The following is a 115,343-nucleotide window of genomic DNA, read 5'->3' as shown; positions in this document are numbered from 1 at the left end:
TGGAAAAAGCCGTCACGTACGACGGAGTCGATTTAATGGGCTACACACCGTGGGGCATTATTGATATCGTGTCTTTTACAACCGGTGAAATGAAAAAACGCTACGGCATGATTCATGTCAACCGCGATAATGAAGGAAACGGCACGATGAAGCGGTCTAAGAAAGATTCTTTTGACTGGTATAAGCAGGTCATTGAAACGAACGGTGAAAAATTATCCTATAAACACCACATAAACATTTAAATAAAAAAACAAACCCGAATAAGGACCGTTCTTATTCGGGTTTATTTGTATGAATCTGTTATTCTGCTTCCATCGCATCCTCTTTCGTTTCATGAACCGTGCCGAATGGATGCTCAGGCGGCGCATAAATCGTGTACAGCTTCAGCGGCGTATCTCCAGTATTGGTTAAATTATGCCACATCCCTGCTGGAACCATAATGGCAAAATCATCTTCAACCTCCGCTTCGAAATCTAACTGATTCTCACGAGGCCCCATTTGTACAAAGCCTTCCCCTTCTTCAATCCGCAAAAACTGATCCACATCAGGATGCACTTCTAAGCCGATATCACTCCCTGGTTCAATACTCATCAGCGTTACCTGTAAATGCTTTCCCGTCCATAAAGCTGTACGGAACGTGTCATTCTCTTTTGAGGCAGCATCAATATCGATGACAAGTGGACCTCTTCCGTAATCCTTTAATTCCATACTTTCCTCGTCATCGCCCATTTGTCTCAAACGTTCCGCAAGTGCGGCTCCATGATGACAAGCGTTCCAAAACACATCTCGAACCGGGAGATGCTGGGTAAGTACATAGCTTTGCCGGTCTCTTTCATAAGCCGATTGTTCTGCAGCATAAGCTTTCTGCAATCCGTCTCTAAACGTTTCAAACGTTAACTGCTCGATGTCGTAGTCAGGCTGACTTCCCGTCTGCCTTACATATTCATCCGTTAATTGCTGGACAAAATACTGCTTACTTGCTGCCGCTTCCATCAGATCGTGCTTATGATGAGGAGTGGGAGCTGCATTTGCTAATCGATGGTAAAAATCAATAGAAGCCGCTTCTTTTTTAATGGCCGAAAGTATGATATCCGCTATTTGAGTGCTGTTTCTCTCCGTGTTTGCGTGATAAGGGGGAGAGGAGAAATTAGGCCTATTGTACATATCGCTCAGTCCTTTACAAATTTATAAAATTATCCTATGCATGACGCGGAGGAATGTACGTATTTCGTAAGGGACTCGTTACAAAAAAGCCGCTCAGAAAAGAGGCTGGTGGACCCTAATGCTGAACCTCTCAGCTAGGGGGCGGGTCAAAAGAAAGGCAGAGTTTTTTCAATAATCAATGATCGCCATAGTCCTATTCTTGATCAATGGGAGATGTAATATGGTCATTATATGTATCGACGTAAACATTGCCGTTCGCTGCTAACACCGCATAAACCACTTCCTTTATGCTGACTTGACGTTTAGCCAGTTCCGCGTTCAGCCAAGAATGAGACAGCTCGTTTTCTGTTAAATTCTTCTCGATAATCTCCCCATCCATAATAAGCTCGATCGGAAGCCTTTGTTCAGGGGTTAGTAATGCAGCGATATCCTGTTTGGTCACACTTCTAAACTGTGGCTTCTTTAATACAGTTAACGATCCATTCGTCTCGATTAAGGCAAAAAGGACTTCTTCAATAGTAAAAACGTCTTTCTCCCGTAATTGTTGATTTAAATAATCTAACGTGTACCGCATTTTCTTCATATTATGTTCGAGAATCTTCCCGTTTTGAATGATGATCGTTGGATCGCCGGCGAAAAACTTCCTGGCCTTTCGATTTTTCAAGGAAACGAAAGCAATAAAATAAGCGACTGCCACAAATATTATAAAAGATAAACCGATATGGTGGCTCTTAATCGATAGGTTAAATGCTAAATTGGCTGCAATAGAACCAAGGGAAATAGCGGCTATGAAGTCAAAAATGGTCATCTGAGAGAGCGTTTGTTTACCTAAAATCCGAGCGCCTATTAATAAAAGAACAAAAGCTCCGATCGATCGTAAAATTACTTCTATATGCTCAGCCATAGATTTCCCTCCATTTCCTTTTGCATAGCTTTTGCGGAAGGGAAGATTTCATGCAGTTATTTAAGTTAAGGATCGGCATACATCGCTTACGTATCGCCGGGCGATATGTGATTCAGACTGTATCGTATCGCGATACGATACGCAAAAAAGAGCTGTCTCCACGCGAAGACAGCTCCTCTCCTTTAGTGTTCCTCATACAGATGATTTTCTAACTCACTGCGTATATCGTCTGGAATCCGCTCGGACACCTGCTTTTCTACGTTGAAATTTACGTATGTGGTGTGTCCTGTAGCGCATAGCGTATCGCTCTGCCACACCTCTTCATACAGCTTGAGGCTCGAATTGCCGACCTTCTCCACCCACGTGCAAATCTCAACATTCGTGCCAAAGTAAATTTGGCTTTTAAAATCAATATTCATATTGATAATAATCATCTTCCAATGGTGGAAATTGTCGTCGGGGGTGAAAAGCTTGAACAATGGATTACGCCCCGCTTCAAGCCAGACAGGGACGACCGTATTGTTAATGTGCCCCACCCCATCGGTTTCAGAGACACGCGGTTCAATGACGGTTTTATACATAGGCTCATTCCTTTTTCACTTGATTGTAAAAGGGCGGGGGGACAGCGTCAACTATTTTTCAGTTGGGGAAATTCGCGGCGAAATGAGAAAATTCGCGGGTAAATCGTAATTTTCGCGGCTATTTTTGTAAAAACGCGGCCAATCTCAAAAAATCGCGGCGAAATCTTCCCCGCGTATCCACCATAAATTTGCTATAATTTCCATAGAAAGCGTGGTGATTCCGTTGTTTAATATTTTGCTCATTGAAGATGACACGTCTCTGTTTACTGAAATAAAAGAACGCCTTTCCCAATGGGAGTACGAGGTCGTCGGCATCGATGATTTCCATAAAGTAATGGATACGTTCACAGAAGCTCAGCCTGACCTCGTCATTATCGATATTCAGCTTCCGAAGTTTGATGGCTTCCACTGGTGCCGGATGATTCGGCAGCATTCCAATGTGCCGATTATTTTCCTCTCTTCACGCGATCACCCCACAGATATGGTGATGTCGATGAACTTAGGCGCGGATGATTTTATCCAAAAACCGTTCCATTTTGAAGTCTTAATTGCAAAAATCCAGGCCCTTCTTCGCCGGGTGTATAACTATAGTGCGGAAGCGCCGGAGTTAAAGACGTGGCTTGGGGCAACCATTGATTTTGAACGCAGCCGTGTGACAAATGACCAAGGGGAGATCGAGCTGACGAAGAATGAAATGTTTATTTTGCGCCTGTTAATCGAACGGAAAAATCAGATCGTCAGCCGGGAGGATTTGATGAACCGACTATGGGATGATCATCGATTTGTCAGTGACAATACGCTGACCGTAAACGTTAATCGTCTTCGTAAAAAGTTAGCAGAACTTACGCTTGGCAATGCGATTGAAACGAAAGTCGGGCAGGGTTACATAGCGATTGATCAGGTGAGCCGATGATTCGAGTATTTATAAAGGAACGCCGCAGCTGGATCCTTCTCTTTGTCGTCTTGCAGCTGCTCGCCTTGCTCATCGCCTACCTTGACCCAGCGGTTCCGCTGTCATCGATCGGGTATTATATCTTCCTCTCCTCCGTTATTTTCTTTATATTTTTCGTCATTCGCTATCACCGTGAAATCCATTTTTTCAAGGAGCTTGAGGAACGCGAGCAAGACTTAGACGTGACGAGTCTGCCCGAGGCAAACCGGCCGTTCGAAGCTATCGTTGAAAAAAACATTACCGAGCCCATTGAGACATTACAACAGACCTCTTCTTCCCTTCATGCGCAAATGGAACAGGAAAAAGACGACTTGCTCGCTTGGATTCACGAAGTCAAAACGCCGCTTACCGCGATGCACTTAATCATAGACCGGATCGAGGACCGCCAGCTTCAAACGCAATTGACGCATGAGTGGCTGAGAGTCCATTTACTCCTGGATCAACAGCTTCACCAGAAGCGGATGCCGTTCATTGAAAATGATCTATATGTAGAAAAAGTAGAAGTGGAGCCTCTTCTTTTCAGCGAAATCAATATGCTGCGATCGTGGTGTATGCAAAAAGGCATCGGCTTTGACGTTGATGTCGCAGCTGTTACCGTCCTCAGTGATGCCAAGTGGCTCGGATTTATCATCCGTCAGCTGCTGACCAATGCTGTGAAATACAGTAAAGACGGGTCTGAGATTACCATTACAAGCAGCGAGCAGAACGGGCAGACTACCCTGAGCATCAGTGACCATGGACGCGGCATTGATTCCCGTGACCTGCCCCGCATCTTTGATAAAGGCTTCACTTCCACCAGTCAGCATGAAAATAAGGCCGCGACGGGTATGGGTCTGTACTTAGCGAGAAAGGCAGCGTCCCCCTTACGGATCAGTATAGACGTTCAATCGAAGCTTGGACATGGCTCAACCTTCACCCTCACCTTCCCAAAAGCGAACGAGTTCATCGAGATTCAAGGCGTGTGACAAAAGTGTCACTCGCTTTTCTTTTTTGTTCGATCAATGAAAGGACTCTGATGGCGAGAGCTTATACAATGGAATTATCAAGTGAACGGGGGTACGTGAATGAATATTCTAGAGGCTAGTAAAATTCATAAAAGCTATGGGAACAAGTTTACGAAGCAGGAGGTGTTAAAGGGGATTGATGTGAGCATTGAAAAGGGTGAGTTTGTCACGATTATGGGGGCGTCTGGTTCTGGAAAAACGACGCTGCTTAATGTGCTTTCTTCGATCGACCGGGTCAGTGAGGGAACGATTGCGATTGAAGGGAAGGAATTGACGGGTCAGAAGGAGAAACAGCTGGCGGAATTTCGCAAGCATCATCTCGGGTTTATTTTTCAGGAGTACAATCTGCTCGATACGTTGACGGTGAAGGAGAACATTCTGCTGCCGCTCTCCATTACGAAGGCTTCAAAAAAGGAAGCGAATGAGAAGTTTCAGGCGGTGGCAGCTGAGCTTGGGATTGAGGATATTGCTGATAAATACCCGAATGAAATTTCCGGCGGGCAGAAGCAGCGTACGTCAGCGGCGCGGGCGTTCATTCATGATCCCAGCATTATTTTTGCCGATGAACCGACGGGGGCGCTTGATTCGAAGGCAGCTTCCAATCTGCTTAGAAAAATAAGTGATTTAAATGATAAACGGGAAGCTACGATTGTGATGGTGTCTCATGACCCTGTCGCTGCGAGCTACAGCAGCCGCGTCGTTTTTATTAAGGACGGACACATTTACACGCAGCTTAATAAAGGGGAGCAGTCACGCCAAACCTTCCTGAAAGACATCATGAAAACTCAGGGTGTATTAGGCGGGGTGCAGTATGAGCTTTAATCAGTTAATTTTTCGTAATATGAAAAAGAACCTCGCCAACTATTATTTGTACGTGTTTGCGCTCATCTTCAGCGTGGCTCTCTATTTTTCTTTTGTGACGCTGCAGTATGACCCTTCCATGGATGAGGCGACGGGAACAGTTCGTGGTGCGGCTGCATTGCGTGCGTCTTCCATTCTGCTCGTATCAATTGTCGCCGTTTTTCTGGTGTATGCTAATAAACTGTTTATTAAACGCCGCAGCAAGGAAATTGGTCTGCTTCAGCTGATCGGGATGACGAAGCAGCGGATTTTTTATATGTTAAGTGCTGAGAATTTGATTTTGTACTTCGGCTCCCTGGTGATCGGAATCGCATTAGGATTTTCGATTTCAAAATTAATGACAATGATTGTATTTAAAATTACCGGCGTGGAGGATGTAGCTTCGCTGAATTTCTCCACCGAAGCACTCGTTCAAACACTGCTCGTGTTCGGCGGTGTTTACGTCCTGATTATGCTGTTAAATTACGTATTCATTAAACGGCAGACAATTCTTTCATTGTTTCACGTGAAACAAACGACGGAAAGCCGTGTGAAAAAGCTATCGATCATGGAAATCGTAATGGGTGTTCTCGGCATGGGTTTGATTGTCACAGGCTATTATGTTTCTTCCAAACTTTTTGATGGAGACTTTGTGTCCATCAACAGTTTATTTGCAGCGATGATCTTCATTCTTGCCTCTGTAATTATTGGAACGTATTTTTTCTATAAAGGATCGGTACGTTTTATCTCAAACGTGATAAGGAAAAATAAAGGCGGCTACTTGAATGTAAATGAAGTGCTGTCGCTTTCCTCCATCATGTTCCGTATGAAATCAAACGCGCTGCTGCTTACCATAATTACGACCGTTTCAGCGTTGGCCATTGGGCTGTTATCTTTAAGCTACATTTCTTACTATTCTGCTGAAAAAACAGCTGAGGGGCAGTCCCCTGATGACTTCACCTTCATCAGTGCGGAAGATGCAGATGAATTCGGCGAAGCCCTTTCTGAACAAGGAATCGAGTACAGTAAGCAGACGACTGAGTTAGTAAGAGCCAACGTTTATATTGAGGATATTGTCGGGGCTGCCATGGAAGATTTAAATTTTGACGGAAGCTGGACAACAATGGCGATCGTCAGTGATGAAAGCGTGGAAGAGATCGACGTTAGTGAAAAAGAAACACAATTCGCCGGCTATAATGATGCCATGAATCAGTTGATGAAACTGGCTGACTCAGGAGAGATTAAAATTAAAAATGGCGATGAAGAAATTGATCAGAAGTATACGGGGATCTCAAAAATTGATGTGCTGCCCTCCATTTTCACTTACGGTCTTCCGACAGCCATCGTCGATGACAGCGTGTTTAAACGGATCGAAAGTCAAGCCGATCCGGAACTGCAGGGCCGCTCCAACTTATTTGTCGGATTAACGTTAGAGGAAGGTGCATCGATCGAGGAAGCTGATGAGCTGTTCCAGAGCACGGAGCTGAGCGAGCAAGCCGGCAACGACTCTCAGTATGCGTCCACTCAGTTTCAAAAACAGAATATGGGGCTGATTATGTTCATCGTCGGGTTTCTTGGGTTAACGTTCCTCATTACCTCCGGCTGCATCCTTTACTTTAAGCAGATGGATGAGGGAGATGAAGAGCAGCCGAACTATACGATTTTGCGTAAGCTCGGATATACGCGTCATGATTTAGTCAAAGGGATTCAAATCAAGCAATTGTTTAACTTTGGCATCCCGCTTATTATAGGCCTGATCCACAGTTATTTTGCCGTTCAATCGGGTTGGTTCTTCTTTGGAACGGAGATTTGGACGCCGATGTTTATCGTGATGGGTGTGTATACCGCACTGTATTCGATCTTTGGAATCCTGTCTGTGCTGTACTATAAAAAAGTGATTAGAGAAGCGTTATAATCAAAGGCTTCTGCTCCTTAAACAAGGAGCAGAGGCTTTTTGAATTCCGCTACGACGATTATTTGTTAGAACTCACTTTCTTTTATTTAGTAACGTTCCTAAACTTAAGCAACCTCCCCTCTTACCGAAGCTGTTAAAGCAGTTTAATACCCGCCTGTTGGGAAAGTTGCAAAAAAGGTAAAATAATCCTTTTTATTTGTTAGAATAGTCTCTAAATATTCATAATAAGGAGGAGTTTATTTGAAAAACTTCATAAAGACAGTCGCTGTATCTATTTTATTTTTTCTGGCTATCCCCCTACATACGGCTCTAGCTCAGCAAGAATTCCCACTAATCATGGAAAAAACAGATGGAGTTTCTTATGATGAAGAAGTATCGAACTTTCATGATGCCGCTTTTCTATTAAATCAAAGTGATGTAGAAGATGATGCTTTAGTTAACGGGAAAGGCTTTATCAAAATAAATAATGATCGAGAGGAAAGGTATCATTTCGAGTTCGATGAATTAACCCTGGATGAGCAAGGTTTTTTCGTAGGTGACGTGGTTTATGAAAAACGTATTGGCAATGATACGGAGACATTCCACGGCAAGATAAACATTCATCAAGAGCAATCCCTGGCTACTGGCTCCATTAAGGGTTCCGATGAGAACAGCGTGTATTTCACAGTTGGAGAAGATGCGGATTCAGAACAGGAAATTAAAGAAGAGAATGAAGAAAGACGCAAAGCGGCTGTAAAAGAGGAAAAAGACTTTGACGAGAGAAATTCTGCTCCAAATTCAGATGAACTCGGTTCGTTAGGTTACGACCAAGATAATACTTATGATCCAAACCTATTAAACTCTCATTACAGCAACAATGTTTATTTACATTTTGTAGGGTCTACCTCAAAACCAAAGGATTCTAACTACAGCAAATATAAAATGAGAGTCGGTATTAGTGAGAGCCTTGATTCAAGCTATAAGGTTCTAGATTCCTATTTTTACTTTAATCCGAGCCAATATTCATCCGGCTATGGATTGTCTGCCGAAGATGTGTACCCGAAAAGCTCTACAAATACTTCTCTATCAGTAGGATATTCATACCTTGGCGTCTCTGTTGGACTATCTACTAGCAGTGCCAACTATTCTGTAAAGAAAAATTCCGGAACAACCTATACGTACTATTCACCTAACTTAAGTACGATGGACATGGGCTGGGAAGGAACTATTTCCAATTCCGGCAACAAGGGAGCGATTGCTGATTTTTACATAGCCATGATGGGCGGTACATCCAATTCATGTTATGGTTATGATGTAAGAGGCGGCGTTGATGTACGGAGTTATGTTTCCGGAAATGTGTATTCTTGGAAATCAAGCTGGGATTCTGGCTGTATTAAAGTTTCTAATTAATTTCACCCTTACCAACAATAAGAGGATGGTTCTTTGACTACTAAACGTAAAATCCTGCTCTCTAGTATAATCGTCATCATTTTAGTGGTCGGCGTAATCGCTGCCTACAACTTTAACGCAGAAGAGGTAGTAGAAAACAAATACAATAGTGACATTTTTCATCATGAAAAGATTGATGATTCTTATACTCTTTACTTAAGCGACAACGGCGAAAGCTTTCACCTTCATATCCTGAGAAAGGGATGGAGAGGATGGATGGAGGAAAAAAGCTCAACCTTGAAAAAGGATAGCGGGGAAACGAATTACATTGTGTCCGAGTACTTACCTATTGAAGACTATCATCTGTTATGGGGCTATAAAAACGCTGAAGCCACCGACCAAGTGTCAGTCGAACAATCGCTTAGTAAGTACAATGATCAATTTGATCAGCCTAACCTTCCATTCTATTTTGTAACGGATGAAGATCCATCAAACTTAGAAGGATTAGAAGTTCTTACGGAAGAAGAGGAAAAAGTAGCTTACCCTTTTGAAAAGTGAGAAAACCTCCAGTACCTGCACGGTATTGGAGGTTTAACTATCCAAAATGTTTCACGTGAAACATTTTATTCTTGCAGCGACTCGATAAAGGCATACAACACCCTTGCAGTGAGGCCCCAGATCACTTTACCGTCGTATTTATAAAAGTACTCTTCCATTTTTCGTGTCTGCCATTCGTAATCACGGCCGTTGGCAATCAGGTCATAAGGAAAACCTTCATCCGGCTTTACGTCAAAGTTTACGAAATGGACGTCCGGATCATTCTCCTTGAAAAAAGACAAAGGAACCGTAAACACTTCTTCTACCTCTGCTGGATTGGGCAGGATCCGCTCCTCGGAACAGTTTAAAAACCCAACATACGTATTGACGATCATACCAAAAGGGGAAACCATATAATCAAAAGGATACACTTCCTCGATTTCGTGTCCTGTAATGCCGAGTTCCTCTTTGGCTTCTCTTACCGCAGCGTCCATCACCTGTTTATCCTGGCGGTCCACTTTGCCTCCAGGAAAACAAATTTCCCCTGGCTGCCTTCTCATCTGAAGCGAGCGCACCTCAAACAGTAAATGAAGCTCGCCTTCTTTTTCAATCAGAGGCAGGAGGATGGAATAACTCGTTAAATACTTCTCTCCAATGACAGAAGGAGGTCGATTTTCCATTTTACGTTGAATGGCTTCTCTCTTCATACATTCACCCTTTTCTTTCCCACTAGTCATGCTTCTATTATACGTGGAAGCATCCAGTCTTTACAGAATATAGCTTTTGTCAGAATGAAAAAAGTGAACCAGCAGCTGGTCCACTTTTGAACGTTAATTTTTACTTTTATCGAGCTTCTTCCAAAATTCTTTGGCTACGGCTTGATAGCCTGCTTCACTTAAGTGGATGTTTGATGGATTAGGCAGGTACGCTTCATAGTCTTTTGCAATTATTTTCTCTGTAGGAACATAAGTATCGCCATTGTTGTAGGCGGTATTTTCGATAAGGTTATTTAATTGATGAAGTAATGGTAATAAAGCTGCTTGTTGTTCTTCTGAAGAATAGGGAAACGGATTGTAATACCCCATGAGATAAACATCAGCTCCTGGATTTAACTCGTCAATCGTTTGTAAAGTCGTTTGTAAATTGGCAGCTAGATTGACAAAAGTTGTCTGGATTTCAGAAGGGTTATTGAGAGCCTTCAGCAAATCATTGGCTCCAATATTAATCGTTACATACTCTGCTTCTTTAATTTCATCCTGTACATCATCTCTATTGAGCACACTTAACAATTGATCAGAATTATGACCAGGAAAAGCAAAGTTAGCGTCATCCACTGTGTATTGAGACTGTTCCATACGTTCCACAAGATAATCCGGGTATCCTTCACCCAATCCCCTAAAAGGCGTGACTCCAGCAGCTAACGAATCCCCAAGCGCGACATAATCGACTTCCTTCTTCACAGGTCCTTTGGCAAAAGCAGTTAACGGCATTGATGCAAATAATGTGAAAACAAGTACAATAACAGTAAACTTTTTCATCATTTTCATTTGCTTTCCATCTCCGTTCATTCGTTATAACGATCAAATCTATCATATCAAAGGCGTGACATAAATACTACTATTTATTTTCTAATATACGATGGATGCTGTCTGTATACTTTTTTGCTAGATGATCTTTCGTATATTCAAAGTTTCTCAAGCTCGTGTCTTTAGGGACTCCCTTATCCACCAGCTCCCTGTCGATGTCTTCTATTACGAATCGTTCATCTTCCTGACCTTTTACGCCTCCAACTTCCGTTAGATCAACTTTCGAACCGTCTGGTAATTCGATAACATAGTAGAAATCCCCTTGATCATGGGTGAACGGCAGGTAGAATCGATCGCCATAAACCCCCGCTTCAACTTTCACAACATCTTCGTACCGATAATCCTCCCCCTGCGGCGACAAGTACGAATAGTTCCTTATCTCATCCTCTTTGATGACGGTCACTGCAGAAATAAGAATATAAAATAAAGCGAGATTCAAAAAGATAAATATGGATAGCATAAGCCTCCGATTTTTATGTAAAAAACTATGATTTGGATGAGAAGGTGTCACTCCTAATTTTCTTTTCATTTTTTTATTAAGAACATAAAAGACCCCAACCATAAGCAACAATTGATAGATTAGAACAAATCGTGAGAAAGGGTATTTAAAGATCCACATCAAGTGATCCCCAGGTACGAATAACTTTTCCTGAATGACTACTATTCCTATGAAAACCCCTGCCGTTACAGCGATGGCAGCTATTAAAGAAAGCAATACGGCAAGGGTTGATAATAACTTTCTCATGGAATCCTCCTCGCTTCTAGACCGCAAAAATAAAAAAGATCAGGCGATGGACTTCCTGATCCTTTTTCAATAGTAAGCTATTTCTTGCTGCCCATTTTATCATAAAATCCGTTCTACAAACGTTCCCATTCATCTAAAGATAGGTAGGTAAGCATATCATATCCGTTCCCTCGCCCCATCGGTTTGACCACTACTGTCCCCATGTTTGACATTTCACCGAGTCCGACTCCGCCGGGAAAACCATGGGCGATAATAAGCGTATTCGTTCCTTCAGGCGGAGGGCTTTCCAATATCGTCGTTAATTCTGTCAAAATACGACCTTCCTCCTCTAAAGGGAGATCACTGCTTAAATTGTAAATGTTAATCCAGAAAGGATCGACTTCTACATTGGGTTCTCCAAACGCTAAGCCAGCTGTTTCTTTTGTTCGGCAAAAAGGGCTGGCCAAAATCGGCTCATCGATGGGAATCCCGAGCCTGCGCAATGTTTCTCCGTACATCACCGCCTGCTGCCTCCCCCTGTCGGAAAGGTTTCTTTGGGTGGTACAATCTTCAAGATCAATCGTTGGCTGGTCTTCTCCCATCGTGGCTTCTGCATGCCGGGCATACAATATATATCCGCCCTCTTTTAAGGAGTTTAATAGATTCTGCCGCCTTTCACCTCGAGCCAATGCGTCGTAATGGTCGGCTAACATTCGATGGTGGATTTCATGCATATAGCACGAGTAATAGTATAGGGAATATGGAGGGTGCCACATCTTCCCCTCTTTCCAACGCTTCGCTTGAACCTCGTGATATCTCGACATCTGTTGGTTACACATTGGATTCTCCTCCATTATTTTTGACCATGCAAGCAGCGTGGCTCGTAATTCCTATGCAAAAAAACTAAACTAGTAGGTAGTAGAAAAATAGAAGACTAGGAAGTGAAACGAGTGAGGCTGCATAAATCTTCAACAGAAAAACACCCTGCCTGGCTGCATAGTTACGTGAATTCCACCGAAAAACAACGCCGCCTCTACCGAAGAACATTGGTGATCGTTGTCATTGCCCAAATTTTTGGCGGGGCAGGACTTGCCGCAGGAATTACCGTCGGCGCCCTTCTTGCTCAGGATATGCTTGGGACCGATAGTTATGCTGGCGTTCCTGTGGCCTTGTTTACGCTTGGTTCGGCTGGAGCTGCATTAGTAGTAGGACGGCTTTCGCAGAGATTCGGACGCCGGGCCGGACTAGCAGCGGGGTTCTTTGGAGGTGGCATTGGAGCGGTCGGGGTAGTCATCGCAGCCATCACGACGAACGTTCCCCTACTTTTTGCCTGCCTGTTCATCTATGGGGCAGGTACAGCCACAAACTTACAAGCTCGCTATGCAGGAACGGATTTGGCCAATACAAAGCAGCGAGCAACCGCAGTCAGCATTGCGATGGTCGCGACAACGTTTGGAGCCGTAGCAGGACCAAATTTGGTCGGGGTCATGGGGTCTTTTGCGACTTCGATTGGAATCCCCTCCTTAGCCGGCCCGTTTATTTTGGCGGCTGCCGCTTATACGCTTGCCGGGGTTGTACTGCTGCTCTTGCTTCGTCCAGATCCTTATATCGTTGCACAGGCTGTTGCCCATGCAGCAGAAAGTGATGCTTCCGATGAAGACACGTCGCTTCCTACAAACAAACGTGGCGTTGTTATAGGTGCGTTGGTCATGATCATAAGCCAGATCGTTATGGTGGCGATTATGACCATGACGCCTGTCCATATGGGACACCATGGTCATAGTCTAAACGACATTGGCCTGATCATAGGCGTTCATATTGGTGCGATGTACCTTCCCTCTCTCGTGACGGGGGTGCTCGTTGATAAAATTGGACGCTTCGCCATGGCTGTCGCTTCTGGCCTCACATTACTAGCAGCCGGGCTTCTGTCTGCTGGCGCCCCTGCTGATTCCATGGTCGTCCTGACGATCGCTCTCGCTCTGCTTGGACTGGGTTGGAACTTTGGCTTGATTAGCGGTACAGCGATCCTCGTGGATTCCACTCATCCGTCTACTCGTGCAAAAACGCAAGGCTCTGTCGATGTGTTTATTGCTCTAGCTGGGGCCTCAGGAGGGGCCCTGTCTGGTGTTGTGGCAGCGTTGACGAGCTACCCGATCCTCTCCATCGCCGGAGGGGTTCTGTCTGTCATGCTCATACCATTCATCATCTGGTTCAAAAACCAGTCTGCCTAGTCTATTTGTGTTACGCTAAAGCTATTAAAAACGACTCGTGGAGGGATGAACATGAAAGTTGGCATTATTGGACTTGGGGATATTGCTAAAAAAGCTTATCTGCCTGTTCTTTCACAAAAAGAAGGAATTGAACTCGTGCTTTGCACGCGAAATGCAGAGACGCTTCACACGTTGTCACGTAAATATAGAATCGAAGAAAAAGTTCAAACCGTAGAAGATTTAATGGCCAAAAATATCGATGCCGCGATTGTAAGCGCGGCTACGGAAGCCCATTTTGAAATCGCCGAAAAGCTGCTGCTCCATGGGATCCATGTCTACGTAGACAAGCCGATATCTATGAATCTTCAAGAGACGGAACGAATTGTCCAGCTTGCCGAAGAGAGCAAAAAGGTGGCGATGGTTGGTTTTAATAGACGGTTTATCCCTAAAGTGAACGAACTTAAAGACCAGGGGAAAGCCAGCTTAATTCTGATTCAGAAAAATAGATTTGCTTCTCCTGACATCACGAGAAGGTTTGTGGTGGAAGACTTTATCCACGTCGTCGATACCTTACGCTTTTTGATGGATACGCCTGTACAAGACGTAAACGTCCAGTCCCTTAAAAATGGAGACGAGCTCGATCACTTGATCATCCAGCTCATTGGAGAAGGCGTAACGGCTATGGGAGTCATGAATCGAAATGGCGGCGTCACTGAAGAAATCATTGAATACCATACAGGCCATGACAAGTATGTCGTCAACAGCCTCGTCGAAACCACCCATTATCACGGGAAGGAGATCCATGTGTCTAAATTTGGGGACTGGGAACCTACACTCTACAAGCGCGGGTTCTATCAAATCATCGATCATTTTATTGATTGTGTGCACCAGCAAACGACACCGAATCCTTCGATGGCTGATTCGCTGACCACTCACGAAATTTGTGAAAAAATCGTCCAATCGATAGATTCAAGAGCTTAAAAGGCCTGGCCCGGCTTCATCAGCCGGAGTCAGGTTTTTTTGCAGGAAAAAGAAAGATCCCGAACATGAGCGTTCCCCTTGAAATCTCGAACCCAAGATAATATAATATAAACTGTTGCTATACAAACTATTTTTTCAACAGGAGGTTTTTCCATGAACGTATTAGTTGTTAAAGCAAATAATCGTCCAGACGGAATTTCAACTAGAATGTACAACACGTTTCTAGAACAAATAAAAGAAAACAAAGAAGTAAACGTCAGCACGTATGACGTATTCGAAGAGGATACTCCTTATTTCGGCCAGGAAGTATTCAGCGGATTAGGGAAGCTTCATGAAGGCGTAGCGCTAAACGATACGGAGCAGCGCCTGCTTGATGCCAAGCAGAAAGCAAAAGACGTCATTAGTGCTGCTGATGTAATTGTTGTAGCCTTTCCATTATGGAACTTCACCATTCCTGCAAAGCTGCAGACATTTATCGATTACCTGGCAGAAGCAGGCTTCAGCTTTAAATATACGGCAGAAGGCAGCCTGGAACCGCTATTGACGGATAAAGGCGTTATTTTTCTAAACGCACGCGGCGGCAATTATTCCCACCCATCTATGGCACCTTTAGAAATGTCCCTGAACTACATGCGTAACATTTTCGGCGGACACTTCGGCATGAAGGTTCTTGATGAAGTGGTCATTGAAGGACACGCTGCTGCGCCGGATCAAGCAGAAGAAATTATTGAAGAAGGTCTGAAAAAGGTTTCTGACCTTGCAGCTAACCTTTCTTATCAAAACGCCTAACGGCACAAAAGTCCCGCTCTCTAACGTGAGAGCGGGACTTTTTTATCCACGGAAAAAGGCTAGCAGTTTGCCCCATCCTCCCTGAGGTTTCTGCTGCACAGACTTCTCAAGCCGCTGATTAAAATCGTTTTGCGCCTGCCATTCTTTCTTCTGTTCTTCACGCATCGTGATTAATTCCTCACGCAAGGCTTCGCTTCTTTCTTTCTCCTGCTGAAGCAGTTCTTCATATTGCGCTTTCTGCTGTTCGGACAATTTTTCAATACGAGTGTGGGTTTTCTTTGAGAAGTTTCCTACGCCTGAACTAATCACGTGGTGATCTTGCTGGAGACGCGATACAGTGGTTCTTAACTCGGCCATATCGTTTGTGAGTTGTACATTCATCTCACGGGAAGCGGCGAGTTCGCTGGCAATCACTTGTAAGAAATCCCGCAGCTGTTCGGGATCCTGAAGCGATGTATCGTATGTATCGGGTACCGATATGCCGGTGTCTTCCGGGGTTTCTAACCTTTCCTTCTGCTTGCCTGCCAGGTCTTTAGCCGTGTCGTCTAACGGCCTTTCCGTATCGCGTATCGCTTTAAGCGATTCGATATCGGATCGTACAAAAATACGCCGATCGCCATCCTTGAAAAATTCATAGCCGTTTCGTTCTAACACCTGCCCGTATTTCCGCACAGTGGGCGTAGCAATGCCGACTTCTGCTGCCGCTTCTTTCGTCGTGTAAGCCCGCTCATTCGGTTGTATATCGTGTCGCATGATGTCGAACCTCCTTTTCTTTAAATATGAAGGTTTTCAGACAATTTTGCAAGCGATATCGTATCGTCATGCGATATGCAAATATGAGTCTTCCTGGCTATTGATAGCGTTTGCCCACTTAGTGCTTCCAACGATTCAAACGCTAAACCTCCGCATATCGCCTTCCGCTATATGCGATACAAGACCATAGCGGCACCCGATACGCTATAATACCTAGTACTATCTTTACGATCTGGGACTAAACATTCATTTTAAATTTTCTCTACAAACGAAGACTTAATCGCTTGTAGCTGTTACCCCTCCTCTATTTGACGAAGAACAAGTGGAAAGAAAAAAATACCTAAAGCCCCAAAGACCATAGAATCAATACAATGAATGAACGACCTTAATAACCTTCATGCCCATATCTCCATTTTTCATAAAAATTTTTCAAGCTTTCATCCCTGTCACTGACACAAAAAGTAAAGTCATCTGAAACTTTAATCATTTAACGCTTGTTTACATTAAAGTATAAGTGTATTACAATTCGAGGTGACCTTAATTCTCACACTTTTAACCAATTTGGTGAGATATTGTAGAAAATGACTTTGCCCTTGCTGTAACAGTAAGGGCTATTTTTATGTATTTTTTTATAAAAGGCTTGTTATTCCTATTATTGCGACGAAGACCAGCAGGCCAAAGATCATCCCGCTTTTCACTTTTTTCTGTTCATAGTGCGCTTCTATCCCCCGTAACAGCACGAGCACACTCATCATGAGGCCCATTAGCTCAGGCGATATAGTTAAACTCGTAAAAACTACAATCAATACATACAAAACAACGGCTGCTGCCACTGTTCCATCTATCCTTCGTACAACCTTCAGCTTTTTTTCCATCCAACCCTCCGTTCCCTTATGAATCGTTCTTCTTAAATCGAGGCTTACTAAAATACGCCCCAGCCAGCAGGAAGAATAAACTCATCACCATTCCTGCAGCGCCTTTATCAAAATAGGCAAAAGGCAACGTGCTTACAGCCGCTAAAATAAACATGAATTTCATCATTTTTAATCCTCCAAGTCCTTCCACCGCATAGCCTCACATTCGTTCATCGAATGGATAGCGATAGTGGAGCTTATTCTTTTCAATCTTCTCCACCACCTCGAATGGACGTTTGTCTGTCGTATCCAGCAAAAACGGCTTATTCGCACGGGTACCTTCTAGCTTCTTCAACAGAAATAACGAACGCTCCAATAAGTCGGTATTTCCCCTTTGAGTCAGCCGCTCGTGAAGAACGCTCTTATCGGCACGTAAAACAACGTAGTGAATATGAACATTCAAGTCCACAAACTGCTGCGCAAACCAGTTCAATTCATCCTCTACCACATAATCGATGACGACATCCCGTTCATGATCAAGAACGTTTTTTGTGATCGACACGATGGTTTTCCAGACGATGGCTAACCGTTCCTCCCATGCCGGCTGATTCTCACCGACGAGCATCGCGTTAAGTTGATCTCCTTCGATTAACACGCTTTTCGACATTCGATCGGCGAGTTTCTTACTAATAGTTGATTTTCCAACGCCGCACGGTCCTGAAATGAGATAAATGTCCCTTGATTGTCGACTCATTGTTTATCCAACCTTTGCTTGATCCTTTAATTTATCTACGAATGGGAGCTCATTTCGTTTCATAGATACTTTTCCATGCGAATATCTGCCCGCATCTCGCCATTATAGTACGTAAAATCCGGAATACGGGCGATTTCTTTGTACCCCAGCTTCTTATACAGCTTTTGCGCCTGCGTGTTGAATTCAAATACGCCTATTTCAATCCGGTGATACCCATTATCCTTAATTTGCTGCTCTAAGTAGCGTAAGGCCGTATACCCGATCCCTTTTCCCCGACCTTCTGGTTCTCCGATCGATATGCCGATCCAGGCGGTTCCTTGTTCTTTCTTATAAAGATGGTCAGGGTCGATCATATAATTCATCTCACCAACCAATACGTTATCCAAATAAATGAGATAAATGAAGTGATCTTCCAGTCGTTCGTTTAAGTCATCGACAGTCATAAACCATTTCTCATCAACCTCAGCTTGCGTTTGGTTGGGGCGAGTCAAAGGAATTAAGTAAGGGTCATTTCCCCATCGATTAAACACGTCGACAATTGACGGTTCGGCTTGGGTTAACTGAATAAACTGAAGTGTCATAGAAATCTCCTTTCACTCAAAATAACAGACCTGCAGTTTATTTCCATCGGGGTCATAGAAGTTAAAGAATTGATTCACACCGTCATTATGTAAGTCACTTACGTTAACCCCTGACGCCTCAAGCTGATTATGCAGCTTCTTACTATCTTTTGAAAAGAAGATAGGATATGTGTGATTCGTGTTTGAGCTTACGTCGCCTTCTTCAATCGTTAAGGGGACGCTCCCTTCCCCTACTTGTAATACGCGGTAGTCGTCTCCCGTAAAAACGACCGTAAATCCTAACGTCTTCTCATACCAGCGGGCCGACCTTTCAATATCGCTTACAATCATGCACAGCGTATCAATCCGTTCAATCATCGACTTCACTCCTAAATTTGATTTCAACCTCTACCGCCACGGTTTGCGGCGGGTCCGATTCTCTAATCTCGTCGTACCACACCCATACGTGATCACCCTTATGAAGTACATGACGCCCACTGTATGACACGTGCATAACGTCTGAAAACGTTGCTTTGGATGCCGCGGTTACTTCCAGAATAAAACCATTTGTTGTTTTCTGTTCAACTTTTCCCTCCAGGGGGGTGCCTTTGGTAGTTGCTGTTATATCACCGGATTGCTGACGAGTATAGGCGATACTATAAGTGACGAGGACAATACTTATCACAAAAAGAAATAATACAATCGCTTTTCTTATGGAAGCCACTCCTCCCAGTCACCTTTTATTTGCATTATAACTTAAATTTTCCAATATGGTCATAATGTAATTGAATATTTTCTTCAATGATCAAACTGAAGCTGCGGCGCCTTTGAATAATTTCTCCCCCACTATGGAAATTCTATAGTCAGGAGGGATGTAGATGAACGCTCGATCATTAACCGTGGAAGAATTCAATCAGCTGCTGCAGCAATGGAGCGGCGAGACGATTATCATTTCCAAGCAGGAGCTTGATGATGAAGATATCATCATCATGCAGCTAAACGATATTTCCTATGACAGACATACGAGGAGAATGGATGAGTATGAGCCGATGCACTCCCTGCATTTAAACGGCACAGGAACGACGGAGACGGACGGCTGCGAACTTCAGCCGCTCCCTGACTCTCTGTATGAAATCCCGCTCGAGGATTCCACACAGTACCGATTCGACGAGAACCGTTTTTTCCTCATCACGGAACGCGGCCGTTACATCATTGAGCGCGTGCTATAGATTTTCAACGAAGAAGGGCTTTTCTGCCATAGAAAAAGCCCTCCTTTTCGTAAGGAGAGCTTTTATCCCAATTAATAATTTAAAACAATCGGCTGCCAGAAATAAACGAAGAGCACAATCACGATAATCGCGACAATGTTCATCCAGAATCCGGCTTTCACCATATCGTCGATCGTTAAATAATCCGAGCTGAAGACAGCCGCGTTTGGCGGTGTTGAGATCGGCAGCATAAAGGCACATGACGCCGTTAAAGCGACAATCCCCATAATGGCATAAGGGTCGGCGCCAATGCCGAGCGCAAGCCCGATACTGATCGGAATCAACATGTTCGACACAGCCGTGTTGGACATGATTTCCGTCATGAACAATACAATCGTTGCAAGCGCGATTAGAATAAGCAGGAATGGAAGCACTTCAAGTCCCTGCAGCAATTCACCGAACCATTCGGTCAAGTTGGAGGACTCAAAGGCCGCAGCAAGTGAAAGTCCGCCCCCGAATAAGAGCAGCAGCCCCCACGGCAGTTCCTTCATGTCTTTCCAAACCATTAACCCGCCTTTCGCCTGTTTCGCCGGGAAAAGGAACATCGACGTGGCCCCGATCATCGAAATCGATGTATCTGAGAGCGTATAGGCTTCAGGAATAAACCCGCTCGTCATCCACAGCACACCGACCACAGTAAACACGGTCAGTACCGATTTTTCCTCATACGACATCGGTCCGAGCTCTCTCAGCTGATTTTTTGCAAAGTCTGAGGAAATATCTTTCTGATTCGTGATTTTAAACTGAATTTTCGTCAGGTAGAAATACAGCCCGACTAACAGAATAATGGTTAGTGGGAATCCAAATAGGAACCAATCGAAGAACGTCACCGTACGGTCGAGACTGCTGGCAGCCACCGCCACAAATGCGGCGTTTGGCACAGAACCAATGATGGTCGCGAGCCCGCCAATGGAAGCGGAGTACGCAACAGCAAGCAACAGTCCCTTCGCAAAGCGGTGCAGAGACGGTTCATCGAAAAAGTTCTTCTCCTTAATTTCCGTAATCAAAGCCAGCGCAATCGGGAGCATCATGAGCGCAGTCGCCGCATTCGAAATCCACATCGAAAGCCCCGCCGTCGCAATAATGACACCCATAATAATTCGCTGACTCCCCGTTCCCACGAACGAGAGAATCGTCATCGCAATACGTTTATGTAAGTCCCACTTCTGAATCGCAAGGGCGATCGTAAAACCACCCATATACATGAACACAATCGGATCCGCGTACGCCATCGAAGCTGTACTCTGATCCGCCCCACCTGTAATCGGAAGCAAAAAAATCGGCAGCAGCGACGTCGCCGGAATCGGCATCGCTTCTGTAATCCACCATGCAGCCACCCATGCCGTAACCGCCAGCACAGCCCGCGGTTCATCGCCGAGACCAGTAATCGCCGGGATGAAATAAAGAATTACAAAAAGCAATGGACCAAGAATCAATCCAATTTTCTGTCTACGTTCCATAAGATGTTCCTCCTTGATGATCTTTGAAATCGATTTCATAAATTGATAGAAAAATTCAACAATTTACACTTTAGCATGTCATCGTGTAAAAGTAAATATTGCCCATGTAATAAAATGGTACTAGGGCTTAGCACTTATAAGGAGGATGAACCTACAGGTGATAGCGCTCAAAACATGATAAAATTTATATACTAGATATAAGGAGAAACGGGCAGCTGCCTTAAAAGGAGGACAAAATGTTTACAGATGTAGAAATTAAATGGAAGAAAAAGAATAAATTGTTGTTTTCCCGTAACAGTCTTTGCTTACAGGACTTAAAAAAACAAATCCAACGACAAAACCATCGAACCCTGGTCCTGTGGGCATTAGACTGTGCTTCATCAACTTTGACACAATTTGAAACCAAATACCCCGCCGAACAGAGACCTAGAAACTGCCTGAAACTCTGTGAAGACTGGTCCAAAGGCAAGATTAAAATGCCCCAGGCTAAACGAGCAATTTTAGATGCCCACGCGGTGGCTAAGGAATTGGATGACAGGGAATATGGCGTGTTGGCTCAAGCCATCGGGCATGCCGGAGCTACTGTACACGTAGAAACTCATGCGTTCGGATTACCAATCTATGAATTGACGGGCATCGTTCGTAAACATGGAATTCATGACTTTCAAGACCCTGTCACGGAAAAAATTTCTGATTACCAAAACCGTCTCCTCTACTGGCAGGAACATACCAACCAACTGGAGCGTGACTGGGCTGGCTTTTTATTAAAAGAAAATAAACCCAACAAAGAAAAGTTATTAAGCGAGAAACGACAGTAAAAAAGCTTTCAGACATTCGATCCACCTGAAAGCTTTTGAACGTTATTCATCCTTTCCCCCAGCCACGTTACGACCAGCAGGACATGAGAAAATAAAAGCGAGGCTAGCAAACCCAGCCCTAAAAAATAGAACACTCCTGGAACGACCAGAGGGATCTCCTGAAAGGCAATCACCCCATAAAGCAGTCCGACCGCTAACCCGGCAGCAGCATAAAGCCCGAGCCTCAAGAAATAACCACTTAACCCTTGAAACCTCACCGTATATTTTTCAATTATGTAGGAAAGCGGCAGCCCGGCTAGAAGATAAGCCGGACCCGCATAAATGAAGACGAACGTAACGATTTCACCAAAACCAAAATAATACGTTCCGTCATTTCTTTGAGCTTCCGGCACATAGTTCATCCAGTAAAAAATGATTCCAAGCAGGACATTAGCGATTAGAACGGCTATGAGCTTGTCTTTCATAAGAGATCACCAGCCTTTATAAGGATATCATCGGCTGTTTACAGCTCATCCTTAATGTTATATTTTTTCATTAATTCTTGAGCCATCTTTTCTCCTTCTTCTTTTAAGAAAACTGATTTCGAACGATTCCCGCCAACAATGTAACCTGCCTCTCTTAATTCATCCAACGATGAAAAGGGGTAGCCCTTCCAGCTTCTCAAGGCTTCTATGGGGCCTTCCTCCTCCTTAAAAGAAGTTAAATACAACAGCAATAACGTGAGTTCGTCGATCTGGCCTTCACAGAAACCACTCCTTTCTCTTTTGCCTCCAAGTATAAAAAAAGAAGCCAGAGTTTTAAAGCTGCCGTCTCAATTCTTCTGTCATTTGCTCTACTAATTCAGGTCTGCCATGAAATTGAGCAGGCGTGTTCTGAAAAAGATCAATTTTCCACTGCTCACCTTTCAACACCACTACTAAAGTGTGGTGAGTATTGACCTCAGGTTTGAGATCCGACTCACCAGGAGGTATCATCCCAGCAATCGCCCGTACGATCGCCGCTTCCTCTCCTATCATCCTTACCTCTTTGATTTTATAAACATAGGGCGCCGTGGGGTGATTTTCGAATATAGGAGCGAGATGTTCATTAATCTCTAGAGGTCCCTTTGACATACTTCCATCAAACCCGATGCTCTCCCCCGATTCTGTAAACAGGAGGGCCATGGCTTCTGCGTTCCGGCTGTTCCAGGCGTCTATTAGCTGTTCATAGGTCTTTGTTATACGGCTTTCTTTGTTTCCATTCATGGAATTCCTCCTCGATTCTAATTTGACATGCTATGAAGCAGGCTATCTGCTAATTTAATATTTTCTTTTAAGTACTGAGGTGTTTTCCTGTGGTCAAGAACCTCGGAAGTAGTCATCCATATTACATCATCCACTTCTTCTTTACTTTTCGCATAAGGTTCTCCCGATTGATGCTCACATAAAAAAACAACATCAATTACATTTACCCCAGCATCAGTCACAAACGACGAGCTGTTCACATATGTAAGGTTGGTAACTTCGCAGCCTACCTCCTCCACGATCTCTCGTTTTAAAGTTCTTTCGAGAATATCCGAAGAAGTCCCTTCGAGTTCACATTTTCCGCCTACCAAGGAGAGGGTGCCTCCAGCATGCTCTTCCTTTTCGCTCCTCAAAATTAGCAGCCATTTTCCGTTATGGTGAATTGCACCTTCTACATTAACTACAAACATGAAAAAATCTCCCTTCTTTATTCAGCTAATCCTTTTTTTGATGATTGCGAATGAGACGTATTTGACCTCGATGACTTAATTCATCTTCAAATACATGAAACCAGCAAAAGTAGTAATTAGCCTTGTCAAAAGTATTTAAAGGGGATATCTCATCCAGCCAACCATCCTCTATATGCTTAAATAGTTCGAGAGTCTTCTGACGCGTTGAAATCAGCTTCTCTTTATAAAAATTCAGTTCAAAACCTTTAATTTCCTTATGAGCATCAGCACCAAGCCTGACTCCTGCACCTATTTTCTTCCATTCGTCTTCAGAAGGTTCTCTCTCTTCAAAAGTTAAAATTTGATAGATTTCCTCAACGCGCGCGATATGATATAGAAGACATCCGATAGAGTTACCTTTTTCATTCAGCCGAAAATCAAGTTCTTCTATAGATAAACCTTCCACCGCCTCGAGAGTAGTCATACGTGTATACTCCATCATGGATAACAACCTTCCAATGGATGGAGGGTATTCTGGTTTTTCGCTAATCATATACCTTTGCTCTTCGAACCCACTCATCATTTAACACCTTCCTTATTATTCCTATGACTTCAGGACATGCTCTTCAATTATTTTTGTCAGTTCAAAAGACCCGGACTCCTGATTAGAAGGGACAGCAACTTTCAAATGATGATCAGGATAGTAAGAAGCACGAAAATTCACGCCAGGATCATACCCCATTACGTGATACTTATAAATATGATCATTGTTTTGGTTCATCCAAATGCCGTACCCATAGTTTATTTCACCATTCACATGAACATGTGGTCTTAGTAATGTGCAGGTCATTTCCTTAGTAAGAAGCTGATGATTAAACAATGCCTCCCAAAGTGTGAGCATATCGGGCGCTGTAATAAACGCTCCGCCGTCAGCACCGCCTTTGGCTGGAATGGAGTAAATATTCGTTCTCCACGTGCCATCCTCTTCGTTGTCTATGTAGCCCATGGCTGTGTTCTGAGGGAGTTGATCCAACGAAAAATATCCTGAATCCGTTATCCCAGCCTTTTGAAAAATCTCCTCTTCTACATAATCAGTGAAACTTTTTCCGGATTGTTGTTCAATGATTAACCCTAATAGAATATAGCCAGCGTTATTATAGTGGAATCTTTCCCCAGGACTGTACTTCATCTCATGGTGTTGAAAAAGAGGCAGAAAATCGGTAAGAGAATTCATTTCATAGACCGGACGATCCTTCCATAGATCTTCATAATCCGTCATGACTTCTTCATCAAAGTAATCGGGAATGCCCGATGTATGGGTTAAAAGATGGTGAATTGTCACGTCTTTATCAAAATAAGGAAAATCAATCGCCAGGCCATCTACTAAAGGCGTATCAAACGCTATGACTCCCGTCTCTACTAACTGACATAGGCCAATCGCCGTAAATAATTTGCAGCCTGACGCGATACCAAAACGTGTATGGACATTGTTTGATAGTCCCTCTGCCCGGTTTGCATAACCAAAAGCATCATCTATTAAAACACGATCCTCTTGTTTCACATAGACCACGCCTGAAAAATCAATCTGCTGGCTGTAACCTTTGATAAGATGCTCTAATTCGGTATTTTCTTTCATTTGATCCTCCTAAAGGTAGCTGTATTTTCACCCTAAAACGCTGCCAAGTTAAAGGATAATTTCAACCCTTAATATTATTAAGTTTGTTTTTAACCTATTCTTGATCCTCTTGCTGCTCTCTCAGCTACTTTCCAATATGGCTTACTTAAAAGCTAAGATAGATTAATAATACAATTAAAATGATAAGTACAAGTACTATTTTTTCCTTCAATAAAAATGACTATATAATTCTACCGGCATCTAGTCGCGGCCTTTAAGATGGGATATGAGAAATATAATACGACCACACTAAGAATTAAAGGGAGCGAACTCCATGCCATTAACGTCTGAATCTGTACCCCCATTCCAAGAAAGACAGACGTCACAGCATAGGACAGTGGAATTAAACCTAATGACCCTGTACGGATTAAACTCATGACCCGTCCGACTTTTTGAGGATCCGCGTGTGACTGGATCATTGAAATTAATGGAATGTTAACAGCAGGATTAAGCATTCCAATGAAAATGATGATACTTATGGCAGCTGCTATGGAAGTCACCTGGCTGAACACGAGAATTACAACCCCTTGAAGGGCAATGAAATATAAAGCATAAGACCCTCGTTTCCTTTGAATGTTCATCAAACCTATGACGATTGAGCCAAATATCATACCAAAAGTAAAACCGCCCTGAACAAAGCTGAAGTCTATCGAACTCCCAGACAATACTCCTTCCACAAATATAGGCAGTCCCATCATTAAAGGACCCGATATAAAAAAGTTTACAATAATTGTAATGATCAGCAAAGCCCTTAATAGGGATGATTGCCACGTATAAATAAACCCCTCTGTTAATTGCTTCTTAAAAAGAATCTCACCTCTTTGTTTTGGCTTTTCGTTAATTTGCTTGATAAACAGCACACCTACCCCAGAGAAACTTAAAAACATGCCGATAAGCATTAAAACGAAACTATAGCTTAAAAAATTAACCAATACTCCCGTAAGAAGCGGCCCTGTAAAAAGAGCAATTTGAATGGCTGCTTGAAGAGATGAATTGGCGCGGGTTAGTTGTTCAACCTTTACTACTTTAGGTAAAAGTGCATCTCTGGCTGGTTCAAAGAATCCTCCACAAATGCCAAATAAAGCAGCATTAACAGCAAGAATTCCAATTGGCACTTCTGAGAAATACATAAAGGCTCCCGCCAGCAGTATCATTACGCACGCTAACGATAAATCAGAAAATGCCATAACCGTTGTTTGCCTGCTTCGATCGGCCACCACTCCCCCGACGATCATGGAAATCATCCGCATACCTGTTAAACAGACCAATACGATACCAAGAGCTGCTTCCCTGCCGAGATCCTCCACCACATACCAAGATTGAATAAACATAAACATCGACAGACTTAAACTTGAAGATACCGTCGTCAGCCACAGCAAAATAAATGATTTTGATTTTGATAATGGTATGACGCCTGCTTCCTCAACTTGTTTCGCTCGCTCCATAGTTACCCTCCCTAATAATTATTTTACACAGTAAAATATATTTTACTGTTGTTCAAAAAAAAGAATCCCGTCTATGATTCTTCTTTTTTCTTCTCTAGATAATTTTCCTCGATCTGCAGTCCAAGCATATGAAAGTAGTAAAGCTTTGCATCTGGAGATGGTTCCGGGCGTTGAATTTCTTTCAGTTCATCCATCAAATTTGAAAATTTTTGCTGCCAGGCTTTAAAATCTTCCTCTGTCGCATGTATTTCATAAGCACTCGATCGATACTTCCACTCGGCTGGTTCTTTAGAGCTCGACTGATCCTGTAACGACTCTTCTGGTGCGGCAAGAATTCTTCGTTTAGACTGTTCTAACATACTTACCATCATTTGTCTTACGGTTTCAGTCATATCTGAATATGGAATAAGAGATTGATCGGGTACGAAACCACCAGCTACAGCTTGATAAAACTTTTGCACAATCCCGTTCTTTTCTTCTTTATGTACAATCTCGATGAGGTCGTTCTTCTCTAACTCCTTCAGATGATAATGAATACGCGCTCGTGAAAGGTTAAACACTTCGGAAAGCTGCTGTCCCGTTTTCGGCTTTTCCATTAATCGTAACAATAATTCGGAGCGGAATGGGTCTCCCAGCGCTTTTAGCTGATCGTGCGTCGTTAATAATTTTATATCCTTCATCAGTTCACTCCATTTACTCGGTAAAATTATTTTAACAATAGTATCTATCACGTTATGCAGAATGTCAACTTAGGAGAAATCTAAAAAGAGAATCACAGCCATAAAACTGAGCTAAGCAGCAAACTCTACAATGAACAGCCCTTTCTCCTCACAAAAAGAGACCAGCGGGACAGGCTGACCTCTGCATCCAGGGCAAGAACCGCCCCGCTTCTATACGTTTTTATATACTTTAAGACAGACATTGCCCTCCTCTTACCTATAAACACTGGCACATGTTCCTGCTGCTGGTTCATAATAGCAATGTTCTTTAAATTGACCGGCGAACGGCTGGCCGAACCATGTTGGAGGACAGGGTCCAGATGGATTGAAATACCAAAGAGCATATTTCGCCGGGTGCTGCCGCCAGAATTCTAAATTTTTTCTCGCCAGCCTTTTTTCAACAGACCTCGCTCTGTTATAAAATAAATTTCCCTTTTGCACTGCTTCGAAAGAATAATTGCCTCCTTGAACTTGAAAAATAACCTGTCGGATATTTCTTACATCTTGAAAGTCCAAGCAATCAGCCAGCGCGCGATTCACAATCACATTTCCGACATACAGCATGCCTTGCTGGCCTTCCCCCTCGGCTTCTGCCCGCATCATCCTCGCCATCAAGGCAACGTCTGCATCGGTGTATTGGACTCTTGGCATTTTTTTCACCCCAAAAGTATTGTATGACACAGGTTGATGCAATATTAATCATAGGTGAGGATGGATTTCTGATGAAGGAAGAACTGCTGAAGATCCGCAGCGGGGAAGTTATACGATTAAGCACGTGAGATCCTAAAGAACCTTCCCAGTGCACTTTTTTATATTCTTCAGACCTTCTTTCTTTCAACCAGCTTCATGATACTATATAAGACCGCAGAGCCGTCCGACGTAAAGGGTAACAGGTTCAGTAGGTTTATCAAACAAAAGAAGGCAAAGGCGTTAAAATATAAGCCGCTATCCAGGGAAAAAACGACAAAACCAAGCATCGGGAGGATGAGATTCGGCGCCGCTGAAATAATTAAGATATCAGCATAGTTGTGATCATTCACATAAACGGCCTTCCCGCCCCAGGCATTGAGCGTGAACGATTGAACCTCTTTTTTATAAAGTTTAATAAATAACAGGTGAATGAGCTCGTGAAGCAGCAATACACCAAACAGTAGAAGATAAAGAAAAAATAACACCTGGATCATCATCAAGAAATTGTCCATGATTACTTATCGAGTACTTTTCTATGGCTGATTCGCTTGGCGACTAGAAAGACGAGGCAAATGATCAGCAGCCATGACACAAAAGTGATTAATACCTGCGGTGTTAAGGAGAAGTTGGTAAACAATTCTTCCTCATTCATCGTCATATCGATGCTCAACCCCAGCGTGGACATGTATTCTCCGGATTCGTCGATTGAGAATAAGGTTACAAGATAATCGATTAAAAAGAGAACGAGGTAGACGACCGTCCCGATAAAAATAAACTTAGTTAATTTCATCGTAAAAGCTCCTCCTTAATAAGTAATATTTGATGGTGCACAATACCGTGAAAATCACCAGGAATATAAGTAAATGATTCGAAATCAAATATAAACACAGAGCCAGTACCACACATAGGATCGAAGCGGAAAATTCGTTCACCGAGCTTTTATTTTTCGGAAAAATAATCCCCATAATCAGCGCGGATTCAAAGATAATGAACGCATAATAAGTGGTTTTTACATAATCTCCCGCCAGTACAATTGCCATGATGATGAGGGGAAGATTGATCATGATATTCATGAGCGCCGTCAGCAGTGTTTCCTTTAAGGCAGTAAGATCAAAAAACGGATTCATCTTCCGGTAGGACATCGTCGTACTGTAATACCTGATCGCTGAAAAAGAGATAACGGGATAAAGAAAAACAAACGTGGTCATCGCCGTATACAAATCCCTTGTGTCGATCCATGCCAGAATAAAGAAAAGGAGAACGATACCGCTCAACCGCAGCGTTAATTTATTCCGAAGCGTCCCTAAGAATAGAAGAGACAAATGGTTCATCTTGATCGGAATTCTCGTCAACGTGTAAAAATCACTGGATGAATAGACATCTTCACTGCGGTTGGTCTGAAAACTGGAAATGAGCAAGGTAAATAACAACGTACCCGCCGCCAGCAGAATGATGAAGCCGGACACCACCAGATGAGTAAGCTCAAAGTTCAGCGACCGGACGATCTGGTCGATTTGAAATCGAAAAACAAATAGATAAAAGAATAGAAAAACCACTAATAAAATATGATTGATGTTAAAAACCGTCAGCTTCAAATTCACGCTGATCACATGAAAGAATAAATAAAAAAAAGAAATGCTGAAGAAAAACAACAACTGACTATAAACGAGAACGAGCAAATTAAGACTCAGCGAAAAATAAAACAAATTTAAAAGAGGAATGATAATAGCAAAAATGATTAAAAAGGAAACGTACCCTAACAGCAATTTAAACAATATACTTCCAAGCCAGATGCTCCCCCGTTCAAACGGCAGGATCTTCAGCTGATACTGCATACGGTTCGTTAAAGAAAACGAAATGGTCACGATTAAATAAATAAACCCCGAAATAATAATAATGACATTCGTTAAACTGGAAAACAGCATATTTTGAAGAGAAGCACTGCTCTGCTCTTCCGTAATAAAGATTTGATTCAGCTGCGATACATTTAAGAGATAATAGGCGATATACACCACAAAAAGCAAGGTGAATAATAGATATCGGTTTCTTTTCTTGTTGAAGATATTGTTCGACAGGATATTGTTAAAGACTTCATTCAATAGAATCTTTGTGATCGTGTAAGAATCTGTCAATTTCATCATAATAGTTTTTTAATTCTCCATTATTGATTACGATTTCCTCGATTTTATGAATATCCTCGACCAGCTCCATCCTTCCAGCACTCAGTAAATAGACTCGAGCCAGAGGGTTGCGTTTAATGTAATCCATATTATGAGACACTAGAATGAATTTACGGCTTTTCGCAAAGTTATTAATTAAATATTCCGTGAGCAGGTAGCTCTCGTAATCCAGCCCATTAAATACTTCGTCAGCTAAAATATAGCGGACATCTAAGGCTAAAGAGACCGCAATCTGCAGCTTCTTTTTCATGCCATACGAATATTCACTTATTTTTTTATGTAAGGCGGATTCTAAATTATACAATCGAATGACGAAGGTAAACCGGTCCCTGTCTTTATGGGGATACCTGGAGAAGACAAAGTCAGCATATTCCTTCCCCGATAAATATTCCGGCAGGTAAAAGTCAGAAGGAATGTAATACATTTTCGTTTTCGCTTCTTTTTCTTTTCTGTCGATAGAATCCACTGTAATGGACCCGCTCTCAAACGGGGTGATGTCACATATGCAGTTTAAGAGCGTCGTTTTACCCGATCCGTTGATCCCGACGATGATATCAATGCCCACGGGTTCAAACTCGATGCTCAGCTTATGTAACACCGTATTGTCTTTGTATGACTTCTGAAGCTCGGAAATAGTAATCATAGATTCAACCCTAATCGAAAGTAATCGAATTGCATTTTGAAGAATAGCTCGTTAGTTTAATTTAATTCGGTGTACACCCTATGCCAATATCCCACACTCTAGGCCAATTCCACCTGACCTGACCGGAGAAGCTGTACCCTTTGCTTGTACAGTAATACGCGTAGCCAATCCCCCCGATTACTGCAATTAACACCACGACCCAAATGATCCATTTGTTTTCGACGACATCATGATGTTTTTCTTCGAGTTGATTTTTTAAAGCGTAAAACCACCCAAGTAACGTAATCTGGATATTATTAAGAACTGCCTCCATTTTATCCTCCTCCCGAGCTATTCTTCAAAATGTCAAATAATTCTAGTTACACGGTATCATATTTTTCTGAAAATTAACACAACTTCTCCCGTATTTGCTGAATAACAGTATTTTATGACTAATTTACAGATAAAAAAGGAGGAAGGATGCCCTGCTGCTGCTTGTTCACACCCCACCATCTGCCTATGGTTTTTTATGGAAACCAGCCTTTCCGACCGGGTCTTTTTTAAACGGTACCAGGTACCGAGAGACAAACAGCGGTCAGAGGCAGTAAAAAAGATTCCTGGTACCGCGGTATATATCTGTTAAGATAGAACAAAAAAGGAGCGTCCTTTATGGAATTGACTGAAAAATTAGGACAGGAAATTATCCGCCGCTTATCAAAATACATCGACGTTCCAATCAACCTGATGAATCCGCACGGAAAAATTGTCGCAAGTACCGATCCCTCGCGTCTGCATCAGCTTCACGGCGGAGCGAAGGCCGTGATCCAATCACAGCAGCCCAACATCATCACAAACGGAAACGCCGATGATTTTTCTAACGTAAAGCCGGGAGTCAACCTGCCGATCTTCCACCACGGCGAACTTGCGGGCGTCGTTGGATTGACTGGGAAACCGGATGATGTGATGCAGGCAGCAAGGATGACACAGGGGTCGGTGGAAATTACGCTTGATCAAATGCGTCTTCAGAAAGAAGCTTTTTTTCAAGAGCGGCAGTGGAACCATTGGCTGCAGCGGCTGCTGCACCCTACAGACGTTGATACCAAAGAATTAGCGCGCGAAGCCGTCTATACGCTGCAGGTCGAGATTCACAAGCCGTGGCAGGTCGTCGTCTATCAAACGAGCCAGCCCTATGAACTGGCGGAGAGACTCCGCTCGTCTCTTGAACCATTTGATCCTCTGTTTATCCTGCCGTACGAAAATCATTCCGTTGTAGCGGCTCTGCCTGATCAGCCGCTGACAATTGAGGGCGAAGAAGAGGTGGTGATCGGCATTGGTGAGCCGGGGTACTCGATCAGCGGCCTGCGTCAGTCCTACCACCAGGCCAGCGAAGCGATTGATCTGGCCGGCATACCTGGAGAAGTGGTGTCCAGCGCCTCTTTAAAAACCGAACGGCTGATCAACCATATTGATCCTGCGGTGTATGAGGAAATCTCCGGAACATACAGGCAGCTGCTCCGCGAGCTGGACGCTTCCTATATTGAGACGCTGCAGAGCTTTTTTGACAACAACCTGAAAATGAATGTTACCGCGAGTGACTTACACATTCATCGAAACACGCTCATTTACCGGCTCGATCAGCTCAGTAAAAAAACAGGACTTGACCCCCGCCGGTTTCAGGATGCGATCATTCTAAAGACCATATTGTTAAAAGAATCACTATAAACCGTTTATTTGTGCATTTGCACAAGTAAACGGTTTCATTTTTGTCTTTTTCATCAATTGTTTTCTGCATTTATTTTCTATTAAATGAAAGTAAGACGAATAGTTGGAGGGACGATGAATGAACGTTGTATTTGCACCAGATTCCTATAAAGGAAGTCTGTCTTCCATCGAGGTTTCTACGATTATGAGCAAGGCGTTTCAATCGGTAGAACCTGAAGTCACGCCGATCATTAAACCGATGGCCGACGGCGGCGAAGGAACGCTTGAGGCGCTGACGCAGGCGACCGCGCACGAAAAAGTAACCCTCTCCTGCACCGGTCCGCTTGGAGAGCGTTCGGAAAGCTGGTATATCAGCCTCGGTGACAGCCGCGCTGTCATTGAAGGGGCGAACATTGCCGGCCTTCCTCTTGTTCCTCATGAAAAACAAAATCCCGATGCGACCACGACCTACGGGTTAGGCGAAGCGATCCGTCACGCGTTAGACCGTGGTGAGCGTGACTTGATCATCGCGATCGGCGGCAGCTCAACGAACGACGGCGGCCTCGGCATGCTGCAGGCGCTCGGCATGAAGGCGTATACGGCGGACGGGAAGGAAGCGGGCATGTTCGGAAAAGATCTTCTTACTGTTAAAAAAGTCGATTTCTCCGGACTCGATGCCCGGCTTAATGAAGCCACGATCCGCATCGCCTGCGACGTCGATAACCCACTGACAGGACCAAGAGGCGCTAGCTACGTGTACGGCCCGCAAAAAGGAGCCTCCAAGCAGCAGACCGCTGACTACGATCAGGCGCTGGAAGCGTACGGTCAACTAGTTGAAAAAGAACTAGACAAAGAGTTAGCCGAAGTGCCGGGAGCCGGAGCGGCCGGCGGTTTAGGGTTTGCTTTTCTAGCGATGGGCGCGCACCTGCAGTCCGGCGCCAGGCTCGTCGCTGAAGCTGTGGATTTAGAAGAGGCGATTAAACAGGCTGATCTCGTGCTCACAGGTGAAGGCCAGAGCGATGAGCAGACCGTTTACGGAAAAGCGCCGGGTTACGTGGCGGAACTCGCCCGCCTGCACGAGAAGCCCGTCATTCTTTTATCCGGCAGTCTCGGCGAGGATTTAGATGAGCTGAATGAGCTGTTTACCGGCTGTTTCTCCATCCTCCAGCGCCCGTCAACTCTCGAAGAATGCATCCAGCAGGCCGAGCATAATCTTTATCAGACAGCGCGGCAGATTGCCCGGCTGATCATTAAATAAAGGAGGGAGTATTCATGAGTGGAATTGGACTTATTTTAGTTATTATCGCCGGCGTATTATTTGTTATTTTTGCCACTGCCAAGTTTAATCTGCATCCGTTTCTTTCCCTGCTGATCGCTGCCTTTGCGATTGGCATCTTAAGCGGCATGCCTTTAGAAGAGGTCGCCACAACCGTTAACGACGGATTTGGCGGATTAATGGGAAGCATCGGGCTCGTCATCTTGTTCGGGACGATCATTGGTGTCATTTTAGAAAAATCCGGCGCTGCACTGAGGATGGCAGAAGTGGTCCTAAGAATCGTCGGAGAAAAACGTCCACAGCTCGCCATGAGCGCGATCGGAAGCATCGTCAGTATTCCCGTCTTTTGTGATTCCGGCTACGTTATTTTATCGTCACTAAAGAAAGCGCTTGCGAACAAAACGAAAGTGACCGTCGCTTCCATGGCGATCGCATTGTCGACCGGCCTGTTCGCGACCCACACGCTCGTTCCGCCGACGCCGGGACCGATTGCCGCTGCAGGTAACATCGGAGCAGAGAATTACTTAGGCACCATCATCTTAATCGGTGTCGTCGTCGCGATCCCAACGATCATCGCCGGGTACATCTGGGCGATGAAAGCCGGAACGAAAATCCACGTAGAAAATGAGGACGACGCAGCTGGCTACACGTATGAAGAAGTGGTTCAATCCTTCGGCAAAATGCCGTCTGCGTTTAAATCATTCGCACCCATCCTCGTGCCCATTGCGTTGATCAGCTTTAACTCGATCATCACCTTTGCCGGCTGGTCCGGCGGCTTATTCAGCTTCTTCCTTTTTCTCGGCACGCCGGTGACGGCCTTGCTTGTCGGAGTACTGTGCGCCTTCGCGCTGCTTCCGAAGTTTGATAAAGAAACGATGAACGACTGGATCGGCATCAGCTTAAAAGAAGCCGCTCCGATTCTGCTCATTACCGGAGCCGGGGGCGCCTTTGGCTCCGTCATCAGCTCGACAAACATCGCTGATATCATTGAAGGCATTGCCCAAAACGATGCCGCTGCAGGAGCCCTGTTTATCTTTATTCCATTTATTATCGCAGCTGCACTAAAAAGTGCCCAAGGCTCATCCACCGCTGCGATCGTGATCACATCCACACTCGTGGCACCGTTACTGCCGCAGGTCGGCATCGAAGGCGCCCTGCCGCTCGCGCTCGTCGTCATGTCCGTCGGCGCAGGAGCCATGGTGGTCTCTCACGTCAACGACAGCTACTTCTGGGTGGTGAAAGAATTCAGCGGCCTGTCGATTACACAGGCCTATAAAGCGCAGACGATGGGGACGCTGCTGCAAGGGATTGTAGCGATCACCGTGACATCCGTGCTTTGGTACATTTTCGTATAAGAAAAGTCCAGCTCTCACGCCGAGAGCTGGACTTTTCCATTTATATATAAGTCTTCGTTCCAATGATCCGATCCATCTCCTCTTCAAACTCCTCAAGTGTCATCGGCCGTTCCATTTCATTCAGCGAATCTCCTAAATAATGATCGATTTCTTTCACCGCGCCATTTTCGTCTATAACGGTAATGACGCAGCTCGGAAGATCGGTCGCCGGAAATCCATTGACCTCATACTCAAAGTCCCACACCTGAAACTCCTCAAGCAAAGCCGCCAGCTTCTTCACATGATCCTCATCCAGCTGCCATGCCAGCTCACCCTGCCATTCCTTAACACTTCTACCTGGTACACAGGACAGTCGCCAAAGCATCCGGTACGTGCAAGGGTTAGTTTGTGGAACATGAAGATCCTCCTCAGGAAGTTTAATAGGATTTGATTATAGTATATTACGATTCGACTTTCACTGCAGGTTTGACGCAAAAAAATACCTTCCCACCTAAAGAGATGCTTCCAAAAGGTATGACGGAATGAAATTCTGGAGAAAATAATAGAGTACTAGTTTTGTGGGGAGGAATAAGCGATGGACATACTAGAATTATCGATTAAGCTCGTCATAGGCTTCCTTCTGCTCTTTTTCCTAATTCGTGTGTTAGGTAATAAACTGATCGATCAAATCACTCCCTTTCACTTCATTTCAGCTGTCGTGCTGAGTGAGTTATTAGGTAATGCCGTTTACGATGAAACTGTACCTGTTATTTATATTGTTTATACCATTATAATCTGGGGAAGTCTGCTGTTTATATTTGAATACTTCGCCCAAAAGTCACTACTATTTAGACACTTTTTTGAAGGGCAGCCGATCATGGTGATTCGAAACGGGCAAATTGACTTTGAGCAGTTAAAGAAAGCACGCATGAACCTTAACCAATTACAAAGCTTACTTCGCCAAAGCGAAGTTTTCTCGATTCGTGAAGTAGCTTTTGCCTTTATAGAATCAAGTGGATCCATCAGTATCTTAAAGAAATCACAATATCAAAAGACCACCTTAGAAGACTTTAACATGCCCCCTCACCCTGTCTATCTTCCTATCACTTTGATTAAAGACGGAGAGCTGATCGAAGAAAATTTAAATGAAATCAACAAAGACAGAGAGTGGCTGAATGACCACTTGAGAACGAATGGAATGAGAAGGGTGGAGGATGTGATGTTAGCCGAGTGGTTGGAAAACGATGGGTTGCTGGTCATTCCTCACTATGCCCATCAATAGAAAAAAGGAAGCCTCGCTGCCGCATTAATCAGCTGAGGCTTCCTTTTTAAATTTATATCAAGACTGAATCGCCTGACCGATGGCCTCCACCTTGACGAGGACCTATAATTCCACAAACTGCCCAAATTCCTTCTTAAACCTCATCTTCACATTTCCGACAGGGCCATTCCGCTGTTTGCTCAGAATCAGCTCCACCTCACCCTCATCCTTATGCCAGTCGTAATAATCATCGCGATACAAAAAGCCAATTACATCTGCATCCTGCTCGATATTCCCTGATTCACGAAGGTCAGACATGAGCGGGCGTCTGTCCTTACGCTGCTCAACACTACGGGATAGCTGAGACAACAGGATAATCGGCACGTTAAGCTCAACTGCCAGCATCTTCAGTTCCCGGGTGATAGCGCCGATTTCAAGGTCACGGCGCTCATAACGTCCTGCCGTACTCATGAGCTGGAGATAATCGATGATAATCATGTGGTTCCCGTTTTCATCCTTCTGCACCATCTCCCTCACTTTAGCGCGGATGTCGCCCACGGTGCGTTCGGATTGATGAACTTCAAGCGGCCAGCGGGCAATTTCACCGATTGCGTCCATTACGTGCCTGCAGTCCGTATCGGAAAATTTAAACGAACGCCACTTTTGCCCGTCCACCGTGGCTTCAGCAGAAATAAAACGCTGAAGAAGTGGTTTGGTTCCCATTTCGAGGCTGAACAACTGGACACTCCCTCCCTTCTTACAATGGTGGGCGGCCAGGTTTAAGGAAAAAGCGGTTTTGCCCATAGAAGGTCGACCTGCGAGAATGATCAGATCGCCGCGCTGAGTACCTCCAGTCATATGATCGAGCTCGGTATATCCGGTTGCAAACCCAGTCATTCCATCTTCAGGCGGGAAAGCAACATCACGTGCGATTTCCACAAGAGACTCATACTTCGTCGGCTCCTCGGTTTTCACTCCCATACTGCTGAATGTTTCCATATGCCGGACTAACGCATCAAACGCCTGATCACTGGGACTTTTCGCATAGTGGATGGCGGCTTCTTTCGTTTTGCGGTGGCGGTATGCATCGAGAACGAGGCGCTGGTGGTGTTTGAGGGTAGAGGTTGAGGGGATAGAGCCGGCGAGGTCACTTAAATAGCTGACCCCTCCGACGGATTTTACATGATCCTTTAGTTCGGTAGTGACGGTGACCAGGTTAATCGGCTCATCTGCCTCATGAATCTTCTTCATCGCGGTAAAAATGACTGCGTGCCCCTTCTCCGCAAAATGCTCAGGCAGGAGCGTAACTTCCTTCATAAGCGACCCTTCAAGTAAAATGGTTCCGATTACAGACTGTTCAGCTTCCAGATTTTTAATCATTTAGACACCTTCCTTATCAATTCTTCTAATTTCTCCTGAAGCAGCTGCTTCGTTTCGTCGCTGACCCCTTCTGCCTCCTGATCCCATTTTTTTATTTTTTCTAGATGGGGGTTCTCCCTCGGCGGATACACTGCTATATCAGCGAGGGTGGGTGGAAACGGGTACTTTCCCGCATACTCCGACAGCTTCTTCTTCACCAATTCAAACTCCATCTTCTCAAGCTGTGGAATTATAACCTCAGCCTTCGTCTTCGTTATTTTAAATTTGTCTGGATACAACTCACGGATCGTCTGCAGCACTACAACGGCTTGATCATAATTCATACATTGCGCTCCCTTCGCAGCTCTTCAAAAATATCGTTAAATTCTTCCTTCGACTGCCCATGCTCCGCCTTCTGTCTCACTTTCGACCGGCTTTCCAGCTTCTCCGAACGCGCCTCATGCAGCGATTTCACCCCAAGCGACTGCCAGCGGTTTAATATCCCTTCGCAATACTGAAAAAAACGCTTATTGTGCTTCAGTGCCCGCTGCATGGCTTCGATCACAAGTTCATCCGACATCTCCTCACACCAATGCGTAATCCGCTCCGCGATGAAAGGACTCAAAATGCCGATGTTTCGCTGGTAGAATTCATGAGGGTTGGAAGGGCTCGCGCCTTCTTCATCTGTCTCTTTTCTTTTCATTTCATTTCTTTTAAATAATGCGTCTGTCGATTCGTCCATGGAATGGTCCGTCTGTCCGTCCGCTTGAGGGGCCGCAACCTCGTTCACTTGAGGTTCAATGACTCTAGAAATCATCTCGTAAACGGGTGCTTTGTTCCGGCCAAGGGACGTATACCTAATGTATCCCTTCTCCTTCAATTCCTTACGAGCACGCTTAAAAGACGTCTCCGGCAAACTCGACTTCCCTAAAACGACCGAAGCCGGGAGCGTAAATTCTTTCTTCCAGCCTGTCTTGTTGTTAAGCTGCATCAAGGTCAACCAAAGAGTGATGGCAGATGGCGACAGTGAATCCATATCCACTTGATCATGAAACGCGTTTAACTCTTTTAAATAATTCATTTTCCGTTTTCCTCCTTAAATTTAGCGCATAAAAAACCCCTGCACTTCTATAATCGAAATGAGTGCAGGGGGTGGTGTCATAAAAAAGAAAAGTTTTTTAAATTTTTTTTAGCAGCGTTTATTCTTAGTAAAAAATGAAGAGATAACTTTAAGAACTTATGGATAATAACCAGATGGAAAAGTAACTTGTGTATAGTGATTTCATAATCTATCAAATTCACACTTAAAGAGGTTCATTTCTTTCTCTTAAAACCTATGTTACGATAAAAAAACCTTGAAATTAGGAGATTAAAAGGATGAAAGAACTAATATTTGAAAAAAGAACTTTCGATAATTATGACTTAAATACAGTAAAAACTGTCCACCTAAACAACTATCCTATAGTGTACATACTTTACAATAAAAGAAATAACCCCTCTGCTTATATTGGCCAAACCGTACAGGCTGCTCGCCGTTTTAAACATCACTTAAGTAATAAAAAGCGAAACAAACTTGAGCATACCATCCTGATTGGTCATGAAAAATTCAACCAATCTGCCACATATAACATTGAATCCAATCTCATTAACTACTTTATTGCAGATAATCATTACCAGCTTCAGAATGTCAGCCAGACAGCCAATAAAGAAATGCACGATTATTATGAAAAAAATTATTACAATGAAGAGCTCTTTCACGAGATTTGGGAACAACTCCGCAAAGATAACATTGTACAAGACACCATTGAAAACCTTAGGAATAAAGACATTTACAAACTATCACCATACAAAGAATTATCTCCTCAACAAATAGATGTAAAAAATAAAATTATTAATTTCTGTAAGGAAAACGCAGGAAAAGCGGAGAAACAGGTGTTTATTCTTCAAGGAGACGCAGGTACAGGGAAAAGCGTACTGTTGAGTTCTTTATTTAATACTTTACAGGATTATGCAAATGATAAGAACTCTAAATTAAATAACACAGATAACTATCTACTTGTTAACCACGGAGAAATGTTAAAAACATATCAACAAATGGCTGGCAGCTTACCAAACTTAAAGAAAAAGAACTTTATGAAACCCACCTCTTTCATTAACAATAAGACAAAAACAAATACAAAAGCAGATATTACTCTAGTAGATGAAGCACATTTGCTTCTGACGAAAGAAGATACGTATAATAACTTTCATTACCAGAACCAACTCGACGAAATTATTAAAAGAAGCCGGATCACGATCGTCATATTTGATCCTAAACAAGTATTAAAAATAAAAAGCTATTGGAATAATAACCTTCTTAATGAAATTACTCATCACTACAAGGCCGAAACGTTAGAACTAACGGATCAACTTAGAATGAATGCCAATAAAGAGACGTTGGAGTGGATTAACGGTTTTATGAATAAGGAGCTTCTTCCTGTTCCACAGAAAGAGGACTCCTTTGAATTCAAAATATTTAGTGACGCTGGTAGTTTTAAAAAGGCCATTCGAAAAAAGAATGAAGAGTACGGTCTCTCTCGTATTGTATCAACCTTCGACTATTTACATAAAAAAGACAACAAGACGTATTACGTGGACAAGGATGGCATTAATATGCCGTGGAATCGGACCCAGGATAAGGTTACATGGGCCGAGGAACCAAATACAATAAATGAAGTAGGTTCAATTTACACTGTGCAAGGATTTGATTTAAATTACGTCGGTGTCGTTCTAGGTCCATCCGTGAGCTACGATGAAGTAAAAGATAAACTAATCATTGATCCTACGAAATATAAAGACAAAGGTGCCTTCACTGCCCGCAAGGACTATTCGTTTGAGAAAAACGAATCCATAAAAGAAGATATTATCTTAAATTCGATCAATGTACTAATGAAGCGCGGCATTTACGGCTTATATATTTATGCTACGGATCCAAAACTGCGTAAGAAGCTAATCTCATTAGACAGGGGGACGTTTTAGTGAGCGATCTGCAAGAAATAATCAATCGAATTAATGACTTCAGGGATGCAAGAGATTGGAGACAATACCACAATCCCAAAGACCTTGCTATCTCGATTTCTATAGAAGCTGCTGAGCTGCTGGAAGACTTTCAATGGATAAACAGCGAAAACGCTCTTAAGAAAAATAAAGAAAATATCCAGGAAGAAATCGCAGATGTGTTGATCTATTCCCTCATGCTTTGTTCAGACCTCGATTTAGATGTAAAAGATATTGTTAATGAGAAGCTAAAGAAAAACGCACAAAAATATCCTGTAAAATAAAAAGGAAGTCTGATTTGCCATTTAGCGAATCAGACTTCCTTTATGTTTTTTAAATCGATTCTGCGTACTTCTCTCCTTCTAACTTAAGCGCGCGATCCGTCGTCTCATGCACTTCACGGATGAGCTCAGGATGTTCCGCTAAAGTCACCCCGTAGGAAGGAATCATTTCCTTAATCTTCGGCTCCCACTCACTGATGTGCTGCGGGAAGCAGCGTTCTAGTACTTCAAGCATAACGGAAACTGCCGTCGAAGCTCCTGGAGACGCACCGAGTAAGGCAGCGACCGTGCCATCAGACGCAGTCACCACTTCGGTTCCGAATTGAAGCGTTCCTTTTCCTGCTTTCGTATCTTTAATCACCTGCACGCGCTGTCCGGCTGTGACTAAATCCCAATCCTCGCTTTTCGCATTCGGGATAAATTCGCGCAGCTCTTCCATGCGCTGCTCTTTCGACTGGATCACTTGTTCAATCAAGTATTTGGTAAGCGATACGTTTTTCACACCGGCCGCCATCATCGTGAAAAGGTTATCCTTTTTCACCGAGGTTAGTAAATCGGAAAGCGATCCTGTTTTTAAGAACTTAGGCGAGAATCCGGCAAATGGACCAAACAACAGAGACGTTTTATTGTCGATCAACCGTGTGTCGAGGTGCGGCACCGACATCGGAGGAGCTCCAACTTTCGCTTTGCCATACACTTTGGCGTAATGCTGCTCGATCACTTCAGGATTGTTGCACACCATAAACTGGCCGCTCACCGGGAAGCCGCCGATATTCTTCGATTCAGGAATACCCGTCTTCTGAAGCAGGTGCAGGCTTCCGCCCCCGCCGCCGATGAAGACGAAGTTCGCCGTGTGGTATTCAATTTTTTCATTCTCAAGATCATACACTTTGACTTCCCACTTGCCATCGTCTGTGCGCGTGATATCTTCCACGCTATGCTTGTAATTGACCTGTAAATCCCTGCTGTCTAAGTGATCAAACAACTTGCGCGTTAAGTCTCCGAAGTTTACGTCTGTGCCGGCATCAATTTTGGTAGCGGCGATCGGTTCATTCACTGTACGGTTCTCCATCATAAGTGGAATCCACTCTTTAAGCTGATCAGGATCATCCGAGAATTCCATATCCTCAAACAACGGATGATTCCCCATCTTTTCGTAGCGCTTTCTTAGAAAATTAACGTTCTTCTCTCCTTGAACAAAACTCATATGAGGCAAAGACAGGATAAACTCCTGTGGGTTACGGATCATATGACTGTTGACGAGGTAAGACCAGAACTGTTTAGACACTTGAAATTGTTCATTGACTTTAATCGCTTTCGTAATATCTATGGAACCGTCTGGATGTTCTTGTGTATAGTTCAGCTCACATAATGCAGCGTGTCCCGTGCCTGCATTATTCCATACGTTAGAGCTTTCTTCTCCCGCACTTCCAAGCCGTTCAAACACTTTCACATTCCAGTCTGGCACTAATTCTTTTAGCAATGATCCCAATGTAGCACTCATAATTCCTGCACCAATTAAAATCACATCTGTATTTGCTTCTCTGTTGCTCATTATTAACCATCCTTACATCCAAAAATTTGGTGAAAAGATGCAGACGTTCACTGGATACACCTTTTCTGTGATAGCGGTTTATAGATTTAAAAATCACTCTTGTCTGATAATTAAATTATAAACTATTTCCAGCTAGGTTAAAAGTGAGAGACTGAACATTAATAGATTGAAGCCTGCGATCCCTAGAAAGAACTCCCTTAATTCTTATTCAAAAGTAAAGGGCGGGGTGCCTGTTCTATCGGAGGTCACACTGCCAATGATCTATATAGATAATTTCAGTACATTTTTACTGGAAAAGACTAGTGAAGAATGAATAGTAACTATTATACGACTTGTCTCGACAATTTCCCGGGAAATATTTAATCACGTTATATACAGGAAAACTGCCTATGACTATCCCAGAGTCATACGAATATGGTCATGGTCTCTCTTACTTTTTAGAAATGAACCCTCTCAGGTAATTCATTAGAGGGTTCATTTCTATCTATAGAATTTTGTTCATGGGTGTGCAGGAACCCCTTACAAAAATCTATTCATTCTTAGAGTGAAACATTTTAGCTTTAGAGAAGAACAATGTTAATCCCACAGTAACCACAAACGTGATGCCCATCCCAGTGAAATAATAAATCCAGTGTTCAGGATAGACAGACAGGAAGGAGAGAACTCCCCCTACTCCCACTGAAGTTGCTTTTACTCCTTGAAAGGCGATGAAGGCACTTCCGAGTGCACTCCCGATCATGACAGCAATGAAAGGATAGCGGAAACGGAGATTAATCCCGTAAATCGCAGGCTCTGTAACCCCGAGCCAAGCTGATATTGTTGCTGTTAACGATACCCCACGCAGTTTTACATTGTGTTTAAGAAGGAAAAACATCGTTAACGTAGCTGCACCTTGCGCAAGTGTAGCCGTTTCACTAACTGGCCACAGCGTAACATATCCAAGTGTTCCGGCCATCTGCAGGTTTACTCCAAGGAAGATGTGGTGCATACCTGTTATAACAAGAGGCGCAGAAATGAATCCGTAAACTCCTCCGGCGAAAGCTGGAGATACTTCAAATAGATAGAGAATGCCATCTGTAATCCAATTAGAGCCTGTCATCGTAATTGGACCAATAACGATAAAGGTCAGCAGGCCTGCAAAAATAAGGGCAAGCGGTGCGACAAAGATCATTTGCAGGTTTCCTGGAATAAAGCTCTTCAAATGTCTTTCCGCCCAGACTAACAGCCATGTAGCAAAGATAACGGGGAGCACTTGTCCCTGATAACCAATTTTCGCAACTTCCCAGCCAAACATGTTCCAATACTCTACGTCTCCTGGGTTCTCAGCATAAGCGTAAGCTGACATTAAGTCAGGGTGGACTAAGAGCAGGCCAAGCACGATACCGAGCAGCGGGCTCCCGTTAAACTTCCTGGCTGCCGACCAGGTAATTAATACAGGCAGGAAGGTGAAGGCGGTGTTGGCCACAACAGCTATAAATTCAGCAAAACCTGTCCATCCGGTATAAACGTCCAACAAAGACTGATCTTCAAAAAAGATTCCCGGGTTTGCCAATAAGTTGTTTAACCCGAGCAGCAAACCAGCCGCTACAATTGCCGGGAGGATGGGAATAAAGATATCCGCCAGAACGCGGACCCCTTTTTGGAGGAGGTTCCCCTTTTCCACATTCTTCTTTTTCATCTCATCTTTACTGACTTCATCTGCACCCGTCTGCTTCATAAATTCGTTATACACTTTTTCTACTGTGCCGGGACCGATAATAATTTGAAACTGCCCGCTCGCAGAGAAAACTCCTTTAACTAAATCATTTTCTTCTAATTTCTTAACATCTACAGCGCTTTCATCTTCGAGCATCAAACGCAGCCTCGTCACACAGTGTGTTGCACTGTTTACGTTACTGGCGCCACCTACATTTTCTATAATTTTGGTAACGTTTTCTTTAAAGCTCATAAAAAAATCCCTCACTTTCTTCATCGGTTTTAAAAAGACACGAACTACTTGTTTAAACAAGTTCATTATAGTACAGTATAAATTGTTGTCAAGATATTTCGAGTAAGGAGTGTTGTCATTTGGATATAATTACGACCCCCATGAGCCACTTCGGTTCTTATATGGCGCTGACCTATCAGGTAAGCGAGAAAGCCGAAAAAGATGGTTTGTATGTAAACGCTGTTAGAGGTAAATCGAAGCAGCACCAGAATGCTTTGAAGATTATTCCTACAAAAAATGGAGAACCCGTTGAGTACAAGTATCAAGCAGAAGAGTTCCAGATCTCCATTTCTTTTGAGGGCGGAGAAATGAAGATCTGCTTCGAAGATGATAAAAGGATTTTTGTAAAAGGAAGCGGGAAAGGTGTCGGGCTTTCTTTAGACACGCAGCCTGTTTACAATTTTGAATATAATTATCTGCTTGGAAAACCCAGCGAAGAATACTGTATGGTCAACAGTTACAAAAACCTGACAAAGTATATGATTTTTGCTCCAAAAGGATCGGTTTCTCTAAAGCAGAATGTCTTTATGGACACCACCGGCAGCACAAATAAAGCCGATAACTTATCCAGCATCCAGATTGAATCTGAGGGTGATGATTTCTTATGTGTCATCGAAGATATTCCCACCAACGGTGCTGTGCCGATCGATCGGGAATACAGCTTTGAAAAAGCACTGGAGAAGAGCACGAGCCATTTTGAAGAATTTTTATCAAAACAGCCGTCTGTTCCACAAGAGTATCAGCAGACATTAAGAGAAGCGGCTTACCTCAATTGGACGTGTACGGTGAATGCAGAGGGGCTTTTAAAAAGAAAAGCCGTTTATATGTCCAACAGCAACTTCCCGGGCGTATGGAGCTGGGACAACGCGTTTAATGGGTTAGCACTAGCAGGTGTTGATAATCAGCTCGCTTGGGACCAGTTCCAGCTGCTCTTTGATCATCAGGACGAACTAGGCCAAATCCCCGGATCCGTCAGTGATTCAACGATTCGCTGGAATTTTTCCAAGCCTCCCATTCAAGGTCTATTTATATTAAAAATGATGGAACGCATGGAGCTGACGACGGAGCAGCTAGAACAGATGTATAACCAAATTCAGGCACATGTCAGCTACTATTTCTCTTATAAAGATTCCAACGGAGACGGCATTTGCGAATATCATCACGGCAACGATTCGGGACAGGATAACAGTACCGTTTTCCGAAATGCCGACGTGATCGACTCCCCGGATTTAACCGCATTTTTGATTAAATCCATGGATATGCTTGCCATCGTGGCTGACAAGCTGCATCGACAAAAGGATAAAGCGTACTGGGAAGAAGAATCGAAGAAAGTCACAGAAAAGTTCTGCGACTATTTCCTCGTGGACGACTTTCCTGTAGCCCGCTTCATGAGAACAGGTGAAATCATCGAGAGCCAGAGCATCCTGCCGCTCGTCTCTATCATCCTGGCTGACAAACTGCCAAAACAAGCAAGAGACAATATAATTAACGAACTCAGCAGCGATAAGCATTTAACGGATTGGGGAATCGCTTCAGAGGCCCTCAACAGTCCCTTTTATGAAGAAGATGCTTACTGGAGAGGACCCATTTGGGCTCCGACCACCCTCCTTTTCATTGACGCCTTTGAGGAATGCGGCGAACATGAATTAGCTGCAGAAGTGGCGGAGAAATTTTTGAAAATGTGTAAGCAAAGCGGATTTGCGGAAGTATTCCATGCAGAAACCGGCGAAGGGTTAAGAGACTTAGCCCATACATGGGCATCCAGTGTATTCATCCATTTAGCGGCTAGACAGAAACAATAAATAAAAAGTGTACGAGTTTCCCCCTTGGGGATTCACGTACACTTTTTTACTATCTTTGCTGCGTTTGATCAAAAAACACAAAATTTCCTGGTGTATGGCGTGATTGTGTGCGTTCAAACATAACGCCGTTCTCGTTATAAATATAGCTCGTCACGACAACCACACAATTATACCCATCCAAATTAAGATACTTCTCATCGAGAGGCGTTGTTTTCTCAACAATCATCTGCCTCTTCGCCGTTACCACCCGATGGTTTAATTCTCTCTCCAGGTATTCATAAATCGAATCTTCAGCGATCTCCACCGTTAACCCTTTGACCACATCAGCCCGAAAATAGTTGTGATCCATAATCACCGGGGTTCCATCAAGATAACGAACTCGTTGTAAATGGTAGAGCGTTGTACCTATCGGCATTGAAGTAATTTCCTGGATTTGTTCGTCCGCTATGACTTCTTCAAAAAGCACAACCTCTGTGCGATGCTGCTTATCGTTTCGCTGAGCAAACTGTTTAAAGGTTTCCGTTTCTCCGAACATATATTCATTCTGCTTAAATTCCTGATAAATGACCCGTACCCCTTTGCCGTGTTTCGTTTGAAGATAACCCTTAGAAACAAGCTCTGCGATCGCCCGCCTTACCGTGTTCCGTGAACAATTATATTCTTTCACCAGCATATTTTCTGAGGGGATCAGCTGCTGATACTCAAATACATGACGTTCAATTTTGTCTTTTAAATCTTCGTAAATGTCCATAAACTTTGTTCTAGGCATGACAGCCTCCTATATGTAAACCTGACGTACGTATACGATAATCATATAATTAGATCTTGTCCAACTGCAACCTGGGTTTGGCGGTCAAAAAAAGCACCTAAACTGACCCCCACTGCGTTATTGCTTTAACGAGAGGGGGCAGACACTCTTACTTAAACTCTTTATTAGCAATTAATTGATATTAGGTATATATTTTACTTCTACATTTTCATTTGGATAAGCTACTTTAAAGTATCTAATGGAATTCTCCATTACTCATCTTCCAGATTCACAAAGGAAAGTTCTTACATTTATATCTTTTATTCTGAAATATAATAACTATTCGTATTAATATTTAAAATGTCAATAAACATTTCAGAACTAATTCTACAATTAACCCCTATTTTAAATGTATTCCCAGAAGAGTAATTTATATCTAGATGGTTTAATGGATGTAATCTTCCATTCTCATGTTTTTCATCATAATCATATCGTAAGTAACCTGATTCAAACTTTAATAAATTCTTAAGTATCACCCACAAATGATCCTTGTTTGGCTCCATTTCAAATATTTCCATTATATGAAGTAATTCTGAATCTAACTCAAGAATCCCTTGATTTTCTGTTTCTACAAAAATCTCTTCATACGCTAATTTAATTGCGGCAAGATTCTTCCCATTTATCTCAAGTTCTGTAACAGAATCATAGATTACAGGGTTGATTTGTTGTTCTCTAGTATCAATATTGAAAGGAAATTTAAAAGAAAAATATTTATCTTCCAAAACAAAAAATAGACGCTGCATTTTATCGAATCTTAGGATAACATGTTCTTTTGTCGGCCTACCTGAAGGTTCACCATACGTAAGTAATGGAATAGCTTCAAGCAATAGTATTATAATATTATTTTTAGTTCTAATTGGATTTGAGGCTAACTCAACTAGTCTCCTGGTCATTTCCACTTTAAACTCTTTCATAATAAACATCCTAAATAAAACCAATATTTTGATTAATTAGTGTGTAAATCTTATCTGTATCAACACTATCTTTTAACATAACATTGACTAACGTGTGCATTTTTTGTTTAGTTTTAGAATCATCTATATCAAAGGACAACAATATATCTTCTACTATTTCATATTGGGACTTATCCCCACTTGCTTCTAACATAAGCTTAGATTTATCCATTATTTCAGAGGGTTTTGGCTCCTTTACCTCAAGTTTCCCAGTATCCATAATTGTTTCTACTGCACCCTCTAGTTTTGAATTTAAATCTCCATTGTTTTCAGAAAGAATTAAATAACTAGTAATGAATGATCGAGTAAGCATCATGTATAGAGAATTTCTAATTGAAGTATGAGTATTTAGAGAGGTTGTTGTTATACAAACTATAAAAGGAAACTCTAAGCCTTTTATATTGTTTCTATTACTAATAAATAAAGAATCTTTACCTTTTGCTTTTACCTCATAGCCCTTAACAGATGACCAACCAAACTCCTGATCTATTCTTATACTTAGTTCCTCTGCAAGGGCATAGTTTTTGTCGTGATTTTCTAGGAAAACAACACCAATATCTCCAGCTTCAACAGTAGGATTTTTATCCTTAATATCCCTTAGAGACCAAAGTACTTCATCTAAATACTTATCACTTTCAGCAGTTGAAAGTTGCAAACTAATAATATCTTCATCTAAATTCTCGAACCTTTTTAGAGGTTCTCTTGAAAAAGTATAGTATTCTCCTTCTTTTTCAATATTGTAGCCACATGCTTCCCATTCTTCATCACTTAACCACCTAACAACTGGTCTCTCTAGCAGTCCAAAACCAACTGTATGTGCAAACATTAAAGTTTTAGGATCAGTTCTATAAACTTTATTCAAGAGAAAATCAGGTTTATTTTCAGCTATGGAATTATAATCATAAATATTCTGAAAGATATCACCTGCTATGTAGACTTGCTTTTTAGTTACTTTTTCACAAAGTTGAAAAAAAGCTTCGTTAAAATCCTGACTTTCATCAATCAGCATATAGTCAAAAAAAGGTTCAAAACTCCGCTCTTCTTCAAGTTGATTAAGTTTATCTAGTGCATTTTTACAAACGGATTCGAAAGTCAATCCCCATCTATACCTTTGAAAAGGTATCCCATAATGGTTGCATATAAAGCTGTAAACTCCAGAATTTCTATTGGCCTGTGAACCCCAACTTCTTTCAACCCATAATCGTTCATTCCATTTAATTTGTTCTCCAACTTTCATAAAATCGAAAAAATCAGGTATTCGTTCCTTCAAATTTTTTGCCAATATCTTATTAAAACATGTGAAAAAGATCTTTGTATCCTCTTCGTTAACATAAATGTTTTTTAATTTATGTAAGAGCAATTCAGTTTTACCTGTTCCAGCCAAACCTTGAATTGTTACTCTATCCTTATTCTTATGTTGAAATATAAACCTAGTTTGTTCACCATCAAATAAGACGATATTTCTTTTGATTTGCTCTAATGTGCTTGTAGGTACATCACCATCTACCCTCTCGATATCGTTGATACTCCCAGTTAATAAGGAGATTAACAGTTCCCCTTTGCGCGCCTCAATACCTGATAAACCGTTCTCTTCAATAAATGAACGAATGTCATCGCTGGTTTCCAGACTAACTGATTTAATTAAATCCCTTTCCCATTTTCTTGGTCTTCCTAAGAAGCTTTTATATTCATACTTATCAGAAATATAACCTAGATCTTCAATGAAATCATTAAAAAAATCATCGAATTCTTCCGAATCTTCCCCAAAATTAATGATTAAAATTTTCACTTGGGGTACAAGAACTACAATTGCTTTTTTATACGAATATTGATATTTTTTTTCACTAACTGGTTTATCAATAACATAGACTTGTTTCTTCTCCTTTTCGGCATAACTTTCTAATTCTTCTAATACTTCATTAATCCTTGTATCCGTCAACGTTTCTTCATCTAAATTTTGAAAATAAAAACTGTTAGCCATTAATTCTCATCCTCTTCAGAAAATATATTATTTGTACGAATTGTATCATATAAAGACTCATAGATTACGTTGTAGTCAAGAGCAAAATTTCTCTATAAAGTAGTTGTACTGATTATAGAGAATATAATATAGTGGCTAAACTTTTCTTAATTCCTTCGCTATTACAATCAACATCCAGGATTCTGATTTAAGTAGAGTATATTTTGAAAAAACCTCTCAAAAGTTCAGAGAACTATTGAAAGGTTTTTTAGGATTATATTTTCATTTCTATTTGTTTAACGACCGGTGCTGACAATACTTCTCTTAGTTCCATTTCCCATTTAGGACTTACGCTTTCGTATTCAATACCTGCAAAAGTATTAAGAATTGCTCTAAATATAACCTCTGCACCTTTTGGAGGGACTGCCATACCAATTTGCTTTCTTACCGATTCTTTACTTCCAAGAAACTCAAAATCATCAGGAAAAGTTTGTAACCTAGCACGTTCCCTATTAGTTAAAGCTCGCGGCTCGCTATAGTGATACATATGTGTACCGCCGCCGCCACTACCTGTTACGGTGTAGGCAGGTTTATCAGGGTTTAGCCTTTTATATATCTGACTCATTCTCGTTTTTTTTACCTTTAATCGCATATGCTCTGGAATACCCTCGTACCATGCGTTTTCACCTGGAGGGATATAATTCAACATATCTATCACATGTTGTTTATGCTTAGTAAACTCATGGTTATGAGCATCATTCGGAATAGGGGGTGAGTCAATCGCATCAGATGCAGTTTTAAATTCTCCACTCGGTGCAGGAACTTTAAAATTAACTTTAATATCCTCTCTTATTCCTACTATTATTATTCTATGTCGAGCTTGAGGAACACCGTATTCTTCAAATTTATATAAATGAGGTGTGATTTTGTAACCTTTACCTGCATTTTTAAGGTCCTCTAGAATTTTTATAAATGCACTACCTTCATTAGAACTGCTCAAACCACCTACATTTTCAGCAACAAACCATTTTGGTTGTTGTTCATTTAAGACTTCAACACCATAAGAATACAAAGGCCCAAAATCGCCTTCAAAACCTTTCTTTTCTCCTACTAAACTAAAGTCATTACAGGGGAATCCAAAGGCAAAACCATCAATATCGCTTAAAGATTTTAAATTAAGCTTTCTTACATCCTCATGGATGACAGAATCTGGTTCAGACGGGCAGATATTATGTCGATAAGTCCTACAAGTTGCTTCATCGAAATCATTTGCCCACGCATGCGTAATTCTATATTCTTCATTTTTATTTGTAACGATAGAATTTTTTGCACCTAAAGCAATTCCTCCGGGACCGCAAAACAACTCTCCTAATTTAAATTCCATATTAAGACACTCCAATAATTTTCTTATTTACTTATTATACAAGAAGATAAGCTGAAATGCAGCAATTTGAAACAGTTACTTTTTTTATGGTTTCTAGAAGGAATTTTGTCCTCAATTGTAGAAACAAGGATATTAATGGGAAAATTTACTTAAGGAGATTTGTTTTATGCCTGTAATTTCATCTAATTTTCTAAGACACATTGTTGAGAAGCCATTAAACGAGGGAAGGACTACCTTAAAAGTGCTAACAGGGTATTCTTCCCCTTCATATATTCTCAACCTATTAAAATCATTTGATTCTCTTCATCTTGAAGTAATCATTGGAATGGCGCATCACAATTCAATTCCGATTTGGGATCATAATCAATATAACGAGCTATTGGAAAAATACAGAGAAAGACTATCCATCAAATATTATTATGGTGAACCTCCAATTCATTCAAAAATTTATTATTGGAAAGGAGATATCACACTTCAAGATGTAGCTTTCATTGGTTCTCCAAACTTGACTAGAAATGGATTCAGTAAAAACAAGGAAGTGGTTAAACTCGTCGAAGCTAATGAAGTAGAATACCTTTTTAATGAGGTTAATGTAATAAGTTGCGATGACGAGCGTGTTAGCGACTATATTAACTTTAGTTATGAGCAAGGAGCAAGAGGAATCAATACATCCGCAGTAGGGAGACTTGTACAAAATGAACCGTTTGTAGAATTAATGCTTACAGAAGCGAATAAACCTCGCCAGGTTCATACTAAAAGCGGCCTTAACTGGGGGCATAGAGAGGGGAGAGACAGAAACCAAGCATATATCCCTGTACCATTATCAACACATCAAAACAATCTCGGTTTTTTTCCTGAGAGAGGTGAAAGATTCACAATCATTACTGACGACGGAGAATCTTTTGCTTGTGTTATGGCTCAAGCAAATTCAAAAGCAATACAGTCGAGTTATGATAATAGCATTCTAGGAAGGTACTTTAGAAGAAGACTTGGATTACAGGATGGAGAATTTATTACAATTGACCATTTAGATCAATATGGTAGAAATTTTGTTACCTTATATAAAATAAATGACGAATCATACTTTTTGGACTTTAGCTAGGAGGATTATTATGGAAAAAGAGAATCCGAGAATAAAAAGGTTGAAGAGAAATATTACAAGAGAGCTTAATGGTAATGCTAATGCAACAAACGAAATCATAGAAACAGCTTCAAAACTTAACGAGAAAATTGGTACAGCTGACCAAGGGACAAGAAAAGGGCTCCTCTATGGACAAGTACAAAGTGGTAAAACTAATAATATGTTAGCTACCCTTTCCCTTGCTGCAGAAAGCGGCCATAAATTGTTTATCATCCTTACGTCCGATAACCTCTGGCTTTACCAACAGACTATAGATAGAGTAACTGCTATTCTCCCATGGTTTCAGACTTTCGGAAAAGATGATTGGGGAAATTTTACTGAAGAAGAACAAGAATCTGAGCTAAATAATAATGGTGTAATTCTTGTATCTACCAAAAATAGTAGTAATCTCCCAAAATTAAATCAACTTGTGAAAGGTAAACTTCATTCAGACACTCGACCAATAATATTTGATGATGAGGCAGATCAAGCCAGTTTAAATACTATGACTAATAATGAACAAGAAGAGTTAAGTAAAGTAAATAAATGTATTGTGGAATTAAGAGAAAGCTTTAAAAACCATGTCTATATTCAAGTAACAGCAACTCCACAGGCATTGTTACTACAAGGCGCAGATAGTGATTTTGCTCCTGACTTCACCATTAAGTTTGATCCTGGTGAAGGTTATGTAGGGGGAGAAGAATTCTTCGAAGAAGATGTTAAAACTATGCGTGAATTCAGAGATGAAGAAATTGATTCTATAATGAGTGAGGATGGAGAGAGGGGATACGGATTTGCTATACCTACTGGTCTTCGGCAAGCTCTGTGCTCGTTTTTAGTTGGCGCTTCAGTAAAATTAATTAATGAGGAAGGAGCAAGTTATTCCTTTTTATGCCACGTCAGCCATAAGAAAGATGATCACAAACGTTTGAAAACCTTAATAGATAGCTTTATTAGAACTCTATCCCATAGTCTAAATAATGATCACCCAGACCCTGAAAAACTTAATATAGCACGAAGTTATCTTAATGAAGCTTATTTAGATTTGCGCTCTACTCATGATAGCCTCCCGGAATTTGATGAAGTTTTAGAAGAAATCCAAATTAATATTCCAAGTACCCAGAGTCAACTCCTAATTTCGGGAAGCAATCATAAGGTTCCTAGCTATGTGGCCCCTTTTAATATATTGATTGGCGGCAATAAATTGAGTAGAGGAGTAACTATTAAAGGTTTGTTAGTTAGTTATTATGGCAGGACTAGTCAGGCACCTAAGGTAGACACTTTACTTCAACACGCACGAATGTATGGCTATAGAGCAAATGACATGGATGTAGTACGATTCTATACCTCGAAGTCTATATTAGACGTATTTAAGAATATTTATGAATCGGAGAAGCAACTACGACAAGTAATTGCAACTTCCGATCCTAGTGAAATGAAAGCACTCTTACTTTCACGGTCGAAACATTCATTAATTAGACCCACAAGAACTAATGTAATCTATCTAGACTCCATCTTATTTTACAAAGCAGGAAAAAGCTATTTTCCACAATATCCTCTCTCTGAGAATTTAATAGTTCTAGACAAAATATTAAGTCAATACAAAGAGGACAATCAACTTAAAACGATACCGATTAAAGAAATGAAGGAAATAATTAATTTAACTGCTCATGAAAAAACGGAAGGTGAAACATGGGACAAAGAAGCTGTTAAAGCTTGCTTAAACTATATTGATAATAATTATTCTCGTGGATATATTTTCGTTAGCGAAAATAAGGATATAAAATTTGGTGCAAGAGCAATGTTGTCACCTAGTGACCAAAACAAGTATGAAACAGATGGACCGACTTTAATCATGTATCGTTATAATTCAGATAACACCGATAAAGGATGGCAAATAGATGATGAACCTAGGTGGGTGCCAAACCTCCGTTTTCCAGATGGAAAAGAATACTTTATGTTTTCAACTACAGATGCTTTAGAATAAATCAAAAAGGGATTAGCATTAATTTCTAATCCCTTTTTGATTTTTTGGAATCCATAATAAATTTTTCAATTTTTCCTACAGCTTGTTCAAAATTTTCTTTGAATTCATGCTCCCAAACCCTTAATATATTCCAATCATTATTTTTATAATGATTGGACACTTCTTTATCCCTTTTTTTGTTCCTTTCTAGTTTTTTCAACCAATAATCTTGATTTGACTTTGGTGTATTCCCATGTTTAGGGCAACAGTGAAAAAAACAAGAATCAACAAATATAACAATTTTGTAAGTCTTAATAGAAATATCGGGTTTTCCTATTAACTTACTATTATTCTTTCTAAAGCGAATTCCTCTTCTCCACAATGCCTTTGTAATATTATCCTCTAATTTTGATCTGGATTTAATTGCTTTCATATTCTTTATACGTTGTGATTTGGTTAAATTGTCGGTCACTTTTTCCCCACTCCCTTCTAAGCACTGAATTCCACTTTAAAATTCATCAAAAACTTCGCTCTCCGCCATTTAAGGAAAGCAAACTATGATACCCGAAGCATTTAGAGAGCTACGGAGCGTAATGCACGGAACTTTATTTTATATGTTGCTCTCCCCTATCACATGGATTAAGGATTATAACAACATTAAGGATCCAGAGACTATTATTTTATTAATGTCTTATACTAGATTAAGAACCGGTGAGTTATTTGCTTTAAAAGGTGCTACATTGATACTTGATATGGTTGAGCAAACAATTAGTGATACAAAAGTGGTTTCCCTAAGGGAAAGTTGAAAAAATACAAATTAATCAATAAATCTTCTTAATTTTATTAGGTTATGGTATAATAACCTAAACCTAATAAAAAGGAGTGATCATTTGTCCCCAAGTATTAAATTAGAATTGTCCGAGGAAGAATACGAAAAGGCGATGTTAGATGCATACAGTTCCCACTGTTCATCTATCCGTGAATACTTACGGCTTCTATTGTTTGATGAAGCTCCAAGCTATAACTACGAAGATCTGTTATGGCAAGTAGAAGTGGGAGTCGAAAATATGGAATCCGGTACTCGCTTTCTGATACGGGAACTAATCACAGAACAAGATTGGAATGAAATACCGCTTACAGTTAGAAAAAATTTAGGCCGAATGGTAATTCAGACAGTGCTTAATGGTACGGATTTCACAAGTATTATTCCCGATAGAAAAGACTCCCAAGGTGTGCAATGGTATAGAAAAAAGTAGTAATGTGATATAAGTACACTATAAATACCGTTAACTAAAGTATTTATAATGCACCTCCCAGGGACTTATTGTTAATCAGAAAAGTTAACTCTAATAATTTCATAGATTTTATTTAACAAGGACTTCTGAAAGCTATCAATTGCAATCAATATATCTTCACTTAATACCTCATTTCGTTCTTTTCTAACTTGTTATTCTTTTATTAATGACATGATACTCCTATTGCTCCCTGCAAAGCGAATAATAACGCCCTTAAATTTTTCTTATACCTATAGATCTATCTATATCTTGTAAAGTCCTTGCTCACTTGAATCATATTCAACAGATCTCATTATAAACTATTTTCTTGTGGAATAACCGACGAATCAAGCAATTTATCCCCGTTAAGTGAATTAATATCTCAACACCCAAGTGAATTGAATCAAATAATTAAGTGGAAGCGCCTGACCCCCACTGCGTTAGTGCTTTAGTAGGACGGGGGCAGGCACCATATTTCTCTGTGAGCCCGCACTAGTTTTTTTAACATCTTTACAGTAAATAGCTCACCTTTCAAACATCAGTAATCCATTTACTCTCTTATAGGCTTGAAAATAGAACATACAAATAATAAATATTACATTGTTTATTTAACCAAACTGATACGAGAATAAATAATTATCACGACTTGCTACATTAATCCCATACAACATTTGCGAGATGTTTCGTAATTTAATTCAAGAAAAATCGCTCCCAACCAAAGTAGAGAACGATGATATTTAGCGTTTTAAAACTATTAATTAGTACTGAACTACTTGCTCCTCCTCAATATTACTTGAAAAATATTTACTATTATTTTCAAATAAATCTAATATTACTTTCTCAACAACAGGCACTGAAACTGTATTACCGAACTGTTTATATGCAGAAATATCGTTTGGATGGCATATAAAATTATCAGGAAACCCTTGAAGCCGGGCACACTCTCTAGGTGTTATCCTACGTGGCATATTATTTTGGACTATCCCTAACCGATGACAATCACTCGATGTTAGTGTAATGGATATACTATCAGGGTCAAGAAACTTAAACACTTCAAATGACATATTTCCAGCAACTGGATTATATTTACCGTCTACTTCTTTTAAATATCCTTTCTTAATAAGTGAACTTATTATTTCTTCCAATTCCGGATTATCAAAAAAGGTTTTGATTTGTTTTAACGTCAACATCTTCCCATCTTGATGAGTTCCAAATATCTTTTTTCTTCTATTTGCTATTAGGGCATTCATGAACTGAATTTCCTTTTGGGTACAATCTCCTTTTAAGCCTAATTCCCATGAATGAATGGAGTTACCACCCCTGTAATCAATCAACCTTACACCATGAAGCTTATTATAATTATTACCTACTACTTTAGACAACATGTTAGTAAATTCATCTGTACAAGTATACTCGTCCGTAATATTACTATCGCTTTCGAGTATATCTTGTACTTTAGGGTATTTTAATTCGCTATCAAACATTGATAACTGTTTCGTTTTATAGTTGTGCGAATCAGAAGAGCCTGTATCCGATTGAATTTCATGTAAAGGTTCTTTTCCAAGTAGGCCGATGATGTATATTCTTACTCTATTCTGCGGCACACCGAAATTGCTACTATTTAGTAACATATAATCAACCTTATATCCTAACGTTTCTAATTTTTCGATTATAGTTGTTAATGTACGTCCTTTATCATGCGAAACAAGGCCACGTACATTTTCTAAAAGAAACCCTCTAGGCTTATGCTTTTTTAAAAGCCTTTCTATTTCAAAAAACAAAGTTCCGCGTGTATCTCCAAACCCTCGTTTTTTTCCTGCATAAGAAAAAGATTGACAGGGAAATCCAGCTAATAAAAAATCAAAATCATCTGTAATTTCACTTATTTCATAAATATCTCCAGCCGGAACCTCACTGAAATTTAGCTCATAAGTTTCACAAGCTTTTTTATCAATTTCACTTGACAGTACACACTCTGTATTTATTCCCAACTGCCTCATTGCATTCTCAAAACCTAGACGAATACCACCTATACCAGCAAATAAATCTACGAATTTTATACCCATTTGTAACCAACTTTCTTAAGATAGCTTCTCTTTTATGAATTCTGTCAAAACCTTCAATTCTTCATCAGAATATGCAACAGTACAGTGACTATTTTCACAAATAGTTGATACTGCACTTCTACGCTGAAAGTTCCCTGCACCGTCAATTACATAGGCAATATAATTTCCAGTAGAGGTAACCATATCGTATCTGGCTTTAGCTTGTCCTGATTTTCTCTCGATGGTGCTATTTGTTGTTACTTGAAAGCTAATCTCAATAGCCACAAACTTACCATCTCTTGAAACTACAATATCAAAAGTTGTGTCTGTCCTTCCAGAATTGTGAGTTACTCCCTTGATGCGCCCATTACTTTGAACAAGATAATCATCTGAAGTGTTAAGGTTGATAAAATCTAATACATATCTTTGTGCCACCTGTCCCAAAGTATTGGCTTGGGCCCCTCCGGTTATCCTACTTACAAAAATGTATCTCTCATTTATGAATTTGTCTAGTTCTTCAGAGTTTCCAATTAGGTTACCGACTTCACACTTATTTAATACTTCTTCAGCTATTACTTCATCTGTTACATTAGAACCAAATAATAATAGCATAATAACATCTTTATATAAATCATCCACTACTGGATATTCATTCACTATATTAATACCATCAATTTTAAGCTTATTGTTACTCAATGTGTTTATAGGAAGTTTTTTAAAAATATATTTCTTTTCTTGGTCTTGCCAATAATAATTCATTACTCTTTCACCATGAGCATTTAAAGGGAATAATTGATCAAAATTTTTATTTAATCTTTGAAGCTTTTCGCCGCCAAAGTCCGATAAAACCACTAGATGCTTCAAAAACAAATTTGCAGATATATCAGAATTATTTATTAATACAAATACATTCTCAGGTGATTTAGCACATAAATTCAAGATTGAAATAAATTTTTTTTGAGTTTTGAGTAATAATGGGATAACGCTAGTAGATGTTTCCAATTTTGTTAATTTATTTGGCCACCAGTTGACTGCTTTAAATTCAAGTTCTTCAATACTTCTTTCATAATCTTTACTCATAATATACTCCCCTTGTGATTTCCTGATTTTATAATAATTATAAAGGAGATAAAGGGAAATTTGGAGTGCAATATTAGTTTATGGTATTTTAAATTGTAACAATTCTCCCAGAAAACTTCTTGTGCTGTTTTCTATTTAAGTTTTTCTTGGACTTAGTTAAAAAGGACCTTCTAAATCAAATTTCCGTAGAGTTTTGTTTTGGAAAATTTCTAAAATTAATCCATCTGCGTTTTCAATACTGAGACACTATAATTAGAATAAGAATCGATAAATCCCCCCCCTGCATTACTTTATAATGGGAAAACCTTTTTATAATTTCGATTTTTATAGTTAACGTTTTGGAATCCTTCTATCAAAAACTTACTCCTACTTATAAAAGATTGTATTTCATTTATGATAAGGCTCATTCCTCATAATCTTAAACGCCCGATACACCTGCTCCACCAGCATCAACCGCATCAACTGATGAGGGAATGTCATCTTCGAGAATGACAACCCATAATCACTCCGCTTAAGCACCTCATCACTAAGTCCAAGCGATCCTCCAATCACAAACGCCACTTTACTCTTCCCATACGTCGCCAGGTCATCAAGCTGCTTAGCGAGTTTTTCAGAAGTCAGCTGCTTGCCTTCGATCTCAAGCGTAATCACGTATGTATCCTGCTGGATTTTTGATAGAATCCGCTCCCCTTCCTTCTGTTTTACTTCAAGCATTTGCGCTTCACTAAGGTTCTCGGGTGCTTTTTCATCAGGAACTTCAACGATCTCCACTTTCGCATATGGAGTAAGGCGTTTGATGTATTCGTCGATGCCTTGCTTTAAGTATTTTTCTTTTAATTTTCCGACGGTTACGATGGTTATTTTCATTGATTTCGTCCTCCAGGTTGTTGTTCTTGTCTCTATTTTATCATGAATGGTAAGGTCCTATTATGGAGTGTTTCTTTAGAGTGATGTGAAGGTTTTCTATCAATTTGTTTACATTGGTTTCATTTATAGGAAGATGTGTTAAACTCCACCATATTCTACTTAAAATTTAACTGTCATGAGAAAAAGGATGTGTGATGTGATGAAGAAATGGTTCCTGCTGCTTGCGGCTGGGTTACTGATGGTTGTGTTGGGTGCGTGCTCGGATTCGACGTCGACGGAGGATGATGAGAAGCAGGATGAGCCTTCGGAGGAGAATGAGTTGCAGGAGGAAGAGGAAGAAGAGAATAAAGAGCCTGAGCAGCCTTTTAAGGCGTTAGAGCCGTCGGAGGATGCGGTGTCTTTGGATGAGAGTCTGTCTGAAGAGGAGCAGGAAGAAATGCCTTCTGAGCAGGCGCAGGGCGGCGATCCTGAGCGTTCGATTCCTGTCGGTGAGACACTGGCTTCCGGGGTGGATGATCCGTCTGATGGACCGTTGAAGGATCATCGTCTTGTCGCTTTTTACGGGACGCCGGAATCGGAGAATATGGGGATTCTTGGGACGATGGAGCCAGAGGAATATATGAAGGAGCTCAAGGAACAGACGCAGGCGTATTCGGATGCGGATCCGGATCGTCCGGCGGTGCCGACGATTGAACTGATTACGACGATGGCCCAGAGTGAACCGGGGCCGGATGGCGATTATGTGCGTAAAACCTCAGATGAGAATATTGAAGAGTACGTTGAGCTGGCAGATAAGCATGACGCGCTTGTGATGCTTGATATTCAGCTTGGTACGGACTCTGTCATGAATCAGGTGAAGAGTATTGAGAAGTGGCTGAAGCACCCTCACGTTCACCTGGCGATTGATACGGAGTTCCACGTCGGGGAAGGAGAAACGCCTGGAGAGGATCTCGGCCAGGTTGATGGTGCGGAAGTGCAGGAAGCTGTTGAGTATGTATCACAGCTGACGGAAGAGAACAATCTCCCGGATAAATTCGTTTTCGTTCATCAGTTTACCGATGCGGCGCTGACGAATAAAGAAGCGATTGAGCCGACGGACAACGTTCAAGTCGCCCTCAACTATGACGGCTGGGGCGAATCTACGGCCAAGCAGTCGCTCTATCGGAAGTTTGTGCGTGATGAACCGAATCAGTATGGCGGATTTAAGATCTTTTACGATAAAGATGAGCCGGTGATGGAGCCGGAAGATGTGTTGAAAATGGATCCGAATCCGGCGATTATTAATTATCAATAATGGGAATGACCCTCAGGCTGCTGTCCTGAGGGTCTTTTCGTGTGAAAAAAGATTTTTTGTGCGAATAGAGGTTTTACCCTAAGGGGATGATGGGGTAAAGAAGGAGAAAAACGTTGTTGTTTGTGGAGGGAGATAGGATGTTAGATGCAAGAACTGTGAGTGTGACAATCGAGGCCCGCGCGGAGGACGTGATCCGCTTCGTGCGCGAGCCGATGAATTTAGCGGCGTGGGCGAAGTCATTCTGCCAGTCGGTCGCTTATAAAAACGGTGAATGGTATGTGGAGACAGGAGAAGGATCAGCACGTGTCCGCTTTGTGGAGGAGAACCCGTACGGCGTCGTCGACTTTTACTTAACGCTTGCGACAGGCGAGGAAATGGTTCACCCGCTCCGCGTCATGCCAAACGGCGAGCGCTGTGAAGTCGCAGCGACGCTGTTTCGCCGCCCAGAGGTATCGGAGGAGGATTTTATGCTCGACGGGTCAATGCTGCTTGATGATTTACGGCGGCTTAACCAGACAATGGAACAGATTGTATAAGGGTACCAGGTACCGAAAAGCTGTAAAAGAGCGAAGTGCCAAGTGTGAATTTCGGTACCTGGTACCCGTCGCTGGCCTTTTTTTAATGGGAATGCAGCTGATTTTTACTTTTAATGTCAGAACACGACTGTCAGTCGTATTCTGACATTATTTGTAATTTGATAGCGTGCGAAATTTGTTTTTAAAAGAACAATAATTCAGGGTATTTTCTTTTGAAAACAGGGTATGGATAGGTGAAGGAGTTGCTGTCTATGTTTGAAGCGAAAACCGTAAGTGTAACGATTAACAGACCTATGGAAGAAGTGTACCGCTTTGTGCATGAACCTATGAATTTGCCAGCTTGGGCGAAGTCTTTTTGTTTATCCGTGGCAAAAAAAGATGATGAGTGGGTCGTGGAGACGGAGGATGGTCCGGCTACCATTCGGTTTGTTGATGATAATTCATATGGCGTGCTTGATCATTATGTAGCGATGGGAGAAGGGGCTGAGATCCTCAATCCGATGCGCGTCATTCATAATGGGCCGGGGTGCGAGGTGTTGTTTACGTTGTTCCGGCTGCCGGAGGTGCCGGAGGATCATTTTATGCTTGATGCGGCGATGGTGGCGAACGATCTGCAGATGTTAAAGGAAACGTTGGAATTATAAAAAGGTCCGCTCTTCTGCTTTGTCGCAGGAGATCGGACCTTTTTTTGGTATCAGCGGGAATGAGAATTTAACCGCGGTTTTAGCTTTTTATCAGCGTTTTTCTATTTATATCCGCGTTTTTCCCTTTTTATCAGCGTTTTTCTATTTATATCCGCGTTTTTCCCTTTTTATCAGCGATTCTGCTGAAAAAACTTTAATTAACAAGCTGCATTTGCTCCAGCACTTTACTTTCAGTTTCATCCTCTTTGCGCAGCTCCTCAAAGGAGTAGACGTCTTCCATGTAGATCTGGTGCCACAGCATGAACATAAGCACGGTCCAGATTTTACGGGAGTAGTCGCCTTTTTGCTGCACGTGGGCTTCTAAGAGGTCGCGTACCACTGATTTTTGAATCAGATGATCGGTGGCGCTTGCCTCGATCAAGTCCTTCGCCCAGTCATACAGTTCGTTACGCAGCCAGTGACGGATCGGCACGGGGAAGCCAAGCTTCTTGCGGTCGAGGACGTGATCTGGCACGATGCCGCGGGCGGCTTTTCGTAAGATTGATTTTGTTGTGCCGTCGGCGATGGTGCTGTGCACCGCTAATTCACGGGCGACGTTAAAGACTTCTTTATCTAAAAATGGAACGCGCAGCTCAAGCGAGTTGGCCATCGTCATTTTATCCGCCTTCAGCAAAATGTCTCCACGCAGCCATGTGTGAATGTCGACGTACTGCATTTTGTGGGTGGCATGGTATTCTTCGGCCTCCTGATACAGTCGCTGCGTCACGGATTGGTATGGAAATTGCTTCGCATAGTTCGTCAGCAGGCGTTCTTTTTCCGCTTCTTCAAACATCTTCGCGTTGCCGATGTAGCGGTCTTTTAGCGGCGTTGTGCCGCGTTCCAGCAGGCTCTTGCCGCGCACGCCTTCAGGTAATACGCGTGCGACCTGATTTAACGCTTTTTTCAACAGACCAGGCATAGCATCGAACGCTTTTAACGATTCTGGCTCGCGGTAAATGTTGTATCCGCCAAACAGCTCATCGGCGCCTTCGCCTGATAATACAACCGTGACGTCTTTACGCGCTTCACGTGCGACGAAATACAATGGCACGCACGATGGATCGGCTAATGGATCATCCATGTGCCACATGATTTTCGGCAGTTTTTCCACATATTCTTCCGCGGTAATTAAGTACGAATGGTTCTCGACGTTTAAGGCGCGGGAGGTTTCTTTGGCCACGTCTACTTCAGAATACCCTTCGCGGGCAAAGCCGACGGAGAACGTTTTTATATTCGGGTTGTATTGCTTCGCGATTGAGACGATCAGTGAAGAATCAATACCGCCTGACAAGAATGAGCCGACGGGTACGTCACTGCGCATATGGACGCCGACAGAATCAAACAGCACATCTTGGATCTGCTTGATTTGATTTTTTTCCTCCGTGATGACGGGCTGGAAGGTCGCATGGAAATAACGCTCCATCTCAAGCGGCTGACCTGATTTTTTCACAAAGTAGTGACCTGGCTCTACCTTATGTACACCGTCTGTCATCGTCATTGGCTCGGGAACATACTGGTAGCTTAAGTAATGCTGAAGCGCCAGTGTCGACACTTCATCCCCGCTCATGCTGAAGCTTTTCTTTTCTGAAGAAAATTGCAGCATGCCTTCTGAATCGCTGTAATATAATGGTTTAATGCCAAACGGGTCGCGTGCGCCGTAGAGGTCTTTTTCTTGTTTATCCCAAATTAAAATACTGAACATGCCGCGGAGCTTTTTAAAAGCGTTTACCTTTTCGTCTTGAAAAAGGACGGCGATCACTTCAGTATCGGATTCCGTTTCGAACGTGTAGCCTTTTTCGATTAATTGTTCACGAAGTTCGACGTAGTTGTAAATTTCTCCGTTAAACACCATCCAGTAGCGTTCGTTTTCGAAATGAAACGGCTGGTGCCCGCTTTCAATGTCGATGATGCTCAACCGGCGAAAGCCTAACGATATATGGTCATCGTGATAATAGCCTTCATCATCAGGACCGCGGTGCTTAATCAATTCGTTGCTTTTCTCGAATGCTTTGACATACTCTTCATTAACTGACTGCCCTTTGTTGTGCAATATACCTATAAATCCACACATGAATAAATATCCCCTTTGTATGTTATTCCTAAGACGTGCGGGAACCGCTTCTCTTTTTGTTTTACGGTCTCCCTGGACATGACCACCATGTAAAACTTTCAAGCATTCCTGAAAAGGCCTCACCTAGACTTCTCCCGGTTTCATAACGACTACATCGATTGGAAGGGCATTCCGATTATATAGTTGTTTGTACCTGCTTAAATGGTAAAAAAATTTGCCAGTATTACCGGCAGATCATGCTTTCTAAGCTAAAATTTTACATCCTTCGCCAGAAAATAGTCGATACAAGATAAGCTCGTATCGACTGTACTTTCAATTATAGGGGGTTGTCATTTAATGTCAATATGCTTAAGGTACCAGTCCGCCCGGTTCAGGGTACCCATAGAAGTCTCTTCCTCCACTCGATGCTTGGTATAGGAAGGGATAGAAGTCAAACCTTCTATTAAAAAAGAAGGACGAAGGTTGATGTCTCCCAGATGAGCGATAGGGATCCATTGATAAACAAGCCGTTCGCCTTCCTTTCCGTGAAACGGCTTTGTCTGAAAAAGTTCTTCCTCCTGGATAGCTGACACTTGATAGTAATACCCGATTTCATGATAAGGGGAGTCGTTGTACGTAAAGAAGTTTTCAACAATCCACGGAAGATGGTCAATCTTCACCTTTACGCCAAGCTCTTCTTTCATTTCCCGCACAATCGTTTGAGGGGTCGATTCATTGATTTCAACGCCGCCTCCAGGCAGGGCCCAGTGACTCTCGTGCGCCTGTCGATGCAGAAGCACATGGTCGTCAATGATCCAGACCGCGGCTGCACGAAAATTAAATCGGGTATCCTCAATAGCAAAGCGAATATCCACTAGATTCCTCCTATTCAGATTGCGTGAATTCAGCCAATTGCTGCTCGATGAAGTCAGAATCCTTCGACCCCACGCCGCTCATGATCGTTTGAAAAACGACATCCCGCTGCTGAATGCTCATCTCCGTTACATCATTATTGTTAACAAACGTCATTAACGTACGGGACGTTTTTTGATAAAAGTCATAATCCCGTGTGTCCCCAGGATACAAATGCTCGGATGAGGAAAGATCAGACGTAAGGCGGTTTAATGAAAAAGCCAGCGCCTCAATCTCTTGTGCAGACGCATCCTCATCGCCAATACGTACCGCTAATTCCGTCATTAGCCCACGTATAGCTGTTAAATCGGTTGATTTTGCCTCGACTAGATCTTCTTGATGCGACTGGTACTGATATACGTTTACTCCAATACTAATAGCGAGCAATAGTGCTAAGAGAATGAACCACCATTTCCTTTTCATGATCATGACCCCCTCACAGTCAGCTTCCTTTTCTTTTATTATATCTAAAAATTCGACAATCATGGGCAGAAGTCACTAATTTAAATAAAAAATGTGTGCTTTGCAAAAACGCGGATGGTGAGTTCGCCGCGTTTTTTTCAGTTTAGCCGCGGAAATCCTGATTTCGCCGCGGTTTTGAGAAAATAGCCGCGAAAATTTCTAATTACCCGCGATTTTGAAAAAATAGCCGCGTTTTTCTTATTACACGCATGTCCGGCTCACGTTCATGATCCGATCGACCGTGTCGATGATATCCTGACGGCTGACATCAAAGTGAGTCACAAAGCGAACCGTGTGAGGGCCAAATGGGACGGCCAGCACCCCTTCTTTCTTTACTTCTTCTAAAAATTGCTCAGCTGTCAGGCCAAGGTCGGCCACATTGACCAGTACAATGTTCGTATCTACTTCGCCTTCCACCCTAAGTCCGGCCATTTGCTCGATCAATTCAGCTAAAAGCCTGGCATTGTCATGATCTTCAGCCAAGCGATCGACCATTTGTGTCAGAGCGACGTAGCCCGGCTCTGCGATCACGCCGACCTGGCGCAGTCCGCCGCCGAGCCGCTTCCTCCATTTTCTAGCGCTGCGGATAAAATCGGCAGACCCGGTAATCATGGACCCGACCGGGGCACCGAGACCTTTGGATAAGCAGAATTGTACCGTATCCGCTTGAGCCGCATACTCTTTTACGGAAATGCCGGAGGCCACGACGGCGTTAAACAAACGAGCGCCGTCAAGATGCACAGGAATGTTATGTTCACGTGCGATGTCATAGATCGCCTGCATATTCTCCAGCGGTACAATCGCACCGCCGGCTTTGTTATGAGTATTCTCGAGGCAGATTAGTCCCGTCTCTGGAAAATGGATATCGTCAGGCCGTATGGCTGCTCGTACATCCTGTGGGTTCATCGCTCCTCTTACCCCTTCGATCGTGCGAGGCTGAACACCTGCTAAAGCACTCATCGACGCTCCTTCATATAAAAAGAGGTGAGCGCTTGCTTCAAGCAGCACTTCATCTCCTCGGTTACAATGGGTTAAGGCAGCGATTTGGTTTCCTTGCGTTCCGCTCGTTACGAATAGAGCCGCTTCCTTGCCAAGCATCTGTGCTGCTGTTTCTTCTAATTTTAAGACACTCTCATCTTCGCCATACACGTCATCCCCAACCTCTACGTCAAAGGCGGCCTGCCGCATCTCGGGAGTGGGTCTTGTGACGGTATCGCTTCGTAAATCGATCATATGTATTCCTCCTCGTTAGCTTCATTGTACGAAACGTAAGGAGAGTGGACAACTTTTTTCCACTGTGGATAACTCACTCTCGGGAGTCGTTAGTCACCGTTTGTGAAAAAAGTGGAAGATTGTCGAGAAATGTGTGATAAAGTCAAGTGTGCCGTGGATATCTTTGTGCACATGTGGGTAACTCGACTAACGATTTAAGTTACCCACAATTATCCACAGACTTATGCACAGAACTTGTTAATTTTGAGCTATTCACAAGTTATCCAAGGGTGAGGACATTCTATCCACATAGTTATCCACATATACACAAATTGAAGGGCGTATATGGTATTTCGTATGTATGTTCGCCACCATATATGTACCTTATCCAGATGGCTATACACACGGTGTGGATAACGAAAAAGAGGCTTTGGATAAATAAAAGCGTGTGCTTAGGATCAGCACACGCTTCTTGTTATTCTTGCGTTCCTAATGTAACGGTTGTTTGATTTTGCTCGCCGTCTCGATAATAGGTGATCTCCAACTCATCGCCTGGATCTTTTTCTTCATATAAATACTTGCGCAGGTCAATGATATCTTCCACGGGTTCACCATCTAGCGCTGTAATGACATCAAGTGGTTCTAATCCTGCCTTTGATGCGGGAGACATTTGTGTGATGCTTCGGATGTACAATCCGCCTTCTACGTCTTCAGGTAAGTTTAATGTCGACTGCCATTCAGAGGTAGGGACTTCATTTAATCCGTACGCCTCAACGCCGATAAATGCCCGATTGACCTGACCTTCCTGCTCCAGTTCTTCGATCAGCGGAATCGCCGCGTCAATAGGGATGGCAAAGCCAATGCCTTCGACTGAAGATTGAGCGACTTTCATCGAGTTAATGCCGATCAATTGACCTTTAATGTTAATTAAAGCACCCCCGCTGTTTCCAGGGTTAATCGCGGCATCGGTTTGAATCACTTCTGCCTGCCAGTCTTCTTGACCGTCGTTGTTAAAGTCCTGTGGAATCGCACGCTGCTTCCCGCTGATAATCCCTTTTGTCACGGATCCAGCGAACTGAAGTCCTAAAGGGTTGCCGATAGCTATCGCTGGTTCACCGACCTTAAGGTTTTCCGAAGAACCGATTTCAGCTACTTTTTTCACATCGTCATCCGCCATTTTTAAAACCGCTAAGTCCGAGAACACGTCTCCGCCAATCAGCTCAGCAGGTACACGTGTTTCATCCGAGAGAACCACTTCGATTTCACTTGCTCCCTCGATGACGTGGTTATTGGTCACAACATAGGCTTCGCCGTCTTCCTGCTTATAAATCACACCTGAACCTACGCCGGCTTCTTCTGAACCATTTTGATTATCATCCCAGAAGTTCGACTGCGACTGCAGGTTGACCACACCCACGACGGAAGGGGTTACTTCTTCCACCACTTCCGTAATTTGCGTGTTTACATCTAATTCAACTTTTTCACTGCTTATTCCCGTGCCTTCATTATCTATGGATTCGTTTTCATCATTTGGTGTCGTTATGCTATAAGGGAGTAAATTGGTTTGAACCAGCGCAGGTAACGCCAGCAGGACAAGAACCGCGCCGAGTATAATTCCAACAAGTGTCGGCATCATAAATCGGCGGCTCTTCTTCTGCTGCTGTGTGGCTGGTGAATGATCGTCGTAGTAACCCACGGCTATCACCTATCCTTTCTTTTCCACATCTTCTTTTACCTTATTGTTACCTTAAGCCTGCTTTTTAAAACCTGTTTACACTTTATATAAAGGAGTCGCTTGAGCTGGATCCGTATCGTGCAGCTCGATTCTTGATCCAACTTCAAATCCGCGTTCTTTTAACACATCTTCCACGGACATCCGGGCGAGATCCTTCATATTATTATCCTGGCTTAAGTGAGCTAAATACACACGCTTCGTTTGATCATCTAAAATATCACAAAGGGCTAGCGCACAATCTTCGTTGGAAACGTGGCCTGAATCCCCTAGAATACGGCGCTTTATGTTCCAGGGATACCTTCCCATGCGCAGCATACTGACGTCATGATTCGATTCAAAGATGAGAGCATCTGAGTTTTCTACCGTCTTTTTAATTCGTTCCGACACGTAGCCTAAATCCGTCACTAGCGAAATCTTTTTTCCGTCTTTATGAAAGGTATAAAACATAGGATCGGCCGCATCATGCGATACAGCGAAGGATTCAACGTCAATGCCGCCGAAATCTTTTACTTCTTCCATATTAAAATGAAACTTCTGATCTACCGAAAGCTTGCCGAGCTGGCCCTCCATTGCCTGCCAAGTTTTTTCATTCGCATAAATAGGAAGGTTATAGCGGCGAGCCATGATTCCTAACCCTTTAATATGATCACTATGCTCATGGGTCACGAGAATCCGCGATAGATCATGAGGATTCACTTGCACCTGATCAAGCAATCCTTCAATTTTCTTTCCGCTAAGCCCCGCGTCAACTAATATCTTTTCCTCTCCCGATTCGATATAAAATGCATTGCCTGTACTGCCAGAGGCAAGCACGCTAAATTGTAACGTCATTGTATGACACTCCATGTCTTTCTATTCATCAGAGTCTTCTTCATCCTCTTCATTTGTGAAAACGTCTTGGTTGTTTTCTGCGATCGTTTCCTCAAAATACTCTGATGTGTCGTCAATAAACTCATCTTCGTCTAAATCCAACAGCTGTCCATCCCCCGTCACGGCATTGAGAAACAGATCTTCTTCATCATTTACTGTGATCTTCCATATCGGCGCAAAAACCTGGGTAGGTTCAAAGCTGGCGGCTGAATGATACCCAACCGTCATACTCGTGATTTCGTCCCCGGAAGATATATCTCTTGATTCATATAAAATATCAATGACATCCCCTGGATCCAGTAAATCTCTTTGTTCATTGTTTTCCCCATCGTTTTCTCTCAGCTGGGTCAGTTCATAGCCAGTCATTTCCCCATTTTCTACATTTACCATGAGTACGCCGGCGGAGTTATAGTAGACGGTTCGTGCATTCGTCGTCTGGAAGAAAAGGATTTTATCTTCCGTGTCATTCCAGCCCCAATAAGAATACTGATCGCTAAAAGGTACGTGTTCACTTACCGCATCCGTCACAGCGTCTTCATCGTTTCCTATTTCCACAGGATCGTCAAACGTGGAGACAAGAAGCTGATCTCCGTACACGCGCGCTTCCTGGCCGTCTAAATCACCGATACGATCTAACTGTGTTTCTGAGAATTCACTAGGCGAAGCAAACAAAAAGTTAACTTCAGGAGCTTCCTCAGGTACATCCTCAGAAATGGAGACATTGTCCTCCGCAGGGCTTTCTTCATACATGGATTCGTTCACAGGACCAAGAGAAGCTTCTTCTTGTTTCGTTAAAAACTGCTGAAGTAAGAAAAGATCAAGCACGAGAAAACTAAAAATAAATAACGTTTTAATTTGTCCCCATTGCATTGGCCTGTTCACCTACTTCCCCTGAAGAGATTTCTGTGATTTCTTTCCAGTTTCCATTTTCCAGCACAAACCATGCAGGTTTAAGATCATACACTTCATAGCTCGATGATTGCTGTACTAATGAATACCCCACTTGTATATCTTCAATGACATTCATGTTGTACTGCTTCGAGTCTTCTAAGAAGGAAGCAACCGTTTCACCGGAAGGAAGCTCTTCTTCTCTGCCGCTGCCCGGGAAGGAGGAATCGAAATCACGAAGAGGGCGCACGTAACGCTGTTCTTCGTCTCCATCATATTCCACCTCGATCTTGTGGAGGTCATCCGAACTATTGAGAAGCGGAAGATCATTGAAGTACATGTGGTATTGAACAAGAGAGCGAGAAGGATTCAAAGATGTTAATTGAAAAGGATCTGTCCATCCTTCGTGTGTATTTACAAAATTCACGCTGCTTTCTAATAGATCAAAGGAGCTTAACGCAGATTGAACATCTGAATTTGTATTCGATGTCAGCTTTGTATATTCTAAACGGTTGCCGCTTCCTAATACCTCTAAACGCCGGCTGTAGTCCGTGAGACGCTGTTCTGTCGTTGATGCTGATCTTTCCCTTACGACTGGAGAACCGTCAAACAACTCATTCCTTAACGGTAAAATTCCAATTTCTCTAGAGTCAACGGAATCGACTTGCAAGCTGACTTTCTCTCTCGGGATATAAATTCGTTTCTCTTCATCTCCAGCAAATAAGATCTGTTCGCTCAATAACTCATCATTGTTCATACTGGCTCTTAATTGATTGGCATCATCATTATTAATCGTTGCCCTAAATGAAGTGGAGCTGGCTTGATCCGACGTAAATAGCAGTTCAGCCCCCTCGTCATCCTCATTGAACATCACAAAGATACGGTTAAATTGACCGCTTGGCGGTTCGATATCTGAATTATCAAGGCTGAATAATTGTGGAATGGCTTGTGCTGGAATGTTTGTAGGAAATACGACTTCGGCCATAAAATCCTCGTGTGAAGGAAGACCCGTATTTTCCGTACTTACAAAGTTCGACAATGTCCAATTCTTCATTTCGCTATACGTAAGGGACACATCTTCTTTATTTTCAAAAGAGTAATGGTCGCCATCTCTATGAAAGACAAACTGCTTGGGGCGAACGATCGAAGCCATATCAAGCTCCTCTCCGCCAATGGTCGTCTCCTCAATTAGTCTTTCTTCATCGCCTTCACTCTCATATTCAGGCTGATAGTTCCATAAAGCGACAGTAAGCAGCAAGCTGAACCCTATTAAAATGACAAGAATAACCGATTTGAGTGTTTCAACATTCATTTATGCTTCCTCCGCTTCTGGTTAATGAGCGGAAGAGTAAAGAATACAGTTGTTCCTTTCCCTTCTTGACTGTTCGCCCATATTTGACCATGATGAGATTCGATTATTTCCCGGGCAATAGCCAGCCCAAGACCCGTTCCACCCATTTCTCTGGAACGAGCTTTATCTACTCGATAAAAACGATCAAATATTTTGTCGACTGTGTCCGAAGGCATCCCCATTCCTTGGTCACTTACGCTGACGAGAAGCTGTTTTTTAAGCGTCTCCGCCTTAAATGTAATCGTCCCGCCTTCTGGGGAATATTTAATCGCATTGGAAATAATATTGTCGAGCACCTGTGTGATTTTATCTTTATCGATCCACACAAATAGGTTTTGAGCCGACAATTCTCGATTAAATGTATTTTTTTCGTCACGATTCATCTCAAATCGATCAATCACATGACTAAAATACTCAATAAACTCCACTTTTTCTTTAAAAAGACCCGTATCCTTGCGATCCATTTTGGATAGCTGCAGCAAATCGTTGACGAGTCGAATCATGCGGTCTGTTTCGTTTTGAGTGACGTCTAGAAAACGAGGAGCAATCTCCTTGTCCTCCCAGGCACCATCCGTAAGGGCCTCTAAATAACTTCGCATCGTCGTTAACGGGGTCCGTAATTCATGGGATACATTCGACACGAATTCCCGACGCTCCTGGTCCACTTTTTCCTGCTCGGTTACGTCACTAATCACGGTAATGAAACCGTCCATCTCTTCATTCTCATCTTGCACCACAGAAAAATTAGCTTTTAACAATAATTGCTTATCATCACTGCTTAAATCTACAATGATCGACCCGATCGATTCAATATCACTAATTTCATTAATTTGATCGGTAAGGTCAAGGATGTCGATTAACGATTGACCTTGTACTTCTTCAAAGCTTTGACCAATAAGCTTAGAAGCTGGCGCATTCATCAGAGTAATGGCTCCTAAACGGTCTGTCGCAATAACGCCATCAGACATGTTTGAAAGCACGGAGCTTAATTTACGCCGCTCTCCCTCTGTTGTCGCTTGAGACTGCTTCAGTTTGTCATTTAAATCATTAAACGTAATGCCCAGCTGCCCGATTTCATCATTCCCGTGAACACTTACCTTCTGAGAGAAATCACCTGTAGCCATAATCTGCGCTTGTCTTCTCATTTCAGATAGGGGTTTCGTAATCGTACGCGCCACCAGGATCCCTAATAAAGCCGTGACGGTGATCGCTAAAATGGTTCCCCTGGCAAAAATATTATTAATCTGCTGAAGCTGACCATAGACCCCGCTCATATCGGCTTCATAGTAAATAGCAGCATGGACTTCTTCTCCATCGCTGCTTTCTACTGGTCTTGCTCCTCGACGTATCCGATTCTCTGTATTAGGGTCAATCCCCATTTCCCAATCGGCATTTTTATAAAGAAGAGCTCCTGTAATCATCGGGTAATCTGCTTTTTTCCCCACATCCGATCCTGTTAAATCGTCATCATATGTAGCAATGACGCGCCTGTTGGAGTAATTAATCACCTGGACTTTCTGTATATCATCTTCATTAAAGTCGTTAATTAAACTCTGGACATCGGATTCCAACGAAGAGTCGGAATCATCCCGTTCGGTCTCGTAAGAGTTCTGCAAACTGTAGGTTAACGAACGCAGCCTGCCGTCGATCGATTCATTAAAATTTTGCTCTAATCGATCCTCTAATTCTCCTACGAAATACGAGCCGATGACTTGGATTCCCAGTAACAGGAGGAGAATGTAGACAATCGTCAGCTTAAGACGAACAGACTGAAAAAAACCTACCTTTTTCATACACTAACACTACTCCTGCTCTGGATTTCTTAAATAGTACCCGACCCCACGGCGTGTAACGATCCACGCGGGGTTACTTGGATTTTCTTCAATCTTCTCTCGCAGTCGACGAACTGTAACGTCTACCGTACGTACATCCCCATAATAATCGTAGCCCCACACGGTTTCCAGCAAGTGCTCACGCGTCATCACCTGTCCAATATGACGGGCTAAGTAGTGAAGAAGTTCAAATTCACGATGGGTTAACTCAATGTATGAACCATCACGCGTTACTGTATAAGCATCAGGATGGATCGCTAAACGGCCGATCGTAATATCCTTCGATTGCTGCGATTGATCTTCCGGCTCCTGCTGATGCCTGCGCAAGTTCGCTTTTACGCGGGCAATTAACTCCCGGTTGCTGAATGGTTTCGTAACGTAATCATCAGCTCCCATTTCCAAGCCGAGAACTTTATCAATTTCAGCATCCTTTGCTGTTAACATAATAATCGGCATGGCTTGGGTTTTTCGAACTTCGCGGCAGACTTCATTCCCGTCTTTATTTGGGAGCATGATGTCGAGTAAAATCAATTCAGGATTTTCCTCATTCGCTTTACGAATCGCTTCATCCCCATCGTAAGCGCACACGACTTCATAACCTTCTTTTTCTAAATTAAACTTTAATATATCTGCAATTGGCTTTTCATCATCTACTACTAGGATCTTCTGTGCCATCTTCAGTCACTTCCTTTTTATCAACTTCTATTCTTTCTATCATTTTAACTTATTTCCGCAGAAATGTCTTACATTACAAAAAAGCTTCTGCGCTTTGTAGTGACGCCGGGAGCGAAGGACCCTTGAGGCCACTGAAAAAGTCCTGTCTATTCTATAGAAGCTGTCAAAGTTTGTTGTTATTCCACGAATCGCTTGTCGGTGGATGCTTGCCGCGGGCACGGCCTCAGCTAACTTGGTCAAGAAAACCACTCGACCAAGTGGATCTTCGGCTCGCGCTGTTCCCGCAGGCGTCACCACCGATCGCTCATTGTCGAATCAACAGTGTCCTGTCTAAAAAGAGTGATTTTCTTTCATTTATAAAAGAAAATCACTCTTTTTCTTGTACAAGGAGGACTCTACTTTCAAAACAGCGAGAACTTCAACTCGGTTTGTATAGACATACAACTCATATACGGGCCGTTTCATTACTTTTAAACCTTCAGTTTTTCAGTGGCCTCGAACCCTTCCCTTTCCGCGGACGAGCGCCCGAGCTTCCTCGCGAAACCCGCGCTCGGCGATCTCGGTTCACTCGTTCTTCCGCAGGAGTGGAAGGGTCCTCGCTCCTTAAAAGTTCCTTTAGATAAAACAAGACGCTTCTTCTTGTTCGAAAGAGACAGCTGTCCTCAGCGTCTCTCGAAACTTCCTCTTTATGTGCGCAAGCGACAATACCACAACCCGTCGGTTTTTAGGTGAACGAACTACGTTCAACTTTTCATTCCCATCGTGACCATTTCCAATTCATTATGTCGCTCCCGTGAAACAAACAAGAAAATTAAACTTAACGAGGAGATTTAAAAAACTATCGAAAAAAGTTGTAGGAAACGGCGAGACTCCTATGGGAGATACGAATAAGGTGGGACCCCGGAAGGCGTTTGCCTGAGGAGGCACACCATTCGCCCATGGAAAGCGAGTCGTTTCCTACAACCTTTACTCTTTCTATCACAAGGAATATTCACCCTCTTATAAAAAAACAAAAAAGCTTGTAGAGAAAAGGTTTTCTCTACAAGCTGACGCTGCTGTTTAGCAGCTTATTTTTGAATGTGGTCCAATGGATTTTCTAACGATCCATCTTTATAAACTTCAAAGTGCAGGTGAACTCCAGTCGAGCGGCCTGTGTTACCCATGTCTCCTAGAGAAGAACCTTTCTCTACCGTGTCTCCCACTTGAACATCAATGGATTTGAGGTGAGCATAGATCGTTTTGTAGCCGTTGTTATGATCAACCACTACTTTATTCCCATAAGCTCCGCTCTTTCCTGCTTCGGTTACTTTGCCATTATCAGCCGCTTTGATTGTAAGATCTTTCACGCCTGCAATGTCAATGCCTTTGTGGAAGGATCCCCATCGCTCGCCTTGCTTACTGGTGATGGTTCCACCTACGGCCGGCCATTCAAAATCCCCCGTCCCTTTCGAAGGAATGACCTTTGTGCCTTTTAATACGATTTCTTTCTTAGGTTTGGAGATTTCTTTCTCTTCTATCGTGCCTTCGTCCGTCTCGCGATCATTTGTCTTATCTTTATAGTAATGTATTTCTTTTTCGCCGTCTTTACCCTCTTGCTTTGTCTCTTTTTCACCCTTTAATAAGTCGTCGGTTTCGACTACTTCTGTTTCATAAGGAATTTTCTCTTTTTTTATTCCCTCTTCCTTAATTAAAACGTCCGTTAAAGGTGCTGTCTCTGTTACTTCGATCTCTTGGTCAACTTGCACAGGCTCATCTTCATCTAACGTTGGATTAAGCTCAAGCAATTCTTTTTCAGATAAATCGTATTCAGAGGCGATTTCTCCCAGAACTTCCCCTTTTTCCACTTGATGAACCTCTTTTTCTGTTGTTCCCTCTTGTAAGACTTCCAGCGCTTCATCCACGTCGTTCATCTCAGACGGATCTACTACTTTTTCTTCAAAGTTTACGTCGTTTGATAGCTCGACATCGATAATCGTAGATTCATCAATCTCTGGGTTTTCATCCTCGTCACGATTCTCTATTTCTTTTAAATCTTCTGCATCAACATACTGCTCTTTCAACTTACGCACCGCTTCATCTGCTTCTTGTTCACTTGGAAGATAAGCCACCGTTTCGTCTTCTACAGATAATTCAACTGCAGCTGCACCTACTTCTATGGATTCTTCAAGCTCACGCATGGTTTTGTCGGAATCATGCGATGGTGAGAAGATTTTCTCCGGTACGAAAGATACTTCATCTAAAAGCTCCACGTCATAGTCTTCATTCTCTTCTTGTGCCTCATCTAAGTGTTGTTGAACCGTATCCTCTGCCTGTTTTTTCTGATCAACTACGCCAACATGTTTATCACCAACATATACGTGGTAAACAGTTTGTAGGTTGTCTTCGGCATAGACTGTTCCAAAACTTAAACTAACGCCAAGCAATGCAATCGCGGAAGCTTTTTTCCAAAGTCCCGTCGTCTCTTTCACGTTCACTTCCCCCTATGTCAACTTCTCTCTCTTTATCTGTATATTTGTCTTTTTTTCGTATTTTTTGACACTTTACCAATTTACCATAGTAAGAAAGTCGATTGAATAGTTATTAAATGATGTAATGTATTTATAATAAAGTTTCCAAAAATCTCATGTTCAAAGGATAAAATCACATAAAAAGTGTAATATTACTCTTTTTATTGGTAAATAATTCATCTATTATTGCATGTCGTTTACAATTATAGGAATATAGTATATGTACATAAAAAAACGCCAGCGAACATTTTGTTCGCTGGCGTTTTTTGGAGTGGCTCGGGACGGAATCGAACCGCCGACACACGGATTTTCAGTCCGTTGCTCTACCGACTGAGCTACCGAGCCATGGTTAGTATTTAAATAGTTTCGACGAAGCTGTTAGTATGAAAAATATAAGTGGCGGTCCGGACGGGACTCGAACCCGCGACCTCCTGCGTGACAGGCAGGCATTCTAACCAACTGAACTACCGGACCACGTATGATGATTCTTCTTTACCGCAACGAAGAATATCATACCATACCTTTTTAAAATTACGCAATAGATTTTTGCATTTACTTATTTTCCAGCAGGGAAAGCAGGTCGTGACCGTCAGCAGATTCTAGTAAAATGTTACGGCTCTCAGAGGAAACAAACCCAGCTTCAATCGCGTGATCCATTAACTCAAGTACAGGTGAATAGTACCCTTGAATATTAAAGAGACCGACCGGTTTCTCATGAAGACCAATCTGTGCCCATGTGATCGTCTCAAATAATTCCTCCAGCGTTCCGAAACCTCCTGGTAAGGCGATGAACCCATCGGCAAGCTCACTCATCTTTTCTTTTCGCTGATGCATCGTATCGACTTCAATGAACGTCGTGACGCCTGGGTGCACTATCTCTTTTTCAAATAAGGGGGTCGGCATAATCCCCGTCACCTGACCGCCATGTTCTAGAATAGTATCTGCCATAACCCCCATTAATCCACTTTTGGCGCCACCATAAACAAGCTCAATGTTTTTTTCTGCAAAAGCTTTTCCAAGTATTTTCGTCTGCTCTGTAAATTCTGGATCATTGCCCGCACTGGATCCAGCAAACACACTGATACGTTTCATCATGGGTCCTCCTTCCATCTAAAAAAGCACGTCTCCCTTTATTATAAGGAAGACGTGCTCTTTTATGAAATTATTCGCTGTACACACTGCGTACGACGTTTGTTTGTGAACGATCAGGTCCTACGGAGAAGATCGAAAGCGGAATACCTGTTAATTGAGAGACACGCTCCAGGTAGTTTCTCGCATTTACAGGCAGTTCGTGTAAGGAACGCACGCCTGTAATATCCTCATCCCATCCTGGAAGTTCTTCATAGACAGGTTCACACTCAGCCAATACTTTCAGGCTGGCCGGGAATTCTTCCATAATCTCACCGCGGTACTTGTAGGAGGTGCAGATTTTTAATGTTGGAATGCCTGTTAACACATCAATGGAGTTAAGAGACAAATCAGTAATGCCGCTTACACGGCGGGCGTGGCGTACAACGACACTGTCAAACCAGCCGACACGGCGTGGACGTCCTGTTGTCGTACCATATTCGTTTCCTACTTCTCGGATTTTATCGCCTGTTTCATCTTCTAACTCTGTTGGAAAAGGACCGTCACCGACACGTGTCGTATACGCTTTAGAAACGCCGACTACGTGCTTGATTTTTGAAGGACCCACACCAGAACCAATTGTTACACCTCCGGCAATCGGGTTTGATGATGTAACAAACGGATACGTTCCCTGGTCAATATCAAGCATTACGCCTTGAGCACCTTCAAAAAGAACGCGGCGTCCCTCATCAAGGTTGTCGTTAAGGACAACAGACGTATCGCATACATATTTAGCGATTTGCTGACCATAATCATAGTATTCTTCTAAAATCTCTTCTACGGTAAATGGCGTCGTTTCGTACACTTTTTCAAAGAAGCGGTTCTTATCCGCAAGGTTCTGCTTTAACTTCTCACGGAACTCTTCTTTATCAAGCAAATCAGCAATACGAATACCGGTACGAGCCGCTTTATCCATGTAAGCCGGGCCGATGCCTTTTTTCGTTGTACCAATTTTATTCGCACCCTTTTGTTCTTCCTGTAATTCATCTAGTTTCAAGTGGTAAGGAAGGATAATGTGCGCGCGGTTACTGATGCGCAGATTGTCCGTCGATACCCCTTTATCATGTAAGTATTGAAGTTCTTCTAATAAGGCTTTCGGGTCAATCACCATGCCGTTTCCTAACACGCATTCCTTATCGTCAAAAAAGATCCCGGATGGAATCAAATGCAGCTTATACGTAATTCCGTCAAATTTAATCGTATGGCCTGCGTTGTTTCCGCCTTGATAACGCGCAACAACCTCAGCATTTTGTGATAGAAAATCTGTTATTTTACCTTTACCTTCGTCTCCCCATTGGGTTCCGACGACTACTACTGAAGACATAAGGCACCTCCGCCTGTAAAATTTACTATTTCATTAATTCCATCGTCAGTTTATCAATTTTAGAGACGTACGTCAACGCAAAACACGAACATTTAAATTTAATATTATCGTAATGTTCGATTTATCTCAATTTCATGATTACTTATATTTACTTACAAAAACTTAAATTGCTTGATTAAATTGTCATAAATACTTATAATAACTTATAGAATAAGTAAGGACGGTGGGTGCTTTGTATCAAGAGGAACGCTTAATTGAGATTCTTAAGTATGTAAAACAGACCAAACGAATCTCAGTCGAAAAGATTTGTGAGCTGTTTCATGTTTCAAGGGACACGGCGAGGAGAGACCTCGTTAAATTAGAAGAACAGCGAGCCATTGTGCGGACGCGGGGAGGGGCTATTTTACCAACGAGTCATAATGAAGTAAAAGACTACTCAAACAGGCTTCAAACGGTGTCTGAAGAGAAGCTGGCGATTGGACGCAAGGCAGCTTCTCTTATACGAAGCGGAGATAAGGTGATACTCGATGCCTCTACAACCGTGCAGTCCTGCGCTGCACAGCTTGAAGATATAGACTTAACCGTCATTACGAACTCGATTAATTTAGCCGATCTTTTGTCTCATAACAAACATGCGGACATTCATTTATTAGGCGGCCAGCTAAACAAGGAGCATCGATTCTTGTACGGCACTTCTGTCATTGAACGCCTTTCTAAGTATTATGTCGATCACGCCTTTATCGGAGTCGTCGGCATCTCAGAACACGGGCTTACGATTGCCCATGAAGAAGATGGAATGGTGAAGCGGAAGATGACCGAACAGGCGCAGCAAGTGACCGTTCTCGCTGACCATACGAAAATTGGCGTTACCGATTTTTATCAATACGCCGAACTGGCAGACGTGGATCTCCTCATTACCGACCGGACGCCGAGTGAAGAGTTTCAACAGCTATTAGAACATAACCAGGTGGAGTTATTAGTGACGGAGGAGGAAGCAGGATGAAGATGATTGCGATTGATTTAGATGGCACCCTTTTAAATAACGAAAGTGAAATCAGCCAAGAAAATTTAGAAGCCATTCAAAGAGCGCAGCAGGAAGGGGTGGAAATTGTCGTAGCGACAGGACGTGCCGAATTCGACGTACGAGAAGTTTTTTCAAAAACGGGCCTCACCACATGGGTCATTGGCGCTAATGGAGCTACGATTCATACCCCTGAAGGAGAACTGTTCGATTCCGTTCCGATCCAGCCAAACGATGCCGAAGAAATCTTAAGCTGGCTTGAAGCGGAAGACTATTACTATGAAGTCTTTAGCGATGACGCCATTCTTACGCCAGAAAACGGACGCGACCTGCTGTATATTGAGCTCGACCGGATTAAAACAGCGAACCCTGACGCGAATATAGCTGAGCTTGAACATTCCCTCGCTAAACAGTTCGGGCAGACAGGTTTTAAAAAAGTCCCTTCCTACAAGGAAATTGTTCAAGCTGGAGTTCCCTTATACAACGTGCTCGCTTTCTCCTTTGAAAAAGAAAAACGAGACAAAGGCTGGCGTAAGTTTGAAGGGTATGAGGATGTAACACTCGTCAGCTCAGGCATTCACAATTTTGAGCTTGAACACAAGTACGCTTCAAAGGGTATCGCTTTAGAAAAACTCGCTGCTCACTTTGGCTACTCCCTGCGCGATACAGCCGCAATCGGCGACAGCCCAAACGACCTCTCGATGCTTAACGTGGCGGGACACCGGGCGGCTATGGCGAATGCAAGGGATTCAGTCTTAGAAGCGAGTGATTTTGTAACGAAAACAAACGATGAACACGGAGTCGCTCATGCGATCTCCCACTGGTTAACCTAGCGTTCATTCACGAGCCGGCGTAACTCCTGCTATAGGAGGCGTAACGGTGAGTGATGAATATAAAAAAGCCTTTCATCCTCTTTTGCTGTAATGGGATGAAAGGCTTTTGTTTTGCTCTTTTATGGTGTGAGTGCTGACGCTACCGCTCTTTTACGGCAAGAGTGCTGATGGTATCAGCTCTCACGCGGCAAAAGTGCTGACGGTACCAGGTACCGCGGTGGCGCTCTCACTTTATCTACTGCAGATACTCATTGCACCGCTGTAGCGCTCTCACTTCATTTACTGCTCATCCATCGTTGTTGCTCTTATGCCGGCGGCACGTCAGCATCGGTGTAGCGGTGGTCGAGATCGACGAACTTATTGTATTCCTTCACAAAGGCCAGTTCGACGTTTCCGACCGGACCGTTACGCTGCTTGGATATGATGATTTCAATGATATTTTGGTTTTCAGACTCCTGGTCATAGTAATCGTCACGATACAAGAAGCCGACAATATCCGCATCCTGCTCAATCGAACCCGATTCACGAAGGTCTGACATCATCGGACGCTTGTCCTGTCTGGATTCAACGCCACGAGAGAGCTGAGAAAGAGCAATCAACGGGACATTTAATTCACGGGCTAACCCTTTTAACGATCGGGAAATTTCCGACACTTCCTGCTGACGGTTTTCCTTAGAATTCGCGCTTCCTTGGATGAGCTGCAGGTAGTCAATCAAGATCATGCCAAGGCCGTGTTCCTGCTTAAGACGACGACATTTGGAGCGAATTTCGTTCACTCGAATACCAGGTGTATCATCAATATAAATGCCGGCATTGGATAAGCTTCCCATGGCCATCGTCAGCTTATTCCAGTCATCAGCTTCCATGGACCCTGTACGCAGACGCTGGGCATCAATGTTGCCTTCAGCACATAACATACGAGAAACAAGCTGGTCGGCCCCCATCTCCAAACTGAAGATCGCGACGTTTTCATCTGAATTCACCGCTACGTTCTGCGCGATGTTAAGCGCAAAGGCGGTCTTACCCATGGAAGGACGCGCAGCGATAATGATCAAATCATTTCGCTGAAATCCTGATGTGATTTGATCCAGGTCGCGGTAACCTGTAGGAATACCGGTCGTGTTCCCATCATTGTTATGAAGCTGTTCAATGTTGTCGTACACATCGATTAACACGTCTTTAATGTTTTTAAACGCGCCGGAATCTTTTCGCTGGGACACCTCCAGGATTTCTTTCTCAGCCGCATTCAGTACATCTTCAATATTCTCTTCTTCGGCGAAGCCGCTCGTTACGATATTAGTCGCTGTACGAATCAATCCACGCAGCGTTGACTTTTCGCTGACAATCTTTGTGTAGTATGAAATGTTGGCTGCCGTTGGAACGGAGTTCGCGATATCACTTAAATAAGAAACGCCGCCTACTTCCTCTAACACTTTGTTATTGGATAACGCTGTGGTTACCGTAACAAGGTCGATCGGCTCCCCACGGTCAGAAAGCGTGAGCATTACTTCAAAGATCCGCTGATGGCTAGCCCGGTAAAAATCTTCCGGAAGTAGATATTCCGCAGCTGTAGACATCGCTTCAGGCTCTAAAAAGACCGCACCAAGAACCGCCTGCTCAGCTTCAATATTGTGCGGCGGTGTACGGTCATTCCATAATTCACTCACTAGCTGTTTCCTCCTCTACGTGCGCAAAAGAACATTTACTTCTCGGCCACATGGACACGGATCGTCCCTGTCACTTCGTTATGAAGCTTAACGGGAACGTTCGTATACCCAAGGTTACGGATCGGTTCGTCCAGTTCAATTTTACGTTTGTCGATTTTAATGTTGTGGGATTTCTTTAGCTGCTCTGCGATTTGCTTACTCGTAATCGAACCAAACAAGCGGCCGTTATCTCCGGATTTAGCTACAAGCTTCACTTCCAGATCCGCAAGCGTTTCTTTAAGCTGCTCGGCTTCTTTCTTCACTTCTTCCGCTTTCTGTTCTTCCTTCGCATCTTTGGCTTGCTGGGCCTTAAGGTTGCCGCCTGTAGCTTCAACCGCTAAGTTATTTTTTAAAAGGTAGTTGCGTGCATAACCGTCAGAGACGTTCTTGATTTCACCTTTCTTACCTTTACCTTTTACGTCTGATGTGAAAATTACCTTCATTCTTCGTCTCCTCCTTCAAAATACTCGTCAATTATATCTTGCAATAAAGCTCTGGCATCTTCAATCGTTGTATCTTCAAGCTGGGTGGCTGCATTGGTTAAGTGCCCGCCCCCATTCATACGTTCCATAATCACCTGCACGTTAATGTCACCTAACGAGCGTGCGCTGATTCCAATTCGTCCATCTTTACGTTCGGAAATGACAAATGAACATACAATACCTGTCATCGTAAGCAGTGTATCAGCAGCTTGAGCGATAATCACAGGACCATATTCTTCTCCGTGTTCCCCGGCTGATATCGCAATACCCTCACGATAAATATCTGCTTTTTCAATTAAACGACTGCGCTGTACATAGACATCGATATCTTCTTTCATAAACTTCTGCACGAGAACGGTATCTGCCCCTTTAGATCTCAAATAGGAAGCGGCGTCAAACGTCCGTGAACCTGTTCGTAACGTGAAAGCCTTCGTATCTACAATAATTCCTGATAATAAAGCTGTAGCTTCCAGCATAGACAGCTTAAGCTTCTTCGGCTGGTACTCAAGCAATTCAGTAACAAGCTCTGCTGTGGAAGAAGCATAAGGCTCCATATACACAAGCGTCGGATCCGATATGAACTCTTCTGCTCGACGGTGGTGATCAATGACTACGACATGCTCTGTTTTCGTCAACAGTTTTTCTTCCATCACTAATGAAGGCTTATGCGTATCGACGACGACAAGCAGGGTATCGTTCGTGACAAGCTCCATCGCATCTTCAGGTGTAATGAAGTTCGACCACAATTCATCGTCTTTCTCGATTTCTTCAATCATGCGCTGAACCCCTGTATCGATATCATCAGGGTCAAGCACGATATTTCCTTCTTTCTGGTTCGCCTGCGCAATTTTTAAAATTCCGATGGAGGCGCCAACGGCATCCATGTCAGGAGATTTGTGCCCCATAATCAGGACACGCTCACTGTTTTGCACAAGCTCCTTCATGGCGTGGGAAATCACACGTGCACGAACCCTCGTGCGTTTTTCCATTGGGTTTGTTTTTCCACCGTAGAAACGAACTTTACCCGTGTCATCCTTGATCGCTACCTGGTCGCCTCCGCGTCCAAGTGCTAAGTCAAGACTGGACTGAGCAAGCTCACAGGCCCCACGCCTATTCCATAGCTGAGTGTAAGCGGAACATTTTGATCCGTAATTAACTCGCGCACATCATCAAGAATATCAAACTTATTACGCTCGAGTGCCTGCAGGATCTCTTGATTCATAACAGCCATAAAGCGTTCTTGAGACGTTCGTTTCAAGTAAATCCCGTAATCGCCCGCCCACTTATTTAAGATGGAGGTGACTTGAGAGTTGATTTGACTCTTCGCTGTATCATCCATGCCTTGCGTAATCTCTTCATAGTTATCTAAGAAAATGATCGAAAGGACCGTTTGCTCATTTTTGTACAAGTTATGAATTTTTGTCTGGTTGGTGCGATCAAAGAAGTAAAGGAGACGCTCATCTCTTTTCACTAACGTTTGCAGCTTGTATTCATCGATCTCAAGCCACACCTCTCCATGATCTTCTTTAATGTAGGAAACCAAATCATCAGACAAATCGTTCAACGATTCACCTACAATCGTATCTTCTTTCGTAAACTTGTTCATATAGGGGTTCGCCCACTCGACCTTATAATCTTCACTATAAAGCACGATCCCTATGGGCATTTCTAACAGCGCCTCTTCTCCTACTTTTTTCACTCGATAGGAAAGAGTCGATATATATTCTTCTGTTTCATTGATCATATTTTGTTCTGTTCGAACACTGTAAAAGATCGAACCGGCCAATAAGAGCATCATCATTAATCCGAGCATCCACTGATAATACCAAATGAAACCGAGAAGGATCAGTGATATCGTATAGATTACCCACAAGTGGCCGCTCATGGTCGGTTTTTTAAAAATATTCGGCATGTCATTCAACTCCTGCCATCAAATACGAGCGATCTTTATTTCTTCGCCTGCAAACGCTCTCGAAGCGAAAATCCTAAATCAATTATACCTAAGATTCGAACAAGATACATTAGAATTGTTGGGAAAAGTAACGAACCAACAATTGCCAGGATCGGAAGGGCCTTTGACTTCTCTTTTACATAGGTATAGTAAAAAATAAAAGCAAAGCCTTGCAGCACAAGAAATGCCCCCGTCAGCGTAAATACATTAATGGCCGCTAAATACCAGATATCATTACTTTCGGCGAACACTAATGTAAAAATTAACGCAAAAAAGTAATACCATAATACGGAGGTTGGAAGGTTAAAGTTACGAAAAGCCGGAAAATGAAACTTTTTCCCTTCTACACGATTAATGATTTTATAGCTCAGCCACTGGCTGACAAACGCGTACATAATGCCGCCTAAAGCAAAAATACTAGGTAAATAATCAGGCAGGGCAGCCACTTGCTCTTCTAAAGCCGCCAACTGCTCTTCTGCACCTTCACTGCCTCCTAGAGCCCCCATCAATCCTTCGGTCATCGAAACCGCTTCTCTAAGAGCCGTACGAATCTCTTCTGCCCAGTTCATGCCAAAGAAGAGCTGCGAGATTAAATACACCGCGACAAGACCGATAATAAAACCGATCGTCCCTGCAGCCCACGTTTCGTAGGAGCTGCGCTTTTTATACATGGAGCCACCGATAAACAATCCGCCTATTCCTGAAAGCAATGTAACCGGTAAAGAAAAGACGGTCGCAAAGATTAATGAAAAGACCATAGCAGCAACAAACATAAGCACACCCGGTTTCCAGCCATGTCTGTAGCTGTAAAAGATAAAGGGTACTGGTAAAATAAATAGGAAAATGGACCCTATAATCGGGGTAAATAGAATTATCAACAACAATAGCAGATAAGACCCAGTCATTAAAGCCCCTTCTGTAATTTTTCTCGTATCATTCATGGTTTCATACTCCTCAATTTTCTATCTATACTAACTTCCCTATTCTAACATAGGAAACCCAATCTCTTCTTCTCTCAGCTACTTACATCGAAGACGTTTTGTTTCTAGACTGCTAGTTTGATATGATAGGTGAAACACTTAGAACCTAGGAGGCAATCATGCGCACAGACTATCATGTTCATATGGCAGAAACCGGCGATTTATCCGTCGACTACTTACGCACTTATATCGAAAAAGCAAAGCAAGAAGGCATTGAAGAGCTGGGAATCTCTGAACACGCCTACTTTTTCCAGGAAACGAGAGATATTTTATCGAATGAGTGGGTCGAGAACCGTCGAACCCTTGATTTCAAAACCTATCAGCAAATGTTTGATGAAGCCAACGAAGCCGGCCTTCCCATTAAGATGGGAATTGAAATGGACTACATGCCCGGAAAAGAAAAAGAAATGAAAGCATTCATTGATGCTCATCCGTTCGACTACGTCATTGGTTCCGTACACTGGATTGATGAATGGGGCATCGACCTTGCCATTTTCCGTGAAGAATATGAAAAACGTGATTTAAAAGAAGTGTACCGTCAATATTTTGATCGTGTCGTGACGCTGGCAGAATCAGGTTTATTTGATTTCGTCGGACACATCGATGTGATTAAAGTATTCGGTTATCGTCCGGATGACCGGGAATTTTTGCTAAAACAATATGAACGGGCTGCTGACGCACTAGCGAAAACCGGCACGTGCATCGAAATCAGCACGGCCGGATTACGAAAGCCTGTGGGTGAGATGTACCCGGATCCCGACTTGCTGCGCATTTGTAAGGAAAAAGGCATCGGCATTGTTCTCTGCTCTGATGCCCACAAACCGGACCACCTCGGATACGCTTATGAAGACGCGATCGACTTTGCCCGCTCGGTTGGCTATGACGAAGTGCACGTCTTTACGCAGCGTGAGGCTCGTGTAGAGAAGATTGATTAATCCCCCTTATGATTGTTTTTCCATTTTATGAGCAAAAATCGTTTTTATACGATTGATAAAGTAAAAAATCACACCATAAGTCATAGTAAAACGATAATTTATCCAAGAGAGACCCGAACCATTCATTCGAATGTGCTCGGGTCTTTCTGTATGTAGCCGTCACCGCTTCGTCAACATCCTTCGCTTTCCGCGGGCACGGCCTCAGACTCCTCAGAAAGCAAAGACCGCTTTCCTGTGGGGTCTTCGGACTCATGCCGTTCCCGCAGGAGTCTTCGTATGTTGACTACGCGGCATGGAATTTATTTTTGAATGATGGTTTTGACCCAGCCCTTTAATGTCCAAAAATGTTTGGATGGAAGTTGCAAACACGGTATTACCTTTCCTTCCTTATGTATCGGAACCATTGAAGTATGGATCCTTCTTGAAGAGCATGGACTCTACTTTATCTAGTGACCTTTTATCGAAAAAGGGTTTTAGGAAACGGCTACACTCCTGCGGGAAATGCGAAGAAGGTGTGACCCTGGAGGGCTGATAAAGCCTGAGGAGGCACACCATTCGCCCACGGAAAGGGAGTCGTTTCCTAAAACCCTTTACTCTTCCTAAAGCAAGGAATGTTCACACGTCCAAGGCAAAACTAAAGTTTCTACAGGATAAAAAAACAGGCAGACCGTGTATCGGCCTGCCTGTTACTTATTCTACAGCGTTAAGCATTGTACCTGCTGAATATCAGCTACTCCGCCAAGCTGTTCCTGACAATCTTCTTCAACTGCTTTATCAACAGTGAGAACCATGACAGCTTCTCCACCTTGGTTTGTACGTCCAACCTGCATCGTTGCGATGTTGACGTGGTGCTCAGCAAGTAAGCTGCCTACACGTCCAATGGCACCTGGCTGGTCTTTGTGGTGAATCACAATTAAGTGCCCTTCTGGTACAACGTCAATAGAGTATTCATCGAGCTTCACAATACGAGCTCCTAATCCGTTTAACAATGTACCGGAAATCGTACGCTTTTCCTGGTCGGTTTCAATTTCGATCGTCACAAGGTTCGTAAACCCTTTGGTGGACGTTGATTTTTGTTCATTAATGACGATTCCTTTGTCGGAAGCCGTCTTATACGCGTTTACATCATTCACACGTTCGCCGATGTAACGCTTCAAGATCCCTTTAACGGAGATTCTAGTTAACGGCGTCGTATCTACATCCAGTAGATCTCCAGAATAATAGACGTTTACCTTTTCCAGTGCTCCATCTGTCACGTTGGAAAGAAAGCTTCCTAGTTTTTCAGCTAATGTGAAATAAGGGGCCAGCTGCTCCATCACTTCTGAAGAAACAGACGGCATGTTTACAGGATGCTTCACAGCGCCTCCGCGAAGGACATCCATAACATCGAGACTAACGTCTGTTGCTACGTTTTCTTGAGCCTCTACTGTACTTGCTCCTAAGTGAGGGGTCGCAATGACTTCTTCTAATGACAATAATGGATGATCAATCGCTGGTTCTTCTTCAAACACATCAAGTGCCGCCCCAGCAATTTTTCCGTTTTCAATGGCTTCATACAGCGCATCTTCTTCCACAATTCCACCGCGTGCACAGTTAAGAATACGTGCTCCCGGCTTCATCAGCTGGATGGTTTCTTTATTAATCAAATGCTTTGTCTTTTCAATTAATGGTGTGTGTACAGTTAGAAAGTCTGCCTGCTGCAGCACTTCTTCCAGCGTACCGTGTTGCACACCGGCTTTATTCGCTTTTTCTTCTGTTAAAAATGGATCAAACGCGATGACTTTCATGCGGTGGCCTTTCGCACGCTGGGCTACCTCATTACCAATACGTCCAAATCCAACGATCCCTAATGTCTTATTCTTAAGCTCTACGCCGACAAACTTTTTACGTTCCCATCGGTTCTGCTTGAGTTGATGATAAGCTTGTGGAATATTACGCGCAAGCGACATCAGCATAGCCATCGTGTGCTCTGCTGTTGAAATCGTGTTTCCATCAGGCGCATTAACAACGACGACACCGTGATCCGTGGCAGCGTCTAAATCAATGTTATCCACGCCAACCCCGGCACGTCCGATGACTTTTAGTTGAGGAGCATGTTCAATTAATTCGCGTGTAACTTGTGTTTGACTGCGGACAATTAATGCATCACTCGTACTGATTTCCTTCAACAGTTCTTCGTGAGATAAGGAGGCATCCATAACAGCTTCTACATCTGAGGCTTCAAGTAATGGCTTTATTCCATCTTCGCTTAGTGGATCACTTATAAGTACACGGTACATGTTTAGTCCAACTCCCTTGTCGCTTGTAAATAGGCTTCTTGTGCTGCGGCTGTTCCAACACCTTGTTCAAAATCATGACCAAGACGCTTTAAGACAATTTCGATAATACTAATATACTGAAGAACATTGGCTGGGCGGGAATAACCCATATGGCCGATTCTAAAAATTTCCCCTTTAAGATTCTGCTGACCGCCCGCTGTCATTAAACCAAACTCTTGATTGGCAATTTTTCTAAATTGCTCAGCTTCGAACGTTTGAGGGCGTACAGATGTAACCGTAGTTGAAGCATCCTCTTCAGAAACAAATAGAGGTACGTTTAATGCGCGAAAAGCAGCACGCGTCATTTCCTTCATCACGCGATGGCGTTCATGAACGTTTTCTAAACCTTCGTCTTCTATTAAACTCAATACTTCCTGAAGACCGAATAATAGAGATAATGCAGGTGTAAAAGGCGTTTGTCCGTTATCTAGACTCTTCTTATAGCTGCGAAGATCTAAATAGAAACGAGGGCGTGGATTATCGTTAATCACTTTCCACGCTTGATCGCTAACGGCAACAAAAGCTAGTCCAGCTGGAAGCATCATTGCTTTTTGTGAACCAGAAACTAAGAGATCGATTCCAGAACCATCCATATCCACAGGAGCGCCGCCAATAGAAGAAACCCCATCTACGATCACCAGCGCATCACTAGCGTCATGGACTTTCTCAGCGATTTCCTCAACCGGGTGCATCACTCCTGTTGAAGTCTCACAATGCGTGATAAAAACAGCTTTCACATTCGGGTGGGCTTGAAGCTGCTCTTCTATGGCTGCAACTTCAACAGCTCTTCCTCCTTCTACATCGATACGGTGAACATCAAGTTCGTAAGTATTGCAGATTTTAGCAAAACGATCACCAAAGGCTCCTGCTACGACAACAATCACTTCATCTCCTGGAGACGTTGTATTCACAACAGCGGCTTCCAAAGCAGACGTTCCACTGCTGGAAAGAACGAGTACATCACCCGTCGTGCCAAAAATGGGCTTCAATCTCGGGGCAATATCTTCCACTAATTCTTTGCACTTCTGTCCTCTATGGCCGATCATCGGCTGAACCATCGCCCTTTCCACACTTGGCGGTATTGGGGTAGGGCCGGGTATTTGCAATATCTCCCACTCACGATTCATGGTCAACAATCCCTCCTGTACATCCTACACGTACAAACTATTATCTACGGTAGAAAAATTTTAATATTCCTTTATCCTATCAAATGAACAGGCATTGTCAATGTAATCGAAACAATCAGACAAAAGGTTTTTTGAGCTTGTTCAGAAGTCTTTCATTTTTGCACACAACCCCAGGGTTTAGCAGAGAAAAAGGTTTAGAAAATAACTCGCTTTCCATAGGCAAATGATGCGCTTTCCCGGACTTTTTCGATCGTCTTCATATATTTTTTTCTTTTTTTTCTGAAAACAAGTTAATGCAAGAATTTGGAATTGTCTATATAATTAGAAAGGTATTTATTTTTGTAAAATTCAAAATTGGGGGAGATTTTTTTGAGAAAACACAAAAGCCTATGGCTGATGTTCGCCCTGGTGCTGGCTCTTTTCCTTGCAGCGTGCAGCGGCGGAGATGAATCCGAATCCTCAGGTGAATCGGATGGAGGAGACAGTTCTGGTGAAAGCAGTGCTGAACAAGAAATAACGGTCACAGCAAAAAGTGAAATTTCCAGTATGGATCCTTCCTTAATTACAGATACGGTTGGATTTCAGTGGGCTGGAGAAACGTTAGAAGGACTTTATCGTTTGGATGAAGAGGGGAATCTATCTGAAGGAATTGCAGTGGACAGCTCCGTAAGTGATGATGGCCTGACATGGACATTTGATCTGCGTGACGATGCCGAATGGTCTAACGGCGACCCTGTAACAGCTGAAGATTTCGTATTCGCATGGCAGCGTGCGGTAAACCCTGATACGGGTTCTGAATACGGACCTTACTTTTTAGGTGGAGTTATTAAAAATGCACAAGCGATCGCTGATGGCGAAGCTGAATTGGACGAGCTTGGTGCCACAGCAGTAGATGATCATACATTAGAAGTTGAATTAGAACAACCTGTACCATACTTTGAATCAATGACAGTTTTCGTTACCTTCATGCCGCTTAACAAGTCCTTTGTTGAGGAACACGGAGAAGACTTTGGTACGGAAGCTGAATACACACTTGCCAACGGTCCTTTTGAAATGACTTCATGGGATCATGAAGAAGGCTGGACGGTAGAGAAAAACGAGAGCTATTGGGACGCTGATACGGTTCAATTAGAAGCCGTAAATGCTCAAGTCATTAAAGAAATCTCTACAGGCGTAAACTTGTATGAATCCGGCGATCTGGATCAAACGGAACTTAATGCGGAATTCGTTGATGAATACAAGACAACTGAAGATTTCAATGTAGCTGAAAAGCCTTACCTGTATTTCTTTAAGTTTAATCAAGAAGCCAATGAAGCTTTAGCAAATGTAGATGTACGTAAAGCGATTTCTTATGCCATCGACCGCCAAGCTCTCGTGGATACGATCTTGAACGACGGTTCTGTACCTGCAGAAGGATATGTTCCTTCTAACTTTGTAAACATGCCGGACAGTGAAGAAGATTTCCGCGACGCTCAAGGTCCTCTCGTTGAATATGATGAGGATAAAGCTAAAGAGCACTGGGAAGCGGCTCTTGAAGAGCTGGGAACAGAAGAAGTTGAAATTGAATTGCTGGGTGATGACACCGGAACGGTAAGTAATGTACTTGCTTACTACAAAGAACAGCTTGAAACGGTGCTTGATGGACTTTCTATTAATGTTGTAGAAGTTCCGTTTAACGAACGTGTGGAGCGTGACCAAAACTCTGAATTTGAGATTGAAGCCGCAACTTGGGGTCCTGACTACGTAGACCCGAACACGTATCTGAACATGTACCTGACAGATGGTCAAAACAATAACATGAATTACTCTAATGAAGAGTACGATGCGCTGATTGAACAAGCGAACGGGGAGTATGCGCAAGAACCTGACCAGCGCTTTGAGACGTTCTTAGAAGCTGAAAGACTGCTTTTAGAAGAAGATGCAGCGGTAGCCCCAATGTATCAAGATTCTAAAGCTCAGCTTTTCCGTCCTAATATTAAAGGCGTATTTACAACAGCAACGGGTCCTGAACTTGAATTCAAGTGGGCGTATGTTGAAGAATAATTTTTAAAAAAGCAAGCAGCGGATCGCTGCTTGCTTTTCTTTTGTAAAAGTTTCTATCGCTCGATAGAAGAAAGGGTGGCAGGAAACGAATCGCTTATCGGTGGATGCTTGCCGCGGGCACGGCCTCAGCTAACTTGGTCAAGAAGTTCACTTGACCAAGTGGATCTTCGGCTCGCGCTATTCCCGCAGGCGTCACCACCGAACGCTCATCGTGGCATAAACAGAGATCGATTTAATAATCCATTCGTATGTTCAGTACGCCTTCCGGGGTCACAGCTAATTCGTTCTACGATGCTTTCAAATGCCCATTTTGATAAAAGGAAAGGAAAAAGTGACGACTCCTGCGGGACGAGCAGACAGGAGAGGCCCGTAGGAAACAGTCTAAGGAGAGTTGCCGTCATGCCCCGCGGAAAGCATGCTTTTTTCCTGTTCCTTTTCTCCAGTCAAAATGCGAAGACTCCTGTGGGAACAGCGCGAGCCGAAGATCCCGCAGGAAAGCGCTCTTTGCTTTCTGAGGAAGCTGAGGCCGTGCCCACGGAAAGCGAAGTATTTTGACGGAGCGGCGTACATTCGATTTAACATAAATAACCCGAACGGATTTCAATAGAATCGTTCGGATTATTTTATGCTTTATTCAGTTTTGTTCAAGCCTGTAAGCTTTTCTATTGTAAACTCAACTCTGGACCGAAAAACTCATAATGGACTTGCCCCTCTGGAACACCCCAGTCGTTTAAGGCTGCGTTCACCGTTCTCATAAATCCTTCAGGTCCGCAGAAATAAAACTCAGCATCATATGGAACCACTGCTTTCAGCCATTCTAAATCAATATGGCCTTTCTTATCATAGTCCGCATCAGAAGGATGAGGATCACTATATACGACTTTAGACTGAACGGAAGAAGCCTGTTCTTCAAATTGAGCGATGTCTCCTTTAAACGCATGTACTTCACCATTCTGAGAGGCATGTACAAAATAAACGTCACGATCTGAATCTTGATCAACTAAACGATTCAACATGCTCATCATTGGCGTAAGTCCTACGCCTCCGCTTATGAATACGACCGGGTTTGTGCTTTCTTCATTAAGGTAAAATTCTCCGGCAGGTGCTGTAATTGGTAAAATATCACCTTCATTTACCTGCTCATGCAAAAATGTAGAAACGACACCATCCGGCTGTTCCTCGCTGCCGTCTTCTCTTTTTACGCTGATACGGTAATAGCCTTTTCCAGGCGCATCGGATAAGCTGTATTGTCTCAATTGAGTGTATTCACTATCAGGGAGACTCACTTGAGCGGTAATGTACTGTCCAGGCCGGAAAGGAGGGATGATTCCTCCATCCTTAGGTTCAAGATAAAAAGAAGTGATCACATCACTCTCTTTCACTTTTTTGACTACCGTAAAGTCACGATAGCCAAGCCATCCGCCTTCTTGTTCCTTCGCTTTATTATACTTTTCCTGCTCAACTTGAATAAACACATCAGCAATCGCCCCGTATGCTTCTCCCCAGGCTTCAATGATGTCATCTGTAGCTGCATCCCCTAATACTTCTTTAATCGCTACTAATAAGTATTCGCCAACAATGGGATAATGCTCCGGCTTAACATTCAAGCTGCGGTGTTTCTCTGCAATTTGATCCACCGTCGGAAGAATGGCTTCCAGGTTATCAATATGCTGCGCTGCAGCATAAACCGCATTCGCTAACGCTCTCGGCTGTCTTCCTGCTTTTTGATTTGTCATGTTGAATATGTTTTTTAGTTCTGGGTGATCAGCAAACATGCGTTGATAAAAGTGTGTTGTAATCGCTTCCCCGTGCTCCGCTAACACAGGAACCGTAGATTTTACCGTTTGAATTGTTTTTTCACTAAGTTGAGTAGCCATGGAAAAAACTCCTTTAAAAGATGTATTTAAATTATATCTTTATTATAGAAACAAATAACACCTTAAAGCAATATTCAAAATGCATCTTTTGTGACAGATTTATTAATTTCTTCCGTTACGTAAAAATCACGCCTTCAAGACAATTCCAGAGACACACTGTTTAGCCTATGATAAAATATAAAATACAACCTATTAAAAAGAGGGTCAGTCCTATGCGTTTAAAGAAATACACGGATTACGCGTTACGCGTTATGATTTATACAGCTTCCAAGCCAGACGGAGAGCTTGCTAGTAAAGGAGAAATATCTAAAGTTTTTCATATATCAGAGAATCATCTAGGGAAAATCGTTCATCAGTTAAACAAATTGGGGATGCTTGAAACGATACGAGGACGAAGCGGTGGGATTAAACTAGCACAGGCCCCTAAAGACATTAATATCGGGTTCGTTGTGCGGGCCATGGAAGACGATTTTCATTTATTAGAGTGCTTTGACCAGGATCGAAACTATTGCGTTATTACACCTGCCTGTAAGCTGAAACATATTTTGAATGACGCCTTATATGCTTTCTTAAATGTTCTCGATCAATACACCCTTGATGATTTACTGGCCAATAAAGATGAATTACAAGTGTTAATGGATATGAAATAATGCACAAAAGCGCAAGCGCCCTGGTAGACACGAAACGCCTAAGCAAAACGTCTGGAGGAAGGCGTCCTTCCCTTCCGCAAGGCGGATTGCTTATGACGCGAGGGTCTGGGTGCTGGAGCCGGATGTCGCTCTTCAAGTCCATTTATCCAAAGCTTGATTTCCTAGACCAAAACAAAAAAGCCTTGAAGTCTACTAATAGACTTCAAGGCTTTTGTTATCCGCTATTATTCAGCAGAGTACGGCAATAGAGCCATTTGACGAGAGCGTTTGATCGCTTTAGTCAATTTACGTTGGTACTTGGCAGAAGTTCCAGTTACTCGACGAGGAAGAATCTTCCCACGATCGGAAATGAAACGTCTTAGCAAGTCAGTATCTTTGTAATCGATGTGTGTAATTCCGTTAGCTGTGAAAAAACACACCTTTTTACGTTTACCGCGTCCACGACGTGCCATATGGCTTTCCCTCCTTACATTTAATTAGAATGGTAAATCATCATCTGAAATATCAATTGGTTCACCTTTATCTGCGAAAGGATCCTCATTGTTGTTATTATTATTGTTGGTGTTAAAGTTATTTGGCTGTTGATTCTGATTTGGCTGGAATCCTTGCTGGCCGCCTCCACCTTGTCCTTGTGGAGAACCGCCTTTCGTATCCAGGAACTGTACGCTGTCCGCAACAACTTCTGTTACAAACACACGCTTTCCTTCTTGGTTGTCAAAGCTGCGAGACTGCAAACGCCCATCAACTCCAACAAGACTGCCCTTTTTCATAAAGTTAGCGAGGTTTTCAGCTGCTCGTCTCCAAACGACACAGTTGATAAAATCGGCATCCCGATCTCCTTGGTTGTTAGAGAATGGGCGATTCACAGCAATAGTGAAGTTGGCAACAGCTACTCCGTTTGGCGTATAGCGTAAATCCGGATCCCTCGTTAATCTGCCGACTAAAACGACACGATTTAACATCAGAACCACTCCTTATTGATCATCTTCACGTACAGCGATATGACGGATTACGTCATCAGAGAACTTCGCTTGACGGTCGAATTCGTTGATTGCATCACGATCGCCTTTGAAGTTAACAGTTACATAAATGCCATCACGATAGTCGTTAATTTCATAAGCAAGACGACGCTTACCTACTTCTTTAACTTCTTCGATCTCCGCACCATTATTAGAAAGAATCCCGCTAAAACGCTCAACTACGTTCGATTTAGCTTCCTCCTCGATATCTGGGCGGATGATGTACATAATTTCGTATTTTCTCATCCGTGTTCACCTCCTTATGGACTTAACGGCTCCTTCTAGTTGAAGGAGCAAGGAGTAATTCAACTATAATTACTCACAATGTTGTATTATATCAAAAGTCTAGTATAAAAACAATAGTTAACGGAGAGATCCTCGCTTATACGTTAAAACGGAAATGAATAACGTCGCCATCTTTCACTAAATAATCTTTCCCTTCAAGTCGAACGCGACCGCGGTCTTTCGCTGCTCCCATAGTACCTGCATCTACTAAATCATCGTAGGATACGGTTTCAGCACGAATAAACCCGCGTTCAAAGTCGGTATGAATAATGCCGGCACACTGCGGAGCGGTCATGCCTTCTTTAAATGTCCAGGCGCGTACTTCCTGCTCGCCTGCTGTAAAGTACGTAGCGAGTCCAAGCAGGTTATACGTCGCTTTAATTAACTGATCCAGTCCAGATTCAGCAATGCCTAAGTCTTCGAGAAATTCCTGCTTTTCTTCTCCATCCAGCTCAGCAATTTCCGCTTCAATTTTTGCACAAACGACAATGACCTCCGCATTTTCATTCGCTGCAAACTCACGGATTTGCTTCACGCGTTCATTATCTTCTGCGCCAATCTCATCTTCACTTACATTAGCAGCGTAAAGAATAGGCTTAGAAGTTAATAGATGGAGACCTTTTACAATTTTCTGCTGATCATCGGAGAATTCAACCGCTCGAGCCGGCGTTTCGTTCTCTAAAGCTTCCTTAATTTTTTCAAGGACGGCATACTCAGCTACTGCATCTTTATCCTTTTGACGAGCCATTTTAGCGACTCTGTCGATACGCTTCGATACGGTCTCAAGGTCAGCTAAAATCAACTCCAGATTAATCGTTTCGATATCTGAAATGGGATCAACCTGCCCTGAAACGTGTGTAATATTTTCATCTTCAAATGCACGGACGACGTGACAAATTGCATCCACCTGGCGGATATGAGATAAGAATTGGTTTCCAAGTCCCTCTCCTTTACTCGCCCCTTTTACAATGCCCGCAATATCTGTAAATTCAAAAGCTGTCGGAACGGTCTTCTTAGGGTTAACCAGTTCAGTAAGCTTCTGTAAACGAGGGTCCGGTACTTCTACAATCCCAACGTTAGGATCGATCGTAGCAAACGGATAGTTCGCAGATAGAGCTCCGGCCTGTGTAATTGCATTAAATAATGTAGATTTCCCCACGTTCGGCAAACCTACAATTCCAGCTGTTAGTGCCATATAAAACTTCCACTCCTTAAGGATTTCCATACATGTATGTTGGTCATACCAATTATAGATACTCCACAGAAAAATAACAACCTATACAAAAAGTAAAAAACAAGCACTGTTAAGAGCTTGTTTTTTACTTTTGATCTATTGAAATCATAAAAATAAATAAAGTACCGGATCAAAATCCTAATAACTTATTATTCTTCTTCACTTTTTTCAACAATTTTTTTAAGCTTTGACTCAAACTTTTTACGCGGGATCATAACACTATGGCCGCACCCTTCACATTTAATGCGAATATCTGCACCCATTCGTATGATCTTCCAGCGGTTTTCCCCACACGGGTGGGCTTTTTTCATTTGAACAATATCATTTAATTCGTACGTTTTCTCCACCATTTGATTAACCTCCTGTTTTTGATGGCTCTTGCGCCGTTTCTTGATCATGACGCGAATACATGACTAAGCGAGGGAAAGGAATCTCTATTCCTTCCATATCAAGACGAGTCTTCACTTCTTTTCGAATCACGCGTGATATGTAGAAATGTTCCATCGGCTCCACTTCAGCCATAATACGAATCACAACATCAGAAGCTCCTAAATTCTGCACCCCGAGCAATTCAGGCACGGCCACCATTTCAGGATAGATTTCCGGAAGCTCTTCAAGCAATTCAGCAATGACATGTTCCGCTCGTTCAATATTCTCTTCATACGCAATACTTACATCCACAATAGCATAACTGTTATAGATGGAATAATTTGTTACCTGTGTCACATTTCCGTTTGGCAGGATATGAACTTCTCCAGTGAATCCTTTGATTTTACACGTTCGAATTCCAACTTCTTCAACAATACCTTCCACACCCGAAGCGTGAATGTAGTCGCCAACAGAGAACTGATCTTCAAAAATAATAAAGAACCCACTAATAATATCACGAACGAGGTTCTGAGCACCAAAGCCAATGGCAAGACCGGCAATCCCAGCACCAGCCAGCAGAGCTCCGATATCAAGAGTGAACGTTTCTAAGATCATAATAAAAGCGGTGAAATAAACGACATATGTTAAGGCATTAATAATCAGTTTCTTAAGCGTCGCTTCACGCCGCTCCGTGATCGAGAAAGGGCCTTCCCTGCGTCTTAAGAAAAATTGTGAGATGAGTCTTTGTCCGACCTTAATAATTAAGTAAGAAATAATCAGAATTAAGATAATCTTTAAAGTACCATGTCCGACAGCAAACCATAATTCAGGCCCTGTAACGTAGTCTACGGCCTCATCCCATTTTGTTAACGCATCCTCCACAGCTGCTCCCCTGCCTCTCATTATATGAGATCTATTTTAACAGGTTTTCAGCTTATTTTAAATCGATGCACTACGGGATAAATGAGCAGTGATAGTAATACGTACAAATTGAGCAGGCCATATAGAGGATACAAATACCCTACAAGCGTAGAAAAGCCGAATGAAGTAAATGGAAGCATAATCGCTACGATCGCAAAGGCAACGATCCATAATGGCTGTTCCCAATAGTCACGAAATCTCGTAACAAGCCCTAACGTCCCTGAAGCCGCTGTGGTAAAAATCGCAATCCACATCATAATCGACATAAAAATCATCATGGAATAAGGGTAATGCTGCAAGATCGCAAATAGAGGAATTTCATAGACGAGGATTTCATCAGCGATTTGAATCAAACTATTATTATATAAAAAGGAGACGCCGCCAAGCACAAGCCCGCTTCCCACACTGGCGACCCACAATTCCTTTTTGCTTTTCATCCGATTCCCTATCGCTCCAAGCACAGCGATTAAAGGCAGAACGTTCAATGCAGTAAACGGAAAGGCTGCCATCCAATTGCTTGTCTCATGAAGATGGCCAAAGAGTGAAAGCTCTTGATCGGTAATAAACATCATAAGAATAAACAATAACCCTCCGATTAATAACGGGAGAACCAGGCTATTCACCGCTACGATCCCTTTCACATCCCATACAAAAAGCAGAATCAGCGGAACGGCAATCGCAAGCACGCCCAGCTTATAGGAATAGTTAAAAGCTTCCCACGTTGCACCGCTGCCCGCCAGCATAATAACCGTCGTTGTAAATAAATAAACAATGATCATCCAGTCATACACACCAGTAAGATGCCGGCCGACAATTTTCCGCAAAACAGGTAAATAATGACCCGTCTGCTGTTCATAGCTAATGCTCATAATGGACACACAACAAATCATAAACATAATAGTAAATAAAAGAATAGCTAAACTGCTGTCTTGTCCAAAAAACTGCCACAGCTCACGGCCTGAAGCGTAGCCTGCACCGATCATCGTTCCGATAATTAAGAACATCCACTTCAATCCTGCCATCATGTAAGAACCGCTCCCCACTCTATGTATTTGCTACGTATAGAAACTCGAACAGCTTTATATACTGTTACTAATATGTGTGTGGAGGAGAAGCTATGAATAGGAAGGACAAGTTTCCAAAAAGCGAGCACCGTTTTCAATCCGATGATCCTTTCATGTGCGATCAGTTAAGCAACATCCTGTATGAAGCCCTGCCCGTAAAAAGAAATATTGTTGTCGTCTGTATAGGCACAGATCGTTCCACAGGTGATTCCCTGGGACCTTTAGTCGGTTCGATGCTTAGAGATCAATCCATGCAAAGCTTTCATATTTACGGAACCCTTGAGGAGCCCGTTCACGCGTTAAACCTGAATGATACGTTAAAAGCTATCCACCGCCTTCACCCTAAACCAACGATTCTTGCCATCGACGCATGCTTAGGAAAAAAAGCTTCCATCGGCTCTATTGTTTTTGGAAAAGGTTCACTCACACCTGGAGCCGCCTTAAACAAAGACCTACCTGCTGTCGGCGATTATCATATTAGCGGCCTCGTGAATGTTGGAGGATTTATGGAATATGTCGTCCTGCAAAATACAAGACTTCATTTAGTGATGAACATGTCAGCAAAAATTGCAGCTTCTCTTCGATTAACAGAAGCCAAACGAATGAATGAAAGGTTAAGAAATGAACCCTATCAAAACTTTTTAGCCGCTACAAAAAAACAGCAATGAGCTTCTCCCTCACTGCTGTTAAAACATTTCTGCGATATATAAGATGATCCCCACCATCAATAAAGATGGGAGTAAATTTGCGACTCGAATTTTTGTAAGCTTCAATAAGTTTAAACCAAGCGCGACAATAAGAAGACCACCCGTAGCCGTCATTTCCACGATAAACAAATCCAGCATATCTTGAGGAATCCAACGATTGATTTGAGTAGCCAGCAAAGCGATGGACCCCTGGTAGAGCACAACGGGAATCACTGAAAAAATAACACCTACACCTAAACTGGAGGTTAATACTAACGCTACAAACCCATCAATGACCGCCTTCGTAATTAAGATTTCGTGGTCATTTCGTAATCCTCCATCTAATGCTCCAATGACAGACATCGCTCCAATCCCAAAAATAAGCGAGGCCGTAATAAAACCTTGTGCCATCGTAGAGGTTTGATTAGGCTTTATAAATCTTCGTTCAATGACACGCCCAATATACTCCAGTCTCTCTTCTAAATGAAGAGCCTCGCCAATGATAGCTCCACTGAGTAAACTAAGCAGGACAATGACAATATTCTCGGTCTCAAACCCCATCTGCAAGCCAATGAGCAATACAGCCAAACCTACACCGCTCATGACGGTTTCTTTAAACCGCTCAGGTATTTTCGTGAAAAACAGCCCCAATAACGTACCGATGATAATACAAATTCCATTGACGATCGTACCTAATAATGCCATATCTGCTCTCTCCAATAGCCATGTTTCATGTGAAACGATATGTAAAGGTAGAAAAGACCTGGTCAGAACCCCCGCCAGGCCTATCACCCTTTTTCCATTTACTTATGATCGATCCAGTTTAAAATCCGTTCAAGGTCATCATTATCGAAAAATTCGATCTCGATTTTTCCTTTTTTCTTTCCTTTATGAATCGTTACGTCTGTTCCTAAACGTTCTCTAAGTGTTTCTTCTCTTTCTTTAATAAAGATATCTTTTTCAGGCTGCTGCGGCTTTTTCTTCATTTTTCGTTCATTGAGCTCCGCAATCAGCTTTTCTGTCTGTCTTACATTTAAACGCTCGGCTTCAATACGTTCAACCACAGCCGTGGTTTTTGTTGAATCTTTCAACCCTAATAGTGCTCGTCCATGCCCCATTGACAGCGTTCCTTCGTTAATTTTGTTAATGACTTCTGGTGATAAACTTAGCAGTCTAACAAAATTCGCGATGTGAGATCTGCTTTTGCCAAGTCGTTGAGCGAGCACATCCTGTGTCACCTCTAGCGTATTCATTAAATTTTGATAGGCACGCGCTTCTTCAATAGGTGTTAAATTTTCTCGCTGCAGATTCTCAAGCAATGCGATTTCCATCATTTGTTCGTCCGTCATATCTTTCACAATAACCGGCAGCTTCTCTAATCCGGCTTGCTTAGCCGCACGAAAGCGACGTTCACCCGCAACGATTTCATAGCCTTTAATACTCTTACGGACGATTAAAGGCTGCAGAATGCCGTGTTCTTGAATCGATTGAGACAGTTCCTCGATGGCTTCTTTCGCAAACTGTTTCCGAGGTTGATATGGGTTGGGTCTGCAGTCCTTTACCTTAACTTCCTGAAATTCTTCCTCTTCTTTTGCATTAAAATCAGTAAAAAGAGCATTAATTCCTTTACCTAACCCTCTCGCCATTTGCCACCACTTCCTTCGCTAGATCTAGATAAACCTCAGCACCACGTGACTTCGCATCATACAAAATAATTGGTTTTCCATGACTGGGAGCCTCACTTAAGCGGACATTACGAGGGATGATTGATTGATAGACTCGATCCTGGAAGTACTTTTTCACTTCATCAATGACTTGAATCCCTAGATTTGTACGTGCATCAAGCATCGTTAATAACACACCTTCAATCATCAGGTTCTTATTTAAATGCTTTTGGACAAGACGAATCGTGTTTAACAATTGGCTTAATCCTTCTAAAGCATAATACTCACATTGAACAGGAATTAAAACGGAATCTGAAGCCGTCAAAGAGTTGATCGTTAAAAGGCCGAGAGAAGGCGGACAATCAATAATGACATAATCATAATCTTCTTTCACTTCATCAATGGCTTTCTTTAACCTTACTTCTCTGGAAATCGTTGGTACCAGTTCAATTTCGGCTCCTGCAAGCTGAATGGTGGCAGGAATCGCATGAAGATTTTGCACCATTGTTGGTGTTCGTACGTCTTCGGCACTGACGCTGTCAACCAATACATCATAAATACATTGATCAATGCTGCCTTTTTCAACCCCTACACCGCTGGTCGCGTTTCCTTGAGGATCAATGTCGACGAGGAGAACCCTGTGGTTTAAGTAAGCCAGGCATGCACTCAAATTTACAGCTGTTGTTGTTTTGCCAACGCCACCTTTTTGGTTAGCCACGGAAATGACTTTGCCCATGCTGTCACCTGCCTTTTTGTTCTAATAAATGTCATTCAATCATGAAACGCTCTCCCTAAAATAGGTGCCTGTTAAAAACACCCATCTCATGACAAAGTAAGATGGGTGAGTCTTGGAGATTTATGATTTTTTCTTCGGTATTTTTATCGTAAACTGATAATAATCTTCATGATCCTCTTCGTTCGTCTCTAAATCGACACCTGTATCTGTCACCATATCTAACGATTGACGAATGGTATTCATGGCGATTCTCATATCTTTATTTACGCCTTTTAATCTCGGTTTTCTTTTCTTCGGAGTAGAATCATTCATTTTATTAATGCGCTCTTCTGTCTGCTTTACATTGAGCTGCTTCTCAATAATTTCCTGCAGTAATTTTTCTTGCTTTTCTTCATCCTTTACTGCAATTAAAGCTCTGGCATGACGTTCTGTAATATCTTTATTCATAACCGCATACTGCACAGATTCCGGAAGCTTTAACAAACGCAGCTTATTCGCTACGGTCGATTGACTTTTTCCTAAGCGCTGAGCTAATGCTTCTTGTGTCAGGTCATGAATTTCAAGAAGCCTTGCATAAGCCGTCGCTTCTTCAATAACGGTTAATTCTTCACGTTGAAGGTTTTCAATGAGAGCTACTGAGGCTGTCTGAGCATCATCCATATCTCGAATGATAGCTGGAATGGTCTCCCATTGAAGGGTCTGGACAGCTCGCCACCTGCGTTCACCGGCAATAAGCTCAAATTGATCCTCGTTCAGTCGACGTACAACAATCGGTTGAATCATCCCATGTGTATGTAACGTCTGGGCAAGTTCACTAATTTTTTCCTCATTAAAAATGGCTCTTGGCTGATATCGGTTCGGTTGAACACGATCGACAGGAACTTGGATTACTTCGTCGGGATTATATTCTTCTTCGTGTTGATTTTCCTGATTCTCAGGGTCCGACTTATCCCCCAGTCCGAACAGACGGCTAAAAGGATGTAACACGATTAGACACCACCTTTTTCGATCAAGCACACGATCTTAATGTTTCACGTGAAACATTTCATATAAAAATAGAAAAAAGCGCTGCAGGCTGTCGAGCTGCTGCGCATGCGTATGCCTTTTTCACTCTTAATCTATTTTATCATATGTTGGCTATGAAAAGCATGAAGTAAATCGAATAATTACAAGCTCGCTTTTTCCCCATCGTATACGTTGATAAAATTAAAATCTATTACTCATTGTAAAAGGTAATCTTCAAATTTTCGACTACTTTGATTAAAAAAATTAACTTCCTATTTTTCTCACCCATGCTTTAAGCTGATCTTTCGGGTAATACACATTTTGATTAATCGTCACATGAGGAATTTCCGGATGGTCTCGAAGAAGCTGCTGTCCATCTTCTTTCGACACCCCTAGAACATAATGAACATCCTTTTGCTTCACCAATTGGTGATCATCTTCATCATCAAGCTTGCTTAAGAAGTCAGGTGCCGATGGATTTTTAAAATTTTTCAAACCGTCACCAATAAAATATCCAGCTGCGGCAATCCCTAAAGCAAGTAACACATCCATACAAACCCCTCCATGAATAAAGGGCAATGGCCATACACCTTTTTCACTCGGTGTAGTACTATACCCTTTTTATGTTTCATTCAATACTATATTTTCTTTGAATATTCGTCATTTTTCGCAGGGTCCTGCCGTTCTGTCGTATCCAATAATTCAACCTCTACGTTCTGTTTATTGCCCCACATTGTATATTTTTCGAGATGCCATTTATGTAATAAACGTGGGTAATGATGCTTTTGCATCCATGCATGCAGCTGCTCATAGGCAGGGCGAATCTTATCGTTCGAGCCTTCCACATGCAAAGAAGCGTACGTTTGTGATGGAATGATTAAAGAAGTCATCTCATCAGGTACATGTTCAATCTCACGAACAGGAAAACCTACCCAATATCCATCTTCTTCAATAGAGCTGGTTTGAATAATAAAAGCACCGATTTGGCATTCTGGTGATAAGAGATGACAAATTTCGTTTCTTCTTTTATCAAGTTCAGCCGCGGCTTTAGGAATTTCATGTATGTATTGGCCGCCTTCTTCACAAAACACTCTAAAACCAACAAGCTTCATTTCACCGATTTCTTTTATGGTGGGCATACGATTACTCATTCCTCTCAACATTCACATACCATAAGCATATTTTCATCAGGATCTTTAAAAGTAAACCATTGATTATGTTCAATTTCAGTCAAGAGATCAACATTTTTACTTTTCATAAACTGATAGGCTTCGTTAATGTCCTCTGTATTAAAATGAAAAGCCGGAACGTTAAACACCGCATCCTTGGAATAAATTTTGCTGTCCAGCACAATGCCTGTTCCTTTCATAGGAAGAATATAAAGGTGCCCAAATAATATTTCTCCGTCAGCTTTAACGCCTAGTAACTCACAGTACCAATCACGAGCTTTTTCAATATCTCGTACAGGAATAAAAGTTGTACCAATCTCATTTAAAATCGGACTCATAAACAAACCTCCTCATCATGTTTCACGTGAAACAATTATTTCTTTTTTAACCTACGTAAATACAGCACAATAAGTAAGGTAATGACTGTGATCCCAATGAACAAAGCAGCAATGTAAAATGAAGCGCCTTTTGGTGCTTCATTCTCATAGACGGCTTTAACATATTCATCATTTTCTACAGCTACCGCAATTTCTTCGTTCGGATCGGCAGCAGGAATGGAATAGTAGGTTGTCCCAATGTCATAGGCATTCGAAGCGTTTCCTCTATAGTCGCCTTGATCGTCCGGCTTAGATTCTACTTCCCCGATCGGTTCTCCTACTTCTTCGACGGGTTCTTCCGTTACTTGATAAACCCCGCCGTCCCATACGACGAAAGGATACTCCCAGCTGATGGCTGAGACCGTCCCTCCCCCGATGAACCATATACACATGAAGCATAAGGCTATTTTCCTCATAGGTCCCAACCTTTTACAGAGGTTTATTCATCACTGTGCGGTTTTCTGCAAATCCCAGCTTCTCATAAAGCTGTTTGGCTTCGTTTCCTGCATAAACGACCAGCCTTACGGACGTCATCCCCTGGAGCTTCAACTCTGTCAGAGCATTTTCCATCATCGCTTTGGCAAACCCTCTGCTTCTATAATCGGGCAAAACGTACAAGTCATAAATAAATCCTATATTTTCTCCGGAAAAACTGTCTTTTTGCTGACCATAAAGGACCCACCCTGCAACTTTATCGTCTTCCCTCACGACTTGAATCTGCCCATCATCATTTAAAACATCCTGGACCATTTTCGTCGCCTGGTCTTGTTCGATTTGATAATAACCACGAGAGCCTTCTTTAAGAGATTCCCCTAAATGGGGCGTAATTTCTTCAATCTCTCCTAATGTAGCGTGTGTGATATTCATAAAGATTTCTCCTTGTATATAAATTCTCATACTATCTTCTTTCCATTAAAACAAAGGAGATACCTTCTTTTGAAGACATTTTTCTAAATCCCACAATTCTGTCACATCTTATGAAGCCATTTTCAAGGAAGGATGCAGATACACAATAGAGGCTAAAGTCGTAACCGTTCCTCCTATAAATATCGTCACACTCGTACTCGACCATTCCGATATCACTCCGGCTAATAACGCAGCTGCAGGCATAGAAACCCAGCTGATGAATCGGCTGGTGGCTTGCACTCTGCCAAGTAAACGAGCTGGCGTAAGCTTTTGACGTATCGTGATAATACATGGGCTTTGAACGGAGGCAGCAAAAGTGCCCACCGCATTCATGACCATTAAACCGAGAAACGAAGACATATAGCTAAATCCAATAAGTGATAAGCCCCCTATGAAAGAGGCGGTAAATAAAATTTGTTGATAGCTCCACCGTCTTTTTAAAAAAGGCGTCAGAAAAGCTCCCCCAATAGCTGCCGCACCGCCCACGGAGAGCAGCCAGCCTATGGCGCTCGCCGATAAGCCTATGGACCCCTTAAGATGAAAAACCATCATCGTTAAAAATAAAGTAGTACCAAATATAGAAAACATCATAGCCACATTCGTAAATAAAATCGGCTTCATCTGATAGACGTGGCGAAATCCCTCTTTTATATCTCCCCATACTTTCCATGTTCGTCGTTCTTCTGATTCAACTTGTGGCATCGGAAGGCTCTTTACGGCTAACCAGGCGGCCAAAAAACTAAAGCTGTTGATCATAAGCGCATAGCCGGGATGGTACAAGCTGACGACGATCCCTCCAAGGCCAGGCCCTAAAAAAATCGCTGTTTGAAACAGACCTGTATTGACAGCGTTCGCTTTCTCTAAATCATTTTCACGAACGAAATAAGGAAGTACGGCAAATTGAGACGTATTATAAAGCTGACTGAGCAGCCCCATCATAAAAGCCGCACTGTATATATGCCATACTGTTAGTTGATCTACCATAAAAAGAAGCGCGATAACGCCCACAATCAACCCTCTGCTTGCATCACAAACCAATAAAATCCGCTTTCGATTCAGCCGGTCAGCGAGCACCCCAAGCATGGGCTGAAGTAAGATCGGAAGCCTTTCTAAAAAAGCAACCACTCCCATAGCAAGGGCGGAATCTGTTAAAACGAGGACAATTAAAGGAAGCGCAAGTAAATAAATTTGATCTCCAACGAAAGATACAACGTTTCCTCCAATTAAGCGAAATGCAGGATAATTTCGCTTCCATTCCGGCTGCCGCTGCTCTTTATGTTCAATCGCGTGATGCTTCATCATCACTTCTTCCTAGAAATTGCTCAAGGTCAATTGGCATGGTGTCGATTGTACGTTTATTCAATCGGTAGGTCGAATGGCTGGATTCAACAATCCGGGACGACTTCAACATTTTCAAATGGTGATGAAGGGTAGACTTTCCCATTTGTAAAATCGTTGTCAGCTCTTGAAGTGACCTTTCTTTTTCGTATAAGTATTTTACTAATCGTAACCGGACTTCATCTCCTAACGCTTTATATTTCTGCACAAGAATTTGACTCGGAATATATGGATCGTTTTTATATATGCTGTCGTTTGATACCGGATAATAAAAAACTTTTGTATCAGGAAGGTCGGCTTCCACATTCCATGGACGATAGGTATAATGCGGGATTAATAACACATGATGAACGCTTGGTTCTGGATGATAGGTAATTCCCCCGGTCGCCCACTCGACAAATGCCTCCGGCTCTAATTTGTGTATCATTTTTTCTTTTGCATCATGGTCCCGCTCTAATAAATCTTTCAACTCTTCTTCTTCAGGCGCTACGACCGCTTCATACCAATACGTCATAACGTTTTGTAAGTGCTGTTTTAACGTTAATTCATCTACTTCACTAATGAATTGAATGTAAGCAGGAAAGAAAGAATGATCGCTTGCTTCGTTTGATAATTGTCGAATGGCTTCTTTCTGCCCTTTAGAAGCTTTCTTTCGGGTGGATTCTAAAGCTTCTCCTAAATAAGGAAGGCTGACATACTTTAATGTTTCGCTTTCTATTTGTTGAATAAACTGAGTAAAGTCTTGAAGGGAGGAGAAGGAGTCATGATGTAAAATCTGAAGGAGTGCTTTCCACGTGTTATGCATTTCTACGTAAGATAGTTCATTTTTTAATATCTCGTCAAAACGTTCTTTGTGCCAGTTCTTCTTTTCCAGCGTATCAATCAATGAATGATTCGTCAGCGCCGCAATGCCTAATGCACATTCAAATAATATCGAATGTTCGACTCGCACGCGATACGTTTCTCTTTTTTTACTATTGAATTGAATAACTTCCATTTCATCACCTCATTCGAATCGTTACTTAAATTCTATAATTATTGAACATAATATTCAACAATTATTGTAAAACAATCCGAATACATATTTTTGATCTCTCGTGGAAAAATGAGAGCACCATAAGAAAGGTGTGAACGTAATGGAAGCTGGCAATCAGAATTATCAAGCAGGAGACATTGTCTATGTTATTTATCGCAATCCTCATACGTACAATGTCGCCAATGTTCAAGAAGCAGCTGTCGTCCACGACCCTGAGCGGCCTGGACAATTGGCCTTATTTTTATATGAAACTTACTTTCCGTTGGACGATACGATCGCCGTGTATCCTTCGATGGCTGAAGCAGAAATGGCTTATGAAGAAAGCTTCGGCTCTACACACGAGGAGGGGCTGGAGTGGTAAAGCCATTTGTTCCTCAGCTTGTCTATATTGAGCCTAGAGCCTTAGAGTATCCTTTAGGCCGTAAACTAAAAAAGAAATTTGAAGACATGAACATTGAAATCAGAGAAACCACCTCTCACAACCAAGTACGAAACCTCCCTGGGGAGAACGATTTTCAAAAGTACAGAGTGGCCAAGTCTACGCTTGTTGTAGGCGTTCGAAAAACGCTAAAGTTCGACACGTCCAAACCATCCGCTGAGTATGCGATTCCTTTTGCCACCGGCTGTATGGGTCATTGCCATTATTGCTATTTGCAAACGACGATGGGAAGCAAACCGTACATTCGCACCTATGTCAACGTCGATGAAATTTTCGAATCCGCTGAACAGTACATGAAAGAACGTGCGCCGGAGGAAACCCGCTTTGAAGCTTCGTGTACATCCGATATTGTTGGAGTGGATCACCTCACCCACACATTAAAAGAAGCCATTGAGTACTTTGGGAAATCCGAGCACGGACGCCTCCGTTTTGTAACAAAATTCGCTCATGTTGATCATTTGCTTGATGCTGAACATAATGGGCGCACACGCTTTCGCTTTAGTTTAAATGCCGATTACGTGATTAAATTTTTAGAACCTGGAACCTCAAGGTTAGATGAACGGATTGAAGCGGCCGCTAAAGTGGCTGAAGCTGGTTACCCTTTAGGATTTATTATTGCTCCCATTTATTTGTACGATGAATGGAAAGAGGGGTACCGCGAGCTTTTTGAAAAGCTGGAAGACAAATTGCCGGATTACGCCACGAAAGATTTAACGTTTGAACTGATTCAGCACCGTTTTACGCAGCCGGCCAAACGAGTCATTCAGAAAAACTATCCGATGACTAAGCTTGAAATGGATGAAGAGAAACGCCAATATAAATGGGGACGATATGGCATTGGGAAATACGTTTACAAAAAAGATAAGCAGGAAGACATGAAAGAAACCCTGGGTGGATACATTGAACAGCATTTCCCTGAAGCCAGGTTAGAATATTTCACGTGAAACAGCAGCCAGTCTACAGCTTGGCTGCTTTCTTTATATAGGCTTTGTTTAAAGAGTGTGTTGATATTTGATGGTTAAGGAATTTACTCCCTTTTTGAGGACGAGTGTCGCAAATCCCCTAACCATCAATGCAACAAAGTGCTTGTTGTTACTGAAAGGGAACCTAATGAAAAAATCCCTCCTGACACCAGCTATAGGTACAGAAGGGATTTTTTATAGTTCATTAGTTAATTGGGCTTTTCGTTACCGTGTGGTCCGTGTCTGTATCATCATCTAGGTCGTTACTTGAAGTAGCAGCTACTTCATCCTCCGCAGAGTCTGTCAGCTCTTCTTTGGCTTCTTTCACTTTATCGCCTACATCTTTTAATTCATCTCCAGCGTCTTTAGCTGTAGATACAATATCTTGAGATTCATCTTTGACTTCCTGAACCTTTTCAGAGATTTCTTTGCCTTGATTATCAAGGATTTCTTGAATTTTATTCAGTGCCTCTTTTGTAATCGTTGCTGTTTTTTGAATACGCTCAAGAAGATCATTTTTGGCTCCCGTCGGATCAGCTTTCACATCAGCTACATATTGGCTGACAGAGTCTTTCGTAGAAGAGGATGTTTCTTTAATTCGTGTACGGGCTGTCTCACTTTTAGCTAATACGAGAGCACCTCCGACAATAGCTCCAACCGTAATAGCTAGAGATAATTTTCCTTTTGGTGATTGTGATTGTTGAGACTGTTGTTGATTTGGCATAATAGGGTTCCCCTTTCGGTTCTTAAAAATTTTATTTTTTTGCAGCGTGTATTATTTTTGAGTAATCGCATCTTTTCTAGCTTCAGATTTGAGCCCTTGTTTTTTAATCTGAAACCGTTCATACTTCCGCTTACCTACTTCATTAAGCTTGTCCGTTTTGGCGGTGTACTTGCCTTTTACGTAATCCTTTGTCGTTTTACGAATGGAAGGGTCGTCGGGTGCCAGTTTAGAACGTAACAATGCGCCGCCCAATAAACCTGCACAAAGGGCAATGCCTGTGCTTAGTTTATTAGATTGTTTTCGTTCTTTAATGGTGTGACTCATGATTCTTTATTAGCTGCCATGGAAGCCTTACTGCCAGCAGCTGCTTCCTTTAGCGCTTTTCGTCGTTGTGTTAGATAGTAACCAAGAGCTACGGCGCCATATAAACCACTAACATCTTTTTCTTTTACCTTCGTTTCGCCTGATGATGTATTCTTCTTCATCGAAGCTGTAGCATCGACTAAGGATGAAGTTAATTTACGTGATGACTCTCCAATATCTCCTACAATATAAAACAGCGGGCTTAATGCTTTGATCTTTTCATTTACATCAGCCAGGGTGTCATTACTGGTATTAAGCACATCACTCGTTTGTGACATTACCTGATCTAACTGATCTGGTAATTTTACAACTGTTTTATCTACACCTTTTAGTACATTTGCTAAATTATTAAGAGTTTTAATCAAGAAAATGGACACGATGGCAAATACAATGCCGATGATTAAAACACCAATACCTAGATAATCCATGCAAAAACCTCATTTCTTTGTTAAATTTTCGATTTACTTATTCATTATCCGTTCGAGATTGGAAGGTTTGTTTTCTTAATTTCCATTTTGTATATAGATTAATGAACGTGTCGCCCCACTTCATTACTTTCGCCATGTCTTCTGAATGCTTCTCGGAAGATTTTGAAACACTGGCTGAAAGATGGTTCATCGTCTCGCTCATATGACCTACGGATGTACCCACTTGGTTAAGTGAAGTAAAAAGACTATCCAATGACTCACTCTTATGCTGAACATCCTCAGCGAGTAAGTTCGTTTTTTGCAGTAAGTATTCGGATTCTTTCGTAATTCCATCCATTTTACTTTCTACGCTTTCTAATGTACCTGCTACGCTTTGCATGGTACTGGAGGCCGCTTTGAGAACTTTTACAACAAAAATAGCGATAAGTGCAAAAGAGACGGCAATAATAAATAGACTGATTGCTGTTAAGGACATTTCCATCATTCCTCCTTGTTATGTAAAAGATACCCTAATATGTAGTGACAAAACGTAAAATTCTGTCCAAATTTTAACCAAATTCTTCAAATCAACTAAAATGACTTTTATTCTACTTGAACTCCTGCCAAACACCACCCTTTAGCCCTTCTAATTTTGAGTCTTTCTTTCTACATTCGAGGTCTGCTCTGTTAAATCCTTCTTCCCTCTCAGTCTTCCTCCTTGAGTCGTTAATAAAACACCCACCATCACAATAGCGGCCCCTATTACATGCATACGTGTAATTTGTTCACCCAGCCACAATCCTGCACCCAGCATAGTGACCACCGGAAGAAGATTTAAAAAAATGGAGGCTTTTGAAGCACTTAACAATTCAACCGCTCGATTGTAAAAAATTAAAGCAATGAAAGAAGGAAAAACTCCTAAATACAATAGTCCAGCCACATATTCTCTGCTAAAAATCGAAGGAACCCCTAAGATCAGCCACTCCACGACGACAGCGGGCAGAAGAAGTAGTACACCTACACCTGTGATTACAAGTACAGCTCCATAAGGCGGAAAGCGGAACATATAAAGTTTTACAAAGATCGAATAGAGCGCCCATGACAAAATAGCGCCAATCATAATAAGGTCACCTATGTTCCACTGCAAATGCGTGATTTGAAAAAGACGGCCATCAACGATGACCCATATCGATCCAAAGAGAGATAACAAGACGCCCGCGGACTGGATCTGATTAATTTTTTCTTTCAGTAAATAAATACTAAAGATCACGGTTACCGCTGGAATAGCCGATTCTAAAATGGCGGCATTGGAAGACGAAGTGAATTGCAAAGAGCCATAAATAAAGGTGTTGAACAAAGCAATACCTGATAAAGATAAGGCTAAGACCGGCTTTTTGTTTTCCAAAAACAAGGACTTATGTTTGAGAACACTGCGGTATCCAATCGGTAAAAGAACCGTAAAGGCAATAAGCAGCCTGAAGAATGTAATCGTTAAAGGGGGCAGGTCATTAATCGCTTTCCCGATTAATAGATTTCCAGCATACATAAACACGACAAGAATCATTAAGACATAAGGATACAAACAGACCCTCCCCTCAACAAAATTACTTTTATGTAGTCACTTACACTCTCTCTACTAAATTACCACTCTTTCATTCCAAAAAAAAGAGAAGCGGAGATGATCCCGCTTCTTCCTAGTCTTCACTTGAGATTTTACCTAAGAAAAATCCATCAACTTCTTCAAGTTTCCCTCTCCATTCAAATTCTCCTTCAGAAGGGGTAGGCTCACCATCACCATTGTAAACTTGAGCATTCTTCAAGTGGATATAAGAAACGTCCCCATTCGATTCCTCTTTTGCTGCCTTACTTGCTTCAGCTAACTTCTCACTAATGGCTTGAGAGATGTCATTTCCCTCTTCAAAGACATTAGAAATGCCTTCTAAATACTCTTCCGCCGACATCGTTGTTCCGGACACAAGCGCACCATTAATATTGAGAGTAATATCTAAAGAAAAGTCATAATTGTTCGCTGCTTTTACGAATGTTACAAGTACATCATCCATTCTAGTTCCTCCTTCTTATTTAGCCTTTCGTGGTATCGTCATTATTAGATACAGTGGTTTTCTTCCTGGTCGATGATTTGCTATTTGATTTGGAAGTACTAGACTTACTCTTCTGTGATGATGGTTTGTTTTCAGCGTTCTCATCTTTTTTTGCTGGTTTGTTAGACGTTGATTTAGAAGAGCTGCTGCTCTTTGTAGACTTAGAAGCTGGTTTTTTAGCAGACTGTTGCTTATTGGCCTGATTTTCTTCTTCTTGATCTTCTTCAGATTCTTCTTCTGTCTCTTCTTCTTGTTTTGCTTTCTTAGGCTGTTTTTCTTTTTCTTCCTCTGCTTCTTCTGTTTCTTCCTTTTCAGGAGCTTCCGTTGTAGCTGCTACTTCTTCATTGCTTGCTTTTGATTCTTCATTCTCTTCTTCACTTTCTTCTTCGTCAGCGTCTTCATCTTCGTTGTTATCTTCATTTACGTCTTCAGGCTGGTTCTCTTCCTCTTCTCCAGCTTCTTCTTTTTCTTCTTTTTCAGGAGCTTCCGTCGTCGCTGCTGCTTCTTCATTGCTAGCTTCTACTTCTTCATTCTCTTCCTCTGCTTCTTCTGTATCTTGATCGTCATTTTTATTTTTAGATCTCTTTAATTTACCGGCTGCACTTTTCGTTTTTTCCTTGGTCGAATCTTTAGCACTTTTAGCTTTTTCTTTGCTGCTTTCTGCTTTTTCCTTCGTTTTGTCTTTTGCCTTTTTCACACCAGCGCTAACTTTGCTGCCAGCTTTTTTACCTTTTTCTCTTAGACCTTCTTTTTCTTCGGTATTCTCTTGATCCTCAGATTGGTTCGACTGGTTCTGTTTGCGAGGACGCATAATCAAACCTGCAGCCGTACCCAATAGTCCTCCAATGATCGCTCGAGTAACCGTCTCATTGTTTTGATTGTTTTTTCCTGAATTCTCTCCCATTTCCATCCGCTCCTCTTGTCTATTTTTTATTAAACAAAGCGATTCGATTGTCCAGCACTTTTCTCCAGCTGTTCAATTCGCTTTTGTAACTCTTTATTTTCTTCTTCAAGGTGCTTCGTGTTTTGCTCTGCAGCTTTCGAGTTTAAAAATGGATCCGTTTCCCACCAGTCCATTCCA

122 protein-coding genes, 2 tRNA genes and 1 pseudogene (2 of these 125 cut by a window edge) are annotated in these 115,343 nt (G+C 42.3%); 34 read left to right on the top strand and 91 right to left on the bottom strand.

Features of this window, described 5'->3' with window-relative positions; translation table 11 throughout:
- A protein-coding gene (gene bglA, locus IEV27_RS08365; RefSeq protein ID WP_188377019.1) for a 6-phospho-beta-glucosidase BglA crosses the window boundary here: on the top strand, positions 1-242 show its final stretch. The gene continues 1,222 nt to the left of window position 1, outside the view; only the last 242 of its 1,464 coding nucleotides appear in the window; the start codon falls outside the window, past its left edge; it ends in the stop codon at positions 240-242.
- Between the two features lie 58 nt (positions 243-300).
- Here bglA and IEV27_RS08360 read toward each other — a convergent pair whose 3' ends face one another.
- The 3 genes from IEV27_RS08360 to IEV27_RS08350 all read right to left on the bottom strand — a co-directional run bounded on the left by IEV27_RS08360 (position 301) and on the right by IEV27_RS08350 (position 2,649).
- The gene (locus IEV27_RS08360) at positions 301-1,164 is read right to left on the bottom strand and encodes a cupin domain-containing protein (RefSeq protein ID WP_188377018.1); all 864 of its coding nucleotides are present in this window, start codon (positions 1,162-1,164) and stop codon (positions 301-303) included.
- Positions 1,165-1,357: 193 nt separating this feature from the next.
- Positions 1,358-2,068 (bottom strand): DUF421 domain-containing protein, encoded by a 711-nt coding sequence (locus IEV27_RS08355; protein WP_188377017.1) that lies wholly within the window; start codon positions 2,066-2,068, stop codon positions 1,358-1,360.
- A gap of 182 nt (positions 2,069-2,250) precedes the next feature.
- Entirely contained in the window at positions 2,251-2,649 is a 399-nt protein-coding gene (locus IEV27_RS08350) for an acyl-CoA thioesterase (protein WP_188377016.1), read from the bottom strand.
- Between the two features lie 223 nt (positions 2,650-2,872).
- On the opposite strand from IEV27_RS08350, the gene IEV27_RS08345 reads away from it, so the two are divergent.
- The 6 genes from IEV27_RS08345 to IEV27_RS08320 all read left to right on the top strand — a co-directional run bounded on the left by IEV27_RS08345 (position 2,873) and on the right by IEV27_RS08320 (position 9,286).
- Complete coding sequence (locus IEV27_RS08345; RefSeq protein WP_188377015.1) at positions 2,873-3,562, top strand: response regulator transcription factor; 690 nt, start codon at positions 2,873-2,875, stop codon at positions 3,560-3,562.
- Complete coding sequence (locus IEV27_RS08340) at positions 3,559-4,566, top strand: sensor histidine kinase (RefSeq protein ID WP_188377014.1); 1,008 nt, start codon at positions 3,559-3,561, stop codon at positions 4,564-4,566. Before IEV27_RS08345 ends, IEV27_RS08340 begins: the two co-directional genes overlap by 4 nt.
- Positions 4,567-4,665: 99 nt before the next feature.
- On the top strand, positions 4,666-5,427 hold the full coding sequence (locus IEV27_RS08335) for an ABC transporter ATP-binding protein (RefSeq protein ID WP_188377013.1): 762 nt from the start codon (positions 4,666-4,668) through the stop codon (positions 5,425-5,427).
- The gene (locus IEV27_RS08330) at positions 5,417-7,360 is read left to right on the top strand and encodes an ABC transporter permease (RefSeq protein ID WP_188377012.1); all 1,944 of its coding nucleotides are present in this window, start codon (positions 5,417-5,419) and stop codon (positions 7,358-7,360) included. Before IEV27_RS08335 ends, IEV27_RS08330 begins: the two co-directional genes overlap by 11 nt.
- A 240-nt stretch (positions 7,361-7,600) precedes the next feature.
- Positions 7,601-8,749 (top strand): hypothetical protein, encoded by a 1,149-nt coding sequence (locus IEV27_RS08325; protein WP_188377011.1) that lies wholly within the window; start codon positions 7,601-7,603, stop codon positions 8,747-8,749.
- Positions 8,750-8,782: 33 nt separating this feature from the next.
- Positions 8,783-9,286 carry a hypothetical protein gene (locus IEV27_RS08320; protein WP_188377010.1) on the top strand — a complete coding sequence of 168 codons (504 nt, stop codon included), beginning with the start codon at positions 8,783-8,785 and terminating at the stop codon, positions 9,284-9,286.
- A 65-nt stretch (positions 9,287-9,351) separates the two neighbouring features.
- Here the strand turns inward: IEV27_RS08320 and IEV27_RS08315 are convergent, their stop codons facing one another.
- The 4 genes from IEV27_RS08315 to IEV27_RS08300 all read right to left on the bottom strand — a co-directional run bounded on the left by IEV27_RS08315 (position 9,352) and on the right by IEV27_RS08300 (position 12,414).
- Positions 9,352-9,972: an NUDIX hydrolase gene (locus IEV27_RS08315; protein WP_188377009.1), complete on the bottom strand. Its 621-nt coding sequence runs from the start codon at positions 9,970-9,972 to the stop codon at positions 9,352-9,354.
- A 123-nt stretch (positions 9,973-10,095) separates the two neighbouring features.
- On the bottom strand, positions 10,096-10,812 hold the full coding sequence (locus IEV27_RS08310; protein ID WP_188377008.1) for a GDSL-type esterase/lipase family protein: 717 nt from the start codon (positions 10,810-10,812) through the stop codon (positions 10,096-10,098).
- 70 nt (positions 10,813-10,882) lie between these two features.
- Positions 10,883-11,596: a hypothetical protein gene (locus IEV27_RS08305; protein ID WP_188377007.1), complete on the bottom strand. Its 714-nt coding sequence runs from the start codon at positions 11,594-11,596 to the stop codon at positions 10,883-10,885.
- 113 nt (positions 11,597-11,709) lie between these two features.
- On the bottom strand, positions 11,710-12,414 hold the full coding sequence (locus IEV27_RS08300) for a histidine phosphatase family protein (protein WP_229735008.1): 705 nt from the start codon (positions 12,412-12,414) through the stop codon (positions 11,710-11,712).
- 111 nt (positions 12,415-12,525) lie between these two features.
- Here IEV27_RS08300 and IEV27_RS08295 point away from each other — a divergent pair, with 111 nt between their 5' ends.
- The 3 genes from IEV27_RS08295 to IEV27_RS08285 all read left to right on the top strand — a co-directional run bounded on the left by IEV27_RS08295 (position 12,526) and on the right by IEV27_RS08285 (position 15,555).
- Complete coding sequence (locus IEV27_RS08295; protein ID WP_188377006.1) at positions 12,526-13,806, top strand: MFS transporter; 1,281 nt, start codon at positions 12,526-12,528, stop codon at positions 13,804-13,806.
- Positions 13,807-13,857: 51 nt separating this feature from the next.
- Positions 13,858-14,766, top strand: a complete 909-nt coding sequence (locus tag IEV27_RS08290; protein WP_188377005.1) for a Gfo/Idh/MocA family protein — start codon at positions 13,858-13,860, stop codon at positions 14,764-14,766.
- A gap of 153 nt (positions 14,767-14,919) precedes the next feature.
- On the top strand, positions 14,920-15,555 hold the full coding sequence (locus tag IEV27_RS08285; protein WP_188377004.1) for an FMN-dependent NADH-azoreductase: 636 nt from the start codon (positions 14,920-14,922) through the stop codon (positions 15,553-15,555).
- Between the two features lie 42 nt (positions 15,556-15,597).
- Here the strand turns inward: IEV27_RS08285 and IEV27_RS08280 are convergent, their stop codons facing one another.
- The 7 genes from IEV27_RS08280 to IEV27_RS08250 form a co-directional block, all read right to left on the bottom strand.
- On the bottom strand, positions 15,598-16,308 hold the full coding sequence (locus IEV27_RS08280) for a MerR family transcriptional regulator (RefSeq protein ID WP_188377003.1): 711 nt from the start codon (positions 16,306-16,308) through the stop codon (positions 15,598-15,600).
- A 629-nt stretch (positions 16,309-16,937) separates the two neighbouring features.
- On the bottom strand, positions 16,938-17,183 hold the full coding sequence (locus IEV27_RS08275) for a hypothetical protein (protein WP_188377002.1): 246 nt from the start codon (positions 17,181-17,183) through the stop codon (positions 16,938-16,940).
- Positions 17,184-17,199: 16 nt separating this feature from the next.
- The gene (locus IEV27_RS08270; protein WP_188377001.1) at positions 17,200-17,349 is read right to left on the bottom strand and encodes a hypothetical protein; all 150 of its coding nucleotides are present in this window, start codon (positions 17,347-17,349) and stop codon (positions 17,200-17,202) included.
- A gap of 33 nt (positions 17,350-17,382) precedes the next feature.
- Entirely contained in the window at positions 17,383-17,916 is a 534-nt protein-coding gene (locus tag IEV27_RS08265) for a P-loop nucleotide/nucleoside kinase family protein (RefSeq protein WP_188377000.1), read from the bottom strand.
- A 59-nt stretch (positions 17,917-17,975) separates the two neighbouring features.
- Positions 17,976-18,497 (bottom strand): GNAT family N-acetyltransferase, encoded by a 522-nt coding sequence (locus IEV27_RS08260; protein ID WP_188376999.1) that lies wholly within the window; start codon positions 18,495-18,497, stop codon positions 17,976-17,978.
- A gap of 12 nt (positions 18,498-18,509) precedes the next feature.
- Positions 18,510-18,854: a VOC family protein gene (locus IEV27_RS08255; protein WP_188376998.1), complete on the bottom strand. Its 345-nt coding sequence runs from the start codon at positions 18,852-18,854 to the stop codon at positions 18,510-18,512.
- A complete protein-coding gene (locus tag IEV27_RS08250) occupies positions 18,847-19,200 on the bottom strand; it encodes a hypothetical protein (protein WP_188376997.1) in 354 nt (117 codons plus the stop codon). Before IEV27_RS08250 ends, IEV27_RS08255 begins: the two co-directional genes overlap by 8 nt.
- Before the next feature lie 154 nt (positions 19,201-19,354).
- Here IEV27_RS08250 and ymzB point away from each other — a divergent pair, with 154 nt between their 5' ends.
- Positions 19,355-19,705, top strand: coding sequence for a protein YmzB (gene ymzB / locus IEV27_RS08245; protein WP_188376996.1), 351 nt, complete (start codon positions 19,355-19,357; stop codon positions 19,703-19,705).
- 71 nt (positions 19,706-19,776) lie between these two features.
- Here ymzB and IEV27_RS08240 read toward each other — a convergent pair whose 3' ends face one another.
- Positions 19,777-21,204 carry an SLC13 family permease gene (locus IEV27_RS08240; protein ID WP_188376995.1) on the bottom strand — a complete coding sequence of 476 codons (1,428 nt, stop codon included), beginning with the start codon at positions 21,202-21,204 and terminating at the stop codon, positions 19,777-19,779.
- Between the two features lie 236 nt (positions 21,205-21,440).
- Between IEV27_RS08240 and IEV27_RS08235 the strand changes: the two genes are divergently transcribed.
- A complete protein-coding gene (locus tag IEV27_RS08235; RefSeq protein ID WP_188376994.1) occupies positions 21,441-22,022 on the top strand; it encodes a putative immunity protein in 582 nt (193 codons plus the stop codon).
- 8 nt (positions 22,023-22,030) lie between these two features.
- Here the strand turns inward: IEV27_RS08235 and IEV27_RS08230 are convergent, their stop codons facing one another.
- The 14 genes from IEV27_RS08230 to IEV27_RS08165 all read right to left on the bottom strand — a co-directional run bounded on the left by IEV27_RS08230 (position 22,031) and on the right by IEV27_RS08165 (position 31,359).
- Positions 22,031-22,486 (bottom strand): hypothetical protein, encoded by a 456-nt coding sequence (locus IEV27_RS08230; protein ID WP_188376993.1) that lies wholly within the window; start codon positions 22,484-22,486, stop codon positions 22,031-22,033.
- A 38-nt stretch (positions 22,487-22,524) separates the two neighbouring features.
- Positions 22,525-22,755 carry a DUF6429 family protein gene (locus tag IEV27_RS19830; protein WP_444979488.1) on the bottom strand — a complete coding sequence of 77 codons (231 nt, stop codon included), beginning with the start codon at positions 22,753-22,755 and terminating at the stop codon, positions 22,525-22,527.
- A 64-nt stretch (positions 22,756-22,819) separates the two neighbouring features.
- Positions 22,820-23,266, bottom strand: coding sequence for an SgcJ/EcaC family oxidoreductase (locus IEV27_RS08220; RefSeq protein WP_188376992.1), 447 nt, complete (start codon positions 23,264-23,266; stop codon positions 22,820-22,822).
- Between the two features lie 17 nt (positions 23,267-23,283).
- On the bottom strand, positions 23,284-23,715 hold the full coding sequence (locus tag IEV27_RS08215; protein ID WP_188376991.1) for an NUDIX hydrolase: 432 nt from the start codon (positions 23,713-23,715) through the stop codon (positions 23,284-23,286).
- A gap of 25 nt (positions 23,716-23,740) precedes the next feature.
- The gene (locus IEV27_RS08210) at positions 23,741-24,247 is read right to left on the bottom strand and encodes a DinB family protein (RefSeq protein ID WP_229735194.1); all 507 of its coding nucleotides are present in this window, start codon (positions 24,245-24,247) and stop codon (positions 23,741-23,743) included.
- Positions 24,248-24,298: 51 nt separating this feature from the next.
- Entirely contained in the window at positions 24,299-25,330 is a 1,032-nt protein-coding gene (locus IEV27_RS08205; RefSeq protein ID WP_188376990.1) for a serine hydrolase domain-containing protein, read from the bottom strand.
- 230 nt (positions 25,331-25,560) lie between these two features.
- The gene (locus tag IEV27_RS08200) at positions 25,561-26,814 is read right to left on the bottom strand and encodes an MFS transporter (protein WP_188376989.1); all 1,254 of its coding nucleotides are present in this window, start codon (positions 26,812-26,814) and stop codon (positions 25,561-25,563) included.
- Positions 26,815-26,885: 71 nt separating this feature from the next.
- Positions 26,886-27,494: an ArsR/SmtB family transcription factor gene (locus IEV27_RS08195; RefSeq protein WP_188376988.1), complete on the bottom strand. Its 609-nt coding sequence runs from the start codon at positions 27,492-27,494 to the stop codon at positions 26,886-26,888.
- Between the two features lie 252 nt (positions 27,495-27,746).
- A complete protein-coding gene (locus IEV27_RS08190; protein WP_188376987.1) occupies positions 27,747-28,184 on the bottom strand; it encodes a cell wall hydrolase in 438 nt (145 codons plus the stop codon).
- Positions 28,185-28,351: 167 nt separating this feature from the next.
- On the bottom strand, positions 28,352-28,720 hold the full coding sequence (locus tag IEV27_RS08185; RefSeq protein ID WP_188376986.1) for a metalloprotease family protein: 369 nt from the start codon (positions 28,718-28,720) through the stop codon (positions 28,352-28,354).
- A gap of 17 nt (positions 28,721-28,737) precedes the next feature.
- Positions 28,738-29,013, bottom strand: coding sequence for a hypothetical protein (locus IEV27_RS08180; protein WP_188376985.1), 276 nt, complete (start codon positions 29,011-29,013; stop codon positions 28,738-28,740).
- Positions 29,000-30,364 carry a hypothetical protein gene (locus tag IEV27_RS08175; protein WP_188376984.1) on the bottom strand — a complete coding sequence of 455 codons (1,365 nt, stop codon included), beginning with the start codon at positions 30,362-30,364 and terminating at the stop codon, positions 29,000-29,002. Before IEV27_RS08175 ends, IEV27_RS08180 begins: the two co-directional genes overlap by 14 nt.
- Positions 30,315-31,046 (bottom strand): ATP-binding cassette domain-containing protein, encoded by a 732-nt coding sequence (locus IEV27_RS08170; protein WP_188376983.1) that lies wholly within the window; start codon positions 31,044-31,046, stop codon positions 30,315-30,317. The genes IEV27_RS08175 and IEV27_RS08170 overlap by 50 nt, the downstream gene beginning before the upstream one ends.
- Before the next feature lie 61 nt (positions 31,047-31,107).
- Positions 31,108-31,359, bottom strand: a complete 252-nt coding sequence (locus IEV27_RS08165) for a hypothetical protein (RefSeq protein ID WP_188376982.1) — start codon at positions 31,357-31,359, stop codon at positions 31,108-31,110.
- Positions 31,360-31,694: 335 nt separating this feature from the next.
- Here IEV27_RS08165 and IEV27_RS08160 point away from each other — a divergent pair, with 335 nt between their 5' ends.
- The 3 genes from IEV27_RS08160 to IEV27_RS08150 all read left to right on the top strand — a co-directional run bounded on the left by IEV27_RS08160 (position 31,695) and on the right by IEV27_RS08150 (position 35,357).
- Entirely contained in the window at positions 31,695-32,747 is a 1,053-nt protein-coding gene (locus IEV27_RS08160; RefSeq protein WP_188376981.1) for a CdaR family transcriptional regulator, read from the top strand.
- Positions 32,748-32,865: 118 nt separating this feature from the next.
- Positions 32,866-33,984 carry a glycerate kinase family protein gene (locus IEV27_RS08155; protein WP_188376980.1) on the top strand — a complete coding sequence of 373 codons (1,119 nt, stop codon included), beginning with the start codon at positions 32,866-32,868 and terminating at the stop codon, positions 33,982-33,984.
- Positions 33,985-33,998: 14 nt separating this feature from the next.
- Positions 33,999-35,357, top strand: coding sequence for a GntP family permease (locus IEV27_RS08150; protein ID WP_188376979.1), 1,359 nt, complete (start codon positions 33,999-34,001; stop codon positions 35,355-35,357).
- Between the two features lie 40 nt (positions 35,358-35,397).
- Here IEV27_RS08150 and IEV27_RS08145 read toward each other — a convergent pair whose 3' ends face one another.
- A complete protein-coding gene (locus tag IEV27_RS08145) occupies positions 35,398-35,721 on the bottom strand; it encodes a DUF6438 domain-containing protein (RefSeq protein ID WP_444979487.1) in 324 nt (107 codons plus the stop codon).
- 210 nt (positions 35,722-35,931) lie between these two features.
- Here IEV27_RS08145 and IEV27_RS08140 point away from each other — a divergent pair, with 210 nt between their 5' ends.
- The gene (locus IEV27_RS08140; protein ID WP_188376977.1) at positions 35,932-36,618 is read left to right on the top strand and encodes a DUF421 domain-containing protein; all 687 of its coding nucleotides are present in this window, start codon (positions 35,932-35,934) and stop codon (positions 36,616-36,618) included.
- Between the two features lie 102 nt (positions 36,619-36,720).
- Here IEV27_RS08140 and dnaB (IEV27_RS08135) read toward each other — a convergent pair whose 3' ends face one another.
- From dnaB (IEV27_RS08135) to IEV27_RS08125, 3 genes are read right to left on the bottom strand one after another with little or no spacing between them, the layout of a single operon-like run.
- Positions 36,721-37,977: a replicative DNA helicase gene (gene dnaB, locus IEV27_RS08135; RefSeq protein WP_188376976.1), complete on the bottom strand. Its 1,257-nt coding sequence runs from the start codon at positions 37,975-37,977 to the stop codon at positions 36,721-36,723.
- Complete coding sequence (locus IEV27_RS08130) at positions 37,974-38,300, bottom strand: replicative helicase loader/inhibitor (RefSeq protein ID WP_188376975.1); 327 nt, start codon at positions 38,298-38,300, stop codon at positions 37,974-37,976. Before IEV27_RS08130 ends, dnaB (IEV27_RS08135) begins: the two co-directional genes overlap by 4 nt.
- Positions 38,297-39,037 (bottom strand): DnaD domain protein, encoded by a 741-nt coding sequence (locus IEV27_RS08125; protein WP_188376974.1) that lies wholly within the window; start codon positions 39,035-39,037, stop codon positions 38,297-38,299. The genes IEV27_RS08130 and IEV27_RS08125 overlap by 4 nt, the downstream gene beginning before the upstream one ends.
- Before the next feature lie 296 nt (positions 39,038-39,333).
- Here IEV27_RS08125 and IEV27_RS08120 point away from each other — a divergent pair, with 296 nt between their 5' ends.
- Together IEV27_RS08120 and IEV27_RS08115 are read left to right on the top strand one after the other, a co-directional pair.
- A complete protein-coding gene (locus IEV27_RS08120; protein ID WP_188376973.1) occupies positions 39,334-40,974 on the top strand; it encodes a DUF2075 domain-containing protein in 1,641 nt (546 codons plus the stop codon).
- Positions 40,974-41,276 (top strand): nucleotide pyrophosphohydrolase, encoded by a 303-nt coding sequence (locus IEV27_RS08115; protein WP_188376972.1) that lies wholly within the window; start codon positions 40,974-40,976, stop codon positions 41,274-41,276. The genes IEV27_RS08120 and IEV27_RS08115 overlap by 1 nt, the downstream gene beginning before the upstream one ends.
- A gap of 49 nt (positions 41,277-41,325) precedes the next feature.
- Here the strand turns inward: IEV27_RS08115 and IEV27_RS08110 are convergent, their stop codons facing one another.
- Complete coding sequence (locus IEV27_RS08110) at positions 41,326-42,828, bottom strand: malate:quinone oxidoreductase (RefSeq protein ID WP_188376971.1); 1,503 nt, start codon at positions 42,826-42,828, stop codon at positions 41,326-41,328.
- A gap of 529 nt (positions 42,829-43,357) precedes the next feature.
- On the bottom strand, positions 43,358-44,776 hold the full coding sequence (locus tag IEV27_RS08105; protein ID WP_188376970.1) for a PTS transporter subunit EIIC: 1,419 nt from the start codon (positions 44,774-44,776) through the stop codon (positions 43,358-43,360).
- A gap of 119 nt (positions 44,777-44,895) precedes the next feature.
- On the opposite strand from IEV27_RS08105, the gene IEV27_RS08100 reads away from it, so the two are divergent.
- Positions 44,896-46,617, top strand: coding sequence for an amylo-alpha-1,6-glucosidase (locus IEV27_RS08100; RefSeq protein ID WP_188376969.1), 1,722 nt, complete (start codon positions 44,896-44,898; stop codon positions 46,615-46,617).
- A 49-nt stretch (positions 46,618-46,666) separates the two neighbouring features.
- Here IEV27_RS08100 and IEV27_RS08095 read toward each other — a convergent pair whose 3' ends face one another.
- The 4 genes from IEV27_RS08095 to IEV27_RS08080 all read right to left on the bottom strand — a co-directional run bounded on the left by IEV27_RS08095 (position 46,667) and on the right by IEV27_RS08080 (position 51,722).
- Entirely contained in the window at positions 46,667-47,386 is a 720-nt protein-coding gene (locus tag IEV27_RS08095) for a UTRA domain-containing protein (protein ID WP_188376968.1), read from the bottom strand.
- Positions 47,387-47,685: 299 nt separating this feature from the next.
- On the bottom strand, positions 47,686-48,339 hold the full coding sequence (locus IEV27_RS08090; protein WP_188376967.1) for an STM2766 family helicase-associated protein: 654 nt from the start codon (positions 48,337-48,339) through the stop codon (positions 47,686-47,688).
- A gap of 10 nt (positions 48,340-48,349) precedes the next feature.
- Entirely contained in the window at positions 48,350-50,359 is a 2,010-nt protein-coding gene (locus IEV27_RS08085; protein WP_188376966.1) for an STM2767 family DEAD/DEAH box helicase, read from the bottom strand.
- Between the two features lie 253 nt (positions 50,360-50,612).
- Entirely contained in the window at positions 50,613-51,722 is a 1,110-nt protein-coding gene (locus IEV27_RS08080) for a DNA cytosine methyltransferase (protein ID WP_188376965.1), read from the bottom strand.
- Positions 51,723-51,888: 166 nt separating this feature from the next.
- On the opposite strand from IEV27_RS08080, the gene IEV27_RS08075 reads away from it, so the two are divergent.
- Positions 51,889-52,824, top strand: coding sequence for a restriction endonuclease PLD domain-containing protein (locus IEV27_RS08075; protein WP_188376964.1), 936 nt, complete (start codon positions 51,889-51,891; stop codon positions 52,822-52,824).
- Between the two features lie 10 nt (positions 52,825-52,834).
- Positions 52,835-54,829, top strand: a complete 1,995-nt coding sequence (locus tag IEV27_RS08070; RefSeq protein ID WP_188376963.1) for a Z1 domain-containing protein — start codon at positions 52,835-52,837, stop codon at positions 54,827-54,829.
- 25 nt (positions 54,830-54,854) lie between these two features.
- Here the strand turns inward: IEV27_RS08070 and IEV27_RS08065 are convergent, their stop codons facing one another.
- A complete protein-coding gene (locus IEV27_RS08065; protein ID WP_188376962.1) occupies positions 54,855-55,280 on the bottom strand; it encodes a very short patch repair endonuclease in 426 nt (141 codons plus the stop codon).
- A gap of 85 nt (positions 55,281-55,365) precedes the next feature.
- On the opposite strand from IEV27_RS08065, the gene IEV27_RS08060 reads away from it, so the two are divergent.
- On the top strand, positions 55,366-55,614 hold the full coding sequence (locus tag IEV27_RS08060; RefSeq protein ID WP_188376961.1) for a hypothetical protein: 249 nt from the start codon (positions 55,366-55,368) through the stop codon (positions 55,612-55,614).
- Between the two features lie 84 nt (positions 55,615-55,698).
- Complete coding sequence (locus IEV27_RS08055) at positions 55,699-56,064, top strand: DUF1413 domain-containing protein (protein ID WP_188376960.1); 366 nt, start codon at positions 55,699-55,701, stop codon at positions 56,062-56,064.
- Between the two features lie 776 nt (positions 56,065-56,840).
- On the opposite strand, the gene IEV27_RS08050 is transcribed toward IEV27_RS08055, so the two are convergent.
- The 3 genes from IEV27_RS08050 to rlmH all read right to left on the bottom strand — a co-directional run bounded on the left by IEV27_RS08050 (position 56,841) and on the right by rlmH (position 60,074).
- A complete protein-coding gene (locus IEV27_RS08050; protein WP_188376959.1) occupies positions 56,841-58,148 on the bottom strand; it encodes a DNA cytosine methyltransferase in 1,308 nt (435 codons plus the stop codon).
- Between the two features lie 15 nt (positions 58,149-58,163).
- Positions 58,164-59,207, bottom strand: coding sequence for a restriction endonuclease (locus IEV27_RS08045; protein ID WP_188376958.1), 1,044 nt, complete (start codon positions 59,205-59,207; stop codon positions 58,164-58,166).
- 387 nt (positions 59,208-59,594) lie between these two features.
- Positions 59,595-60,074 carry a 23S rRNA (pseudouridine(1915)-N(3))-methyltransferase RlmH gene (gene rlmH, locus IEV27_RS08040; protein ID WP_188376957.1) on the bottom strand — a complete coding sequence of 160 codons (480 nt, stop codon included), beginning with the start codon at positions 60,072-60,074 and terminating at the stop codon, positions 59,595-59,597.
- Positions 60,075-60,312: 238 nt separating this feature from the next.
- On the opposite strand from rlmH, the gene IEV27_RS08035 reads away from it, so the two are divergent.
- The 3 genes from IEV27_RS08035 to IEV27_RS08025 all read left to right on the top strand — a co-directional run bounded on the left by IEV27_RS08035 (position 60,313) and on the right by IEV27_RS08025 (position 62,548).
- Positions 60,313-61,368: a hypothetical protein gene (locus tag IEV27_RS08035; RefSeq protein ID WP_229735192.1), complete on the top strand. Its 1,056-nt coding sequence runs from the start codon at positions 60,313-60,315 to the stop codon at positions 61,366-61,368.
- Between the two features lie 200 nt (positions 61,369-61,568).
- Complete coding sequence (locus IEV27_RS08030) at positions 61,569-61,904, top strand: SRPBCC family protein (RefSeq protein WP_188376955.1); 336 nt, start codon at positions 61,569-61,571, stop codon at positions 61,902-61,904.
- A 251-nt stretch (positions 61,905-62,155) separates the two neighbouring features.
- A complete protein-coding gene (locus IEV27_RS08025) occupies positions 62,156-62,548 on the top strand; it encodes an SRPBCC family protein (RefSeq protein ID WP_188376954.1) in 393 nt (130 codons plus the stop codon).
- Positions 62,549-62,741: 193 nt separating this feature from the next.
- Here the strand turns inward: IEV27_RS08025 and asnB are convergent, their stop codons facing one another.
- The 15 genes from asnB to IEV27_RS07950 all read right to left on the bottom strand — a co-directional run bounded on the left by asnB (position 62,742) and on the right by IEV27_RS07950 (position 79,533).
- Complete coding sequence (gene asnB, locus IEV27_RS08020) at positions 62,742-64,658, bottom strand: asparagine synthase (glutamine-hydrolyzing) (protein ID WP_188376953.1); 1,917 nt, start codon at positions 64,656-64,658, stop codon at positions 62,742-62,744.
- A gap of 329 nt (positions 64,659-64,987) precedes the next feature.
- A complete protein-coding gene (locus IEV27_RS08015; protein WP_188376952.1) occupies positions 64,988-65,512 on the bottom strand; it encodes an NUDIX hydrolase in 525 nt (174 codons plus the stop codon).
- Positions 65,513-65,522: 10 nt separating this feature from the next.
- A complete protein-coding gene (locus IEV27_RS08010; protein ID WP_188376951.1) occupies positions 65,523-65,972 on the bottom strand; it encodes a hypothetical protein in 450 nt (149 codons plus the stop codon).
- A gap of 240 nt (positions 65,973-66,212) precedes the next feature.
- Complete coding sequence (gene ltaE / locus IEV27_RS08005; RefSeq protein WP_188376950.1) at positions 66,213-67,244, bottom strand: low-specificity L-threonine aldolase; 1,032 nt, start codon at positions 67,242-67,244, stop codon at positions 66,213-66,215.
- Positions 67,245-67,698: 454 nt separating this feature from the next.
- Positions 67,699-68,919: a S1C family serine protease gene (locus IEV27_RS08000; RefSeq protein WP_308808307.1), complete on the bottom strand. Its 1,221-nt coding sequence runs from the start codon at positions 68,917-68,919 to the stop codon at positions 67,699-67,701.
- A gap of 75 nt (positions 68,920-68,994) precedes the next feature.
- Positions 68,995-69,789, bottom strand: coding sequence for an MBL fold metallo-hydrolase (locus tag IEV27_RS07995; RefSeq protein WP_188376949.1), 795 nt, complete (start codon positions 69,787-69,789; stop codon positions 68,995-68,997).
- 21 nt (positions 69,790-69,810) lie between these two features.
- Entirely contained in the window at positions 69,811-70,698 is an 888-nt protein-coding gene (locus tag IEV27_RS07990; protein WP_188376948.1) for a two-component system regulatory protein YycI, read from the bottom strand.
- The gene (locus IEV27_RS07985) at positions 70,679-72,028 is read right to left on the bottom strand and encodes a YycH family regulatory protein (protein ID WP_188376947.1); all 1,350 of its coding nucleotides are present in this window, start codon (positions 72,026-72,028) and stop codon (positions 70,679-70,681) included. The genes IEV27_RS07990 and IEV27_RS07985 overlap by 20 nt, the downstream gene beginning before the upstream one ends.
- Positions 72,025-73,860 (bottom strand): cell wall metabolism sensor histidine kinase WalK, encoded by a 1,836-nt coding sequence (gene walK / locus IEV27_RS07980; RefSeq protein ID WP_188376946.1) that lies wholly within the window; start codon positions 73,858-73,860, stop codon positions 72,025-72,027. Before walK ends, IEV27_RS07985 begins: the two co-directional genes overlap by 4 nt.
- A 9-nt stretch (positions 73,861-73,869) precedes the next feature.
- Entirely contained in the window at positions 73,870-74,574 is a 705-nt protein-coding gene (gene yycF / locus IEV27_RS07975; RefSeq protein ID WP_188376945.1) for a response regulator YycF, read from the bottom strand.
- Between the two features lie 1,067 nt (positions 74,575-75,641).
- Positions 75,642-77,042, bottom strand: a complete 1,401-nt coding sequence (locus IEV27_RS07970) for a M23 family metallopeptidase (protein ID WP_188376944.1) — start codon at positions 77,040-77,042, stop codon at positions 75,642-75,644.
- A 311-nt stretch (positions 77,043-77,353) separates the two neighbouring features.
- Positions 77,354-77,426 (bottom strand) — tRNA-Phe (locus IEV27_RS07965).
- 52 nt (positions 77,427-77,478) lie between these two features.
- Positions 77,479-77,555 (bottom strand) — tRNA-Asp (locus IEV27_RS07960).
- A gap of 78 nt (positions 77,556-77,633) precedes the next feature.
- The gene (locus IEV27_RS07955) at positions 77,634-78,173 is read right to left on the bottom strand and encodes an LOG family protein (RefSeq protein WP_188376943.1); all 540 of its coding nucleotides are present in this window, start codon (positions 78,171-78,173) and stop codon (positions 77,634-77,636) included.
- 70 nt (positions 78,174-78,243) lie between these two features.
- Positions 78,244-79,533 (bottom strand): adenylosuccinate synthase, encoded by a 1,290-nt coding sequence (locus IEV27_RS07950; protein ID WP_188376942.1) that lies wholly within the window; start codon positions 79,531-79,533, stop codon positions 78,244-78,246.
- Between the two features lie 232 nt (positions 79,534-79,765).
- Here IEV27_RS07950 and IEV27_RS07945 point away from each other — a divergent pair, with 232 nt between their 5' ends.
- Both IEV27_RS07945 and IEV27_RS07940 read left to right on the top strand, forming a co-directional pair.
- Positions 79,766-80,536, top strand: coding sequence for a DeoR/GlpR family DNA-binding transcription regulator (locus IEV27_RS07945; RefSeq protein ID WP_188376941.1), 771 nt, complete (start codon positions 79,766-79,768; stop codon positions 80,534-80,536).
- Entirely contained in the window at positions 80,533-81,387 is an 855-nt protein-coding gene (locus tag IEV27_RS07940; RefSeq protein WP_188376940.1) for a Cof-type HAD-IIB family hydrolase, read from the top strand. Before IEV27_RS07945 ends, IEV27_RS07940 begins: the two co-directional genes overlap by 4 nt.
- Before the next feature lie 305 nt (positions 81,388-81,692).
- On the opposite strand, the gene dnaB (IEV27_RS07935) is transcribed toward IEV27_RS07940, so the two are convergent.
- From dnaB (IEV27_RS07935) to IEV27_RS07920, 4 genes and pseudogenes are all read right to left on the bottom strand, one after another.
- On the bottom strand, positions 81,693-83,054 hold the full coding sequence (gene dnaB / locus IEV27_RS07935; protein ID WP_188376939.1) for a replicative DNA helicase: 1,362 nt from the start codon (positions 83,052-83,054) through the stop codon (positions 81,693-81,695).
- A 35-nt stretch (positions 83,055-83,089) separates the two neighbouring features.
- Positions 83,090-83,536 carry a 50S ribosomal protein L9 gene (gene rplI / locus IEV27_RS07930; protein ID WP_188376938.1) on the bottom strand — a complete coding sequence of 149 codons (447 nt, stop codon included), beginning with the start codon at positions 83,534-83,536 and terminating at the stop codon, positions 83,090-83,092.
- A pseudogene (locus IEV27_RS07925) lies at positions 83,533-85,487 on the bottom strand (DHH family phosphoesterase). Before IEV27_RS07925 ends, rplI begins: the two are co-directional and overlap by 4 nt.
- A 35-nt stretch (positions 85,488-85,522) precedes the next feature.
- Positions 85,523-86,467, bottom strand: coding sequence for a YybS family protein (locus IEV27_RS07920; RefSeq protein WP_188376937.1), 945 nt, complete (start codon positions 86,465-86,467; stop codon positions 85,523-85,525).
- Positions 86,468-86,625: 158 nt separating this feature from the next.
- Here IEV27_RS07920 and IEV27_RS07915 point away from each other — a divergent pair, with 158 nt between their 5' ends.
- Positions 86,626-87,441 (top strand): histidinol-phosphatase, encoded by an 816-nt coding sequence (locus tag IEV27_RS07915; protein WP_188376936.1) that lies wholly within the window; start codon positions 86,626-86,628, stop codon positions 87,439-87,441.
- A gap of 695 nt (positions 87,442-88,136) precedes the next feature.
- Here IEV27_RS07915 and serA read toward each other — a convergent pair.
- The gene (serA, locus tag IEV27_RS07910; protein ID WP_188376935.1) at positions 88,137-89,720 is read right to left on the bottom strand and encodes a phosphoglycerate dehydrogenase; all 1,584 of its coding nucleotides are present in this window, start codon (positions 89,718-89,720) and stop codon (positions 88,137-88,139) included.
- Between the two features lie 2 nt (positions 89,721-89,722).
- Entirely contained in the window at positions 89,723-90,886 is a 1,164-nt protein-coding gene (locus IEV27_RS07905; RefSeq protein WP_188376934.1) for a pyridoxal-phosphate-dependent aminotransferase family protein, read from the bottom strand.
- 396 nt (positions 90,887-91,282) lie between these two features.
- Here IEV27_RS07905 and IEV27_RS07900 point away from each other — a divergent pair, with 396 nt between their 5' ends.
- Positions 91,283-92,929 (top strand): peptide ABC transporter substrate-binding protein, encoded by a 1,647-nt coding sequence (locus IEV27_RS07900; RefSeq protein ID WP_188377554.1) that lies wholly within the window; start codon positions 91,283-91,285, stop codon positions 92,927-92,929.
- Between the two features lie 662 nt (positions 92,930-93,591).
- Here IEV27_RS07900 and hmpA read toward each other — a convergent pair.
- Entirely contained in the window at positions 93,592-94,806 is a 1,215-nt protein-coding gene (gene hmpA / locus IEV27_RS07895; RefSeq protein ID WP_188376933.1) for an NO-inducible flavohemoprotein, read from the bottom strand.
- 212 nt (positions 94,807-95,018) lie between these two features.
- On the opposite strand from hmpA, the gene IEV27_RS07890 reads away from it, so the two are divergent.
- Positions 95,019-95,456 carry an RrF2 family transcriptional regulator gene (locus IEV27_RS07890; RefSeq protein WP_188376932.1) on the top strand — a complete coding sequence of 146 codons (438 nt, stop codon included), beginning with the start codon at positions 95,019-95,021 and terminating at the stop codon, positions 95,454-95,456.
- A gap of 224 nt (positions 95,457-95,680) precedes the next feature.
- On the opposite strand, the gene rpsR is transcribed toward IEV27_RS07890, so the two are convergent.
- From rpsR to IEV27_RS07855, 7 genes are all read right to left on the bottom strand, one after another.
- Complete coding sequence (gene rpsR, locus IEV27_RS07885; protein ID WP_101841900.1) at positions 95,681-95,908, bottom strand: 30S ribosomal protein S18; 228 nt, start codon at positions 95,906-95,908, stop codon at positions 95,681-95,683.
- A 24-nt stretch (positions 95,909-95,932) separates the two neighbouring features.
- Positions 95,933-96,418, bottom strand: coding sequence for a single-stranded DNA-binding protein (gene ssb, locus IEV27_RS07880; RefSeq protein WP_188376931.1), 486 nt, complete (start codon positions 96,416-96,418; stop codon positions 95,933-95,935).
- 12 nt (positions 96,419-96,430) lie between these two features.
- Positions 96,431-96,721 carry a 30S ribosomal protein S6 gene (gene rpsF, locus IEV27_RS07875; RefSeq protein WP_188376930.1) on the bottom strand — a complete coding sequence of 97 codons (291 nt, stop codon included), beginning with the start codon at positions 96,719-96,721 and terminating at the stop codon, positions 96,431-96,433.
- 136 nt (positions 96,722-96,857) lie between these two features.
- Complete coding sequence (gene ychF, locus IEV27_RS07870) at positions 96,858-97,955, bottom strand: redox-regulated ATPase YchF (protein WP_188376929.1); 1,098 nt, start codon at positions 97,953-97,955, stop codon at positions 96,858-96,860.
- A gap of 188 nt (positions 97,956-98,143) precedes the next feature.
- Positions 98,144-98,344, bottom strand: a complete 201-nt coding sequence (locus IEV27_RS07865) for a DUF951 domain-containing protein (protein ID WP_188376928.1) — start codon at positions 98,342-98,344, stop codon at positions 98,144-98,146.
- 4 nt (positions 98,345-98,348) lie between these two features.
- A complete protein-coding gene (locus IEV27_RS07860; RefSeq protein WP_188376927.1) occupies positions 98,349-99,266 on the bottom strand; it encodes a mechanosensitive ion channel family protein in 918 nt (305 codons plus the stop codon).
- Between the two features lie 26 nt (positions 99,267-99,292).
- Positions 99,293-100,309 carry a YkvI family membrane protein gene (locus tag IEV27_RS07855; RefSeq protein ID WP_188376926.1) on the bottom strand — a complete coding sequence of 339 codons (1,017 nt, stop codon included), beginning with the start codon at positions 100,307-100,309 and terminating at the stop codon, positions 99,293-99,295.
- Positions 100,310-100,401: 92 nt separating this feature from the next.
- On the opposite strand from IEV27_RS07855, the gene yyaC reads away from it, so the two are divergent.
- Positions 100,402-101,016, top strand: a complete 615-nt coding sequence (gene yyaC / locus IEV27_RS07850; protein ID WP_188376925.1) for a spore protease YyaC — start codon at positions 100,402-100,404, stop codon at positions 101,014-101,016.
- Positions 101,017-101,034: 18 nt separating this feature from the next.
- Here yyaC and IEV27_RS07845 read toward each other — a convergent pair whose 3' ends face one another.
- From IEV27_RS07845 to IEV27_RS07795, 11 genes are all read right to left on the bottom strand, one after another.
- Positions 101,035-101,739 carry a DUF554 domain-containing protein gene (locus IEV27_RS07845; RefSeq protein WP_188376924.1) on the bottom strand — a complete coding sequence of 235 codons (705 nt, stop codon included), beginning with the start codon at positions 101,737-101,739 and terminating at the stop codon, positions 101,035-101,037.
- A 98-nt stretch (positions 101,740-101,837) separates the two neighbouring features.
- Positions 101,838-102,680, bottom strand: coding sequence for a ParB/RepB/Spo0J family partition protein (locus IEV27_RS07840; protein ID WP_188376923.1), 843 nt, complete (start codon positions 102,678-102,680; stop codon positions 101,838-101,840).
- The gene (locus IEV27_RS07835; protein ID WP_188376922.1) at positions 102,661-103,434 is read right to left on the bottom strand and encodes a ParA family protein; all 774 of its coding nucleotides are present in this window, start codon (positions 103,432-103,434) and stop codon (positions 102,661-102,663) included. The genes IEV27_RS07840 and IEV27_RS07835 overlap by 20 nt, the downstream gene beginning before the upstream one ends.
- A gap of 120 nt (positions 103,435-103,554) precedes the next feature.
- Complete coding sequence (gene noc / locus IEV27_RS07830) at positions 103,555-104,421, bottom strand: nucleoid occlusion protein (RefSeq protein ID WP_188376921.1); 867 nt, start codon at positions 104,419-104,421, stop codon at positions 103,555-103,557.
- A 282-nt stretch (positions 104,422-104,703) separates the two neighbouring features.
- Positions 104,704-104,991 (bottom strand): helix-turn-helix domain-containing protein, encoded by a 288-nt coding sequence (locus IEV27_RS07825; RefSeq protein ID WP_188376920.1) that lies wholly within the window; start codon positions 104,989-104,991, stop codon positions 104,704-104,706.
- Positions 104,992-105,077: 86 nt separating this feature from the next.
- Positions 105,078-105,578, bottom strand: a complete 501-nt coding sequence (locus IEV27_RS07820) for a GyrI-like domain-containing protein (protein ID WP_229734990.1) — start codon at positions 105,576-105,578, stop codon at positions 105,078-105,080.
- 17 nt (positions 105,579-105,595) lie between these two features.
- Positions 105,596-105,946: a VOC family protein gene (locus IEV27_RS07815; RefSeq protein ID WP_188376918.1), complete on the bottom strand. Its 351-nt coding sequence runs from the start codon at positions 105,944-105,946 to the stop codon at positions 105,596-105,598.
- Positions 105,947-105,981: 35 nt separating this feature from the next.
- Positions 105,982-106,401, bottom strand: a complete 420-nt coding sequence (locus IEV27_RS07810; protein ID WP_188376917.1) for a hypothetical protein — start codon at positions 106,399-106,401, stop codon at positions 105,982-105,984.
- Between the two features lie 13 nt (positions 106,402-106,414).
- Positions 106,415-106,852 (bottom strand): GNAT family N-acetyltransferase, encoded by a 438-nt coding sequence (locus IEV27_RS07805; protein WP_188376916.1) that lies wholly within the window; start codon positions 106,850-106,852, stop codon positions 106,415-106,417.
- Between the two features lie 108 nt (positions 106,853-106,960).
- Positions 106,961-108,193, bottom strand: a complete 1,233-nt coding sequence (locus IEV27_RS07800; protein ID WP_229734988.1) for an MFS transporter — start codon at positions 108,191-108,193, stop codon at positions 106,961-106,963.
- Positions 108,171-109,226, bottom strand: coding sequence for an ArsR/SmtB family transcription factor (locus IEV27_RS07795; RefSeq protein WP_188376915.1), 1,056 nt, complete (start codon positions 109,224-109,226; stop codon positions 108,171-108,173). Before IEV27_RS07795 ends, IEV27_RS07800 begins: the two co-directional genes overlap by 23 nt.
- Before the next feature lie 139 nt (positions 109,227-109,365).
- Between IEV27_RS07795 and IEV27_RS07790 the strand changes: the two genes are divergently transcribed.
- Positions 109,366-109,626 (top strand): transcriptional regulator SplA domain-containing protein, encoded by a 261-nt coding sequence (locus IEV27_RS07790; protein WP_188376914.1) that lies wholly within the window; start codon positions 109,366-109,368, stop codon positions 109,624-109,626.
- Positions 109,620-110,648, top strand: coding sequence for a spore photoproduct lyase (splB, locus tag IEV27_RS07785; protein ID WP_188376913.1), 1,029 nt, complete (start codon positions 109,620-109,622; stop codon positions 110,646-110,648). Before IEV27_RS07790 ends, splB begins: the two co-directional genes overlap by 7 nt.
- A gap of 223 nt (positions 110,649-110,871) precedes the next feature.
- On the opposite strand, the gene IEV27_RS07780 is transcribed toward splB, so the two are convergent.
- The 8 genes from IEV27_RS07780 to IEV27_RS07745 form a co-directional block, all read right to left on the bottom strand.
- Positions 110,872-111,390 (bottom strand): hypothetical protein, encoded by a 519-nt coding sequence (locus tag IEV27_RS07780; protein ID WP_188376912.1) that lies wholly within the window; start codon positions 111,388-111,390, stop codon positions 110,872-110,874.
- A 51-nt stretch (positions 111,391-111,441) separates the two neighbouring features.
- Complete coding sequence (locus IEV27_RS07775) at positions 111,442-111,714, bottom strand: hypothetical protein (RefSeq protein WP_188376911.1); 273 nt, start codon at positions 111,712-111,714, stop codon at positions 111,442-111,444.
- The gene (locus IEV27_RS07770; protein ID WP_188376910.1) at positions 111,711-112,181 is read right to left on the bottom strand and encodes a DUF948 domain-containing protein; all 471 of its coding nucleotides are present in this window, start codon (positions 112,179-112,181) and stop codon (positions 111,711-111,713) included. Before IEV27_RS07770 ends, IEV27_RS07775 begins: the two co-directional genes overlap by 4 nt.
- 37 nt (positions 112,182-112,218) lie before the next feature.
- Entirely contained in the window at positions 112,219-112,656 is a 438-nt protein-coding gene (locus IEV27_RS07765; protein WP_188376909.1) for a DUF948 domain-containing protein, read from the bottom strand.
- A gap of 150 nt (positions 112,657-112,806) precedes the next feature.
- Positions 112,807-113,742 (bottom strand): DMT family transporter, encoded by a 936-nt coding sequence (locus IEV27_RS07760; RefSeq protein ID WP_229734986.1) that lies wholly within the window; start codon positions 113,740-113,742, stop codon positions 112,807-112,809.
- Positions 113,743-113,854: 112 nt separating this feature from the next.
- On the bottom strand, positions 113,855-114,223 hold the full coding sequence (gene gvpU / locus IEV27_RS07755) for a gas vesicle accessory protein GvpU (RefSeq protein ID WP_188376908.1): 369 nt from the start codon (positions 114,221-114,223) through the stop codon (positions 113,855-113,857).
- A 19-nt stretch (positions 114,224-114,242) separates the two neighbouring features.
- Positions 114,243-115,166, bottom strand: a complete 924-nt coding sequence (locus IEV27_RS07750) for a hypothetical protein (protein WP_188376907.1) — start codon at positions 115,164-115,166, stop codon at positions 114,243-114,245.
- Positions 115,167-115,195: 29 nt separating this feature from the next.
- Positions 115,196-115,343, bottom strand: the 3' end of a protein-coding gene (locus tag IEV27_RS07745; RefSeq protein WP_188376906.1) for a gas vesicle protein. It continues 185 nt past the right edge of the window; the window shows 148 of its 333 coding nt (coding positions 186-333); its start codon lies off the right edge, out of view; it ends in the stop codon at positions 115,196-115,198.

Source organism: Halobacillus andaensis, assembly GCF_014636475.1.
GTDB lineage: Bacteria > Bacillota > Bacilli > Bacillales > Halobacillaceae > Halobacillus_A > Halobacillus_A andaensis.
The sequence above is the reverse complement of the archived record's forward strand: the minus strand, read 5'-3'. Positions and strand labels throughout refer to the sequence as shown.

Coding starts and splice junctions, on each gene's coding strand:
- IEV27_RS08360 (WP_188377018.1), bottom strand. CDS start 1,164: ATGTACAATAGGCCTAATTTCTCCTCTCCCCCTTATCACGCAAACACG.
- IEV27_RS08355 (WP_188377017.1), bottom strand. CDS start 2,068: ATGGCTGAGCATATAGAAGTAATTTTACGATCGATCGGAGCTTTTGTT.
- IEV27_RS08350 (WP_188377016.1), bottom strand. CDS start 2,649: ATGTATAAAACCGTCATTGAACCGCGTGTCTCTGAAACCGATGGGGTG.
- IEV27_RS08340 (WP_188377014.1), top strand. CDS start 3,559: ATGATTCGAGTATTTATAAAGGAACGCCGCAGCTGGATCCTTCTCTTT.
- IEV27_RS08335 (WP_188377013.1), top strand. CDS start 4,666: ATGAATATTCTAGAGGCTAGTAAAATTCATAAAAGCTATGGGAACAAG.
- IEV27_RS08330 (WP_188377012.1), top strand. CDS start 5,417: ATGAGCTTTAATCAGTTAATTTTTCGTAATATGAAAAAGAACCTCGCC.
- IEV27_RS08315 (WP_188377009.1), bottom strand. CDS start 9,972: ATGAAGAGAGAAGCCATTCAACGTAAAATGGAAAATCGACCTCCTTCT.
- IEV27_RS08310 (WP_188377008.1), bottom strand. CDS start 10,812: ATGAAAATGATGAAAAAGTTTACTGTTATTGTACTTGTTTTCACATTA.
- IEV27_RS08305 (WP_188377007.1), bottom strand. CDS start 11,596: ATGAGAAAGTTATTATCAACCCTTGCCGTATTGCTTTCTTTAATAGCT.
- IEV27_RS08300 (WP_229735008.1), bottom strand. CDS start 12,414: ATGTGTAACCAACAGATGTCGAGATATCACGAGGTTCAAGCGAAGCGT.
- IEV27_RS08290 (WP_188377005.1), top strand. CDS start 13,858: ATGAAAGTTGGCATTATTGGACTTGGGGATATTGCTAAAAAAGCTTAT.
- IEV27_RS08285 (WP_188377004.1), top strand. CDS start 14,920: ATGAACGTATTAGTTGTTAAAGCAAATAATCGTCCAGACGGAATTTCA.
- IEV27_RS08280 (WP_188377003.1), bottom strand. CDS start 16,308: ATGCGACACGATATACAACCGAATGAGCGGGCTTACACGACGAAAGAA.
- IEV27_RS08275 (WP_188377002.1), bottom strand. CDS start 17,183: ATGGAAAAAAAGCTGAAGGTTGTACGAAGGATAGATGGAACAGTGGCA.
- IEV27_RS08270 (WP_188377001.1), bottom strand. CDS start 17,349: ATGATGAAATTCATGTTTATTTTAGCGGCTGTAAGCACGTTGCCTTTT.
- IEV27_RS08265 (WP_188377000.1), bottom strand. CDS start 17,916: ATGAGTCGACAATCAAGGGACATTTATCTCATTTCAGGACCGTGCGGC.
- IEV27_RS08260 (WP_188376999.1), bottom strand. CDS start 18,497: ATGACACTTCAGTTTATTCAGTTAACCCAAGCCGAACCGTCAATTGTC.
- IEV27_RS08255 (WP_188376998.1), bottom strand. CDS start 18,854: ATGATTGAACGGATTGATACGCTGTGCATGATTGTAAGCGATATTGAA.
- ymzB (WP_188376996.1), top strand. CDS start 19,355: ATGAACGCTCGATCATTAACCGTGGAAGAATTCAATCAGCTGCTGCAG.
- IEV27_RS08240 (WP_188376995.1), bottom strand. CDS start 21,204: ATGGAACGTAGACAGAAAATTGGATTGATTCTTGGTCCATTGCTTTTT.
- IEV27_RS08235 (WP_188376994.1), top strand. CDS start 21,441: ATGTTTACAGATGTAGAAATTAAATGGAAGAAAAAGAATAAATTGTTG.
- IEV27_RS08230 (WP_188376993.1), bottom strand. CDS start 22,486: ATGAAAGACAAGCTCATAGCCGTTCTAATCGCTAATGTCCTGCTTGGA.
- IEV27_RS08220 (WP_188376992.1), bottom strand. CDS start 23,266: ATGAATGGAAACAAAGAAAGCCGTATAACAAAGACCTATGAACAGCTA.
- IEV27_RS08215 (WP_188376991.1), bottom strand. CDS start 23,715: ATGTTTGTAGTTAATGTAGAAGGTGCAATTCACCATAACGGAAAATGG.
- IEV27_RS08210 (WP_229735194.1), bottom strand. CDS start 24,247: ATGATTAGCGAAAAACCAGAATACCCTCCATCCATTGGAAGGTTGTTA.
- IEV27_RS08205 (WP_188376990.1), bottom strand. CDS start 25,330: ATGAAAGAAAATACCGAATTAGAGCATCTTATCAAAGGTTACAGCCAG.
- IEV27_RS08200 (WP_188376989.1), bottom strand. CDS start 26,814: ATGGAGCGAGCGAAACAAGTTGAGGAAGCAGGCGTCATACCATTATCA.
- IEV27_RS08195 (WP_188376988.1), bottom strand. CDS start 27,494: ATGAAGGATATAAAATTATTAACGACGCACGATCAGCTAAAAGCGCTG.
- IEV27_RS08190 (WP_188376987.1), bottom strand. CDS start 28,184: ATGCCAAGAGTCCAATACACCGATGCAGACGTTGCCTTGATGGCGAGG.
- IEV27_RS08185 (WP_188376986.1), bottom strand. CDS start 28,720: ATGATGATCCAGGTGTTATTTTTTCTTTATCTTCTACTGTTTGGTGTA.
- IEV27_RS08180 (WP_188376985.1), bottom strand. CDS start 29,013: ATGAAATTAACTAAGTTTATTTTTATCGGGACGGTCGTCTACCTCGTT.
- IEV27_RS08175 (WP_188376984.1), bottom strand. CDS start 30,364: ATGATGAAATTGACAGATTCTTACACGATCACAAAGATTCTATTGAAT.
- IEV27_RS08170 (WP_188376983.1), bottom strand. CDS start 31,046: ATGATTACTATTTCCGAGCTTCAGAAGTCATACAAAGACAATACGGTG.
- IEV27_RS08165 (WP_188376982.1), bottom strand. CDS start 31,359: ATGGAGGCAGTTCTTAATAATATCCAGATTACGTTACTTGGGTGGTTT.
- IEV27_RS08160 (WP_188376981.1), top strand. CDS start 31,695: ATGGAATTGACTGAAAAATTAGGACAGGAAATTATCCGCCGCTTATCA.
- IEV27_RS08155 (WP_188376980.1), top strand. CDS start 32,866: ATGAACGTTGTATTTGCACCAGATTCCTATAAAGGAAGTCTGTCTTCC.
- IEV27_RS08150 (WP_188376979.1), top strand. CDS start 33,999: ATGAGTGGAATTGGACTTATTTTAGTTATTATCGCCGGCGTATTATTT.
- IEV27_RS08145 (WP_444979487.1), bottom strand. CDS start 35,721: ATGCTTTGGCGACTGTCCTGTGTACCAGGTAGAAGTGTTAAGGAATGG.
- IEV27_RS08140 (WP_188376977.1), top strand. CDS start 35,932: ATGGACATACTAGAATTATCGATTAAGCTCGTCATAGGCTTCCTTCTG.
- dnaB (WP_188376976.1), bottom strand. CDS start 37,977: ATGATTAAAAATCTGGAAGCTGAACAGTCTGTAATCGGAACCATTTTA.
- IEV27_RS08130 (WP_188376975.1), bottom strand. CDS start 38,300: ATGAATTATGATCAAGCCGTTGTAGTGCTGCAGACGATCCGTGAGTTG.
- IEV27_RS08125 (WP_188376974.1), bottom strand. CDS start 39,037: ATGAATTATTTAAAAGAGTTAAACGCGTTTCATGATCAAGTGGATATG.
- IEV27_RS08120 (WP_188376973.1), top strand. CDS start 39,334: ATGAAAGAACTAATATTTGAAAAAAGAACTTTCGATAATTATGACTTA.
- IEV27_RS08110 (WP_188376971.1), bottom strand. CDS start 42,828: ATGAGCAACAGAGAAGCAAATACAGATGTGATTTTAATTGGTGCAGGA.
- IEV27_RS08105 (WP_188376970.1), bottom strand. CDS start 44,776: ATGAGCTTTAAAGAAAACGTTACCAAAATTATAGAAAATGTAGGTGGC.
- IEV27_RS08095 (WP_188376968.1), bottom strand. CDS start 47,386: ATGCCTAGAACAAAGTTTATGGACATTTACGAAGATTTAAAAGACAAA.
- IEV27_RS08090 (WP_188376967.1), bottom strand. CDS start 48,339: ATGAAAGAGTTTAAAGTGGAAATGACCAGGAGACTAGTTGAGTTAGCC.
- IEV27_RS08085 (WP_188376966.1), bottom strand. CDS start 50,359: ATGGCTAACAGTTTTTATTTTCAAAATTTAGATGAAGAAACGTTGACG.
- IEV27_RS08080 (WP_188376965.1), bottom strand. CDS start 51,722: ATGGAATTTAAATTAGGAGAGTTGTTTTGCGGTCCCGGAGGAATTGCT.
- IEV27_RS08075 (WP_188376964.1), top strand. CDS start 51,889: ATGCCTGTAATTTCATCTAATTTTCTAAGACACATTGTTGAGAAGCCA.
- IEV27_RS08070 (WP_188376963.1), top strand. CDS start 52,835: ATGGAAAAAGAGAATCCGAGAATAAAAAGGTTGAAGAGAAATATTACA.
- IEV27_RS08060 (WP_188376961.1), top strand. CDS start 55,366: ATGATACCCGAAGCATTTAGAGAGCTACGGAGCGTAATGCACGGAACT.
- IEV27_RS08050 (WP_188376959.1), bottom strand. CDS start 58,148: ATGGGTATAAAATTCGTAGATTTATTTGCTGGTATAGGTGGTATTCGT.
- IEV27_RS08045 (WP_188376958.1), bottom strand. CDS start 59,207: ATGAGTAAAGATTATGAAAGAAGTATTGAAGAACTTGAATTTAAAGCA.
- rlmH (WP_188376957.1), bottom strand. CDS start 60,074: ATGAAAATAACCATCGTAACCGTCGGAAAATTAAAAGAAAAATACTTA.
- IEV27_RS08035 (WP_229735192.1), top strand. CDS start 60,313: ATGGTTGTGTTGGGTGCGTGCTCGGATTCGACGTCGACGGAGGATGAT.
- IEV27_RS08025 (WP_188376954.1), top strand. CDS start 62,156: ATGTTTGAAGCGAAAACCGTAAGTGTAACGATTAACAGACCTATGGAA.
- asnB (WP_188376953.1), bottom strand. CDS start 64,658: ATGTGTGGATTTATAGGTATATTGCACAACAAAGGGCAGTCAGTTAAT.
- IEV27_RS08010 (WP_188376951.1), bottom strand. CDS start 65,972: ATGAAAAGGAAATGGTGGTTCATTCTCTTAGCACTATTGCTCGCTATT.
- ltaE (WP_188376950.1), bottom strand. CDS start 67,244: ATGATCGATTTACGAAGCGATACCGTCACAAGACCCACTCCCGAGATG.
- IEV27_RS07995 (WP_188376949.1), bottom strand. CDS start 69,789: ATGACGTTACAATTTAGCGTGCTTGCCTCTGGCAGTACAGGCAATGCA.
- IEV27_RS07990 (WP_188376948.1), bottom strand. CDS start 70,698: ATGCAATGGGGACAAATTAAAACGTTATTTATTTTTAGTTTTCTCGTG.
- IEV27_RS07985 (WP_188376947.1), bottom strand. CDS start 72,028: ATGAATGTTGAAACACTCAAATCGGTTATTCTTGTCATTTTAATAGGG.
- walK (WP_188376946.1), bottom strand. CDS start 73,860: ATGAAAAAGGTAGGTTTTTTTCAGTCTGTTCGTCTTAAGCTGACGATT.
- yycF (WP_188376945.1), bottom strand. CDS start 74,574: ATGGCACAGAAGATCCTAGTAGTAGATGATGAAAAGCCAATTGCAGAT.
- IEV27_RS07955 (WP_188376943.1), bottom strand. CDS start 78,173: ATGAAACGTATCAGTGTGTTTGCTGGATCCAGTGCGGGCAATGATCCA.
- IEV27_RS07950 (WP_188376942.1), bottom strand. CDS start 79,533: ATGTCTTCAGTAGTAGTCGTCGGAACCCAATGGGGAGACGAAGGTAAA.
- IEV27_RS07940 (WP_188376940.1), top strand. CDS start 80,533: ATGAAGATGATTGCGATTGATTTAGATGGCACCCTTTTAAATAACGAA.
- rplI (WP_188376938.1), bottom strand. CDS start 83,536: ATGAAGGTAATTTTCACATCAGACGTAAAAGGTAAAGGTAAGAAAGGT.
- IEV27_RS07920 (WP_188376937.1), bottom strand. CDS start 86,467: ATGAATGATACGAGAAAAATTACAGAAGGGGCTTTAATGACTGGGTCT.
- IEV27_RS07915 (WP_188376936.1), top strand. CDS start 86,626: ATGCGCACAGACTATCATGTTCATATGGCAGAAACCGGCGATTTATCC.
- serA (WP_188376935.1), bottom strand. CDS start 89,720: ATGTACCGTGTACTTATAAGTGATCCACTAAGCGAAGATGGAATAAAG.
- IEV27_RS07905 (WP_188376934.1), bottom strand. CDS start 90,886: ATGAATCGTGAGTGGGAGATATTGCAAATACCCGGCCCTACCCCAATA.
- IEV27_RS07900 (WP_188377554.1), top strand. CDS start 91,283: ATGTTCGCCCTGGTGCTGGCTCTTTTCCTTGCAGCGTGCAGCGGCGGA.
- hmpA (WP_188376933.1), bottom strand. CDS start 94,806: ATGGCTACTCAACTTAGTGAAAAAACAATTCAAACGGTAAAATCTACG.
- IEV27_RS07890 (WP_188376932.1), top strand. CDS start 95,019: ATGCGTTTAAAGAAATACACGGATTACGCGTTACGCGTTATGATTTAT.
- rpsR (WP_101841900.1), bottom strand. CDS start 95,908: ATGGCACGTCGTGGACGCGGTAAACGTAAAAAGGTGTGTTTTTTCACA.
- ssb (WP_188376931.1), bottom strand. CDS start 96,418: ATGTTAAATCGTGTCGTTTTAGTCGGCAGATTAACGAGGGATCCGGAT.
- rpsF (WP_188376930.1), bottom strand. CDS start 96,721: ATGAGAAAATACGAAATTATGTACATCATCCGCCCAGATATCGAGGAG.
- ychF (WP_188376929.1), bottom strand. CDS start 97,955: ATGGCACTAACAGCTGGAATTGTAGGTTTGCCGAACGTGGGGAAATCT.
- IEV27_RS07865 (WP_188376928.1), bottom strand. CDS start 98,344: ATGGTGGAGAAAACGTACGAATTAAATGATATTGTTCAAATGAAAAAA.
- IEV27_RS07860 (WP_188376927.1), bottom strand. CDS start 99,266: ATGAGAGGCAGGGGAGCAGCTGTGGAGGATGCGTTAACAAAATGGGAT.
- IEV27_RS07855 (WP_188376926.1), bottom strand. CDS start 100,309: ATGATGGCAGGATTGAAGTGGATGTTCTTAATTATCGGAACGATGATC.
- yyaC (WP_188376925.1), top strand. CDS start 100,402: ATGAATAGGAAGGACAAGTTTCCAAAAAGCGAGCACCGTTTTCAATCC.
- IEV27_RS07845 (WP_188376924.1), bottom strand. CDS start 101,739: ATGGCATTATTAGGTACGATCGTCAATGGAATTTGTATTATCATCGGT.
- IEV27_RS07840 (WP_188376923.1), bottom strand. CDS start 102,680: ATGGCGAGAGGGTTAGGTAAAGGAATTAATGCTCTTTTTACTGATTTT.
- IEV27_RS07835 (WP_188376922.1), bottom strand. CDS start 103,434: ATGGGCAAAGTCATTTCCGTGGCTAACCAAAAAGGTGGCGTTGGCAAA.
- IEV27_RS07825 (WP_188376920.1), bottom strand. CDS start 104,991: ATGGATGTGTTACTTGCTTTAGGGATTGCCGCAGCTGGATATTTTATT.
- IEV27_RS07820 (WP_229734990.1), bottom strand. CDS start 105,578: ATGCCCACCATAAAAGAAATCGGTGAAATGAAGCTTGTTGGTTTTAGA.
- IEV27_RS07815 (WP_188376918.1), bottom strand. CDS start 105,946: ATGAGTCCGATTTTAAATGAGATTGGTACAACTTTTATTCCTGTACGA.
- IEV27_RS07810 (WP_188376917.1), bottom strand. CDS start 106,401: ATGAGGAAAATAGCCTTATGCTTCATGTGTATATGGTTCATCGGGGGA.
- IEV27_RS07805 (WP_188376916.1), bottom strand. CDS start 106,852: ATGAATATCACACACGCTACATTAGGAGAGATTGAAGAAATTACGCCC.
- IEV27_RS07800 (WP_229734988.1), bottom strand. CDS start 108,193: ATGATGAAGCATCACGCGATTGAACATAAAGAGCAGCGGCAGCCGGAA.
- IEV27_RS07795 (WP_188376915.1), bottom strand. CDS start 109,226: ATGGAAGTTATTCAATTCAATAGTAAAAAAAGAGAAACGTATCGCGTG.
- IEV27_RS07790 (WP_188376914.1), top strand. CDS start 109,366: ATGGAAGCTGGCAATCAGAATTATCAAGCAGGAGACATTGTCTATGTT.
- IEV27_RS07780 (WP_188376912.1), bottom strand. CDS start 111,390: ATGCCAAATCAACAACAGTCTCAACAATCACAATCACCAAAAGGAAAA.
- IEV27_RS07775 (WP_188376911.1), bottom strand. CDS start 111,714: ATGAGTCACACCATTAAAGAACGAAAACAATCTAATAAACTAAGCACA.
- IEV27_RS07770 (WP_188376910.1), bottom strand. CDS start 112,181: ATGGATTATCTAGGTATTGGTGTTTTAATCATCGGCATTGTATTTGCC.
- IEV27_RS07765 (WP_188376909.1), bottom strand. CDS start 112,656: ATGTCCTTAACAGCAATCAGTCTATTTATTATTGCCGTCTCTTTTGCA.
- gvpU (WP_188376908.1), bottom strand. CDS start 114,223: ATGGATGATGTACTTGTAACATTCGTAAAAGCAGCGAACAATTATGAC.
- IEV27_RS07750 (WP_188376907.1), bottom strand. CDS start 115,166: ATGGGAGAGAATTCAGGAAAAAACAATCAAAACAATGAGACGGTTACT.